The sequence below is a fragment of the Solimonas flava DSM 18980 genome, assembly GCF_000426685.1.
Lineage (GTDB): Bacteria > Pseudomonadota > Gammaproteobacteria > Nevskiales > Nevskiaceae > Solimonas > Solimonas flava.
The window spans coordinates 283462-398804 of sequence record NZ_AUFV01000001.1 but is presented as its reverse complement, the minus strand read 5'-3'; the positions used below and the strand labels follow the sequence as shown (position 1 = coordinate 398804).

Here is a 115343-nt window from a genome sequence, read left to right as displayed (position 1 = left end):
GCTCGCCGCCCGCAGCGGCTTGATCGCCGCGTTTTCGAGGCTGATGTTGTTGTAGTGGCTCTGCGAGGCGAAGGCGACCTGGTCGTAGCCGTCGAGCGCGCGCTTGTAGACGCTCTGCGCCGACGTCAGCTCCAGTTCCAGGCGCGAGGCCTGGTCCTGCAGATCACGCACCTTCATCGTCTTCTCGCGCTGCGCGTCGACCGCGATCTGCAGCTTTTTCTCGAGCGCGCGGGCGGCGTCGATGTCGGCGCTGGCGCCCTGCGAGTACGAACCGATCTCGGCCGCCAGCGCCTGCCGGGCCTGCGCGATCTGGGCGTCGAGCGCGCGCATGTCCGGATGGCGCGGGCCGAGCGTCGACTGCAGTTCGGCCTTGCGCGTCAGCAAGGTGCTGAGCTGCGTCTTCAGCGACTGCACCAGCGTCGAGCCGAGCACTGCCTGGCCGACCTGCACATTGCCGGCGGCGTGCGCCTCGGCGGCGCGGCGCGCGTTCTGCGCTTCGAGCAGGCGCTGTTCGAGCGCCGCCAGCGCCTCCATCTCGGTGCGGGCGTCGATCAGCGCGTTCTGCTCGCGGAACGCGGTCAGCGCCTGCTGCGCGCTGTCGGCCTTGCCGCGCAGTTCGGCGAGCTGCGCGGCGTAGCGCGTCTCATGCGCCGAGGCCGGTTCGGTCAGGCGCGTGTTCTGATGCGCGACGTAAATCTGCGCGATGGTGTTGGCGACCTCGGCGGCTTCTTCGGGTGAGGTGCCGGCGTAGTGGATATGGATCAGCTGGCTGCCGGCCGGACCCTGCTCGACGCTCAGGCGCTTGAGCACGCGTTCCATCACCCAGGCCGGCAGGTCGGCCGCGGCGCCCTTGAAGCCGGCGCTGTAGGCGCGCTTCTGCGTCAGCTGCAGCTGGTCGATCATCGGCAGCAGCACCGAAGGTCCCTGCAGGATCTCGACCTGGGTCGCGATATAGCCCCCGAGCAGTCCGAGCGGGAACTCCTTGCCGCCGAGCGGATCGTTGACCTCGTAGCGCACCAGCAGCGTCGCGGTCGCGGCGTAGCTGCGCGGCAGCAGCGTCGAGGCGCCGATCACCAGTGCGGCAACCGCCAGGAAGATTGCGATGATGCGGCGCCGGTGCGCGCGCAGCATCGCCAGCAGCTGGGCCAGCGACAGCCCCGGGTGGACGTAGTTCAAAGGCACCAGCGGCGGCAGTGCGACCGCATTGGCGACGTTGAGCGCGGGAAGTTGGCTGTTCATCAGAAAAGACGCTCCTTGACGCGAATGACATCGCCGGGCAGCACGCGGTCGGCCGGCGCGGCGTCGATCCTGGCGAGGTGGCCGTCGGCCGCGCGCCGCGAAATCTCGATGCGACTGCCGCTGCCGCGCACGGTCAGGCCACCGCCGCGCGAGATCGCCTGCAGCACGGTCATGCCCGGTTCGAGGCGGTACATGTTGGCGGCGTTGACCTCGCCGTAGATGTAGAAGCGCTCGGCCGGCGGCACGTAGATCGCGTCGCCGCCGCGCAGGGCGATTTCCATCGGTGCGCTCGCCGCGGCGTTGCCGACGCGCAGCGGCACCGGCACGCGGCTGACGGCGCCGTCGGCGCCGGTACGCATCACGTAGACGACATCGCCGGCGTCCTCGGTGGTGCCGCCGGCCTGGGCCAGCGCATCGAAGACCGTGGTGCGCGATTCGAGCGCCAGACGGCCCGGCGAACGGACCTCGCCGAGCACCGAGATGCGCTGGCTCTGATAGCGGTCGAGCACCAGCGTGACCTGCGGATCGACCAGCAGCTCACGGCTGCGGAAGACGCCGGCGATGTTGCGTGCGGCCTCGGCGGGCGACAGGCCGGCGGCCTTGACGCGGCCGATCATCGGCACGTCGAGCTCGCCGCCGTCGGAGACGTAGAGCGTGGTCGACAGCTCCGGGCGGCCGACGATCTGCAGGCGCACGGCATCGCCCGGTCCGAGCTGCAGCAGCTCGGGCTCGGTGCCGATGGCGGCGAGCAGCTTCGCAGCCGGTGGCGGCGCCGCGGCGGCGACGGGGCGCTCGGCCGGGCCGGCGCAAGCCGCCAGCACGGCGATGGCGACGACGGCAAGGCCTGCGCCGGAATGGCGGCGCATGACGCTGGCGACGCGATGGATGGTCCTCATGGAAAGCTCCGGCGTGATCAGTGACGACGACGGGGCGATTCTTCGAGCCGGGCCGCTCCGCCGTCTGTTCGATTTCGAACAGACGGGCCTGTCCCGCAATTTTAATTTGCGCACCACGAGGACACAGGGGTCTTCCACGGGAGCGGCAGGTGCCGGACAGCGAATGAATGCAGGAGCCACATCACGGGACGACGGCCGCAGCGCCGATCGCTTCCACAGCACCGCGTCGATGCAGCGCTGCTCGCTCGGACAGCGCCGCTTCTGGGCGCTCGACCGGCTGTATGGCGGCGCCAACTCGGCGTGCAACGTCGCCGTGCGCTGGCGCCTCGAAGGGCAGGTCGCGACGGGCGACCTCGAGCAGGCCTTCCGCCTCATCATCGGCCGCCACGAAGTGCTGCGCGCGCGTTTCGTCGAGCGCGACGGCGAACCGCTGCAGCATGTCGAAGCGCAGGCCCCGCTGCGCATCGCCGACATCGACCTGCGCACGCTCGCCGGTCCGGCGGCCGAGGCCGAGCTGCAGCGCCTGTCGCTGCGCGAGGCGCGCATGCCCTTCGATCTGAGCGGGCCGCCGCCGTTCCTGCGCGTGGTGCGCGTGCACCTGGCCGAGAACGTCTCGGTGCTGCTGGTGACGCTGCACCACATCGTCTGCGACGGCTGGTCGATCGGTCTGCTCGCGCACGAGATGGGCGAGTTCTGTGCGGCCCTGCAGGAACGCCGCGTCGCCGAGCTGCCGCCGTTGCGCACCAGTTACGGCGACTACGCCACGGGCCAGTCGCACTGGCTCGGCAGCGCCGAAGCCGCCGAGCACGCCGCCTACTGGGAGCGCCAGCTGCGCGGCATGACGCAGTTCGAGCTGCCGACCGACCGGCCGCGGCCGCCGGTGATGAGCGCCAACGCGCAGATCGTGTCGCGCCTGCTGCCGCGGCCGCTGACCGACGCGCTGGCGGCCTATTCGCGCGAGCAGGGCTGCACGCTGTTCATGACCCTGCTGTCGGCGCTGCTGGTGCTGTTCCAGCGCCATACCGGCGAAACCGACATCGCGCTCGGCACGCAGGTCGCGGTGCGCGACGAACCCGAGCTCGAAGCGCTGATCGGCCTGTTCGTCAACACCCTGATCGTCCGCAACGACCTGTCCGGCGATCCGTCGTTCGAGACGCTGCTGGCGCGCGTCGCCGACACCGTCGTCGACGCCCTCGAACACCAGGCGATGCCGATCGAGCGGATCATCGAGGTGCTGCGTCCGCCGCGCGACCGCAGCCGCAATCCGCTGTTCTCGATCAACTTCGTGATGCAGCGTTCGTTCATCGCCAACCGCCGCTACGGACGCTTCCAGCTGATCGACATGCCCTCGGTCTCGGCCGGCGCGCTGCACGATCTCAATGTCTTCGCGGTCGAACGCCCGGACGGCTGGCGCCTGTCCTGCGACTTCAATACCGATCTGTTCGACGCGGACACCGTCAACGGTCTGCTCGCCCAGCTCGAACACCTGCTCGGCGCGATCGCGACGAACCCGCGACAGGCGATCTCGCGGCTGCCGCTGATCGACGCCGCCGAGCGCCGCCGCCTGACGCTGGACTGGAATCTCACCGAGGTCGAGTTCCCGCTCGAGCGCAACGTCGTCGATCTGTTCGAGACGCGCGTCGCCGAGGCGCCGGATGCGATCGCCGTGGTCTGCGACGGACAGTCACTGCGCTACGCCGAACTCGACGCCGCCGCCAACCGCCTCGCGCATGAGCTGCGCGCGCGCGGCTACGGCGACGGCCGTCGCGTCGGCGTGTTCCTGAAACGCTCGCCGGAACTGATCGTGACGTTGCTGGCGATCCTCAAGGCCGGCAGCGCCTACGTACCGCTCGACACCGGCAATCCGCCGGAGCGCCTGGCCTATATCGGCGGCGATGCCGGGCTCGCCGCCGTGGTCGCGCGCGCCTCGCTGCGCGCGCCGCTGGCGGCGCTCGACGTACCGCTGCTGCTGATCGACGAGGACGCCGCCGTGATCGCCGCGCATCCGGCGCTGTCGCCGCCGCGCGCGACGCGGCCGCTGGATCTCGCGTACATCATCTACACCTCGGGCTCGACCGGTCAGCCGAAAGGCGTAATGGTGCCGCACCGCGCGCTGGCCAACCTGCTGTGGGCGGTGCGCGCGCAGCCGGGCATCACGGCGCAGGACGTGTTCATGTCGGTCAGCTCGGTGGCGTTCGACATCTCGGGCCTGGAAGTGTTCGCGACGCTGTCCTGCGGCGCGCGTCTGGTGCTGGCGACCGAGCGCGACGTCGTCGACGGCGCGGCGCTGCTGGCGCTGCTGCGCGAGCACGGTGCGACTGTGATGTTCGCGACGCCGATCACCTGGCAGTTCCTGCTCGCCGCCGGCTGGGACGGCCGGCCGCGGCTGAAGGCGATGTGCGGCGGCGAGAAGACGCCGCGCGAGCTGGCCGAGCGCATCCTGGCGACCGGCAGCGAGCTGTGGCACGTCTACGGTCCGACCGAGACGACGATCTACGCCTCGGTGCTGCGCATCGAGCCGGAGATGCTGCACCGCTACGCCAGCGTGCCGCTCGGCGGTCCGCTGCCGAACCTGCGCTTCTACGTGCTCGACGCGCACGGCGAGCCGGTGCCGGTGGGCGCACCGGGCGAGCTTTATATCGGCGGCGAGCAGCTCGCACTCGGCTACGTCGGCCGGCCGGAGTTCACGCAGTCGCGCTTCGTGCCGGACCCGTTCGCGGCGGCGCCCGGCGCGCGCATGTACCGCAGCGGCGACATCGTGCGCTGGCGCGGGCGCGAGCGCATGGAATTCATCGGCCGCAGCGATTCGCAGGTCAAGCTGCGCGGCTTCCGCATCGAGCTCGGCGAGATCGAGTCGGTGCTGCTGCGCCATCCGGCGGTCGGCGAAGCCTGCGCGATCGTCGGTCGCGACGGGCACGGCGACGCCGCGCTGTGGGCCTACGTCAGCCTGCGCGATCCCGGCCGCAATGCCGTCGATCTGAGCGACGAGCTGGTTGCCGAAGCGGCGCAGTCGTTGCCGGCGTACATGCGGCCGGCGGCAATCACCATCGTCGACGCGCTGCCGCGCAACCAGAACGGCAAGGTCGACGTGCGCGCATTGCCGCCGCCGGCACTGCGCGAAGGCGAGCACGACGACGGTGGGCCGCCGCAGACGGCGGTCGAGCAGAAGCTGGCCCTGATCTGGGAGGGCCTGCTCGGCAGCCGCGGCATCGGCCGCGGCGCGAACTTCTTCGAACTCGGCGGCCACTCGCTGCTCGCCGCGCGCATGCTGGCGCAGGTCGAGACCGAGTTCGGCGCGCGCCTCACGCTGTCGACGCTGTTCAATGCGCCGACGATTGCGCAGCTGGCACCGCTGGTCGATCTCAGCGGCCAGCGCAATTACGACTTCCGGCCGGTGCTGCGCCTGCGCAGCGACGGCAGCCGCACGCCGCTGATGGCGGTCAACAACACCGGCATCTACTTCCTGCTGTCGCGGCGGCTCGGCGACGCGCAGCCGTTCACCAGCCTGCAGCTGTTCGATCCGGGCAGCGATCCGGCCGCGATGCCGTGCGACTTCGTCGATATCGCCGCCGGCTACGTCGAGCTGATCCGCCGCGAGCAGCCGCACGGACCGTACCGCTTGCTCGGCTGGTGCATCGCCGGCGCGCTCGCGTTCGAGATCGGCTGCCAGTTGCAGGCGGCCGGCGAGCGCGTCGAGCAGGTCGTCATCATCGACGGCTACGTGCCGGGCTACGTGCGGCGCATGTCCTGGCTGCGCCGGACGCTGGCCGAAACTTCGCACCGCCTGCAGCTGATCGGACTCGATCTGGCCGATCTCTGGCACGGGCGCCAGTCGTGGCGCAGCTTCATCGCCAATCGCGGTTTCGCCAAGCGCCTGCAGTCGCTGTGGTCGGACCATGCCGACCACGACCTGCTGTCGCGCCGCCGGCAGTCGCCGGAGGATTACGATCGCTGGCTGCTCGAGCATTTGCGCGTCGCCGCGACCGGCTACGAGCCGGGCCGCTTCAAGGGCCGCATCCAGCTGTTCCGCTCGCGGCGCCAGCCGGGTGGGCGCTTCCTCGATCACGGCATGGGCTGGGGCGCGTTCGCCAGCGACGGCGTCGAGGTCGCGGTGATCGACGGCGACCACTTCACGATGTTCCAGGACCCGGGCGCGCGGCAGATGGCAGCGCATATCGACGTTCCGGCCACGACGCCGACGTGACGCAGGACACGGCCGGCGAGGGCGGTGCGCCATCCGGCACGGTGCCGGAGCCGGATGCCGTCGCCGCCGTCGATGACGGGGTTCGCGATTCGGCGCTGTTCGCCGGACTGTTCGACGGCCTGGTCGCCGCCGCCGAGTGCCGGACGCCCGGCGATCCGGCCTGGCTGCTGCCGATGGAGCGCGCCGCGCTCGGCACCGTCAGCAGCAAGCGCCTGCATGAGTTTGCTGCCGGCCGCGCCTGCGCGCGCCATGCGCTGCGCCGTCTCGGCGTGGCGCCGCGCGAGCTGCCGGCGCAGGCCGACCGCCGGCCGCGCTGGCCGAGCGGGTTCGCCGGCAGCATCAGCCATACCGACGGCCTGTGCGCGGCCGTGGTTGCGCCGGAGCGGCTGCTGCGTTCGCTCGGCATCGACCTCGAAGTCATCGCCGACGTTTCGCCGGTCGTCTGGCCGGAGCTGCTCACGGCGGAGGAGCTGCGCCAGCTCGCGCGGCAGCCGCTCGCGCAGCGCCAGCGGCTCGCGGCGCTGACCTTCAGCGCCAAGGAAGCGTTCTACAAGTGCCAGTACGCGCTGACCCGGCAATGGCTCGAATTTCACGACGTGGTCGTCGAGATCGAGACCGCGGCGATGGCGGCCGGCGGCTTCCGTGTCGTGCCGCGCAACGGCGCCGCCGCGGCCGCGCCGGGTCTCGTCTGGCAGGGCCGTTACTGCTACGCGGGGCGCTGGGTCGCGACCGCCGTCACCGCGCCGGCCGGCGCCCTGCCATGAGGCGCCGCCGCCCGGCTGTTCGCCAGCGCACGGATGGCGGTCAAGCGACGTTCATCGCTGTCCCCCTAAGGTAGCTCCCGCCGGCCTCGGAGCGCGCCGTGACCGCCAGGTCTTCGCCGCTCCCGAGTGACCGCGCATGCAGGGCCCCGTTCGCGGCGCCCTTTCAATCGCATGAACAGACACGGCCGTCCGGTCGGCGCACGCGTGCGTGCGTCGCCGCGTCGCCACGGGAGCTTCTGCATGAAACCGCCATCACCGCCCGCCGCGACGGTGCCCGCGACGTCGCCGATCGGCCTTGCGCGCATGGTCGCGATGGCCGTCGATGTACACCGCGCGGCGCCGCTGCCGGGATGTTTTTGCGCTGTGTCGGCAAGCGGACACAGATGGCCGGCGGGCCGCATCCGGACGAGCGGCAGCGAAAAAAACCATCCACGCCGCTTGGGTAGAAATTATCTACCTCTCGGTGCGAAAGCCGGGCGTGCGCGGCGCGGATTGGCGACCGTTGGCTCGCAGTTGCACCTGGCCCCCGCGCCTCGACCGGCGGCCGTAACCGACTTGGAACACACATGAGGACCCCTATGAAGATGAGCCTGAAACTCCGGGCGCTGGGCGCGCTCCTTGCGACGCTGGTCGGCGCCGCCGCGGCGCCGGCCGCGAGCGCCGCCGGGTATTACGCGCAGCAGGGCAAGATCTACGACGCCAGCGGCCAGCAGGTGCCGATCCGCGGCATCAGCCACTACGGTTTCAATGCCAACATCCTGCAGCCGCAGTACCTGTGGTCGATGGGCTGGAAGGAGCAGATCGCGCAGATCAAGGCGCTCGGCTTCAACGCCGTGCGTCTGCCGTACGTGCCGGACACGCTGTACGTGACGACGCCGGTCGACCAGCTGAGCTATGTCGACCCGGGCAAGAATCCGGAACTGCTCGGCAAGACGCCGCTGGAGGTACTGGACCTGTGGATGGCGGAGGCCGACCGTCAGGGCCTCTACGTCATGCTCGATTTCCACAGCGTCTCGAACGACCGCCAATATCAGACCTGGTTCGTCGACAACAGCGCCGACTTCGGCCTGATCTACAACAGCCAGGCCTATACCGTCGACAACTGGATCCGCGATCTCAAGTTCGTCGCCGCGCGCTACGCGAACCTGCCGCACTTCTTCGCGATCGACATCTACAACGAGCCGAACGGCGTCGTGCGCTGGAGCACCGGCGACGCCAACATGACGCAGTCGAAGAACTACTGGAAGGACGCCGCCGAGAAGGGCGCCGCCGGCGTGCTCGCGGCCAACCCGAACCTGATGATCTTCGTGCAGGGCATCAACGGCAACTGGGACGGCATCGAGAACACCAACATCCCGATGAACTACGGCGAGGACTTCCAGCCGCAGGCCTACCAGCCGCTCAACATCCCGAATGACAAGCTGGTGCTGTCGCCGCACACCTACGGCCCGGACGTCTACGTCAAGTCGACGTTCAACGCCGCCAACTTCCCGGCCAACCTCGCCGCCGACTGGGAAACGCTGTTCGGCCAGTTCTATCCGTCGCATCCGGTCGTGCCCGGCGAGTGGGGCGGTCGCTACGGCGTCGGCGGCGACTCGCGCGACGTCGCCTGGCAGAACGCGTTCGTCGACTACATGCTGAGCAAGGGCATGCGTGACAGCTTCTACTGGTGCTACACGCCGAACAGCGGCGACACCGGCGGCATCCTCGACGACAGCCTCAACGTGCGCACCGACAAGATGGCGCTGCTGCAGAAGCTGTGGGGCACGAGCGGCAGCACGGCGTCGATCGCGCTGTCGGCGAGCGCCTACACCGTCAGCCAGAGCGCCGGTTCGGTGAGCCTGTCGGTCAGCCGCAGCGGCGGCACGGGCGCGGTGTCGGTCAGCTACGCGACGGCCGGCGGCACCGCGGTGTCCGGCACCGACTTCACGCCGAAGAGCGGCACGCTGAGCTGGGCCGCCGGCGACACGGCGGCTAAGACCATCGCCATTCCGGTCAGCAACGCGACGCCGTTCACCGGCAGCAAGACCTTCACCGTTTCGCTGTCCGGCGCCAGCAGCGGCGCCTCGCTCGCCACGCCGAACATCGCCACGGTGACGATCAACGGTTCGGGCGTCGTCGCCTCGGCCGGCAGCCTCGCGCTCGGGGCATCGAGCTACAGCGTCGCGCAGAGCGCCGGCTCGCTGACCGTCACGGTCGCGCGCAGTGGCGGTTCGAGCGGTGCGGTCAGCGTCAAGTACGCCACCGCCAACGGCACCGCCGTTGCCGGCAGCGACTACACGGCCGCCAGCGGCACGCTGAGCTGGGCTTCGGGCGAGACGGCGAGCAAGTCGTTCAGCGTCGCGATCAGCAACGCCACGCCGTACACCGGCAGCAAGAGCTTCAGCATCGCGCTGTCCGGCGCGTCCGGCGGCGCCACGCTCGGCGCGGCCAGCGCCAGCGTCACGATCAACGGCTCGGGCAGCAGCAGCAGCGGCAGCGGCAGCGGCACGACGAGCTACACGCAGCCGTACATCGCCAGCTTCACGCCGAGCTCGGGTCCGGGCGGCACGACGGTGACGATCAGCGGCAAGGGCTTCACCGGCCTGAGCAGCGTGAGCATCGCCGGCACCGCCGCGACCTTCAAGGTCAGCAGCGACACCTCGCTGACGCTGACCGTGCCGGGCAGCGCCGGCAGCGGCCAGATCGCGCTGATCAACCCGAAGTACGCCGCCTGGTCGGGCAGCCCGTTCAGCGTGACCTCGTCGTCGTCGACCACGACCGCGCCGGGCACGCTCGCGCTCGGTGCGTCGAGCTACAGCGTCGCGCAGAGCTCGGGCATCGCCACGCTCAGCGTCGCGCGCGCCAGCGGCTCCAGCGGCGCCGTCAGCGTGAAGTACGCGACCGTCGACGGCAGTGCCGTCGCCGGCACCGACTACACGGCGGTCAGCGGCACGCTGAGCTGGGCTTCGGGCGATACCGCGGCCAAGACCATCAGCATCCCGATCAGCACGCTGAAGGCCTTCACCGGCAGCAAGTCGTTCTCGCTGAAGCTGAGCACGACCTCCGGCGGCGCCACGCTCGGTTCGCCGTCGTGGGCCACGGTGACGATCAACGGCGGCTCGACCGCGTACACGCAGCCGTACATCCAGACCTTCTCGCCAAGCAGCGGCGCGGCCGGCACGGTGGTGACGATCACCGGCTCGGGCTTCACCGGCCTGTCGCGGGTCACGGTCGGCTCGTCGTCGGCGACTTTCCTGGTGGTCAGCGACACGCAGCTGCAGGTCACGATTCCGTCCGGTGCCAGCACCGCCCAGATCGCGCTGTTCAACCCGAAGTACGCGGCATGGACGCCGTCGGCTTTCACCGTCACCCCATGACGCGCTGAGCCAGGGATCCCGTCCGCGCCTGCGGGCGGGGCTTGGGGGGCAGGAAGGGCCGGACCGTCGTCCGGCCCTTTCTTTTTTCACGCTGTGACCGTGGCGGCGACGGGCTGGCATCAACTCACGCGTGCATGCGCAGCTGCACCTCGGTCTGCGTCAGCAGGCTGAACACGCGCGGCCCGCGCACCAGATAGCGGCGCGCCATGCGCCGCGGCGCCTGCATCAGGCGGTAAAGCCATTCGACGCCGGCGCGCTGCATCCAGGCCGGCGCGCGACGCTCGCCGCCGGTGAGGAAATCGATCGACGCGCCGACGCACAGCGCCATGCCGCGCGCCTTGCCGCGGCGCTGCAGCTCGCGCGCGATGATCTCCTGCTGCGGCGAACCGACCGCGAGCAGGCAGAAGCGGAACGGACTGTGCGCCTCGATGAACGACAGGCAGCGCTCGACCGCCCCCGGATCGCGGATGAAACCCATCGGCGGATTGTGATGGGCGAACCGGCGCAGGCCGTAGCGCTCGCGCAGCATCGCCGCCTGCGCGTCGCTACCGCCGATCAGCACCAGGCCGTCATCGGCCGCGATCACTTCGCCGAACAGGCGGCCTGTCAGATCGCTGCCGGCGCAGACCGGCAGGCGCACGCCGCGCGTGAAGTGCAGCAGGTGCGACAGGAAACGGCTGTCGAGCAGGACGTAGCCGGCGTCTTCGTACAGCGCGCGAAAGCGCACGTCGTCGTGCAGGCGGATCAGATGATCGACGTTGGGCGTCACCACATACGTATAGGCGTCCTGGCCGAAGCCGCGCGCGACCTCGATGAAGCGCGACAGATCGTAGTCGTCGAGATCGCAGGCGGTGTGCTCGGCGTCGGCCAGCATGCGCACCTTCAGCGACTCGGCGAGCAGGCCTTCACGCCGTGCCGGCGCCGGCGCCGGACTCAGCGCGACGGCGTCCGAGATGCCGCGCAGCAGCGGCAGCAGCTGCTGGATGCGCTGCTGCGCCGACTCGGGAACCGAGACCAGTGTCCAGTCGACCGGGCGCTGCTGCGCCAGCCGCGCGAGTTCGACGAGGCCGCCGCGCGCCGGCGTCTGCGCCGGCGACGCGCGCGTCATGCGATCGTCGAAGACGCCGAGCAGCTCGATGCGGTCGCCGGCCTGGCGGCGCAGCTGCTGTACCAGCCGGTCGGTCTCGGGACCGGCGCCGTAGATCGCCAGCGTCTGCCGGCCGCGCAGACGCCGCATCAGCAGCCGCAGCCCCGACAGGCCGGCGACCACCAGCGCCAGCCAGGCCAGCAGCCACACGCCCGGCACCAGCGGACCGGCGAGCGCGGCGGCGGCCGCGGCGATCGCGACGAACAGCAGCAGGCGCGCGCCGAAGCCGCGCAGCGGCGGCGGCGGACGATCGAGCGGCTGATAGAGCAGTATCGGCCCGAGCGCCACCAGCGGCAGCGCCCAGCGCTCCCAGTCCGGCCAGCCCGAGACCGCGGGCAGGTTCGCGCCCAGCGCGCTAGCGATCGCGGTCGCCAGCGGCGCGGCCGCCAGCAGCAGCAGCAAATCCCACAGCGGCAGCAGCTGGCGCAGGCGACGGCGCCAGGCCTGGGTCCGGACACGTGGCGGCGCTGCCGGCACCGACACTCCAGATAGATCGAATCCGCCCATCGGGCCTCCCATGGCGACCGCCATGCTCATTTCGGTGCGAGGCTATGCACGACCGCGCGGCGCGACTGTTCGCTAGCGAACGCAAGCGCGATGCAGCACACGTGTTCGACGTCGCACAGACGGGCGGGGTGCGGCGCCATAAAAAGACCGTGCGACATTCCCGTCGCGATGCCTGCGCGATTGCCACTCATGATCATCGATGCCCTGGAACTGCCGGCCGGCACCGAGCTGCAAGCCGACGTCTGCATCGTCGGCAGCGGCGCCGCCGGCATCGCGCTGGCGCTGCCGTTCGCGGACGGGCGGCACGAGGTGATCGTCATCGAGGCCGGCGGCGCCCGCCACGAGCCCGAAACCCAGGCGCTGTACGCCGGCGAGGTCGCCGACACGCGCCTGCATCCGCCGCTCGATCGCTATCGCGAGCGCCGCTACGGCGGTTCGACGACGACCTGGGGCGGCCGCTGCGTGCCGTTCGATCCGATCGACTTCGAGGTGCGCGACTACGTGCCGCACAGCGGCTGGCCGATCGGCCACGAGACGCTGCAGCCGTACTACGCGCGCGCCACGCAGCTGTGCGAGGCGGGCGAGTGCGCGTTCGACGCGGCGTCGGCGTTTCCGCGCGGCCTGCCGCCGCTGCTCGCCGGCTTCGACAGCGCATCGTTCTCGACCGATACCCTGGAACGCTTCAGCTGTCCGACCGACTTCGGTCGCCGCTATCGCCAGCGGCTCGACGCCGCCGCGAACCTGCGCGTGCTGCTGCACGCCAACGTCACCGGCGTGGAACTCGGAGACGACGGCCGCGCCGTCAGCGCGGTGCGCGCCGCGAGCCTCGGCGGCAAGACGCTGCGCGTGCGCGCGCGCTGCGTGATCCTCGCCGCCGGCGGTCTGGAGAACGCCCGTCTGCTGCTGGCCAGCGACGAGGTGCAGCGGACCGGCATCGGCAACGCGCACGATCTCGTCGGCCGCTACTACATGTGCCATCTCGCCGGCACCACCGGCACGCTGGCGCTCGAGCCGGGCGTCGCCGTGCGCTACGGCTATGACGTCAGCGACGACGGCATCTACTGCCGGCGCCGCTTCGCGCTGCGCGCCGATGCGCAGCGCCGGCTCGGCGTCGGCAACTTCATCGCGCGCCTGCATCATCCGCGGATCACCGACCCGGCACATGGTTCCGGCGCGCTGTCGCTGCTCTACCTCGCCAAGCCGTTCATTCCCTACGAGTACGCCAAGCGCCTGCACGGCGACGATGCGCACGGCATCGGCCGCTGGCTCGCGCACCTGGGCAATCTGGTGCGCGATCCGCTGCAGGCCTTCGCCTTCGCCTGGCAGATGCTGACGCAGCGCAAGCTCGCCGAGCGCAAGTTCCCGTCGATCATCATCGAGCCGCGACGACCGCGCTTCAGTCTCGATTTCCACGCCGAACAGCTGCCGAATCCGGACAGCCGCGTGACGCTCGGCAGCGAGCGCGACGCGCTCGGCATGCGGCGCCTGCACCTGGACTGGCGCTATCGCCGCGAGGACGTCGAAACCGTCGCGCGGGCGCTGGCAACCTTCGCCGCCGACGTGCGCGCCAGCGGCATCGGTCGCTACGACTACGACCCGGACGCGATCGAGGCCGAGATGCTGCGCTACGGCGCCTACGGCGGCCACCATATCGGCACGGCGCGCATGGGACGCTCGCCGCGCGAGGGAGTGGTCGACACCAACCTGCAGGTCCACGGCGTCGACAACCTGTTCGTCGCCGGCGCGGCGGTGTTCCCGACCTCCAGCCAGGCCAATCCGACGCTGACCATCGTCGCGCTGAGCCTGCGCCTGGCCGGGCACCTGCAGGCGCGGCTGGCCGCCGGCGCGCCACACGCGGCGGCGCCGCCGCGCGAGCTGGCGGCATGAGCGCGCGGGTCCTGGTGCTCGGCGGCAGCGGCTACATCGGCGGCCAGGTCGCGCGCACGCTCGCCGCCGCCGGCGGCTGGCAGGTGATCGTCGCCTCGCGCCGTCCGCGCGCAGCGGCGGGCGTCCGCACGCTGGCGCTCGACGCGCGCAATGCCGACGCGCTGGCCGGGGTGGTCGGCGGCGTCGACGCCGTCGTCAACTGCGTGACCGGCGGGCCCGCCGACATCCGCGCCAACGCCGACGCGCTGGCCACGGCGCTGCGGCGCCAGGCGCGCGCGCCGCGGCTCGTGCATCTGAGTTCGATGGCCGTCTACGGCGCAAGCACCGGCCGGATCGACGAATGGAGCGTCACCGCACCGCAGAGCGGCTACGGCCGCGCCAAGTGCGACGCCGAGGACATCCTGCGGCATTGTCCGAACACGGTGCTGCTGAGACCCGGCTGCGTGTACGGCCCCGGCAGCGTGCAGTGGAGCGTGCGCATCGCGCAGTTGCTGCGCGAGCGCCGGCTCGGCGATCTCGGTGCCGACGGCGATGGCTACGGCAACCTCGTGCACGTCGACGACGTCGTCGCGGCGATACGCCAGTCGCTCTACCGCGACAGCGCCGCCGGCAAGACCTTCAACCTCTCGCTCGCGGACGCCGACCTGCCGACCTGGAACGAGTACTTCGTCGAATTCGCGCGCCGCCTCGGCGCCGTGCCGGTCGCGCGCATCCCGGCGCGGCGCCTGTCGCTCGAAACGCAGCTGCTGGCGCCGCTGCTCAAACTCGCCGAGCTGGGACTGCGCCGGCTCGGCCTCGACACCGGCGGCCTGCCGCCGGCGATCACGCCGTCGATGCGGGCGCTCTGGCAGCAGCGCATCCGTCTCGACAGCCGCCGCGCCGCCGCCGAGCTCGGCCTGCGCTGGAAGCCGCTCGGCGAAGGCCTGGCCGAAACCGCTGCGGCGCTGCGCGTCGTGCCGCTGGCGCGGCAGCCGGCGTAGCGAGACGCGACGGCGGCCGCGAAAAAATAAAGCGGCGAGGCCCCGCCAGGGTCCTCGCCGCTCGGCGGCTCCCGCTCGATGCCGTGCCGCCTACCTCAGCGCGCGACCTCGGCGCCGCCGAACTGCACGCGCAGGCCGAGACCGGCGACCACGCCGTGATAGCGCTCGGACGCGATGTTGGAACTGCGGTTGCGGTAGTCGACGAACGGTTGCACGTCGAGCCAGCGCCGCGGCGCCAGGTTGACGTGGAAAAAGGCCTGGGTAATGCGATCCTCGCGGCGCGGCTCGATCTGGAAGTCGCTGCGATGCCACTGCACGCCGGTCGAGACCGTGACGAGCGAGCGCTGCCAGTTGAGGGCGGCGCGCACCCCGGTGTCGATCACCGATTGCGCGCCGACCAGGTAGCTCTCGACGTTGCGGAAGGCGTTGAGCTCGACCGAGGTGACGCCGCTGAGGTTGCGCTGCACGCCGATCGAGCCGGTCACCGTCGAGACGTCGGCGCGCGCGCTGTTGCGCTCGTTGCGGCGCGTGTAGCCGAGCCGGCCGTTCATGCGCGTCAGGCCGCTGATCTCATAGCGCGCGTCGAGCTGCGCGGTGTACTGGTCGAAGCGCGTCTGATCCGGCGTGCCGTCGAAGCGGCCTTTCAGGTATTCGGTCGCCAGGCCGAAGCTGGCCGGGCCGCCGTCGACGTAGCGCAGGCCGGCGGTGGCGCCGTTCTCGGCGAGCGTGAAGTCGGGCAGGCCCGGCAGCGGCGAGAGCAGGCGGCGCACGCGCGCGCCGAGCTCGACGCGCCAGTCGTCGCCCGGCGCGAAGCCGAGTTCGCCGCCGCCGAGACGCTCGCGCTCCAGGGTCAGCGCCGTCGTGTCGCGATCGGCGAACGAGGCCATGCGCCGTTCCTGGCTGGCGTAGAGCCGGCTGCTGACGTCCTCGCCGTAGCGGCCCTTGTAGGCCAGCGCGACGAGATGCTCGTTGTGGTCGAGCTGCGAGAAGTGGTCGTAGATCAGGCGCCGCCCTTCGGCGGTCAGCCCGAGCGACTGGCGGCTGAAGCCGTAGTCCGCCTGCAGGCCGGCGAGGCCGCGCATGACGCGGTCCGAGAGCTGATCGTCGCCATTGCGCGCCAGTGCCTCGTCACGTCCCGAGAAGCTGTAGACGTTGGAGTCGTAGTAGGCGCGCGCCTCGGCATACGGCCGCAGTTCGAGTTCTGCGGCCGCGGCCAGCGGCAGCAGGCTGCCCAGTGCGAGCAGGGCGCCGCCGGCGCGCGGTAAATCGCTAGTACGCATTTTCGCCACGGATCACCGTCCATGCCGTCATGACCAGAATCTTCAGGTCCAGCCAGATGGACCAATGCTCCACGTATTCGAGGTCGGATTCAATGCGCAGGCGCAATTGCTCCGCCGTGTGCGTCGCGCCGCGGTAGCCGCGCACCTGCGCCAGGCCGGTCAGGCCGGGCTTGACGCGATGGCGATGTGCATAGGTCTCGATGATCTCCTCGCACAGCCGCTGCTCGGTTTTCATGTTGACCGCGTGCGGACGCGGGCCGACCAGCGACATCTCGCCGCGCATAACGTTGAACAGCTGCGGCAGCTCGTCGAGGCTGCTGCGACGCAGGAAGCGGCCGACGCGGGTGATGCGCGGATCGCCGCGCTCGGTCTGCTGCAGATTCTGGCCGCTCGCCCTCGGGCTCCAGCGCATCGAGCGGAACTTGAAGACGTCGAACTCGCCGTTGTTCCAGGCATGGCGGCGCTGCCGGAACAGCACCGGGCCGGGGCTGTCGAGGCGGATCGCCAGCGCGATCAGCGCCATCAGCGGCAGCAGCGCCAGCGTGATCAGGCCGCCGAGCAGGTAGTCCTCCAGCATCTTGGCGACCGCGCCGCCGCGGCGGATCGGCCGCTCGGCAAGCAGCGTGACCGGAATCTGGTTGCCGAGGTATTCGACCGGCATGCGCGGCATTTCGAGTTCGATGCCGCAGGGGCACATGGCCACGGACACGGCCAGCGACTTGAGGCGCTTGAGCAGATCGACGATGCGCCCCTCGGCGTGGTCCGGCAGCGCGATCAGCACCAGATCGATCGGACGGTGGCGGCCGAGTTCGATCAGGCTGGCGACCGAGCCGCTGCGGACGACCGCGCCGTTGCCGCCGCGCGTCGAGCGGTCGTCGAACACGCCGATCAGCTCGACGTCGCGGCCGTCGCGACGCTGCAGGTGCCGCACCAGGCGGTCGGTCGCCGGGCCGGCGCCGACCACGGCCACGGCCTCACGCGCCGGCGCCCGCAGCACCAGGCTGCGCAAGACCAGCAGCAGCGCGAAGCCGGCCAGCAGCCAGAGGCCGAGCCATTGCACGGGCGCGCCGTCGGCATCGCCGTTGAGCACGAGCGCGAGCGTGGCGATCGCGCCGAACAGCACATAGGGACCGGCCAGCTCGCGCAGGGCCCGGGCCCGACCGCGCACGCTGCCCGGCCTGCGGATGTGCAGCACGAACGGCGCGAACAGCGACATCGAACTGGCGAGCAGGCCGTAGCGCCCGGCGATGTCGGCGTCGAAACCGCCGGGATTGAACTCGCGCACGAGCAGCGCGGCGATCCAGGCGGTGATGCCGAGCACCGCGATCTCCAGCAGCGGCAGCATCGCCGCGAGGGCACTGCGCCAGGCGCGGCCCGCGGCAGAAAACGCGCGCAGGTCGACCCGGCAGTCGAGCGGGGGCGAAACGTTGAACGAAGGCTTCGGACCGGTCATGGCATCGTCGATGAGGACGACGGACATCCGAATGGATGGCCGGACGCACAAGGCGTCGACGGCGATGTTCCAGGGCCCGAAGCCACATGTCCGTACGACATCGAACATATGCCGGCCGCCGCCGCCGGCACCGTGGCCGACCGTGTTCTGCCTCACGGACGGCGGCACGACGGGCGCCGCCATCCGGTGCCTCGCTCAGGCCGGTTGCGCCGCGGCTGCGCCATCGCCGGCGGCCGCGCCGACCCGCCGCGCGCGCTTCCATTCGATGAGCGGTTCGCGGTGCTGCAGCGTGCGCATGCCGGCGTTGCCGCCGAGCTGGATCGTGATCGTCGCCGCCGGGCTTTCGCCGCCGGCACGAGTGGGGTTCCGGGGCGTCGTGCGGCAGGCGTTGAGGTGCAGGGTGCTCATTCAGGATCGGCTTCGGCAGGAATCGGGCGAAGTGCCCGTGCGCAGACGGTAAAAGCGGCGCGGCGCGGCGACCTTGATCGCCGTCAAGCGCGTGGGTGTCGCGCAACGGTGCCGCGCCGCACCGCGGCCGGGCGCAGCGGACCTTCGTCCGGCCATTCGGGAGGTGGCAGCGAGGGCGCGCAGGCGCGCTCCGCCGATTCGAGCGCGTCGAGCCAGTGCGCATGATCCCAGTCGGGGGCGTCGTCCTGCGCGTCGCCGCGTTCGAGCTCGAACGCGCCGCGGCAGTCGCGCGGCCCCGCACACAGCTCGGCGTCCAGCGCCGGCCAGTGCGACAGCGGCCACTCGTCGAGCGTGCCGTCGAAGCAGAGGATCTCGACGGCCCGCGCGTGCTGATCGATGGCGACGACCTGAAAGCTCTGCGCCTGCGTCGGCGAGCGATACCAGCTCCCGACCCGGGGCGCGGCGGCATTGGACATGCGTCTGGCTCCTCTCGTTGCCGGGCGGTGGCGATTGGCGGTGGTCCGTCCCGCTCGCAAGAGATGTGCGTCCCGGTGAGCGGGTAGCGTGCACCGGTGCGGCGTCGCGACATTGACGCAGATCAAGGTCGGCAGGCGGGCGACGACTACGGTGGAAACGGCATCCGTTATCGAGGAGACCGCCATGAACCGTCTGCACGGAAAAGTCGCCGTCGTCACCGGCGCCGCGCTGGGACTCGGCCACGCGATCGCCGAGCGCATGGCCGGCGAGGGCGCGGCCGTCGCCGTGCTCGATGTCCGCGACGAGGCCGGCACGGCGCTCGCCGCCGCGCTGTCGGCGCGCGGCCTGCGCGCGCGCTACTGGCATTGCGACGTCAGCCGCGAAAGCGAAGTCTCGGCGGTGCTCGCCGACGTCGCCGCCGCGTACGGGCGGCTGGACGTGCTCGTCAACAATGCCGGCATCTCCGGCGTCAACAAGCCGACCGACCAGATCAGCGAGGCGGAGTGGGACCACGTGCAGGCGATCAACGTCAAGGGCGTGTTCTTCTGCACCAAACATGCGATCCCGCACCTGCGGCGCAGCGGCGGCGGCAGCATCATCAATCTGTCGTCGATCTACGGTCTGGTCGGCGCGCCGGACGTGCCGCCGTACCACGCTTCGAAAGGCGCGGTGCGCCTGATGAGCAAGACCGACGCGATGCAGTACGCGTCCGAGCGCATCCGCGTCAACAGCATCCATCCGGGCTTCATCTGGACGCCGATGGTCGAGGCGCATCTCGGCAGCGCCGGCGGCGATCTGGCGGCGGCGCGCCAGGCCGCCGACGCCCTGCATCCGCTCGGCCACATCGGCGAGCCGGACGACGTTGCCTGGGGGGCGGTCTACCTCGCGTCCGACGAATCCAAGTTCGTCACCGGCGCCGAGCTGGTCATCGACGGCGGCTACACCGCGCACTGAAAGCGGCGGGCTTGATCTGCGTCAATGCCCGCGGCGCGGCGCAGGACCATCGTCGAAAAGGCCGCCATGGCCTGACAGGAGGGGATGCGCCATGCAGAACGCCCGCAAGACGACGAAGAAGACCGACGCCCAGGAACTCCGTGCCGCCTGGCAGCGCACGCGCACGAGCTGGCGCCACACGGAAAAATCGCTGCGGGAGCTGGTCGAGGCCAATCGCGCGCTCGCCAACTGCCTCGGCAAGACCGGGGCCGCCAGGGCCAAGTCCACGTTCGAGCAGTTCGACAGTCTGATTCGCCAGATCGACGGCGGCCGGCGCCAGGCGCATCGCCAGATCGACCGGCTGGTCGCCGCGGCCGGCCTGAAGAAGCCGGCGCCGCGCAAGCGGGCGGCGGCAACGGAAGCCTGAGCGATGAAAGACGCCTTGGTGGTGTATTACTCGCGCAGCGGCAGCACGCGCCGGCTCGCGCAGCGGCTTGCCGAGCGGCTCGATGCCGATCTCGAAGAGATCCGCGAAGCGCATGGCCGTTCCGGCGCGTTCGGCTTCCTGCGCAGTCTCTACGACGTGATGCGCGCGCGCGAACCGCGGATCGCCGCACCGCGTCACGATCCGCGCGAGTACAAGATGGTGCTGGTCGGCTCGCCGGTCTGGGCCAGCCACGTGTCGAGTCCGGTCCGCAGCTATCTCACGCAGTACGCCGGTTCGCTGCGGCGGCTCGGGTTCTTCTGCACGCTGCGCGGCTCGGGTGCGACCGAGACGCTCGCCGAGATGGCAGCGCTGCGCGAGCCGCAGGCCGAGACGATCGAGCACGGCCGCTTTCCGGGCCTCGCGCTGACCGAAGCCCAGCTCGGCAAGGGGGCAGGTTCCGAGGCCCTGGACGCTTACGTCGAGACGGTGCGCCAGCGCATGCGCGCCGCCGGCACGCCGAAGCGCCGCGGCAAATCATCCGCAGCGACTTCTCGCAGCCGGGCATCGAGCCGGCCGTCGCGCACGCGTACGGAACGCGACGGCGCGCCGGCGGGTTAGCGCACGCCTCGGTTCAGCGCGTGCGCGACCAAGCCTCGTAGTGGTCCTTCAGCGTCTCGTCGATCGGACGGTAGCGCAGGCCGAGTTCGTCGACGCTGCGGTGATTGTCGACCGCAAAGCGGATGCCCAGATGCTTGCGGATGTAGTCCTGCGACAGGCCGAACAGCGGCCCGATCAGGCGCACGATCGCGTTCGGCACGCCGTGCCGCGGCAGCAGGTACGGCCGACGATGCCAGCGCCGCAGGATGCGTGACATCTGCAGGAACGAAATCATCTCGCGCTCGGCGATGATGTAGCGCCCGTGCGCCTGCGGGTCGCGGGCGGCGAGCAGGTGCGCCAGCGCGACGTCGCGGACGTCGGCGTAGGTGAAGCTGAAATCGGGCGCGCCGTAGAAGAAGTAGCCTTTCAGCAGCTCGTCGAGCAGGAACAGACTGCCGGAATCCGACGAGCCGGTGAGCGCCGGACCGAGGATCAGGCCCGGGTTGATCGCCACCATCGACCAGCGATCCTGCCCGCCGCAGATGCGCCAGGCTTCCTGTTCGGCCATCACTTTCGAATAGTGGTACGGGTTGTTCTCGACCGTGCTCGTGGTATTGAAGTACTGCTCGCTGAGCACGCCGCCTTCCATTTGCCGCACGTCGACGTAGTCGCCGAAGATCGCGCCGACCGTCGAGGTCAGCACGACGCGGCGCACGGACGGGGTCCGATCGACGGCGCCCAGTACGTTGCGTGTGCCGCGCAGCGCGGGCTCGACCACTTCCTTCTGCCCGTCGCGGATCTGCTCCGGCATCAGGAACGGCGAGGCGACGTGAAAGACCCAGTCGCATGCCGCCATCGCCTCGTCGAACGCTCCTTCGGCGAGCAGATCGGCTTCGAACAAGCTCAGGCGCCCGGCGTGGCGGCGCTGCAGATCGAGCAGGTGACCGATCTTGGCGGGGTTCGAAAGGCTGCGGACCGTGGTCCTGACCGTGTAGCCCTCTTCCAGCAGCAGCGCCACGAGATGGCCCCCGACAAAGCCGCTGCCGCCCGTCACCAGTGCACTTTCCACTGCCGCTCTCCGATCCGGAATGCGGCCCAGTATGGAAGCGCCCGCCGCCCCGCACTTGGCATTTGGCGCCAGGGCGGCGGCGGGAGACGCCGGCCCGATGGTGGGGGGCGCCGGGTTCAGGCGGCCGTCTTGCGGTTCGCTGCCTCGCTGCCATCGCGCACGATCAGCACGTCGTTGTAGACGTCCGCCGTGATCGCCACCGCATTGCTGCCGATCAGGCGATCGAGCACGCCGCTGTCGCCGCGCGCGCCGACGACGACCAGATCGTGCGGACGCTCGCGCAGATAGCCGTTGAGCACATCGGCCGGATGGCCGTATTCGGTCATTGCCTTGACGCCGCTGCGGATCTCGCCGGGCAGCTGCACCTCGGCGATGAAGCGATCGAGCGCCTGCGCGGCCATGGCGTGCGCCGCCGCGCTGTTGGCCTCGCGCTGTCCGAAGCTTTCGAACGGCACGCGGTAGGTATGCAGCACCGCGAAGTCGGTATACGGGAACAGCCCGACCGCGCATTCCATCGCATGCCGCGCACAGTCCGAGAAGTCGGTGGCGACCACCGATCCGGTGTAGATGCCGTGTGCGCGCTGCTTGACGGTCAGCACCGGCCGGTCAGCGTACTGCATCAGCTTCTCGACCGTGCCGCCGAGCCGGTGACGCCCGAGCAGCGAGTCGCGGCTGACGCCGACCACGATCAGCTGGCAGTCGAACTCGGCCGCGCGGCGCAGCGCCGCCTTGTACGGCTCGCCGACGTCAACCAGGATTTGCAGATCCACATGCCGCTCGTTGAGATCGAGACGGACCTGACGCTCGACCAGCTCGGCCAGCGTCGCGCCGCGCTGCCACGACGGCGCCACGTAGGAATCCGCGTGCGGCGCGACATAGAGCACGAACAGCGTCGCGTCCCACTGTTGCGCGAGCTGCACGGCGCGATCGAACGCGCGATCACTGCGGCAGCCGAGATCGGTCGCCAGCAGAATACGCCGGGCGCTTTCCGGGGAAGACTTATTGGGGGTCGCCATGGCATTTCTCCTCGCGGCTTGATGCGAGGCAGTTTCGGTTTGCGCAGCCCGGCGTTCATTGACCCGCATCAATCGGCACGGGCACGTGGCGCCGCGCGCCCGGAGCCACGGCCGGTTCAGGCTGCGGCGATGCGCCTCGACGCCGGTCGTCGTTGCCGCCGCGCATGGCTTTCGAGCAGACGCGTGATCGCATCGAAGGCATTGCGCACGGCGACGTAAGGATCTTCATGCGCGTGCTGGCCGCCACGGCTGCGCGTCGAGGCGATCGAGGCGCCGGGCAAGCGCAAATCCACGCTGGCCCGATAAAGCCCTTGCGGCGATGCGCCGCCATTCTGGCGATCGACGACGACGCGGCAGCCGACGATCGCACCGTAGAAGCGATCGATCCGCTCCGCGAACTTTCGAATCCGCGTTTCGAGGGCGGGCGAGGGCTCAAGGTTGCGAAACGTCATCTGCAAGGGCTGCAACATCGCGAACTCCTTTTCCGGCGGCGCCCGCAACTCGCACGAGCGGAATCAACTCAGAAGAACCGACGCCGATCGGTGCTCATTGTGGAAACGCTCGAATGGCTGGCACTGACGCGGATCAAGGAGCGTAACCGCCGCATCTGCTAATGCCCGCGCGTTACGACCACCGATGGATTGCTGTCACCTGCAACGGCGAAATTACTGACTAATCCCCAACTCGAAAATGTCTATAGCGGAGCTCGCTCTTCACAGGCGGCTAGCAGCGCGCGACCCCGCTGGGCGGCCATCGCTCGGAATCAGGCATTTAGAGAAAGGAGAAAGGCGAGAACCAATGACGAAGCTCTCTGAAGACACACTACGCCCACTCTGGGCTCAAACTGTCATAGTGGAAGTGAAGACGGGCTGCGGTGACGATAACCTGCCTCTTATCGAGGGTAAACACCTTCGCGTCCTGATGCTTGATACTCGGACGAAGGTCTGGGTTGGAAACTTAGCTGTTCAGGCCGGACTTAACTCCTAGATCAACGTCGAACGCGCTCGTTCCCGCGCGCGCAGCCGACTCCATGCCCGTACCAGCATTGCCGTGGACGTTCAATCATGAAATTCTCCCATGGCCGGGCCGCACAACGTTCCGGAAACTCTGATGCTGGAGGCGCTCCGCAGGCTCCGACAAAAATGCAGGGGTCCTGTCGAACCCCCTGGGTGGGCGCGATGGCGGTCCTTGTAAGGTGGCTGGAAGAAAACTGCATGAAGCCCTGGAATGCACCCAGGGAATCGATGGTTTCATCGCTTGGCCCGCTGTCACTCCAAAAGAACTGTTGCTGACGCTGGTTTTCTATTGACGGCTCGATCACGGGACAGGAGGGGTGACTCTTGAGCTGCTCCAAGAGTTGGGAAACTGTGAGGCCAGGACGTACAAAGTCCAGCTCAAAGAACATGTTCTTAGTCCGCAAAGGAAGATATTTCCTGCAAGTCTCCTCCAAAAACGATGCGCCAAGTCCAAGCATTCCCCGCGACTTCAGTTCTCGCAGCTCAAGCGCCAGCCCATCGTCCAGCAGACGCTGTAGCTGATCTTTGAGAACGGCCAAGACCGGTCTCGTGAGAGCTTCCAAGGCCTCATCTCGGCTGTGATTCGCCCTGAGTCTGCAATAATGACCGACGAAGTCGACGAACTCGGCTCCGGGAGCCGACGAAAGCATTGCGAGGATGGCGATCCGCACCAAGACTTCGCTCTCGGGTTCCTCGTGCGCCAAATGCGTGTAGACGGCCCTGGCGACGTCATAGGGCGCAAGAGGAACGGCCTGGGCCACGTCCGCAAGTAATGATTGATCGGACGATAGGATGGTCCGCTCCACCTCCCAGGAAATCGCTTCGGTTAGGCACGATGACCCAAAAGCCATCGTGCATGGCTCGGTCATATCGTTCGTGCGCATCTCCAGATCGATCGAAATCGATTCAACGGGGACAACGTTTGGGTAAAGCATGAAGTCGCGATTGTTGCGCTTGATGGACTTCACGTGCATCGTGTTTCGATCCCGCGAAAGGCCATATGGACGAGGGATAGCGTCACCCCTCATCGCCACTTGCCACGCAAGCAGCTCCCTGAGGTCGGACTGGTGTTCCTCGCTGAGGTCGAGCGAACCATGACTGCGTCCATCCTTGTCCACGGTGTTGATAAAGAAGCTCGAAAGCCGTATCTGTGCTATCAGGTCGTAGAGCCCCGCGATCGTTGAGAAGTTATGTAGGTAGTGGAGGTATTCGTGGACGAATACACTCACCTGCAAGAGTGTCGGGTCCCGGCCCTCAAGAATCGGCCCCCAAAAACCATGTTCGAGGCGGATGAGAGAAAAATTCCGCCTGTAGTGAGCGAGGCGGCCGGACCGCAAAAGGTCGCGATCCACATCAGATAGTTTCATCGTCGCGGTACCTGAGAGCGAATCAGAGAGCGTACATAGCTGCCAACGGCTTGGGGGGACGCCGACAATCTGCCCTTATCGTGGGTAGGAGAGGACGACGGCCAGCACATCACGCGGTACAAAGCGCAACCACCTGATCATGGTCCGTTGGAGCAGTCAGAAATCTCTGGAATCCCTTGTCCCAAATAGCACATGTTCTATCGTCCGAAAGAGTCCAGCCAGCTCCGATCCGCGTCCCTCCATAGTGACCGCCGACTTGCATCTTGAGGGCGTGGAACATTTCGATCTCCTTACGATCGTGATCGAACTCCACAGCGTCCAGGAAGGAAGTGTTCCAGTAGTCGACGAAGAGCAGTGGCGGCCGCGGGTTCCGAGAGCGCGCCTCCTGCAGCCAAGTGTTGAGGTGGAGATCTGAGAGACCTGAACCGATCACGTAGATCAAGTCGGCTGCCATTAGGTCCGTCGCCATCGCAGAGTAGAAGTGCGACAGCGGGCGTTGCTGCAAGCGCGATAGTTTGTCTAGGCCGGTGATGACAGCGGTAGGCAGGAACGAACTGCCGTCCATTCGCCGGGCGTCGCCACCGTTGAAAGATGAGTGCTTGATGGCTTCGGCCCGGTCGTCGAACCAGAACAACTCTCCAAGCTCACCCCCTGCCGGAATCGGGTGCGGAAATCCCATGTGCACGGAACCGTGTAGGTGGAATATCGAGTCGACATCCTGTCTCTGCCAAAAGGTGTCGATCTCGAAGGGCTTGGGTGTTGCGCTTGGGCTTGCCACGAAACCCGTATACAGGCCTGGATCGGCCTGGAGCGGAAAGTCGTCATAGTTCGTTGTGTAGATTCGCAGGACATGCTGCGCTTTCAGCATGTCGAAAAACGCGCGCAGCGGATCCAGTGAGAGTGCATTCCGTCCGCATGCAGCGGACATCTCGGCGTAGATCACCTTGGCCATGTGACGGGCGAGCTCGCGCAGTGCCGTTTCCGGGATGCCGGAGTTATCGTCCAGGAAGGGCACCAGCAACGGCCGGAATTCGTCGAACGCCTTGTGCCCTGGCGCCGATTTGAACAGCAGCTCATGGGCGCAGTGGTAGATGTGCTCGAAGTGAACGATTCCCGGATTACGCAGGTAGGCCTTCAGCTTGTCCCGGATGACGGCATAGGCAGCATCACCACCCGAGCGCTTCATCCATCCATCGGCCATCACACTGCGCTCGATGTCTTCGGTCAACTTCATCGTAGAGGGCGCCTTGTACTCGACAGACGCTCCTGCCCCGAACAGAACGATGGCTCGCTTCTTCATTGGAATTCTTCTCCCGTGGGCATTCTGCCGGCCGTGCGTATTTATGACTCGCCGATCTCGTCAGGCGGTGGCGCGCCCGGTGCGGGATGGGAAGAAAGCGTGATGGTGGTCGAGGCCAGCACATCGAAGGGCCGCGAGATGCCCCTGAACTCTCCAGACTCGAGGTCGTAGGTCATGTGCGAAATGTCGCCAAACCACTCTGGATCCACCGGGTGTTTGGCTCTGGGGTTGTGATACAGCATCAGGCTGTCCGACCACGATTCCTCGTAGTCGGCATCGTCGACGTTCTTCACGAACCGCAGCGGACGCAGCGCCGAGGGGTCGGGGTCGAAGGCAAACCCGTGGCGGAGCATGACCACCTCCTTGGATCCCAAACCCGCCAGCTTGCCCATCCGGTTGAACTTGGTGATCGTCGCGGCATTGGAGAACAGCACGCCGCTGATGTTCTCGGCGTCGGGCAACTCAAAAAAGTTCGAGGGGATTTCCTTGCTCTGCCAGACGTGCCTCTCGATGGGTTCGCTGACCGCCACCTCCCTGCCGTCGCGCTGTTCGAGCCGTGTCCGGATTCCGTACAGGTATTCCGACAGTGCCGTGCGTGACCAGGTCATCGAGCCCGGCATGTGAAAATCGTGGATGGCGATGATCAGCGGCTTACCCGCGACATGGTCCTTCTCCCAATAGCGCTTTTGGAGCTTTGAGTACAGCGCGCTCCCAAACTTGATCGGCAAGTAGTCGTCGGTCAGAGCCATGACTTCGCCGTGGTCCTCTGGCGGCCGCACTTGAGCGGCGGGGTTCTGGGTCGGATTGACTGTAACCGCCTCGACGAAGCACTCCTCACCGAAGTACGAAAGGTGGAAGTCAGGAGAGGGACGCCCGCGGATCAGTTCGAGCCCGGCGCTGTGGAAATAGGTGTAGAGGTACAGCTCCCACAAGCGGGCGTCGAAGCCCTGGGTCTGGAATTCGCGGATGTAGTGCCCGTCCGGATCGGTGTAGCTATAGACGATTTCCTTGATGAGATTGCGCGCGGCCTCGAATCGGGGCTCGCGTGCCAACACCACGAAGTACGGGTGCAGCTTGTCCTCCGGCACCTGAGGTTCCAGGATTTCATTGGGGAGCCGGCGTTCGTCACCCTGCGGGTACAGCTCCTGGCCATCGGCCACAAATTCTGCGATGTCTGCGGTCAGGCGCGCAGCAGCCTCATCCACAGTGGGAACGAACTCCTTGCATAGACCGATGGCTCGGAACATTTTCTTGGCGTCTCGGCCGAGAATCACGTATCCGTAGTCCCGATCGGCCCTGTCCTGAATGATGACCGCAAGCAGCTTACGGTCCGCGGCCTCGAACCAGGCAATCTCACTCGACGAGATCCGCAGCATGGGGTGTCGGGCAAAGCAATAAGCGTCAAACTGCGCCTTCGAGATTGACCTCACAGGTGAGCTCCACTCCAGTGAGACGGTGATAGACAGTGCGGACGCGTCACGATCTGAGGAGGTGAAGATCGCGGCAAGGCACGAAAGCTTGATTGGTTTCGGCAGCCCGCCGCAGTTTCTCTTCGAGTACTCGCACGAGCGATAACCTCTTGTGCACCACCTCGTAGAGGTCCAGCCCGTCCATGCAGATTAGATTGGTACGCCGCCCTCGAGCGAACGCCTCTAAGCCATCAAGCGTGAAGCCCGACTCCGAGATGAACAGCCCTCGCGACCACTCGGCTTTGCCGCTCACCTTTCCGGAGAAGCTCAACATGTCGCTAGCGCCAATGGGCCCACCGACCCATTTTGCTTCCACCAAGTACACATCGTTATGCAGGCGGAAGCTGCCATCAATCTGTTCGCCGCGTAGCCTGAACGATCCACGAGGTGCGAGGTTGTACGCGGCGAACAGGTCAGTCAGGAACAATTCGAAGTCGAACCCGCGCTCGTGTGGTGGACGGGTCGAAGTCTTTAGGAGTCGATCAACCAGCTCCTTTGCGGCCGCATCGGTAAGGAGTTGCGATGTGGCAGGCGGAGTCGCGGCCGACTTGGCGGGACCCACCAAGCTGGCAAGGAAGTCATTATCGAGGAGTTCGGGAATCTTGAATGATAGGCGCGGAAGAATCGCGTTGAGGCGATCGACCTCGTCCCGGGTCAGCGGCTCTCCCTTGTTTCGGCGCCATGTCATGGATTGCCGGACCACGGCCAGGATCAGAGGGCAGAACAGGGCGCGGCGTTGCTCGAAGGTGTGCGTCAGGAGGTGAACGACGGCCGGGCGTTTGCTGCCGCCGATCCAGTAACCGTGAACGCCGACTTGCTGGGCAGCAAGAGGAAAGCACGTGCGGTTGTTTCCGCTGCCAGGAAGGAAGTTGTAGAGAAGATCAGCCAGATCTTCAATCGCTTGTGCCTTTCTGAAATCCATGCCCCAGCTCTCCGAGGGTTATGGCCCGGCAATGTTAGGTATTGCGTCGTAGCGAACTGAGCAGCAATTTACTGAAATGGCTCCTTGCCCGCGTCGGCACGCTTCTTGAAGCGTTCGTTGATAACCGTGAACAGCCGCTCGAAGCGCGCCTCGCTATCCGGCGTGAGAATCTTGTCTGGCGCGGTTGCCATGCGATCAAGCAGTAGCCGCATTGGGCGGGTCTTGTGGAACTCGATGCCGAGGTCATTGAGCGCGGCTTCGACGCGCTTGGCGACTCGCGGGATCTTCGGATTGAGGACGAGCTTCTTTCCGGAGAGTTCCTTCGCGTAGACGGTCTGGACCAGTGCCTCGTAGACACTCGGGTCAAGCAGGTCTTCGGTGTCGGCTTCTCCGGGCGCCGGGGCGGTAAATGCTTCCGACACGTAGGTGACGCTGTTCTCCCGCAGTAGCTTGTTCTTCACGAAATCATCGCGCGTGGCGCGCGCGTCCTTCTCATCGTCTAGGAGGACGAGCACGTTCAGTTCCTCGGAAACCAGCAGCGCGACCATGTAAGGCACTTTCTGTGCCCCGCCCGCCGGGGTAAGCGTCAGGCCAGGATCGAGCCCGGTCTTGCCGCGCTCACGCAGGTAAGTCGAGATCGTCGAGAGCGCCCAGTAGTCCGTCACGCCCTCGACGACAAGATTGCTCGGCCCGATGAACAGGCTCTGCGAGAGGCTGTAACCGAGTGACGCCTGCAACGGAAATAGCGTCCGGGCATCGCCGCTCGGGTCGTTCGTCACGGTCGTACCTACGTCCTCGCCGATACTCACTGTGCGCACGGCGTCGAGGTTGTGCGTTGGCACCATGAACGGCGAGTGCGTGGTGTAGACGATCTGGTTTTCGAAATCTGCGTCTAAGTGCCGCAGCAAGTCGCTCTGCGACTTGGCGTGCAGGTACAGGCCGGGTTCGTCGAGCAGCAGAATCGCGTTTGCCGCGTTGCCACCCTGGGTGTCCGCCGCGAATGTGACGTAAAAGGAGAAGAACCACTGGAACCCTCGGCTTCGCTCGTTGAGGTTCACCTCAACGTCGTACTTCGAGTTGGGGTCGGAAACCAGAGTATCGAAGTGATGAGCGTCGAGGTTAAACCGAACTTTGAGTGAGCGGTCCTTCCAAAGGCGGCGAATCTCCTCCGTCACGACGGCGCCGGCTCGATTCGCCAACTGATTTCGCGTCTCGGCGCTCGCGTCATCGTTTTTGGCGTGCAGCTCCTGCAACTTCACCGGGTCAAGCCCGGCGACTTTGCATAGCTTCTCGAAGTTGATATCGGCTGGCGTCATCTGTCGCTTGTTCCTGTGGTCTAGGAACTCTGCGACGTTCTGGTGGCCGTGCAGGTCTGGGTACTCGTCGAGGTAGATCAAGGTCGGGAGCCACTTGATGACGAACGCACGCGCTGATTCCAGGGCCTGCTTGTCGCCAGAGATTGCTTTCGCGAGCGACTCAATCGCGACCAGAGATTGGTCCTGCTTCTCGGTCAGATCGGCATCGGCGGCGGCGAGCGCTTTCGTCAGCGCTCCGCATGCAGGCACGGCCTGCTGCGCCCAGTGCAGCCGATTATCCTGCGGCGCGACTGCCGTCTCGAAGGTGTCCGCGGCCACTTCCAGAGCAGTCTTCTTGGTGAGGTCCGGGACTTTATCGGCTGCGACCTTGACCGCCGGAACCACCTTTCGGATCTGGGCGCGCAATTCGGTCTCGTCGAACTGCTGCTCCGCCAAGTTCTCGAACTCGACCATACGGTCGCCCGCGTATGCACGGCTGACAGTGACGTGCGTGACGCCTTGCGCGCGAGGCAGCATTTTCACGAGTGCGCCGCGTTCGGTATCCGAAAGCGCCCAGCGCGATTCGAGTACTGGAGTGGCGTCCGTGCATTCCTCTAGCCGACGGTGCCGAGGAAAATCCTTAATTCCGTCGAGGGGCTTGAATCCACCAGGAGGATTCAGACTGTGGAGGGCGAGAAGGAGGTTCGACTTACCGCTCTCGTTCCGGCCGAGCAGCGCAGTGAGCTTTGCTACGGTGATAGAGCCACTGTCGGTGATCGACCGAAAATTCGTGACTCGGAATGACTCAAGACGCATGGGGACTCCCTCCAACTATCGGCCGGCCGCATTTGTCGATCGGCTTGTACCGCTTCATCCAGTGAATGTGCAGCACGGACCCAGTGCCCGGCCTAACCGGGGTGATGGATAGAAGCGGCGCCGACCAATGAGGACGGATTGCTACCCCAACATATAGTTCTTTCTGCTGTAGTCAACTACAATGGGCTGTGGCAACGGGTTATGTGTGCGCCGTGCGTGTATGGAGGTCGAATCATGAGCAAGAAGTCATCTTCTTCTGTCAGCAACTACCGGAGCGCCGTCTCCGGACGATACGTCAAGCCAGCGTACGCGAAGGCGCATCCGCGTACGACGGTCAAGGAGCGGAAGAAGTAGCAGCGTCGAAAGCGTAGTCTGTTGACGTCGCCTGTCGGCAGCATCGCCTGGGCCCCGGCCTTCGTCGGGACAGGCATCAGTCCAGAAGGTTTGTGATGCTCTGCTGGGAAAGGTTGCCGGTCCGATAGTAGCCCAAGACCGTATCTACCTTGCGGTGTTCGGTCATCGCCATGACGTCGCCCAAGGCGATGTTGCGACGACCTGCTTCGGTGATAAATCCGGATCGCATGCTGTGACCGGCCCAATCGCCTTCGAGGCCGGCTAGCCGTGCGCGCTTACGCACGATTTCTGCGACGGCAGCGGGCGACAGGGCGGGGCCAAGCCGGCTCTTCCACAATCGCCGAAAGATCGGCCCTTCAGTGATTGCGGCAGCCTCCAACCATCCCCGCAAAGCTTCGGCCGCCTTTCCCCGAATTGGCTTGTCGGGCAGATTCGCCTTTCCGTCCTGATTCGTCTTGGAGCGGTGCAGCCGAAACAGGTAGCCGCGGTCGTCGACTTTGGTCAGTTGCTCGACACAAGCCGCTGCAACTTCCGAGCGCCGCCGTCCGCCGCTGGCCCAGGCAAACAGCAGCAGCGCACAGTCCCGCAGCCCCTCGAGCGAGCCGTCGCAGGTCGCCACCATGGCCTCGAGCGGCTCCCGCGTCGCCGCTGTCTTCTTCGTGATTGTCTCGCCGCGCTTGGATGCGGCGCGCTTGGCTCGCGACAGCAGATGCCGCACCTGCGCGTCCTCACAGGGGTTTGCGAGCTTGCGCAGCTGGTGCAGTTTCGACAGCACCGCCAGCCGGTGAATCACCGTATTCATCTTAAGCGGGCCCTGGCGGCCCTTGAAACCGCTCTCGACGAGCAGCTGGTCGAGGTCCTGTGGCAGTTCGCACTTGGGCCCGTCGATGGGCCCTCGCGCGAGGTGATCGACCATGAACTGAAGCACGACCGGCACGGCGACGGGCAAGGCGAGGGTAGTGCGGTAGCGCGCCTGGGCCCAGGCGCACCAGTAGCGCAGCGCACTCCGATAGCTGCGCAGCGTGTTCTCGGCTTGGCCGGCGATCAGGATTTCTTCGGCTGCGCGGCGCGCGGCGTCGCCAAGCTCGGTCGGCGACAGCGGCTCGACGCCGGTAGCAGGCAATATTTCGAGCGACCTTTTGCGTCGCTGCGGCAGTTTCCGATCGGTCGCCATGTCGTTATGCTCACTATGTATGACGTATGAAATATAACGTTACTTAGGCTGTACGCACTATAAGCATCACTTATCGTGGGTATGATTTGAATCCGTGTCAACTGAAAATCGGGAGACCGATTGGAGCGTTTGCAATGCGCACTGGTGTGACCTTGGCTGACATCACCCGCGCCGCCGATCAGCTTCTGGCCGAGGGCGAACGGCCGACGATTGAAGGTGTCCGCAAAATACTCGGCACCGGCTCGCCAGCCACGGTGAATGCGCTACTGAAGCAGTATTTCCAGACGCTGCCGGCGCGACTGCATTTGCCGGCATCGATCGCGACGGCTGCCGCCGAGTTATACGAGAGAATTCAGGCGACAGCCTTGGAGACCGTCGGTGAAGAGCGTGCTGCGCTCGATCGCCAAGTGGCACTGGAGCGGGAACAGCTGGCCCAGGATCGGCGGGCTTTTGAGTCCGAAAAGACCGAACTGCGAGCCGTGGCCGCCAGTCTCAGGGCCGACGTCGAGCGACTTCAGGAGCTACAACGCCAACAGTCTTCGAAGATCGCCACACTCGAAAAGGAGCTGGCCGGCCATTCAGCACGTGCCGCCACGGCCGAGGCACAGGCGCGCGCCGGTGAAGAAGAGCGTGAGCGCTTCGCCCAGCGCCACGCCGCCGAAATCCAGCGCCTACGCGAGCAGAGCGAAGGCAATGAGCGGCATCTGTTGGTTCGCATCGACGAGCACAAGACGCAGCAGCAGCGATTGCAGGCAGATCGGGAACGTGACGTCGGTGCGGCCAGCAAGCGGATCAGCGATTTGGAAGCTGCGCTATCGGAGGCCCTAAAACTCCAAGCCTCCTTGCGCGCTGACCTGGCTGCAGCCCAGCGTGAAACTACCAAGCGAAACGAAGCGATCGCAGCTAGAGAGACCGCGATCAAACGTGCGCAGGAGGACGCGGTCAAGGAAGTGGCCGCGAACCGAGAAGCACAAGAAGGCCTGAAATCTCAGATAGCCACGTTGGAGCGAAACGCTGAGCAGCTGCAGCGCGAGCGGGATGGTGCAATCCGCGAGGCTGCACGGCTCGAGGGACGACTCGGGATCGTACAAGCACAACTCAAAGAGTCGAAGGCGGAGTTGGTGCGGCTGCATCGTGGTAAGCCGAAAGCCGCTGAATCGCGTTGACGTACTTGGCCTGGGTTTCGCCGGTGACGGCGGACGTAGCGGTCCTGGAGGAGTCAGCGATAGCCGCATTGCTCGGCGCAGAGATCCAATCCGAACTGCGCTGTTATCTGACGAGGCCGACTGCGGCGGGTGCGGACATTGAACCGAATTGCCCGCCCAATTAACCGTTTACGGCTGCTCGATCACCGGTCAAATGCCTGCAGTCGATGTCGATGCGGCCATTAGTGCGATAGCGCGGTCATATGGCCGAAGCGGACAGCAATTGGGTGATCCATTGCAGGAGCTTGGCTACCGTTCGTCGGAAACTTAACATAAGATACATTATGAGTTAATTCACCGCTGCTGGCTCTGCACATATGTCGGCCTGCCATCCATCATCGTCATCCGGATCTCGACTTTGTGGATGTCGTTTGGCGGAACGTCGAATAGATTGCGCTCCAGCACGACGAGATCTGCTTTCTTGCCAACTGCAATCGAGCCGATCTCGGACTCGGCACGCAGCATGTACGCAGGGTTGATTGTGTAGCTTTGGATCAGCTCGCCGATGCTGAGTCGTTGTTCCGCCTTCGGCATGATCTCGACGTCCGGCCGGTCCAGCGGCTGCCGCGTGTGGCCGATCTGGAAATTGTCGAGCGGTTTCCAGATCGCGCCTTCATGCAGCGAGGTCATATCGGAACCCCCGACAAGGATTGCGCCCTGATCAATCGCCGCCCGGAACGGATAGATGCCCAAAAAACGCTGTCCGCCGACGAGGCGGCGCACGGTGCGATTGCGGTCATTCATCAGCGCCCACGCTTCGGTGCTCTGCCACAGCACACCCAGCTGACGAAAGCGCGGGATATCGGCCGGATCGACGAGGATTGTGTGCGCCAGCGTGTGCCGGCGGTCGCGCGAGCCGTTGCGGCGGATGGCGTACTCCACGGCGTCGAGGCCCTCGCGAGCGCCGGCGTCGCCGACCACGTGCATATGCGCGTCGATGCCGGCGGCATCGAGACGCTGGATCAGCTCGTTCAATGCCTGCGGTGCAATCAGCGGCTCGCCACGCGTTTCCGGCTTGTCGCTGAACGGTTCGAGCATGTAGGCGGTGTAGTTGGTTTCGGTGCCGTCGAGGAACAGCTTGACCATCTCCGTCTTCAGATATTCGGAGTGGTACTTCTCGCGCAGCGCGGCGAAAGCTTGCACGGGATCGACGTCGGCGAGCGTTTTCAGATCAGGCCGGTAGCGATACGAACCATAGACGCGTACCGTCAACGCGCCGCGCTTCTCCATTTCATGCAGCAGTTCGTAGGTTTCGTCCTGGTTCGGGCTTCCAGCATCGAACAAGGTCGTGATGCCCGCGGCTGCCAATGCCGGAATGCCATGTTCGATCCCGCGCGCGAGCCGCTCGCGCGTTTCGAACGGATATCCCTTGGCAGTCAGCCGGTCGCGTAGCAGTTGCATGGCTGCGCCCTCGACGATGAAGCCGGTCGGCTCGCCGGTCTGCGGATCGCGCTGGAACCAGCTCTTACCGGGCAACGGGTCGGGCGTATCACGTGTGATGCCGGCGATCTGAAGCGCCTTGCTGTTGACCCACATATGATGGCCATCGATCGCCTTGAGCACCGCCGGACGGTCCGAAATGAAGGGATCGATCATCTGCCGCGTCGGCCCTGATTCGGGAAACGCTTCATAGATCCAGCCGACACCCCGGATCATGCGCTCGTCAGGATGCGCTTCGACGTAGCGCTTCAGCGCCGCGATCACGTCGGCCGGCGGCCGCTCCCGCAGGATCAGTCCGGCGTCGAGAAAGGTTTCGGTCGCATAGACATGCGAATGGCCGTCGATGAAACCCGGCAGCAGCATGCCGCCCCTGAGGTCGACAAGCTGCGTACGCTTGCCGACGTAGGCATCGGCGCCCGCCTCGGTGCCGACATAAACAATGCGGTTGCCACTCACCGCCACGGCCTCGGCCCAGGGCTGTTCGTTGGACACGGTATAGACCGCGCCATGCCGGAACACATAGTCGGCCAGCACTGTCTTCGCAGCTCGCGCTCCGTGCGTCCCGGTCAGCGCGACAAGCGCCGCCAACAGGACCATCGAACCGGGGAACCCCTTCTTTTTCGTATCCATCTCTTCCCTTCCCCTATACCGTCAATATCCGAGCGCTGCGCCGTCCTTGCGCAGCTCGGTGGCCCCGAAATAGACGCCCTTTGCGGTATCGCGCTGGATCGCTTCGTAACCGCCGTACTCGGCTGGCGCGACGCCCGCGTCATGGCCGATCGCGCGCAGCTTCTCGACTTCCTCCGGGCGGATGCCGGATTCGAGCGAGACCCGGCCAAGGCCAGCCGGCCGGTCGCTCAGCGGTCGGTTGTTGCGTGTTGAACCGTCGTGATAGAAGCGCGCCGCGTCGCCGGCCTGCTGCAGATTCATGCCGAGATCGATCAGGTTGACGAGCACCTGCACCTGCCCCTGCGGCTGCATCGCGCCGCCCATCACACCGAAGCTGAGCCACGGCTGGTCATCCTTAAATGCGAAGCCGGGAATGATGGTGTGGAACGGCCGCTTGCCCGGCGCATAGGCGTTGGCGTGCTTCGGATCGAGCGAGAACGCATTGCCACGATCGTGCAGAACAAAGCCGAGCCCGTCGGGCACCAGCCCGCTGCCGAGGTTTGAGTAGTTGCTCTGGATCAGCGACACCATCATGCCGCTGCGGTCAGCCACCGTCAGATAGGTGGTGTCACCGTGTTCGAGCGTCGCGGGATCGCCGGCAGAAACCGTCGGCATCGCCCGCTTCGGATCGATCAGCTTGCGACGTTCCGCTGCGTACGATTTCGACAGCAACCCGGCGAGCGGCAGCTTTGCGAAATCCGGATCGGCGTAGTAGCGGGCGCGATCCTCGTATGCCAATCGCTTGGCTTCGATCTCCAGATGCAGCAGGTCGGCGCTGCCCGGCGCCAGCTTCGCGAGATCGTAGCCCTCGAGGATATTCAGCATCTGCAGCACGGCCAGCCCCTGGCCGGCAAAAGGCATTTCGCAGATGCGGTAGTCCGTTCTATACGTGGTGCAGACCGGATCGATCCAGCTGCTGTGCGTCGACGCCAGATCGTCGTAGCGCAACGCGCCGCCGATACGGCGCATGTACGCGTCGATGGTCTTGGCAATCGGCCCGCGATAGAACGCGTCGCGCCCCCCTCTGGCGATCAGTTCGAACGACGTCGCCAGATCGGGGTTGCGGAAACGCTCGCCGACATCGGGGGTGCGGCCCTCGTGTGTGAACAGCTTGCGGATGTTGTCGAGTTCCTCGATATCGGCCGCATGACGATCGAAGTCCTTCAACGCCTCGCGGATTTCCAGCGCCACCACCTCGGTCACGGGAAACCCTTCGCGCGCATAGCGGATCGCCGGGGCGAGCAGGCGGGACATCGGCAGCTTGCCGTAGCGCGCATGCAGAGCGAACCAGCCGTCGACCATGCCGGGTGCGGTGACCGCCATGCTGCCGTACAGCGGAATCGAATCACGCCCCGGCAGGCGCGCCTGCAACTGTTCGAGCGTCTGCCCTTTCGAAGCACGGCCGCTGGCATTGAGTCCAGCGAGCTTGCGGGCACGCGGATCCCAAACGATCGCAAACAGATCGCCGCCCATGCCGGCGGACTCAGGCTCGACCAGCGCCAACATCGCGTTCGCGGCGATCGCCGCGTCGACCGCCGTTCCGCCGTCGCGTAGTACATCAAGCGCCGCGACGCTTGCCAGCGGCTGTGCCGTCGCCACCATCCCGTTGGCGCCTATCGCTTCACTGCGTCCGGCCGCGAAGTGGCTGCCCGGGCGATCGCCGAGGCCGACCGGTGCAGCCGCGGCCGCCGCACCGGCGGTGATCGAAGCAGCAAGAGCTGGGACCAGCATTCTCAGCATCGCGGTTACTCCAAAGCGGCGAAGGGCACGTTCCGATGAGGAGCGCACCGTTAAAATTCACTATACGAACTTAAATTCGTATTAAGAATCTCAGCGGCAGAGAGGGCTGTCAATGCATCCCCTCGCCCTGGCGCTGCGCCGCCGCTCCCATGCCGCCACGGCCGGGGCAGCCCCGTTACTGCGCGAGCGCCTCGATGTGCACCGATTTGAGTCCGCAAAAAGAACTACTGTGCGCATTGCGCACTTTTATACGGCATGCACGACGCGCACGTCCGCGCCAGATGAAGCCGATTTAATCATTAAAAATCATTATCTTAATTCAATAAATTCAGAGTGGCACGGAGGATGCATTGATGAACATCGTCTTGCATACAAGATGAAACACCGCCGAATCCGGTCCCATCCTGCCCTCGCCACTTACGGTACCGAACTGCCATGTCCCGCCTCCCTCTGCCAAAGCTCGCCAGCACTGCGCCGCTGGCCGCCTGTCTGCTTCCGCTGCTGGCCCAGTCTCCGGCATTCGCCGACTCGAATGCCGACATTACTGACACGACCGAGACCGCAATCCCGGCGCCGGCTGCCGAAACGGCGTCCGACGATCAGCTGGAAACCGTCGTCGTCACGGCCCAGAAGCACCGCGAATCGCTGCAGCAAACCCCGATGTCGATCGCCGCATTCGACAGCGAGAAGCTCAAGGACCTCGGCATCACGCGCGCGACCGATCTGCTCGGACACGTGCCGAACACGTCTTACAAGTCTTTCTTCGGCGAGTCGCAGAATCCGACGTTCTGCTTCCGCAGCATCTGCCTCAACGTCCCGTACGGCGACGGCATCGAGCCACCGGTGGCGATGTACACGGACGAGGTCTACGCCAGCTCGGCGTTCGCGCAGTCGCTGCAGTTCTTCGACGTCCAGCGCATCGAGGTCCTGAAGGGTCCGCAGGGCACGCTCTACGGCCGCAACGCCACCGGCGGCCTCGTCAACGTCATCGCCAACAAGCCGACCGACACGTTCCAGAGTTCGCTGTCGGCGGAATACGGAAGCTTCGACAATCAGGTTCTCGAGGGCTTCGTCAGTGGCCCGCTGGGCAATGCCGTACGCGGCCGCCTTGCGGCGCAGACGCATCGCCGTGACGGCTATGTACATGGCAAGGTCGACGGCACCGACGCCAATGACATCGACACGGCGGCGTTTCGCGGCATTCTCGACATTGACCTCGCGCAGAACCTCTCGCTCGAACTGTCCGGCAATTACTTCAAGGTCGACCAGGGTGCGCAGGCTTACGGGCTCAACGGCACCATCGATCCGGCGACGGGACAAACCTGCAGCATGTCGCAGCAGATGAGCGGCAATTGCGTCGGCATCTACGCGCTGACCGATGGCGCTGGCAACCTCAACGTCTCGGCCAACTCGCTGTACGGCCACTTCGATCCGAAGCACTGGTACGGGGCCGACATCCCGGGCGGTCTGCAGCCGACAAACCACATCGAGAGCTTCGGCGGCAACGCCACGCTGGACTGGCAGCTCGACGGCTGGAAGCTGACGTCGATCAGTGCGTACTCGGGCGGCCACAAGCAGATCATCGAAGACCTCGACGGCGACATTCAGTATCAGTACGACGACCGTCTGACTGCCGATGCCGATACCTATACCCAGGAGTTGCGCGGTTCCGGTACCTGGCGCGGCATGGACTGGATCCTCGGCGGCTTCCTCTACGATGACAGCCGCGACCTGACGACTGAGCTGACGCCGTCGACGTATTACGCCGACCACTCGACCAAGGACACGCGCTCCTACGCGCTGTACGGCAACCTCGACATCCCGCTGGTCGACACGCTGAAGCTGGTGCTCGGCACGCGCTACTCGTGGGAGAAGGTCGACGTGAACTTCAGTCGCGCCGGCGATTACACGAGCACCAAGACTGATGAAAAGCGCCATGCGTCGAGCGGCGATCTCGACGGCAAGGCCATCCTGCAATGGTCGCCGACCGACACGGCGATGGCCTACGCGTCGATCACCACCGGCCACCGCAGCCCCAACATCAACAGCCAGTCGCAGTACGGCCGCATCGACGCCAGCTCGCCGCTCGACGCTCTCAAGCCGGTGAAGCCGGAAAAGCTGACCTCCTACGAGCTCGGCAGCAAGCTCGATCTGTTCGACCGTCGCGTGCGCCTCAACGGCTCGGTGTTCTACTACGACTTCAAGGACATGCAGACGTCGATCTACAAGACGTACACGACCAGCGACGGCAGCACGGTCGGCGCCGGCGTACTCAGCAACATCGACAAGGTCAACGTCTGGGGCGCCGAGCTGAACCTCGAAGCGTTGCTGATGCGCGGCCTCACCTTCAACGCCGGCGTCGGCGTCACGCATAGCGACATCAAGACCGACGAAGTCGACAAGGACGGCAATCCGCTCGACGGCCACGAGCTGCCGTTCTCCAACCCGACCGCGAACGCCGGCCTCGCCTACGCCACCGCGATCGGCGACTACGGCGTGATCAAAGCGCGTACCGACTACACCTGGATGGCCGACCATTACTTCTCGATGCGCAACGACGTCACCGAGGAGGGCAAGGCGTATGGGCTGCTCGGCGCGAACGTCGGCTGGATCTCGCCGTCGGAAACCTTCCAGGTCGACGTGTTCGGCTCGAACCTGACTGATGAGAAGTATTTCGTCTACATGCAATACCTGTACGACTACACGCAGCAGGTTGTCTGGGGCACGCCGCGCACCGTCGGCCTGCGCTTCACCTGGAACTATCGCTGACCGCCGCCGGATCGCCCGGACGCCCGACGGCGTCCGGGCCCGGCCCGAACCGCAAAGAGCCATGAAAAAACAGAATCCGCTGATCGTTGGCCAGCCCGTGCTGATCGTCGTCGATGCGCAGCAGGGCGGCTACGACGCCCCGAAGATCGAGGGCCGCGACTGGCGCATGCCGGGCTTCGTCGAGTCCTTCTCCAACATCCCGCCCCTCGTCGCCTCGGCCCGCACTGCCGGCGTACCGATCATCTTCTTCCAGGAAGAACACCGCCGGAACATGGTCGACTTCGGCCGCGAGCTGGACGGCGACGAACAGGTCCATTGCCTCGAAGGCGATCCCGGCACACCCGTTGCGCGCGAAGTCGGCATGCGCGAAGACGACTATTTCATCCGCAAGCGGCGCTATTCGTGCTTCTTCGGCACCGAGCTCGAGATCCTGCTGCGCGGCCTGAAGGCGCAGACCCTGATCCTGTGCGGCGGCTTCACCGACGTCTGCGTGCACTACACCTTCGTCGACGCCCACCAGAACGACTATCACGTACGCGTGGCCGAGGACGCCGTCGCCGGCTCGTCGGTCGCCGCGCATGATGCGGCGCTCAAGGCAATGGAATACCTGCAGCACGGCGCGCGCCGCACGACGGCCGAGCTGCAGGCGGCGTTCGCCGCACGGAGCGCCTGATGTCGATGGTCGCATCGGCGGCCGGCGCCCGCGAAGCCGGCGAGCGCATCCCCGCGTATTCGTGGACCGTGCTGTTCCTGCTGGTCGGGGTGTACAGCTTCAACTGGATGGATCGCTACGTGCTGGTGATCCTGATCGAGCCGATCCGCGAAAGCCTCGGCGCGACGGACACGCAGATGGGGCTGCTCAGCGGCTTCACGTTCTCGCTGATCTACTCGCTGGCCGGCTTCCCGATCGCGCGCTGGGCCGACCGCGGGTCGCGACGCACGATCATCGCCATCTCACTCGGCGCCTGGAGCCTGATGACGGCACTGTCCGGTTTCGCGCGCAGCTTCGGCACGCTGGCGCTGGCGCGCGCCGGGGTCGCGGTCTGTGAGGCCGGCTGCAGTCCGCCAGCGCATTCGCTGCTGTCCGACTACTTCCCGCCGCGTCGGCGCGGTACGGCGTTCGCGGTCTACAGCCTCGGTATCTCGTTCGGCATCTGGCTGGGTCTGACGCTCGGCGGCACCATCAACGAGCACTACGGCTGGCAGGCGGCCTTCCTCGCCGTCGGCGCGCCCGGCCTGCTGCTGGCGATCGCTTTCCGTCTGTTCGTGCGCGAACCGCCGCGCGGCCAGTACGACGGCGCGCACGCGGATCGCCACGTGCATTACTCGATCGCCGAGGCGGCGCGCCTGATGTGGGGGCGCCGCGCCTTCGTCTTCGCCACGCTCGGGCTCGGCCTGCTGTCCTTCACCGGCACCGGCTTCGAGTTCTGGACGCCGACCTACCTGATCCGCTCGCTGGGCCTGAAGACGACCGAAGTCGGCGCGATGAGCGGCATGATCGAAGGCATCGCCGGCATCGTCGGAACGCTCGGTGCCGGCGTGCTCGCCGACCGCTTCGCGGCGCGCGATCCGCGCTGGTATCTGTGGTTCCCGCTGATCGGCGTCGCCATCCTGATTCCCGCCGAGCTGCTGTTCTTCTACGTCGGCGGCACATACATGTACGTCTACTACTTCGTCGCCATCATCGGCACGGCGGCCTACACGGCGCCGCTGTTCTCGGTCGGCCAGACGCTGCTGCCGCCGCGCCTGCGCGCACTCGGTTCGTCGACGATGCTGTTCGTGCTCAACATGCTCGGCTCCGGCGCCGGCAACTTCGCCGTCGGGCTCGGCAGCGATCTGCTGTCGCCGCGCTTCGGCGGCGACTCGCTGCGCCACGCCATCGTGCTGACGCAGGTCGGTGCCGTGCTCGGCGTGCTGTGCATCGCCTACGCCGCCTACCGGCTGCCGGCGGAACTGCGCGCGATGCGCGCCGATGCCGATGCCGCGAGCGCCGCCGCATGACCACACACGCCTACCGATTCAGGAATCGCCCATGGTCGCGATGAACCCCGGCCGACCGCACCGGAAACCGCCGCGCGAGGACAACCTTGCCGATCGCATCTATCAGCGGATCAAACAGGAAATCTTCGACTGGCAGCTGCTGCCCGGCGACCGCTTCACCGAAAGCGAACTGGCCGCGCGCATGCAGGCCAGCCGCACGCCGGTCCGCGAGGCGCTGGTTCGCCTGCAGCGCGACGGCTATGTCGAAGTGCAGTTCCGCAACGGCTGGACGATCCGGCCGTTCGATTTCCGCAGCCTCGAGAACCTCTACGACGTGCGCGTGATCCTCGAGCTCGCAGCGCTGCGCCAGCTCTGCGACAGCGACGACCTTGAACTGCGGCTCGAGCCATTGCGCCAGGTCTGGACGGCAGCGCCCGATGCCCGCCCGCGTGAAGGCCGCATCGTCGCCGAACTCGACGAGCGTTTTCACGAGCACCTCGTCGAGGCAACCGGCAACGACGAGATGGCGCGCATCCATCACGACGTCACCGAGCGCATCCGCATCGTGCGCCGCCTCGACTTCACGATGGACCGCCGAATCGAAGCGACCTATGCCGAGCACGCACAGATCCTGCACGTACTGCTGAGCCGACATTGCGAGCAGGCGCAGCAGCAGCTGCGCGCGCATATCGAAGAGAGCAAGGCTGAGGTTCGCAAGATCACGCTGCACATGCTCGACGAAGCACGCCGACGCGCGCGCGCCTGAAATCCGCCCGGCTCCCGACGGAAAAATCGCCCCCATGTTCCGCTTCCTGCTGCTCGCGGCAGCCTGTGCCTTGCCGGCCTTCGCCCACGCCGCCGACCGGCCCGCCGCATCGGTCGGTGACGGCGGCGTCTCCGCGTTCTATGCGTGGACGTCCTCAGTGCCGACGACGCCCGGTCTTCTTCTGCGTCATGAACCGCTGCCAGCGGCACATCGCGTCGCGCACGCGGCAGTCGCCGAGCGCGTGCTGTACAGCTCCACCGACGGCATCGACGGCAAAGCGCCGGTCGCCGTCTCCGGTGTCCTTTATCTGCCGACGGGCGCCAGACCGCGTGGTGGCTGGCCGCTGCTGAGCTGGGCACACGGCACCACCGGTGCCGCCAATGTCTGCGCTCCGTCGTGGATGACGCCGCCGATGTCACGCCTGCAGCTGATCGATGCCTGGCTGGCGCGCGGCTACGCCGTGGTCGCCACCGACTACCAGGGCCTCGGCGTGCCGGGGCCGCATCCGTATCTGCTGTACCGGCCGGAAGCCTACGGCGTACTCGACATCGCACGCGCGGCGCTGCACGCCTATCCTCGCACGCTGAGCAATCGCGTCATCGTCGGCGGTCATTCGCAGGGATCGGGCGCAGCACTCGGTGCTGCGCTGCTGGCGCCTGACTACGCGCCCGAGTTGCAGATCCTCGGCACGGTGGCGACCGGTCTGGTCGCACAGGCACGCGATCCGGGCGACGCGCCGCAGCTGCCGCCGCACGAATGGGGCTCCGATTACGACGCCGTCGACGCCGCATTCGTGATGCTGTTTCTGATCGGCGACGCCACCGCGATGCATCCGGGTCTCGATCCGCACCAGTACGTCACCGCCGCCGGCCGGCCGTTGCTCGCTTCTGCGCAGCGCGGCTGCCTGCCAGAGATGGTCGAGCTGTCGACACGCCTGCAGCTGTCGATCGACAAAGCCTACACGCCGGCCTATCCGGCACTGATCGACGAAATCGTCGAACGCGGACAGTTCCCCGCCGTACACCTGAAGCAGCCCGTGTTCACCGTTACCGGGCTCGCCGATCACGACGCGCCACCATCGATGCAGTACAACTTCATCTCGGCGATGTGCCACGCGGGCACGCGAGTCGACTGGCACTACTATCCCGGCGAAACGCACAACGGCGCCGTCCTCACATCGCTGCCGGACGCACTCGCGTTCGCCGACCGGCGGCTCGCCGGCGACGTCGGCTCCGACCGTTGTGCCGCGCTGCAAACACCGCAAGCCGATGCCGGCACCAGCACGCTCGGAGATGTCCCGTGAAAACACTGCCCCTGCTGCTCTGCACGGCCGCGCTATTCTCCCTCGCCGCCGCGGCGACGCAGCCGCCAGCGGTCGCCGCCGAGTTCGGCGACGGCGGCGTCTCCGATCTCTATCGCTGGGACGCCGGGATTCCCGCCGAACCCGGCATCGTGCTCAAACGCGAAACGCCGCCGCCCGAACAGCGCATCGCCGGCGCGTCGTCCGCCGAGCGCATGCTGTACAGCTCGACCGACGGACTCGACGGCAAGACGCCGATCGTGGTGTCCGGTGTCGTCTATCTGCCCAAGGGCGAACCACCCGCCGGCGGCTGGCCGATCCTCGGCTGGGCGCATGGCACGGTCGGGGTCGCCGACGTCTGCGCGCCGTCGTGGACCGGACCGTCCGAGGAACGCGCCGCTTATCTGAACGCCTGGCTCGGCGAAGGCTACGCGGTCGTCGCCAGCGACTATCAGGGCCTCGGCACCCCCGGCCCGCACCCGTACCTGCTGTACCGGCCCGAGGGCTACAGCATCCTCGACGGCTTGCGTGCCGCGCTGCGCGCCTACCCGGGCCGGCTCGCCAACCGCGTGATCCTCGCTGGGCAGTCGCAGGGCTCCGGCGCCGCACTCGGGGCCGCGCTGCTGGCCCCCGACTACGCGCCGGACGTACGGGTACTCGGCACGATCGCCACCGGCCTCGTCGTCGACACCGCGGCGCCCGGCAAGGCGCCGCAGGTTCCGGTGCCGCCGTACGCCGACCCGGACTACGTCGACGCCGCGTTCGCGATGCTCTACCTGCTCGGCACCGGCACGTCCCTGCATCCGCAGCTCGACGCCGACGACTACATGTCCGACGCCGGCCGCCCGCTGCTCGACACCGTGCGCAGCGGCTGCTTCCGCGACGCGATGCGCGTCGCCAAGGCCGGCGATCTTTCGGCGGCGAAGATGTACCGCAAGAGCGTCGCCGCCATCGAGGACGACGCGGCGCGCGCGCAGTCGTTCCCGCGCGCGCACATCGCCACGCCGGTGTTCACCGCCACCGGCCTCGCCGACGCGATGGCCGGGACCGCGCAGCAGTACAACTTCATTTCGGCGATGTGCACGGCCGGCACGACGGTCGAGTGGCATTACTACCCCGGCGAGACCCATCACAGCACGGTCAATCTCTCGCTCAAGGATTCGCTGCCGTTCGCACGGCGCCTGCTCGCCGGCGAGCCCGTCGCCGGCAACTGCGCGCGCCTGCGCCCGCCAGGCCCGCTGCAGAAACCCAGGGACAAGAAGAAGATCGCCGACTAGCGCCGGCGCGCTTCCCCCAGCACCGGCGCGCGACGCGCGCCATCCCCCACGTTCAAGGAGTACAGATGGACATCATCGGCAACCCGGTTCTCGTCGTCGTCGACATTCAGGGCATCGGTCGCGGCGGCGGCGCCGGCGGCATTCCCAAGATGGGCGGCGCCGAACAGCGCCTGCCGCGCGTCATCAGCCTGATCGGCCTGTGTCGCGCCAAGGGCGTGCCGGTCGTCTTCATTCAGGAAGTGCACAAGCCGTCGATGATCGACATCGGCCGCGAACTGGACGGCGCCGAAGGCCCGCACTGCGCCGAGAACGATGAGCGCACGCAGCTGGCGGTCGGCATCGAACCGACGCCGGAGGAGTTCGTGATCCGCAAGCGCCGCTACTCGGCGTTCTTCGGCACCGAGCTCGAGATCGTGCTGAAAGCCTACAAGGCCTCGACGCTGCTGATGGTCGGCGGCCTCACCGACGTCTGCATCCACTACACCGCCGTCGATGCGCATCAGCACGACTATCACATCAAGGTCATCCGCGATCTGGTCGGCGGCTCGTCGCTGCGCGCGCACGAGGCGGCGCTCGAAGCGATCGCCTATCTGCAGCGCGACGCGCTGGTGACCGAGGCCGAAGTCGTCGAGGCGATCACGGGCCGCTGAAGCGCCGGCAAAAAAGGGGGCGGACCCGCCGGTCCGCCCCCTTCTTTTCAGCCTCTTGAGCTGACTTACAGCGCCGAGGTCTGCGAACCGAGCGCGAGCGACAGCTCGCGCGCCGACTGCTGCAGCGCCGGCAGCAGCTTGTCGGTCAGCTCCTCGCGCGGCACCGTGGCGACGTTGGTGATGATGTTGATCGCCGCGACCGGACGTCCCTGCTTGTTGCGGATCGGCACCGCCAGTGAACGCAGGCCTTCCTCGCTTTCCTGATCGACGATCGCATACTGCTGCTGGCGCACGCGACGCAGCTCCTCGAGCAGCGCTGCCTTGCTGTCGATGCTCCACGACGTGACCTTGGCGAGCTTGGCGCCGCTGAGCTGCTGTTCGAGCGGCTTGTCGTCGCCACAGGCGATCAGCACGCGGCCGGTCGAGTTGTATAGCGCATTGAAACGGCGACCGATGGTGACTTTCGGCAGCAGCTGACGCTGCGCCGGCGTCGCCACCGCCAGGTGGACGACTTCGCGGCCGTCGAGCACGGCGATCGCCGAAACCTCGCCGGTCTCCCGCGTCAGACGGTCGAGGTACGGCTGCGCGGTGTCGGCCAGCGGCATCGTCGACATGAAGGCATAGCCCAGCTCGAGCACCTTCGGCGTCAAGCGGAACAGGCGCCCGTTCTGCTCGACGTAGCCGAGGTGCGCGAGCGTCAGCAGGTAGCGGCGCGCGCCGGCGCGCGTCATGCCGGTCCGCGCCGAAACCTCGGACAGCGTCATCTGGAAATGGTCGTGATCGAACGAACGCAACACCGCCAGACCATGCGCGACCGAACCGACAAAATCCGGCGGCGGGGTGTTGCCGCTCTGCTGGTCGTCTGTCTCTGCTACCGCATCATCCATGGCTCGCACTCTGTGGGTTCGCGCAGACGCTACAGCGGAGCGCAGGCTCCATGCCCGCCCCTCTTCTCGCTGTCATCCGTATGACGGGAAATGGTAGGAGATCGACCCATCGCTCACAAGCGAAACATCGCGCTTTTGTCTACGAAAGACAGCAAGCGAAGGCTCGGCGCCGGGCCGCTCACAGCGGCACCTCGAGCAGCGCGCGCGGAATCTTCGACAGGGCTTCGAGTCCGTCACGGGTCATCACCACGGTATCGATGTAACCGGCCTCGAAACCTTCTGCCTCGTCGAAGAAAACGTTCTCGTAGTTCGACACGTAGCCCTCGCGCAGCTCACAGCGCTCCTCGCCGTCGTTGGCCAGATAGGTGTGGCCGACCCAGCTCGGCGGCGAGCCGAGACCGAGCGCGTAGCCGCCCACCCACCAGATGTTCTCGGCCGGAACGCGCTCGCGCACGTAGGCGACCGCGGCGGCGGCGGCGCGCTCCGGCCCCTCGCCGAGCCGCGCCTCGCGGCAAAGCACGTCGATGCTGCCGGCTGCCGCCGCGATCATCGCCCGCGCCTTGGTCGACGACGGCCCGAGCACGAAGGTGCGCTGCAGATTCGCGTGGTAGCGGTGAACGACCGCGCAGCAGTCGACCGAGATCACGTCGCCGGCCTGCAGGCGGCGCTGCGACGGAAACGCGTGCACGTCGACCCAGGCGGTCGGTCCCGAATTGACCAGCGGCTGGGTCGCCGCCGGTTCGCTGCCCTCCTCGGCCAGCAGCAGGTTCAGCAGCGCCGAGACCTCGGCTTCGCTGAGACCCGGCTTGAGGCGATCGCGCAGGCGCAGCATCGCGCGGTCGGCGATCGCCGCAGCGCGACGCACGCAGGCAATCTCGGCCGGTGACTTGTAGAGGCGCAGGCGGTCGATGACCCAGTCGCCGGACAGCAGCGTCGCGCCCTGCGCGCGCAGCGCGTCGCCGAGCGCCGTCATCACCGGCGCCGACGGATTGAGGCTGAACTGCTCCAGCGCGATGCGCGCGTGCGCGCGGCCGCGGGCGGCGACCGCCTCGCAGACGACGCGCGCCGATTCGCCGTACTGGAAATAGCGTGCCTCGTCGCAGAACACGCTGGTGCTGACGTAGGGCTCATGCCGCTTCCAGTCGAAGAACAGCGTGTCGTCGCGCGCCACGTCGATCAGCACGCCGACCGGCAGGCGGTTCGGGAACCAGATCGCCTCGTAGCCGGTGAGGTACTGGATGTTCGGCGGGCTCGTCACGTACAGCAGTTCGATGCCGCGCGCCGCCATCTCGGCGCGCGCGCGGCGCTGGCGCTCCCGGTATTCATCGGCGGGAAACGGCAAGCGGGAAAGATCGCGCACGGCGGGGGTCTCCATTCAAGTCGGGGATGGGGCATCGGGCGCGCCGAACACGCCGGCACGGATCAGCTGGCGCGCGACGCCCTGAAAGCGGTTGTAGTCCTGGCGGTCCATCGCCGGCCAGGAGCTGAAGAAGGCGATCACCAGATCGTGCGCCGGCGACACGAGCAGACCCTGTCCTGCGTAGCCGCTCTTCCATAGCGTGCCGTCGGCGAATACCGCGTCCCACTGCCAGCCGTTGTGGTCGACGGCTTCGCCGTCGAAACCGCGCGCGTTCTGTTCGTGCTCGATGCCGCGCAGCAGCTCGGGACGGCCACCGCGCTGCATGCGGCGCAGCGTCGCCTTCGACACCAGCGCCGGCACGCTGATGTTGGCGGCGCTCGGCGTGTAGAGCATGCCGAGGCGACCGAGGTCGCGCAGCGTCATCGAGAACTCGGTATGCGGCGCTCCGCTCGGTGAAATGCCCATGTAGGCGTCGTGGTCGGCGCCGATGCGCTGCCACAGCCGCGCGCTGACGATCTCGGCCAGCGGCTGCCGCCAGACCGATTCGAGCAGCCAGGCGAGCACGAAGGTGTTGCGCGTCGCATATTCGAAGTCGGCACCCTGCGGCAGCGCCGGATCGCGGCGCATCGCCGCGATCAGCGCGTACGGCGACGGCGGCAGGCGCCCGTAGGCGCTGGCCCAGAACTCGGCCTCCCAGGCCTCTTCCTCGAGGCCGGTCTTCTGCATGCCCGACGCCATGTCGAGGATGTTCTGCACGCTCACGCCGGCCCAGTCGCTGTCCGCCAGCGCCGGCACGTAATGTTCGATGCCGAGCTGCGGCTCGACACGGCCGGCGTCGACCAGTTCGGCGACCAGCAGCGCGATCACGAGCTTCGATACCGAATACAGCTGGTGCAGATCGTCGGCGCGCATCCGCGGGTAGCGCTCGTAGACGACGCGGCCGTGCTGAATCATCAGCACCCCGTCCATCGGGAACGCATCGACGAAGCGGTCGACCGTCATCGCACCGAGCCGCGTCTGCACCGGCGTCCGGCCGATCTCCGGGCGCAGCGCGAACGGCAGCGTCGAGACCGGCCCGCCGCGCGCGATGCGCGCGCTCGGCGTGAACATCGGCGCGTGCAGGTTCTCGTAGCGGAAGGCCGCGGCGTCGCGCACGTCGTGGCCGCTGCCGGGCTTGAGCGGCGCCGCCTTGATCGCCGCGATGTCGCGCTGCGCCGTCGCCAGATCGGTCGGCGGCGCCTGCACCACGGCCGGCGCGCCGGCGCAGCCGGCGAGCAGCGCCGCGCACAGCAGAGCGCCGGGTGCGGAGCGCTTCACCGGTCGAAATACCCGCGCTCGACGAGCTGGCGCGCGAGCCACTGGAAGCGGTTGTATTCCGGACGGCCGGTCGCGGGCCAGGAGCCGAAGAACGCCACCACCAGATCGCGCTTCGGCGACACCATCAGCCCCTGCCCGCCGAAGCCGCTCTTCCATAGCGTGCCATCCGGGAACACCGCGTCCCACTGCCAGCCGTTGTGGTCGATCCTCGAACCGGGGAACGAGCGTTCGTTGAGCTCGACCTCGATGCCCTTGAGCAAGGCCGGCCGCCCCTCGAACTGCATGCGGTGCAGCGCCGCCGCCGACACCAGCGGCCGCGACGCGACCCGGCGCCAGCTCGGCGTGTAAAGCAGGCCGAGACGGCCGAGATCGCGCAGCGTCATCGCCAGCCGCGGATGCGGCGCGCCGTCAGGCGATACGCCGGCGTCGGCGTCATGTTCAGCGCCGATGCGCTGCCACAGGCGTTCGCTGACGACGTCGGTGAACGGGCGGTCCCACAGCGTCTCGACCAGCCAGGCGAGCACGAAGGTGTTCTGCGTGCCGTACTCGAAGTCGGTGCCCTGCGGGATCTGCGGATCGCGCTTCATCGCCGCGATTTCGTCGTAGGTCGAACCCGGCCGCCGGCCCATCATGCTCGCCCAGAATTCGTCCTCCCAGGCTTCGTCCTCGAGCCCGGTCTTCTGCATGCCCGACGCCATGTCGAGGATGTTCTGCACGCGCACGCCGGCCCAGTCGGTGCCGGCCAGGCGCGGGATGTAGCGCTCGATGCCCTGCTGCGGATCGACACGGCCGAGGTCGACCAGCTCCGCGACCAGCAGCGCCGGCACGATCTTCGAGACCGAATAGATCAGGTGCGCATCGTCGGCGCGCATCTTCGGATAACGCTCGTAGACGATGCGGCCGTGGTGCAGGATCAGCACGCCGTCCATCGGGAAGGCCTCGACGAAGCGGTCGACCGTCATCTCGCCGAGCCGCGTCTGCACGCGCGCCGCGCCGATATCGGCGCGCGGCGCCGGCGGCAGCGTCGCGACCGGCCCGCCGCGGGCGATGCGCGCGGTCGTGATGAATTCGCTGCTGTGCAGGCTTTCGTAACGGAACGCTGCGGCGTCCTCGTCGGGATCGCCGCTGAACGGCAGCAGCGGCGAGGCCGCGCGCAGCGCATGCCAGCGCTGGACCTGCGCCGGCGTCTCCTGCGCCGCCGCGACGCAGGCGGCGAGCAGCGCGGCGAGGCTCAGCGTGCGGCGCATGTCCCATCGTCCGGACCCGCGCGCAGGCGGTCGACGGCGCAGCGCCCGTCCTGCATCACCAGCGACAGCCGGCGGCGATCCTGCAGGATGCGGATGTCGGCGAGCGGATCGCCATCGACGCAGACCAGATCGGCGCGCTTGCCCGGTGCGATCGTGCCGGTCTCGCGTTCGAGGCCGCAGCAGCGCGCCGCGTCGCCGGTGGCGGCGACGATCGCCTGCATCGGCGTACAGCCGGCGTCGACCATCAGCTGCAGCTCGAACAGATTGTCGCCCTGGAAGCGTCCGAACGAATCCGAGCCCATCGCGAACCGCACGCCGGCCTTCACGGCGCGCGTGAAGCCTTCGGTGTGGATCGCGATCAGCTGTCGCGCGGCGCGCAGCGAGCTTTCGTGAATGCCGGCGTGCGGGTCGCGCTCGGCGATGCGCACGATGCCGTAGTTGCAGGACAGCGTCGGCACCAGCCAGGTGCGGTGCTGCAGCAGCAGCTCGATGTCGGCGTCGGAGAGATGGTACGGATGATCGACGCTGTCGACGCCGGCGCGGATCGCGTTGGCGACGCCAGGCCCGCCGTCGACGTGCGCCATCACGCGCTTGCCGGCGTTGTGCGCCTCTTCGACGACCGCGGCGATCTCGGCCGGCGTGAACATCGCGTGCGGCAGGCGCTCGGGATGCTTGTGCAGGCTGCTCGTGGTGTGGATGTTGAGCAGATCGGCGCCGGCGGCGAGCAGCTCGCGCGCGATCTGCCGCATGGCCTCGACGCCGCCGCAGTAGCGCACGACCTGGCCCATCGCGCCGGCCAGATCGAGCTTCGCCCCGGAGGCGCAGGCAATGTCCCAGATGCCGCCGGTCTGCGCGAGGATGACGATCGAGACCAGCAGACGCGGACTGTCGATCAGGCCCTGCTCCTGCGCCAGCCGGAAGCCGGCATCGAGGCCGCCGGCTTCGCGCACCGTGGTCACGCCGGCTTCCAATGTGTCGCGCAGCTGCGGCAGCGTGCGCATCACCGTCAGCGAGGCCGGCGTGGCGATGCGCGCTTCGAGCTCGTAGTCGTAGGCGCCCAGATGCGCATGACAGTCGATGAAGCCCGGCAGCAGCGTGCGGCCGGCGAGATCGATCGCCGTCGCCGCCTCGACGCCGGCCAGTTCGGCATCGGCGGCGACGGCCGCGATGCGGCCGTCCTCGATCAGGACCGCCTGCGCCTCGCGCGGCGCGGCGCCGCTGCCGTCGATCAGGCGCGCGTGGCGCAGCAGCATGCGGCTCATTGCAGGGCTCCGATCACGCGGCGGATCATGCCGGCCAGCACCTCGCGATCCTCGTCCATCCAGCGCGTGACGATCAGCAGGTCGTGCGCACGATCGACGATTACGTAGTTGCCGCCGACGCCGTCGGCGTAGAACAGATCCGGCGGCAGATCCGGCCATGCGCTCGGTCCGTGATTGAGCCACCACATGTAGCCGTAGTTCGGCTTGGCCGGCGACGGCGTCGTCGCGCGCTCGATCCAGCGCTTCGACAGCACGCGCTTGCCGTCCCAGGCGCCTTCGTTGAGGAACAACAGGCCGAAACGCGCCTGATCGTAGGCGGACACGAACATGCCGCCGCCGAAGTGGCCGCCGCCGGTCACCGAGACCATCATCTGGCCGTCGATCTCGACCTTCGCGTTCTCGAAGCCGTACCAGCGCCAGCTCGGCGATGCGCCGATCGGATTCATGATGCGTTCGCGCAGCACCGCCGGCAGCGGCTTGTGCAGCAGCTGCAGCAGTGCGTACGCGGCGAGATTGACGCGCACATCGTTGTACTTGAAGAACGTGCCGGGCTCGTGCAGCGGCTGCGCGCGCATCTGGTCGAGCGTCAGGCCCGCCGGCGGCCGGTCCATCCAGTCGTCGAGGCCGAACAGTTGCCCGCGCCAGTCCGAAGACTGGTTCAGCAGGTTCTCCCAGCTGATCTTGCCGTTGTGTTCGCCGTCGAAACTGCCGTCCCAGACGACGTCGGCGGCGCGCGCGCTCAGGTCCGGCAGCAGGCCGTCGTCGTAGGCGACGCCGGCGACCGTCGAGAGATAGCTCTTCGTCACGCTGAAGGTCATGTCGACGCGCCCCGGCTCGCCCCAGCTGGCGACGATGTAGCCGTGGCGGATGATCAGCCCGGTGGGACCGGGCCGGTCCTTCATCGGCCCGAGCATGCGGTAGCCGGGTTCGTTCCGATAGCGCTCGAGGTTCATCACGCGCAGATCTCGCGGCGCCGGGAATTCGTGCGCCTGCGCGTATTGCACGGCGGCCTGCAGGCGGTCCGCGTCGAAGCCCTGACTGGCCGGCGTCGCCGTCTGCCAGCTGCCGCTCGGCGGAAAGTAAGGCTTGGCGATCGCGACCGCCGACAGGCAGGCCGCGCACGCGGCGGCCAGCAGGCGCGCCGCAGCGCGTCCCTTTGGGATGCTCACCATTCGTACCCCAGTCCGGCCGCCCGGTAGTCCGGACTGGCGTGAATGCGCTCGGCCAGCGGCACCAGGTATTCGGCGTAGTGCGTCCAGCGCCCGACCGCCGAACCATAGAGTTTCTGGCGGACCTGCACGGCGCTGGCCGTGGTGCTGGCGCTGGCGTTGCGCTCGAAAGACAGGCAGGCGTCGTCCCACGGCAGGCCGCAGTGTTCGAGCAGGCGCGCGGTCTGTCCGCGCTGGTCGGCCACCACGTCCTCGTAGCGCACGCGCAGGATGCGACCCGGCATCGTGCGATGCCAGTGGTTCATCAGGCGCAGATAGGCCAGGTAGTAGCGGCCGAGGTCGTCGAGGTCGTACGAGAATGGATAGGCCAGCGTGAACAGCTGCTTGTACATCGACAGGCAGGCATCGAGCGGATGGCGCACCAGCTCGACGATGCGGGCGTTCGGCAGCGCGCGCGCGATCAGGCCGCAGTACAGGTAGTTCAGCGGCATCTTGTCGATGAAGTGCGCGCGGTGGCCGGTCAGCGGCCGCGTGCTGGCGACATAGCGCTCGCCGAGTGCGGCGAAATCGATCGACGTCGACGCCGCGATCATCTGCAGCTTGTCCATCGGCGCCGCGCCGGGCGGCTGCACGGCGCGGGTCATCTCGATCGCGAAGTGGTTGAGTTCCCCCGCCGAGCTGACCTGCGGATGACTGGCGAGGATGCGCTCGACCAGGGTCGTGCCGGTGCGCGGCAGCCCCAGCACGAAGATCGGTTCGTCCGACGGATGGCCGGCCGTGGCGCCGGCGGCGAACGGACCGAAGCTGGCGATGATGGCGTCGATCGCCGCCTCGTCGTCAGCGACGTCGTAGCGCATGTGCGCACGGCGGCTGGCGCCGGCGCGCTTGAGCGCGGCAAAGCTCTTCGCGTAATCGCCGAGGTCCTCGTATTCCTTGGCCAGCGCGTAGCAAAGCTGCGATTCGCCCTGCCAGTTGGCGCCGACCGCCGCCAGACAGGCTTCGAGCTCGGCGATGTGATTGCGTTCCGGCGTCTGCCGGCGCAGGCCGGCGCGCAGGTAGCGCGCCTCGTGGTTGCCGGGCTTCAGCTTCAGGCCCGCTTCGTAGGCAGCCTCGGCCTCGTCGATGTGGCCGAGAAAGCGCTCGGTCGAGGCGAGGTTGAAGCAGACGCCGGCGTTGCCCGGATCGAGCGCGCGCGCGCGCCGGTAGAGCGGCAGCGCTGCGGCGTGGTCGTCGGCCGCGGTATGGAACGCCGCGACCTGCGCGACTACTGCCGCGTCGTCGCCGGTGAGCGCCTCGACCGCCTGTGCGATCCGGCGCGCTTCCTCGTGCCGGGACAGCTGCAGCAGCACCCGCGCCTTGCGCAAATGCAGCAGCGGCAGGTCCGGCTCGAGCGTGAGCGCCCGCTCGATATATTCGAGTGCTTTGGGCAGATTGCCGAGCCGCTGGGCGATGAAGCTGCCGGCCTCCCAGCCGCCGACGAAACCCGGAAAGCGCTCGCACAGCGCCTTGCACGCCAGCGCCGCCTCGCCGAAGCGGCCGGCCCGCAACTGCTGCTGCACGGCCTCGTAGGCCGCGCGGCACTGCAGGCTGACCGCTTCCACCGGATTCAGCCCCAGACCTGCGCCATCACGCGCAGCCAGTTGCCACCCATCACGCCCTTGAGCTCGGCCTCGCCCCAGCCCATGCGCGCGAGCACCTGCGCGACCTTGGCGATCACGTCGGGACCGGCGAAGGCCGGCTTGTTCGACGTCAGGTAGCCGCCGACCGGGTATTTGCGATCACGTCCGGCCTTGGCGAAGTTCGACAGGAAGTACGGGATATCGTGCACCGAGTCGAGACCGAAGCCGACGTGCTGCGGGCCGACGAGATTGGCGAAGTGGTCGATATGGCGCGCGATGATCTCCGGCGAGTTGTCGAAACGCGCTTCGGAGAGGAACAGGCCGACGCCGTTGACGCCGATCACGCCGCCGGTCGCGGCGCAGGCGCGGGCCTGTTCGTCGGTGATGTTGCGCTGATGGTTCCACAGCGCCTTGGCATTGGAGTGCGAGAAGATCACCGGCGCGCTGGACAGCTCCATCGCGTCCAGCGAGCTGCGGTAACCCGTATGCGAAACGTCGACGATCATGCCGACGCGGTTCATTTCGGCGACCAGCGCCTTGCCGTAGCGGCTCAGGCCGACGTCGCTGTCCTCGTGGCAGCCGTCGGCGACGAGATTGCGCGAGTTGTACGCCATCAGCATGTGCTTGACGCCGAGCCGGGAGTAGACCTCGACCAGACCCAGATCACCGAGCAGCGCGTTGGTGCCCTGGAAGTGGAAGTTGATCGCGACCTTGCCTTCGGCCTTCGCGCGCTCGATGTCGGCGACCCGCTCGACCAGCACATACAGATCCGGATGGTCGGCGATATGCGCGCGCGCCTCGCCGAGCCAGCGCATCGCGCCGTCGATGGTCGGCTCGTCGCTGGCGATCGTGATCGAGGTGTAGGTGACGCCGAGCGCCAGGCGTTCGCGCATCGCGCCGGCGAAGTCCGGCGTGTACAGCGGCCCGCAGGGCGACTGCGGGAAGGTCATGTCGCAGACGATGACGTCGTCGATCGAAACAGGGTATTCGGACATCTTGCTCTCAGTTGACGGGGCCGCGCGCATGCACGACGCGGCCGTTGACGATGGTCTGCTCGACCGCGATCGACGCCAGCGTCGACGGATCGGCGAGCAGCGGATTGTCGGCCAGCACGACGAGGTCGGCATACTTGCCGGGCTCGATGCTGCCCTTGTCGTGTTCCTCGAAGGCGATTCGCGCACCGTTGACGGTATACAGCGCCAGCGCTTCGCGCGCGCTCAGGCGACGTTCGGACTCCGGGTGCGCAACGAGCCGCTGCATGCCGATCAGCGGCCCCATCGGCATCGGGTCGGCGTCGGAACCGCCGGCGATCAGCACGCCGGCATCGACGATGCGCCGGTACGGGTGGCGACGCTGGTAGCGCGCGTAGCCCAGATACGCGACCAGTCCGGCCGGCTCGTCGTCCGGCTGCGGCAGCGGGTCCGGGACCAGCGCGAAATTCGGCTGCATGCCGACGGCGACGCCGAGCCGCGCGGCACGCTCGATGTGCTCGGCGGTCGGCAGGCTGAAGTGCTCGATGCGGTGACGGTGATCGGCGCGCGGCGCCTCCGCGAGCGCCCGCTCGTAGGCGTTCAGCAACTGGTCGATGGCACCGTCGCCGATCGCGTGCATGCTGATCTGCAGGCCTGCCTTGTGCGCACGGCCGACGAAGTCGTAGAGCTCGTCGTTCGAGAAATACAGGCTGCCCTTGCTGTCCGGGCAGTTGCAGTACGGTTCGAGCAGCGCCGCCGTGCATTCGCCGTAGGCGCCGTCGACCCAGATGCAGCCGCCGATGCGCGGCAGCTTCCAGTCGAGCGCCTTCTGCACGTCGGTCGACTGGAAATAGACGACCGTGCGGACCGGCAGGTTCGCCTGCTCGCGCAGCAGCACCTCGACGTCGCGCTCCGGCAGCCAGCCGCGGCCGTCCGGGCTGCCGCCTTCGAGCGCATGCACGGTGGTGATGCCGACCTCGGCGGCCATCTGCGAGGCACGCTGCAGGGCCTGCACGCGCTGCGCGTCGCTGATCGCCTGGTTGTAGTACCGGTAGCGCGCCCAGGTATTGGCCTTGTTGGTCAGCATGCCGTTGAAGCGACCGGCTTCGTCGTGGCCGAGTCCGGCGACACCATTGAGATCAAGCATCGCCATCGCCGGCGTGTTGACGATGCAGCCGTGCGCGCCGACGTCGCCGATCATCACCGCGCGTCCGGATGCGACGCGATCGAGATCGGACAGCGTGATCGGCGCGTCGAGATCGGCGATCGCCAGCCCGTGCACGAGCATCGGCTGACCGGCCGGCATCGCCGCGTGCGCATCGGCCACGACCTGCAGCACCTGTGCTTTCGAGCTGACGTCGTAAACCTGCGGGCCGATGCTGCCAAGCCCGGTCTGCATGAAGTGGACGTGCGAATCAATGAATCCCGGCACGATCGTGCGGCCGTCCAGATCGACGACTTGCGTGTCCTCGCCGATCCAGCGATGCGCTTCGTTCTCCGGCACGACCGCGACGACACGGCCACCGCTGATCGCGATCGCCTGCAGTGCGCCGGTGCCGGTTTCGCCGGGCGCCATCGTCACGACGGTGGCGCCGCGCAGTACGAGTTCAGCCTGCATTGGCGAGTTCTCCAGCCTTTGCGTCTTCCGGCAGGCACCGGGCCGCGTACATCATCAGCGAGAAGCCGATCAGCGAAGCGATCAGCGTCCACGCCAGCGCGTAGCGCAGCGCGACGTCACCGTAGGTCGGAGCGAAAGCGTCGCTGAGGATGCCGGTGACCAGATTGCCGAGAGCGATGCCGATGATGTTGAAACTCAGCAGGATCACCGCCGATGACACGGCACGCATGCGCAGCGGCATCACGCGCTGCGTCACGGCGATCGTCGGCGCCATGTACGAGGCACCGCAGAACGTGCCGAGGAAGTAGTAGATGAACAGCATGTCGCTGTTCGGCGCGAACAGGAAGACCAGGATCAGCGGCGCCGTGATCAGGCCGCCGAGACCGGCGATCCAGACATACCAGCGCAGATCGCGCGCCGACAGGCGATCAGCGAGCATGGCGAAGAACATCGTGCCGAGCACGCCCGCGATGCCGCCGAGCAGGCCGATCTTCTCGCCGACCTCGGCGCTGCCGTAGCCGTGCACGCGGATCAGGAAGGTCGCGCCCCAGATGTCGATCGCGTCGCCGGCGAACACGAACAGGCCGGTGCCCAGCGTGTAGGCGACGAACGAGCGACGCGCGAGCATGAAGCGCATGACCTCGCGACCGCTCGGCCGTGCGGCGTCGACCAGTCCGTCGGACAGGCCGCGCGGCGGCTCCTTGACGGTCAGCCTGAACCACAGCGCGAACAGCAGGCCGGGCAGCGCCGCGACCATGAACGCGTGGCGCCAGCCGTACTGTTCATTGAGCCAGCCGCCGACCCCCAGGCCAAGCCCCAGGCCGAGATAGAGGCCGATGCTGAAGACGGCGATCGCCGTCGCGCGCTGGCGCAGCGGAAAATAATCTGAGATCAGCGAGTGCGAAGGTGGACTGCAGGTCGCCTCGCCGATGCCGACGCCGAAGCGCGCGAACGCCAGGTGCGCGAAATTGCTGGCGACGCCGCAGACCGCGGTCATCGCGCTCCACAGCGCCAGGCCGCCGGCGATGATCGTGCGCCGTACGCTCAGATCCGACCAGCGCGCGATGAACAGGCCGGCCAGCGAGTAGATCGCCGAGAACGCGAAACCGCTCAGGATGCCAAGCTGGGTGTCGGACAAGCCGAGATCCTGCTTGATCGACTCCATCGTGATGATCAGCAGGTAACGGTCGAACCAGTTGAAGACATAGACCAGCAGCAGCATCGCGAGCACGTACCAGGCATAAAGCCCGGCGCGCAATGGTGCGGTCGTGGCAGCAGCCGCGGACGGTGCTGTCGATGCAACGGACAATTTCATCAATTCATCCTTCAGATGCCGCACCGGACAGGCGCTGACGCCGCCGATGCGGCGCCGGCGTCCTGCCTGGCGCGGCATGCAAGCCGCGGACCGGCGCTGCGGCGCGATGAAGGTACGGCGCGCCACGGCGCCGCACCTCCTGCCCGCTGCGCCGGCATGGCGCTCAGAACGAGTAGCCTGCCATCAGGCCGATCGTGCGCGGCCGCTGGATGAACGCCAGGCTGCCCGGCCGCGAGCCGGGTGTCGTGTCGTTGGAGACATCGACCGCCGTCACGCCGTTGACGTCCGTGAGGTTGTTGACGTAGGCCCCGACGCGGACATTGCGCACGTTCCAGGTGACCGACGCGTTGAGCGTCGTGAAGCCGCCGAGTTCGGCCCAGTTGCGCGATTCCGCGTTGAGCGCCGTGTTCGTGCCACTGCGATACATCGCATCGACGCGATAGGTCAGCTCCGAGCCGCCGAACGCCGACACCGGCTGGTAGGCCATCAGGGCCGCAGTCACGTTGCTCTTCGGCACGCCCGGCAGCGCGTCGCCGTCGTAGCCGTTGAAGCCGGAGCGCAGCGTGAAGTCCTCGGTCACCTTGGCGTCCGTGTAGGCGTAGCCGACGGCCGCGTCGAGCCAGGTCGCCAGCGCCGCGTTCAGCTGCAGTTCGAAGCCCTGCGACACGGCGTCGCCGCCGTTGCCGAGCGTGGCGATGCCCGAGCCGGGCGCCGGGAACTGGATCTGCATGTCCTTCCAGAAGATCTTGTACAGCGCCGCGGTGTAATTCAGGCGACCGAAGAGACGGCCCTTGGCCCCGACTTCCCAGTTCGTCGCGTAGTCCGGCTTGTACTCGACGAGCGCCGGGTCGGCGGCGAACGGACCGACCATCGGCAGGGCGTTGTCGCCGCCCTGGCGGTAGCCCTGCGACCAGGTGAAGTAGACCATGTTCTGCTTCGACAGCTCGTACGAGGTGTTGATCTTGAAGATCTGATCCTGATCCGAGGATTTCTTGCGCGCATCGAAGGTGCCTTCCGGCCCGACGTAGGGATTGCCCTCGATCGAACGGCGATCCTGCGAGACCCAGAACACGCGCGCGCCGCCGGTGACCTGCCAGGCATCGGTCAGGTGGTAGGTCAGCTCGCCGAACAGCGCGGTGTTGCTGTTCTTGTTGTCCTTGTCGAGCACGAAGGTGAGGTCGTTGTCGAACGTGCCGTCCGGATAGAACGTCTGGTAGTACTGCGCCCAGGTCGCATTCGGATCACCCAGCGCGGCCACCGCCGTCGGATGTCCCGGCATGTTGGTGAATTCCGCCCAGCCCGGGATGTAGCCCGGCACCGAGGACTTCTGCTGGTTGTGCGTGTAGTACGCGCCGACGACCCAATCCCAGGCGCCGCCGTTCTCCGAGGCCAGGCGCAGTTCCTGCGTGAAGCGCTTGGTGCGGTACAGGATGTCGTTGTAGGCGCTGATGCGGGGGAAGTCCGCATAGAAACCCTGCAGCTGCAGGCCGAAGTTCGTGTAGTCGGTCTGCGAATCCTGATCGCTATCGGTGTACGAAGTGTCCGAGGTCAGCGTCGCGAAACCGAGATGCGCGTTGACCTCCAGCGAGTACAGATCGTCGACGACCTTGGCCGGCGACTTGCGGTTGCGGGTGCTGTAGCGCTTTTCGTCCGGATTGTCGTTATAGGCAATGCCGCTGAAATCCGCGGCGCGGCTGTCCTGATGCTGGAACATCAGCAGCGCATCGACATCGTCGCTGATCTGCCACAGCAGCGACGGGCGGACGTACCACAGGCTCGAGCTGTCGACATCGTGCTCGGCATGGTAGGTCGCATCGCTGCCGAAGTAATCGCTCGGATCGGCCAGCGTCGGCGTGCCGTCGGCCTGATAGTTCATCAGGCGCTTGGCGTCGACCACGCCGGCGTTGCGCGAGTAGCCGGCCGAAATGCGCAGGCCGACATTGCTGCCGAGCGGCTGGTTGAAGATGCCATCGACGCTATTGTTGAAGCCGTCCGAGTCCGAGGTCTGGCTCAGCGAGGCCTGGACATCGCCGGACTGCTTGCTCAGGTCCGGACGCTTGAAGATGTAGCGAATCGTGCCGCCGACCGCACCGGCACCGTAGAGCGTGCCCTGCGGGCCGCGCAGGACCTCGATGCGCTCGACGTCGGTGATGCGCAGGTTCGAGAACAGCGGCGTGCCGTTGATGTAGGTCGAAACCGTCTGGTCGCCCGCGGCCGGCGAAGAGTTGTTGAGGCCCGTCGACGTTCCGTTGAGGCCGCGCAGCACGATGCCGTTGTTGATACCGTTCGAGCGCGCGCCCAGATCGGCGTAGACCAGGCCGGGAACCTGGCGTGCGAGGCTCGCCGTGTCGGTGACGCCGGCCGCCGCCAGATCGTCGCCGGTCACGACGGCGATGTTGTAGGGCACCTCTTGCACCGACTGGCTGCGGCCGGTCGCCGTGACGACGATTTCCTCGATCTGCGCACCGGTGTCGGCCGACTCGGCCCATACCACTTGGCTGCCGCACAGGCCTGCAACTGCCAGTGCGAGCGGAGTTTTGTTGCCTAGCTTAGTGATTACATGACGCTTTTTTAACGACGACATAGTCGGGCCTCGGCTGGACACTACAAAAAATGATCGCGTTCGGGGTCGTTCGCATCGTTGATTACGAAATACGAACACTTCTCCATTATGCGAACATCATGCCATCCGCACTTTGTCCCGCGGAAAGGACTTTTCCCGGTGTTTTCCGTCATTTCGTTACGGCATCCGAACAAATAACATGTTCTGTTCCCCGGACACTGCCTTTTCCCGCAAGGTCGGAGCACCCGATTGGGACACACGGCCACAGGCGGCGCCGTCATGGTGCAGACACACGGCAGAATCCGGTGCCGAAGCGATGATGCGCGCTGGCGTCATGTCTAGAACCACCTCGCATATCGGCCTGCAAAGCAGCGGAGCCGCGGCGTCCGGTCGTTCCCGTGCCGACCTTCCGCGCCGACCTGAGCGGCCCTCGGCCACGGCACGATCATTGCTGGATAAGTTCGTATTAGAAATATATGTTCGTATTTTGTATTTCTAACGCATCCAAACCCGCTCCGCCAGCTGATGTCCGGCGGACGGCGCAAGCGCCGCGCCGCTGACGCCTCTTCTTCGACCGCGATTCCCGCCTCATGGCTCAGACCTTCGACTCCGAATTCGACTTCATCATCATCGGAGCCGGCTCGGCCGGCTGCGTCCTGGCCAGCCGCCTGAGCGAGAGCGGACAGCACCGCGTGCTGCTGCTCGAGGCCGGCGGGCCCGACCGCAATCCGATGATCCACGTACCGATGGGCATCCGCTGGCTGGTCGGCAACCCGAAGACCGACTGGCGCTTCCGCACCGAGCCCGAGCCGGGGCTCGGCGGACGCACGCAGCCCTGGCCGCGCGGCAAGATGCTCGGTGGCTGCTCTTCGATGAACGGTCTGGTCTACGTTCGCGGCTTTCCCGCCGACTACGATGAGTGGGCCGAGAACGGCTGCAGCGGCTGGTCGTGGTCCGAGGTATTGCCCTACTTCCTCAAGTCGGAAGGCAACCGTCGCGGCGCCAGCGCCCTGCACAACGAGCGCGGACCGTTGCCGGTGATTCCCGCCACGATCCGCAATCCGCTCTGCGACGCCTTCGTCGCCGCCGGACGCGAGACCGGCGACGGGGTCACCGACGACTTCAACGGCCCGCAGCCGGAAGGCCTCGGCTTCTTCGACTCGACGCGCCTCAACGGTCGCCGCCAGTCGACGGCCGTCGCCTTTCTGCATCCGGCACGCAAGCGCGCGAACCTGCAGGTCGACACCCACGCGCAGGCCACGCGCTTGCTGTTCGACGGCCGGCGCGCCGGCGGTGTCGAGTACGTGCAGCACGGCCGCACGCTGCGCGCCCGCGCGCGCCGCGAGGTGATTCTCAGCGGCGGCGCGGTGAATTCGCCGCAACTGCTGATGCTCTCCGGGGTCGGTCCCGCCGAAGCGCTGCGCGCGCTCGGCATCGGCGTCGTGCACGACGCGCCGGACGTGGGCCAGCAACTGCAGGAACACCTCGACGTCGTGCTCGAATACGAATGTCTGCAGCCGGTCACCGCCTACCAGTACATCCCCAAGCACCGTCAGCTGCTGGCCGCCGCGCAGTGGGCCCTGACCCGCAGCGGCTTTGCATCTGACCTGCTGCTGCCGGTCGGCGGCTTCCTGCGCAGCCGCAGCGGCCTGCGCGCGCCCGACGTGCAGCTGCACCTGATCCTGGCACTGCCGCGCACGCCCGAGCGTCCGGTGCCGGATCGCGAAGGTTTCGGCATTCATGTCTGCAATCTGCAGCCCGACAGCCGCGGCCAGATCCGGCTCGCCTCGCCGGATCCGCTCGCCCATCCGATCATCGAGCCGCGCTTCCTGTCGGTGCGCGAAGACATCGTGCCGATCCGCGACGGCATTCGCGCCGCGCGCCGCATCGCCGCATCGGCTGCGATGCAGCCGTTCACCGGCCGCGAAATGGAGCCCGGCCCCGACGTCATGGACGACGCGGCGCTCGATGCCTTCATCCGCGACAAGGCGGAAACCGTCTTCCACCCCACGAGCTCGTGCCGCATGGGTGGCGACGCCCGATCGGTCGTCGATCCGCAGCTGCGCGTGCGCGGCGTGGCCGGCCTGCGCGTCGTCGACGCCTCGGTCATGCCGCGCGTCCCGCGCGCCAATACCAACGCACCGACGATCATGATCGCCGAGAAAGGCGCCGACCTGATCCTCGCCGACGCCGGCCGCGACGCCGTCCTGGCCTGAGCGACGGCCGTCGCCCGCCGGACGCATCGCCTGCATGCCCACCCTCCACACCGGCTCGCCGCAACACGCAGACCCACTGCGCGCATCACGCTGATTCCCGCCGCAAGCACCACGTGTCACGCGTTCCGGAGCCTGATTCGATGAGCCTCTCCCTTGCCGACCAGACCATTCTCGAACGCAAGCTGCGCCCCGCCTTCAGCGCAGCCCTCGTCGAGGAGCACCGGCAGCGGCCGTTCGGCCCGCACTCGGCGGATCTGGCTTCGCTGCTGCTGTTCCTGCGCCGCAACCCCGATCCGCAGAAGCTGCGCTACTGCGTGCTGCGCAGCGGCCAGCCGCCGCGCTGGGGGCTCGGCCACAAGCCGGTCGTGGCCGGCGCGGCGATTACGTCGATCGGTCCTGCCTGTTATGCCTCGCGCGGCGACGCCGAGCACGCCGTCTTCCTGCGCCGCCTGCAGGATTACGGACTACTGGCGAGCGGCGAAACTCCGCCGCATCCGGCCGCTGCCGTCGAGCCGCCGGGCCTGATGGGCTATCTCGATACGCTCAGCGCCGCGCCGGGTCAGAGCGTGACGCTGCACGTCAGCGCCCGCTCGCCGCGCTGGCGCGCCGACCTCGTGCGCCTGCTGTGCGCCGATCTCGCGCCGGAAGGGCCGCCGCTGCGCGAGGAGGTCGTGACGTCGGTGGCGCCGGTCGAATGCGATGCCATCGTGCAAAGCACCACCGTCGGCTCGTACGGGCGCGTCGATCTGCCCGATCCGCCGTTCGACGTCGCCGCCGGCTTCAGCCTCTGCGTACTCGCTATGCCGACGCTGCCCGGCGACGGCGTGCAGACACTGCTCGCACAACGCGATGCGGCTGGCGATGCCGGCTGGGCCCTGTTTCTCGACGAGTGCGGCGTGCCGGCGTTCTGGCTCGGCGGAGCCGACGGCGGCACGACGCTGGCGCTGGCGGAGCCGCTGCTGCGCGGCTGCTGGAGCCAGATCGCCGTCGTCGTCGACGCGCAGGCCCGCCGCGTGCGCCTAGCCTGCGCGCCGGCGGGCACCCGTGCCAGCAACCGCGTCTGGATCGGCCGTGGGCGGGCCCAATCCGCGCAGGCAGAGCTGAAATCAGCGCCGGTGCTGGCGACTGCGCGACCGCTGCTGATGGCGGCGGCCTGGCTCGACGCGAAAGGCCAGCCGCAGCAGCGCTTCGACGGCCGCCTCGAACGGCCGACGCTGATCGGCGGTGTGCGCAAACTCGACGCCCTGCTCGCGCCGCAACCGGACGCCGACGCCGCACTCGCGGCGCTGGCACCGCTGGCACTGTGGGATTTCGCCGCCGGCCTCGGCCGCTCCGGCATCGCGCACGTGGCGCAGCTGCACGACCGCGGTGCACACGGCTGGCACGCCCGGCTGCATCAGCATCCAGTGCGCGGGGTCACCAGCCACGCCTGGGACGGCCTGGAATTCGACTTCCGCCACGCGCTGCAGCAGTACGCGGCCGCGCATTTCCATCGCGACGACATGAGTGATTGCGGCTGGACGCCGCAGGCGCAGATCCGCATCCCGGACGACCTGCCGTCCGGCGTCTACGCGGTGCGCCTGCAGGCGCTCGGCGACGACAGCGGCGCCGTCGACCGCATTCCGTTCGCGGTGCGTCCGCCGGACGGCCAGGCGACGGCACCGGTGCTGCTGGTGCTGTCGACGAACGCCTATCTGGCCTATGCCAACGATCACGTCGGCGTCGATTCGCCGCGCATGCAGATGATGGTGCGGCGCGCGCTGCAGTACGACGAGTTCGACCTGTACCGCCATCATCACCGGGAACTCGGCGCCTCGCTGTACGAAGCGCACGCCGACGGCACCGGCAACTGCTACTCCAGCGCCCGGCGCCCGATCCTGACGATGCGGCCGCAGACGCAGACCTTCAACGGCCGCACCTGGCAGTTCCAGGCCGACCTGCAGATCATCGACTGGCTCGACCGCAGCGGCCGCGCGTTCGACGTCGTCACCGATCACGATCTGCATCGCGAAGGTGCGGCCCTGCTGTCGCGCTATCGCTGCGTGATGACCGGCACCCATCCCGAGTACCCGACGCGCCGCATGCTCGACGCGTACGGCGACTACGTCGATGACGGCGGGCGGCTCGTCTACATGGGCGGCAATGGTTTCTACTGGGTCACCGCCTACGACCAGGACGACGCGCAGATCATCGAGATCCGCCGCTGGGCCGGCAGCGAAGCCTGGCGCGCGCTGCCCGGCGAATATCACCTGAGCTTCACCGGCGAACAGGGCGGTCTGTGGCGCAACAACGGACGTGCGCCGCAAAAGACCGTCGGCGTCGGCATGGTCGCCGCCGGACTCGTCCACGGCGGCGCACCGTACGCACGCTGCATCGGGCCCGACAATCGCGCGGCCTGGGTGCTCGAAGGCGTGACGCGTGATGTCTTCGGCGAGCATGGCACCGCCGGCGCCGCCGCCGGCCTGGAAATCGACGCCACCGACCCGGAGCTCGGCACGCCGGCCGGCACGATCGTCGTCGCCACCTCCGGCGGCCGCCACCCCGACGAGATGCTCGAAGCGCGCGAGAACTACGGCATGACGCTCGCCGCGCCCGGCGGCTCCGGTAACGCTCGGGTGCGCGCCGACCTCGCGCTGACGCCGGTCGACGGTAGTGGTGGCGTGTTCGCGACCGGCTCGATCGCATTTGCCGGCGCGCTGGCGCACGACGACGACATCGCGCGCATTCTGAGCAACGTGCTCGACCGCTTCTGCAGCGGTCAGGCGCTGCTCGACCCGCCGGTCGGCGCCGACGCCGGCGAGCCGGGAACGCCGCCGGCGTGAGCGCGGCCCGCGCTGCGCCGTCAGTCGATCTGCACTGTCAGCGAGGTTTCGAAGCAGTAGTTGTCGGACAGCGACGGCGTGCCCAGGCTCGCGCGCGGACCGACGCCGATCTCGGCGCCGAACACCTCGGCGAGCAGATCGGTGAGGCCGTTGGTGACCTTGTGGTGCTCGATGAACTCGGGCGTCGAGGCGATGAAGTTGACCGAGCTGACGATGCCCGACACGCGGTCGAGATCGCCGATCGCGCGCTTGATCGTCGAAATGCAGTTGATGCCGGTCTGCCGCGCCGCCATGTAGCCGTCCTCGATCGACAGATCGTGGCCCAGACGCCCCGGATAGCGGGCCTTGCCGTCCTCGAGGCCGGCGGTGTGCCCGCCGAGGAACAGCAGGCGACCGGAGATGAAGTACGGCTTCATCAGCCCGTAGCGCTGCCCGTAGCGGCCCGGCCCACCGGCCGGCGTGGTGAGGACGATGCCGAGTTCTTCGAGGCGCTTTTCGATCTGCACGGTGAGTTCCTGATTTTCGGAAAGGGTGGAAAACCGCGGCGCAGCCGCGGGCGATGGGTCAGCTGTCTGCCGGCGCCGCATTGGCGGCGATGTCGCGGCGGATTGCGGCGGCGGCATAGAGCAGACAGGCGAAGCCGAGCAGTGAGCCGAGCTGCAGCCACAGGATCGCCGCCTGCAGCGAAGCAGCCCCGAGCTGCGGCTTGAGCAGGTCGCTGATCAAGCCGACGGCGAAACTGCCGCCGCCCATGCCGAGCAGGTTCAGCACCAGCAGCATCGTCGCCGCACCGAGCGCGCGGACCCGCGGCGGCAGCACCAGCTGGCCGACGGTGAACAGCGGCGCCGCGTAAGTTGCCGAAGCCAGCGCGGCGAGGAAGTAGAAGAGATACGTCCATATTCCTTGCGAGGCGAAGAACAGACGTTCGAACGGCAGGAACAGCGCGAAGCCGATCAGCGGCAGCCACAGATACCAGCGCGGATCGCGACGCGCGAGGCGGTCGCAGAGCAGGCCGACCGACAGCGTGCCGAGAATGCCGGAGAAGCCGACGACGGAGCCGCTGATCATGCCGACCTGCGCGGTATCGAGACCGCGGATGCGGATCAGGTAAGTCGGCGCCCAGCTCAGGAACGACGTGCTGGTGATGGTCAGCGTGCCGAGCGCGAACGCGCCGCCGACGAAAGCCCGGCGGTCGGCGATCAGGCGCGCGCTTTCCAGCAGCGAATAACGCCGATCACCGCGGGCACCGCCCTGCTCCTGCGCGCCACGCAGGGGCTCACGTACGAACAGAAAGACGATCGCGGCCATCACCGTGGCCGGAATGCCGAGCACGACGAAGGCCGCGCGCCAGCCGTAGTGCGCGCTGACGGCGCCGCCGAGCGTCAAACCGCCCCAGATGCCGATCGAGGTGCCGAGGCTGTAGATCGCGATCGCGCGACTGCGGTGCGACGGCGGGAAGTAGTCCGAAATCAGCGAGTACGCCGCCGGACTGCAGCCTGCCTCGAAAGTCGCGACGCCGAAGCGCGCGAGCGCCAGCGTGCGGAAGTCGCGCCCCAGGCTGCTGAGCATGGTCGCGATGCTCCAGCCGAGCGCCGCGATCGACAGCACGAGCGTCCGCGAGCGGCGATCCGCCCAGTACGCGAACGGCAGCCCCGCCAGCGAGTACATCACGGTGAACGCGAACCCGGTCAGCAGGCCCATCTGCGTGTCACTGAGCTGCAGCTCGCGGTGGATCGGCTCGATGAGGATCACCATCAGGTAGCGATCCATCCAGCAGCAACTGTAAACGCCGACCAGGATCAGCAGTACGAACCACGCATAAGGCCGTACCTCAGGCGTTGCCGGAGCCGTATTCGCAGCGGCAGGAGGCGTGGACTCTGGATGGCCCGGAGACAGATTCATTTCGACAGGGTTCCGTACGAGTGGCGTTCCCGGCGTGGAACGCATACCCGGAAAATTTCCATAAGAATCGACGATTCTTTAATTTGAAATTTCTCCAGCAATTTAAGCGCCATCAGCAGCGGCGCGGCGCGCTGCCTCGAAGGCTTTGAATGTCGTGCTTTGAAAAGCCGCTTCCATGGCTGACAGGGTCGGAAACAGCGCGTGCCATGATGCCCGCTCGCAGCCTGGAATGGGAGCGTATCGCGCATGACGAAGCCTTCCGCCACGGCGCCGGAATCCGCCGCGGAAATCCACCGCCAGCAACGCGTCGACGAACCAAAATCGCGGGGCTTCTCCAGCTCGTCGGTGCTAATTTTTTCATCCCGACAAACCGTTGGCGAAATCCATGAAAATCAGCATTCCGAAGGAAACGAAGACTCACGAGTATCGCGTCGGCATGACGCCGGCCGGCGTCGCCGAACTGGTCGCCGACGGCCATCAGGTCTTCATCGAGACCCAGGCCGGCACTGGCGTCGGCTTTGCCGACGAAGCCTATGTCGCGGCCGGCGCACAGATCGTGGCGGACGCCGACGCGGCCTTCGCGGCCGGCGAACTGATCGTCAAGGTCAAGGAGCCGCTGGCACCGGAATGCGCGCGACTGCGCAGCGGCCAGGTGTTGTTCACCTATCTCCACCTCGCCGCTGACCCGGCCCAGGCCCGGGGCCTGCTCGCATCCGGCGTGACCGCGATCGCCTACGAGACCGTCACCGCACCGGGCGGCGGCCTGCCGCTGCTGGCGCCGATGAGCGAGGTCGCCGGGCGCATGTCGGTACAGGTCGGTGCGACCTATCTGCAGAAGGAAAACGGCGGCGCCGGCGTGCTGCTTGGCGGCGTACCGGGCGTGCTGCCGGCCAAGGTCGTGGTCATCGGCGGCGGCGTCGCCGGCACGCAGGCTGCGCGTCTGGCGATCGGTGCGGGCGCCGGTGTCAGCGTCGTCGATCGCTCGCTGCCGCGCCTGCGTGAACTCGATGCCCAGTTCGGCAATGCCGTGAAGACGGTGTTCTCGACCCGCAGCGCGATTGCCGATCTCGTCGCCGACGCCGATCTGGTGATCGGCAGCGTGCTGGTGCCCGGCGCCAGCGCACCGAAGCTGGTCAGGCGCGACATGGTGGCGTCGATGCGCCCCGGCTCGGTACTCGTCGACATCGCGATCGACCAGGGCGGCTGCTTCGAAACCAGCCGGCCGACCTCGCATACCGATCCGGTCTACCTCGTCGATGGCGTCGTGCACTATTGCGTGACCAACATGCCGGGTGCAGTGGCCCGCACCGCGACGCTGGCGCTGACCAACGCGACGCTGCCGTTCGTGCGCAGCATCGCCGCGTCTGGCTGGCAGCCGGCATTGCGTGCGAATGCGCATCTGCGCAACGGTCTCACCACGCACGCCGGTGCGTTGACGCACGAACTGGTGGCGCGCGATCTCGGCATGCTCTCGGTCTACAAAAGCTGGAACTGAGAGGCCGGATTGAGCCTCTCAGGAATCGGGAACCGGCGCCTGCACGGCGCCGGTTCCAACGCTCGAGCTTAGACCTCGACGTCGGCAATGCGCAGACCTTCCGACGGCATCGGCGGCTCGCGCTTCACGGTGCGGATGGCCATGCTGGAATGCACGCTGACGACACCCGGCAGGCGCGTCAGCACCGTATCGTGCAGCCGCTCGAAGCCGGCCATGTCGTTGACCGACACCAGCAACGTGTAGTCGTGCTGGCCGGTCATCAGATAGCACTCGAGAATCTGCGGCACTTCGCGCACCGCCGCCTCGAAGCGTTCGAGGTCGGCGCGTTCCTGCCGCAGCAGGCTGACGTTGACGAACACGCTCACGCCATAGCCGGACAGCGAAGGATCGAGCAAGGCCGTATAGCCAGCGATCAGGCCGCTGCTTTCGAGCATGCGCATGCGCCGGGCGCAGGACGATTCCGACAGGTGCACCCGTTCCGCGAGCTTTGCGACCGGCATTCGGCCATCGCGCTGAAGATGACGGATCAAGGCCACATCGTACCGGTCCAGCCGTTTCATCCCTGTACGCATACCATCACCTGCCACGCTCGCGGCTCCATCAAAACACGTCGAAATACTCGCGCTGCTCCCAGTCCGTGACCTCGTCGGACAGGAACCGGTGCAGCTCGAATTCCTTGATCGTCAGGAAGTAGTCGACGAACGGCCGGCCGAGCTGCTGCGCGAACAGCTCGCTGCCGCGCAGCGCCGAAACCGCCTCGACGAGGCTGCGCGGCAACAGCTGCGTGCCGGGCGCGTACGGGGTATCGACCGCCGGGCCCGGATCAAGGCCCTGCTCGATGCCGGCCAGTCCGGCAACGATCTGCGACGCGAAGTACAGATACGGATTGGCTGCCGATTCGCCGATGCGGTTCTCGACATGCGAGGCCGGATCGTCGGCGCCGCCGATCACGCGAAGCATCGCGCCGCGGTTGTCGCGGCCCCAGACGATGTTGTTCGGCGCCAGCGAGAACGGCCGGAAACGCTTGTAGCCGTTGATGGTCGGCACCGGCAGGATGCAGGACTCGGCGGCATGGCGCAGCAGTCCGCCCATGAAGGCAAGGCCGGTCGGCGACAGCGCCTGTTCCGGATTGGTCGACATGAACGCGTTGCTGCCGCCGCTGCGCGTGACCAGCGACTGATGCAGATGCCAGCCGCTCGACATCGCGCCGGGAAAAGCCGGCCGGCACATGAAGGTCGCATGCAGGCCGAGCCGGCGGCAGATCTGCTTGATCGCCGAACGCGCCAGCACGACGTTGTCGGCGGCGGCGATGCCGGCGACCGGCCCGAAGGTCACCTCGCACTGGCTCGGCCCGAACTCGACTTCGAGCGTGCGCACCGGCAGGCCGAGCGCGACGAGGTCGGCGCGCAGACGGTCGAGCACCGGGTCGAGTTCGTCGTAGCGCGTCTCGGTCAGGTACTGGAAGCCGCGCGACAGCACGCTGACATCCGGCGCCGGCCCGGACGGCATCGCGCTCTGCGCGATCGTGTGTTTGCTGTCCTCAAGCTTGTAAACGTAGAACTCGAGTTCGATGCCGGCCAGATAGTCGAAGCCGGCAGCGCCGAGCCGATCGAGCTGGCGCGCGCACAGCTGGCGCGTCGAGAACGGCACCGGCTCGCCGTTCTGGAAGTAGGCGTCGCACAGCACCCAGGCCGAATGCGGCGCCCACGGCAGCACGCGAAACGTCGCCGGATCGGGCACCGCGACGAAATCGCTGGCACCGGTCATCTCGCTCATGCCCATGCCACCGCCGCCGCTCCACACTGGGTAGACCGTGCGGTGCGAGGTGTCCTTCGACAGCAGTGTCGTGGTCATGCCGCAGCCGTTGCGGAACACTGACGGCAGCAGGTCGGCGACGATGGTCTTGCCGCGCAGCACGCCGTGCTGGTCGGCGAACGCCAGGCGCACGGTCTTGATGCCACGTTCGGCGACCAGCGCCAGTGCCGCACGCGCCGCCTCCGCCTGCGCGGGCGACCACGGCGCGTAGCGCTCGACGAATCCGCTACGGCCGACGCCGGCCGGATTGATCACGGCGCTCACGCACGCACTCCCGCCCACCAGGGCGCGCCGTCGCGGCGCTGCGCATCGAGCGCGCGCCAGCAGGCCTCGCCGAGTTCGCTGCCGCCGATCGCGTCGACGGCGACCGGCCCGCTGTCCGGCGCCGCCAGCGGCGTCCGGAACGGCAGCGCCGCGGACTGCTGCGCCGCCTGGATCGCCGCGCGCAGCAAGCGACGGTTGGCGATGATCGCGACATCCGTACGGCCGAGATGCTCGATCGTGCGGTCCTGGATCGCGCCCTGCGACTCGACCGCCCACTGGTCGTGGACGTTGATGTCCATGCCCATGCCGGTGTAGGTCTGCGTCGCCTGCTCGTCCGGGCTGTAGCCCCAGTCGTTGTCGCGGCCCGCCGTCGGCCTGTAGTCCGGCAGCGTGTGCCGTTCCAGGCGCTGCGCGCGCATTTTCGCGCGATCGACCGGGGCGTCGAAGCTGGTGAAGATCGAGTACCAGAAGCAATGCGTATCGTCGATCGGCACGTGCCACTGCGTGATCGTCATGTCGCCGCTCATCGGAATCGCGATGGCGTTCGGGAACACGAGATTGGTGATGCGGTAGTGCGTCTGCTCCTGCGGCAACCGGCGCGTGGTGACGATGCGCAAGCCGTAGCCGGTCGGCTCTGTGCGGATTTCCGGCCGCGCGTAGTCGCGCAGCACCTGCGTCAGCGGGATCGCGGTATCGGCGGCGCTGGCGCGGAACTGCTTGCCGTACGAATCGCGCGGGTCCTCGTCTTCGAAGAAACGATGCAGGTACGAAGCGTGGGCCGGATCGATGCCGATCTCCAGCGCCTGCAGCCAGTTGCAGTCCCACTGCCCTTTGAACGCGAAGGTGTGGCTGTCCGGCGCGCGAAAGCAGTCGAAATCCGGAAACGCCGGCGGCTCGCCTTCGCCGAGGTACGCGAAGATGATGCCGCCGCGCTCGACGCACGGATAGGCGCGGTGACGGATGCGCTCGTGCAGCGTGCTGCCTTCCGGCTCGGCCGGCTGTTCGAGGCAGTGCCCGTCGACGTCGAACAGCCAGCCATGGAACGGGCAGCGCAGACCGCCGTTCTCAAGGCGGCCGTAGCAGAGATCGGCGCCGCGATGCGAACAGCGGCGGTCGACCAGGCCGTAGCGGCCCTGCTCGTCGCGGAACAGGACCAGCGACTCGCCGAGCAGCGTCACCGGCCGCACCGGGCGCGGGCCGTCCAGCTCATCGACGAGCGCCGCCGGCTGCCAGTACTGGCGCAGGACCGCACCGGCGGCGCTGCCCGGACCGATACGCGTGATGAGTTCGTTATCCTCTCTGTTCATCGATCTGCTCCGCAATTTCGGTGGCGCGTCAGCCGCGTACCGAGAAGCTGCTGTCCTTGTTGATCGCGCGCAGGCGGGAGAACGTGCCAATGCTGAAGCGATAGCCGGTGTAACGGCCGGTGAAGCTCAGCGGATCGGCATCGTGATCGTGGCCCTGCTCGCAGGCGTCGATCAGCACCGACATCAGCTCGCCGACCACGCCGGCGTTCTTGAACTGATGGCCGCTGGTACCGACCGCCATGTAGAAGCCCTTGAGGTCGGACTTGTCGTACAGCGGCACCCAGTCGTCGGCGACGTCGTAGAGCGACACCACACCCTGCGCCTTGCCGGGGATCGGCAGGTCAGGAATGCGCTTGGCGGCGCGGTAGACCTGTGTATTCCACTGGCTTTCGGTGAACTCAGTGTTGAAGTTGTCCGGATCGTCCACCCAGGTCTGCGAATCGCAGGGCGGATCGCCCGAACCGACGGTCAGCTTGGCGCCGGTCTCGGGACGGAAGTACTGATACAGGTCGCCATCCGAGGTCATCACGCCGTACTTTCCGAAGTCGAAGTTCGGCGGGCTCGGCAGGTGATGCACTTCGCGGCGCAGTGCGCGTGTCCCGATCGACATGCCCTTGTCGACGCCGGCGAGCTTGTTGACGATCGACGAGTACGGACCGGCGGCATTGACCACGACGTCCGCGTCGATGCGCGTACCGTCTTCGAGTTCCACGCCGAGCACACGCTCATCGTCGCGCAGGATCGCCGTCACGCGCTTGCCCAGCACGAAGCTGCCGCCGCTGGCTTCCACCGCGCGGCGCAGGTTGTGCGTCGCCAGCTGCGGATCGCCGATATAGCCGGCCTCCGGCGTGAACACGCCGCCGTACATCATCCGATCGCCGCTGGGCTCGTCAAAGAAATGCGGGTCATCCAGCGCCACCGCCGGCCCCATCAGGCGCAGGTCGAACAGCGGCAGACGGTGACGGATCGTTTCCAGATCCCACTCGGCAAACGGAATGCCGAGCTTTTTGTAGAACTGCAAGACCGACGCGCGATCCTCGGCCGTGCTGCGCAGCATCAGATGACCGCACTGGTGATAGCGGGCCAGACCGCGCTCGTCGTCCTTGCCGACGAACTGCTCCCAGTACTTCCAGTAGTGATAGCCCTCGTAAGCCAGCATCACCGTTTCCGGCAGCGAGTACGAGAAGCGCACGACGGCGCAGGAGTGGCTGGTGCTGCCGTAGCCGACTTCCGGATTCTTGTCGACGTTGACGGTCTGGTAGCCCTTGCGCCGCAACTGCAGGGCGATCGCACAACCGATGACACCGGCACCGATGATGACGGTTTTGCGGGATGTTTTTTGCATGTTCGAATCTCTGCGGCGCCAGCGGCGCCTTGCGTGATCAGTGCAGCGGGATGCCCATTTCCTTGGAGAACCAGACGATGGTCTTCTCCATGGCATCGACGATGGTTTCGACTTCCTTCTTGCCGGCGCACAGCGGCGGCCCGAACTCGACGACCTGGAAGGTGCGCGCCAGCACGCCGAACTCGCGCAGCTTGGCGGTCACGCGCGGCGCCATCAGCGCCTCGGGCGCGAACATCGCACGCGTCTTCTTGTCCTGGACCAGCTCGACCGCGGTCAGCAGGCCGAGGCCGCGAACGTCGCCGACGATCGCGTACTTGCGCAGCTCGTTGAGGCCTTCGAGCAGATAGGCGCCCATGTCGGCCGAGTTCTGCACCATGCCCTCGGTTTCCATGATCTCGATGTTCTTCAGCGCCGCCGCCGCCGCGGTCGCGTGGCCGCCGAAGCTGATGACGTGATTCAGGCCCGACTCGCGGCCGCTCGCGTTGTCGAACTTGGCGGCGATGCGGCTGCTGGCGATCGCCGCGCCCATCGGCGCATAGCCGCTGGTCAGGCCCTTGGCAGTCGTGATGATGTCCGGCTGCACGCCCCAGTGCTCGATCGCGAACATCTTGCCGGTGCGGCCGAAGCCGTTGATGACCTCGTCGATGATCAGCACGATGCCGTACTTGTCGGCGATCTCGCGCAGCATCTGCAGGTATTCCTTCGGCGCCGGATAAATGCTTGCCGACGCCGGCACCGGCTCGGCGATGATCGCCGCGATCGTGTCCGGACCTTCATGCACGATCGCCTTCTCGATCATGCTCGCGCACAGGATGCCGCAGCCCGGATGGCTGAGCTTGTAATCGCAGCGGTAGCAGTTGTGCGACGGCAGCTGCACGACGCCCGGCACCAGCGGCGCGAAGATCTTGCTGTTGAAGTCGTGGCTCGCGCCGCTGATGCTCATCGCGTAGAAGCTCGAACCATGGTACGAGCCGCGGCGGCTGATCACCTTCGTGCGCTTCTTGTCGCCGTTGAGCCAGTGGTACTGCTTGGCGATCTTCAGCGCGGTCTCGACCGACTCGGTACCGCCCGAGGTGAAGAAGCAGCGGCTCAGGTCGCCAGGCGCGATCTGCGAAAGCTTGGTCGCGAGCTTGATGGTCGACGGCGCCGCGAAGTTGTACGGCGTCACGTAAGCCAGCTGCGCGGCCTGTTCGGCCATTGCCTGCGCGACTTCCTTGCGGCCATGGCCGATATTGGTGACGAATGCGCCACCCGACAGCGCGTCCAGATAGGTCTGGCCGTGGTTGTCGGTGAGGTAGCAGCCTTCGCCCTTCTCGAAGATCATCATGCCGCCCGGCTGGCGCAGGGCCGCCGGCGCCGTGGCATGGAACCAGATGTGATCCAGCGCCTCCTGTTCGAGCGGGGTGCGCGGGGTCGGTTCGTATGCGTTCATTTCACGGTCTCCTGCCTGGGCGCCCCGGTTCACGGCGGCGCTGAGGTTGGTGGTAGCAAAGAAAAAAGGGGTCGGAATCCTTCAGCCGGCCAGCGTGTTCGGCACGCCGAGTGCCTGCGGATCGTAGGCGAACAGCGCAGGCCAGCCGCCGGTATGCAGGAAAACGACCGTCTGGTCGGCGCCGATCTCGCCGCTGCGGATCATGTCGATGACGCCGTGCATGCACTTGCCCGAATAGACGGGGTCGAGCAGCACGCCTTCGGTCTCCGCGACGAGGCGGATCGCGTCGGTGCCGCCCTGCGTGGGCTCACCGTAGCCGGCACCGAGGTATTCATCGCGAATCAGCAGGTCGTCGGCGGTCGGTACGCGTTCGAGGCCGATGCGCTCGGCGGCGACGGCCGCTTCCACCGGCACCTTCTCGAGCAGGAACTCGCGCGTACGGCTGACGCTGATGCCGAGCACGCGGTACGGCGCCTCGAGGTTCAGCGCGCCGAGCATCAGGCCCGAGTACGTGCCGCCCGAGCCGATCGGCACCGCGAGGTAGTCCGGGCGGATGCCCAGCTCATCGAACTGCGTCAGCATTTCATGCGTGGCGTTGACGTAACCGGCCATGCCCTCCGGGCCGGAGCCGCCGAGCGGCACGACGAACGGGCGCCTTCCCTCGCGCTGCAGGCGCTCGACGACGTTCTGCACCGAATTGCCGAAGTCCCAGCGCACGACCGTGTCGACCAGCGTGACCTTGGCACCGAACAGCTGATCGAGCAGCAGGTTGCCGGCGACCGGCCGCGGCTCACCAGGCACGCCGCCGAGCACGAGCTCGACGCGCAGGCCGAGTCTCGCACCCATCGCCGCCGAGATGCGTGCGAGGTTCGACTGGAAGCCGCCGCTGACCACCAGCGTGTCGGCCCCCTCCTCGATCGCGCGCGCCAGCACGAATTCGAGCTTGCGAACCTTGTTGCCGCCGAGTCCGGCGCCGGTCAGGTCATCGCGCTTGAAGAAGATGCGCGGCCCCTTGAGCGCGGCGCTCAGGTTCGCAGCCTCTTCGAGCGGCGTCGGCAGCGGGGCCAGGCGGATGCGGGGGAATCCCGCACCGATGATCTCGTCCGCCGTTCCGTTGAAATCCATGAGCAGGCTCAAAGCAACCTCTTTCGGTAGGACTGCGCGTCCATGTCGACGATCTCGACGCTGATGCTGTGCACCGACGTGAGATACGCCGCGAGACGCTCGCGCAGCAGACTCGACAGCTGCAGCTTCTGTTCGGCATTGCGTCCGGCCAGCAGCCGCACGCTCAGATGCACGAAACTGTCGCCGCCATCGAGCAGTTTGAAATGGGAATAAGCGATCGCGCGCAGCTTGATGTCCGCGCGCGCCATCACGCCGGATTCGGCGGCGGCGTCGCCGGCGAGCTCAAGCACGCGGTCGATGTCGACGCTGCGCTCGAGTCCCGCCGAGTACTCGACGATCAGGTGCGGCATGTTCAGCTCTTCGGGACGATGCGCGTCTGCAGGCGCGTGAAAGCCTGCAGGCCGGCGACGCCGTTCTCGGCGCCGATGCCCGACAGCTTCTGTCCGCTGATCGGCGCCTGCGGCACGATCATGAGATGCGCGTTGACCCAGGACGTGCCGCAGACCAGGCGGTCGGCGATCTCGGCCGCGCGTGTCGCGTCGGCGCTCCACACCGAGCCGCCGAGTCCGAGCGGGCTGTCGTTGGCACGCGCCACCGCGTCATCAATGTCGGAGAAGCGCAGCACCGGCAGTGCCGGGCCGAACTGCTCCTCGGCGACGAGACGGGCGCTGTCCGGCAGCCCGGTGACGATCGCCGGCGCGATGAAGTAGCCGGTATCGCCGATGCGGGTACCGCCACACAGCACCGTGCCGCCTTCGCTCTTCGCACTATCGATCAGGCCGAGCACGCGACTGAACTGCGCGTGGTTATTGATCGGACCGTAGTCGATGCCCTCGGCCATGCCGTCGCCGACGCGCGCTGCCGTCGCCAGCGCGACCAGTTCAGCGACGAATGCATCGTGGATGCTGTCGTGCACGTAGACGCGCTTGATCGCCGTGCAGACCTGACCGCTGTTCTCGAAAGCTGCGGTGAACACCTTCTGCGCGACCTTCTTGACGTCGACATCGCCGAGCACGATCGCCGCATCGTTGCCGCCGAGCTCCAGCGTGATGCGCTTCAGCTCATGCGCCGCGGCCGCGGCCACCGAGCGACCGGCGGCGACCGAGCCGGTCAGCGACAGCTTCTGGATACCCGGATGCGCGGTCAGGCGTCGGCCCAGCTCGTCGCCGCCGGAGACGATATTGAGCACGCCGGCCGGGATGCGCTCGCGCAGCAGTTCGCCGAGCCGCAACGTCGCCAGCGGCGTGTACGGCGACGGCTTCAGCACCACCGTATTGCCGGCGAGCATCGCCGGCGCGAACTTGCCGACCGCCGAAATCACCGGGTAATTCCACGGCACGATGGCACCGACCACGCCGATCGGCTTGTGGCGCAACTCGACGCGCACCATCTCGTCATCGCGGATGATCTCGACCGGCAGATCGAGCGTCGCCGTATAGCGCAGCCACGCGGCCGAGCCCATCAGCTCGCGCGTCGCCTTCGGCAGCGGCTTGCCCTGCTCCAGCACCAGCAGCCTGGCGAGTTCGTCGATGTTGGCGACCAGCAGATCGGCGCAATCGAGCAGCAGCTGGCGACGGGCTTCGATGGGCGTCGCGCTCCAGGCCGGCAGCGCCGCCTGGGCCGCGGCGACAGCCTCATTCAGGTTCTCGGCGGAGCAGTCCGGCACGTTGGCGATCACCGCTTCGGTGGCCGGATTGACGACTTCAAAGGAAGCCTCCCCCGTCACCGCGCGCCCACCGATAAGCATTGCAAGCATTCAGGCACTCCTGCGATCAGACAAGTGGCACCGGCATCTCGATTCATGCCGCGTGTCAGCGTTGGAAGTTCTAAATACGAACATCTGTTCATATACTATAACTTCTACCGGGCGATGTAAACGCCGTGAGAGGCGCCTTGCGGGCTTTCCGCCGGGCATCGCGCACATAACAAATGAACGCAGCACATAAAGAGGACGTGACGTGATGAAACCGGGCTCGCCCCGTAGCGGGGTCGACGTCCCATACGGCGAAGGCCGGCACGGCGCGAAGCGCGCGCCAACGCGCTCGGCCCGGCCCGGACGGGCGGCGCGGCGGCCGCGTTCGACGACGCCCGAATGCGTCAGGGATTGGCGGCGCGAAGATCGGCGCCGCCTGCGCGCTGCGTCGATCGCGGGGCGACAGCCGGCGCGCGGAGGACGCGCCGCGATGAAGGCTTGCGCCTCGCCATCGCAAGCCGCGTCCCGAGTCGGCCGGAACAACAGCCTCGCCGGAGGCTCAGGCTCAGGCGAGCAAAGACAGTTCCTGGGCAGCCGCGCGCAATTCGAGCAGGAAGATTTGCGTCAGGTCGCGCAGCGGCACCCGCGCCGCTTGCGTCCCTGCATTGATCGATGCCACGACGCGTCCGTCGCGATCAAATACGGGAACGGCGATCGAGCGCAGGCCGAGTTCCAGTTCCTGATCGACGATCGCGTAGCCGGCGCGCCGCACGCCGGCGAGCAGCTCGCGCAGCTTGTCGGGGGACGTCACCGTGCGTGTCGTGCGCGGCAGCAATGCGGTCCGCAACAGATAGCGCTCGAGCTCGTCCGGCGGCAGATGTGCGAGCAGCGTGCGCCCCATCGAGGTGCAGTAGGCCGGCAGCCGCGTGCCGACATACAACGCAATCGACATGATACGCGTGGTTTCGGCACGGGCCTGGTAATACACCTCGCCGCCATCGAGCACCGCCAGCGAGCAGGATTCGTGCAAGCGATCGCGGCAGCGGTCGAGCAAGGGCTGCGCGGCCGTGGCCAGCGGCCTCGACGAAAGATGGGAAAAGCCCAGACTCAGGACTTTGGGGCGCAAGGCATAGAGTCCGTTCTCCTCGGCAACGTAGCCGAGTTCACGCAAGGTATAGAGACAGCGACGTGCCGCGGCGCGCGGAATGCCGGTCGCCGCGCTGACCTGCGAAACGCTCAGGGCGCGCTGGCGCACATCGAACGCCTGCAGCACGGCAAGCCCGCGCGCCAGCGACGCCATGAAGCTCGGATCACCGCGATACGCGCCGATTTCCGCCGCCGCAGTCTTGCGCGCATCGCCCGCCCTCGCCTGCCTCGTGGCCTGACGCGCCCGAATCTTCGTCCGCATGCCTTTTTCCCGTGTGCCCGCGCAGCTGTCCGATTATCGCACCGAATTTCGATTAACGATCTTGAGCCGTGTGCCCCTGCACCGTACCGTTCGAGCCGTTCACGCGCCGACGATGGAGCGCTGAGCCCGTCAAACCCACCGCAGCGACGAACGACGTTCGCGCGCCTGCGATTCCGTGTCGGCGCACCCAAAGGAGAGGCTGACTTGATCGACAAAAGCGCCGCAACACCGCAGGCGGCAGTCGCCGACGTCTTCGACGGCGCGCGCATCATGATCGGCGGCTTCGGCACGGCCGGCATGCCGGATCAGCTGATCGATGCGCTGATCGCGCACGGCGCAAAGGACCTGACGATCATCAACAACAACGCCGGCAACGGCGAGACCGGCCTGGCCGCGCTGCTCAAAGCACGGCGCGTACGCAAGATCGTCTGTTCGTTTCCGCGCCAGACCGACTCGCATCATTTCGACACGCTGTACCGCGCCGGCGAGATCGAACTCGAACTGGTACCGCAGGGCAATCTCGCCGCACGCATCCAGGCCGCCGGCGCCGGCCTCGGCGCGATCTTCACCCCGACCGGCTACGGCACCCTGCTCGCCGACGGCAAGGAAACGCGTGAGATCGCCGGCCGGCACTACGTACTCGAATACCCCCTGCATGCCGACTTCGCGCTGATCAAAGCCCACCGCGGCGATCGCTGGGGCAACCTCGTCTACCGCAAGACGGCGCGCAACTTCGGGCCGATCATGGCGATGGCGGCCAAATGCACGATCGCCCAGGTCGGCGAGATCGTGCCGCTCGGCGCACTCGATCCGGAAGCGGTCATCACGCCCGGCATCTTCGTGCAGCGCGTCGTCGCCACCGGCGATGCGCGGCGCGCCGCCGCCTAAGGAGCGAAGCATGAACAGGCTCGATCGCGAACAGATGGCGGCACGCGTCGCCCGCGACATTCCGGAAGGCGCGTATGTGAATCTCGGCATCGGCTTGCCGACGACCGTCGCCAACTTCCTGCCGGCCGACCGGGAAATCTTCCTGCAGAGCGAGAACGGCCTGCTCGGCATGGGTCCTGCGCCAGCGAAGGGCGACGAAGATCCGGAGCTGATCAATGCCGGCAAACAGCCGGTCACCTTGCTCGCCGGCGGCTGCTATTTCCATCACGGCGACTCGTTCGCAATGATGCGCGGCGGCCACCTCGACATTTGCGTGCTCGGCGCGTTCCAGGTCTCGGAGCGCGGCGATCTCGCCAACTGGCACACTGGCGCAGCGGATGCGATTCCGGCCGTCGGCGGCGCGATGGACCTGGCGATCGGCGCCAAGCAGGTCTTCGTGATGATGGAACTGCTGAACAAATCCGGCGACAGCAAGCTGGTCGCCGAATGCACGTATCCGCTGACCGGCCTGCGCTGCGTGTCGCGCGTCTACACCGATCTCGCGGTCTTCGATCTCGGGCCGGACGGCGCCGGCATCATCGAGATGGTCGACGGCCTGTCGCTCGAAACGCTGCGCAAGCTGACCGGCCTCGCCCTGCGCGACGGCCGCGCGAGCGCCTGCATCCCGGAGTGATGGCGATGACCGAAGCCTATATCTGCGACACCGTGCGCACCCCGATCGGCCGCTACGGCGGCGTGCTCGCCGGCCTGCGTGCCGACGATCTCGGCGCGCTGCCGCTGCAAGCCCTGCTCGCGCGCAATCCCGGACTGGACCCGGCCGCGATCGAGGATGTGTTCTACGGCTGCGCCAATCAGTCCGGCGAGGACAATCGCAACGTCGCACGGATGAGCGCCCTGCTCGCCGGCCTGCCGGTGACGGTGCCCGGCGTGACCCTGAACCGCCTCTGCGCGTCGGGTCTCGAAGCGGTCGCCGCCGCGGCGCGGGCGATCCGGGCCGGCGACATGCAGCTGGCGATCGCCGGCGGCGTCGAATCGATGACGCGCGCCCCTTTCGTCATCGGCAAGGCCGACGGCCCGTTCGGCCGCGGCCAGATGATGGAAGACACGACGATGGGCTGGCGCTTCATCAATCCGAAGATGAAGGCGCGCTACGGCGTCGAAACGATGCCGCAGACCGGCGAGAACGTCGCCAGGGACTTCGGCATTTCGCGCGACGATCAGGACGCTTTCGCGCTGCGCAGCCAGCAGCGTGCCGCTGCCGCGCAGGCGAACGGCTACTTCGCCGCGGAGATCGTCGGCGTCGACGTTCCGGGCCGCAGGAAAGGCGAAAGCGTGCGCGTCGAGCGCGACGAGCATCCGCGCGCCGATACCACGCTCGACGCGCTCGCCCGGCTGAAACCCTTGTTCGGCCCCGAGGCGACCGTGACCGCCGGCAACGCCTCCGGCATCAACGACGGTGCGGCGGCGCTGATCGTTGCCAGCGAGGCTGCCGCGAAGCGGTACGGCCTGCGGCCGCGGGCACGCATCCTCGGCGCCGCCAGCGCCGGCGTCGAGCCGCGCCTGATGGGCATCGGCCCGGTGCCGGCGACCCGCAAGCTGCTGGCGTCACTGCAGCTGACGATCGACGCCTTCGACGCCATCGAGCTCAACGAGGCCTTCGCCAGCCAGTCGCTTGCCGTGCTGCGCGAGCTCGGCCTCGCCGACGACGCCGCGCACGTCAACGCCAACGGCGGCGCGATCGCGCTCGGTCATCCGCTCGGCATGAGCGGCGCGCGCCTCGCACTGACGCTGGTCCATCAGCTGGAGAAGACCGGCGGTCGCCGCGGTCTGGCGACGCTGTGCATCGGCGTCGGCCAGGGCCTGGCGCTGGCCGTCGAACGCGTCTGAATCATCATTGCCGCTACCGGGTTCCGCAGCCTGGCAGCGCTCACTGAGGAGAACCTTATGTCACAAGAGCAGGACGAAGTGCGCGGCTACCGCAAGCCGTTCTGGAACACGCAGCCGGACTACATCTTCGAGCCGTATGCGTCGACCGTGCTGCGCGGTCCGACGCAGGTCCCGATCCGGATCCCGAGCACGCTGTCCGAGGTGAGCGGCCCGCGCTTCTCGCGCGACATCCTCGGCAGCGCCGAGGATGATCTGACGGTCGGCAACGGCGGCGCGCCGCAGGGCGAACGCATCATCGTCAGCGGCCGCGTCCTCGACGAGAATGGCCGCCCGGTGCGCAACACGCTGGTCGAGGTCTGGCAGGCCAATGCCGCCGGCCGCTACCAGCATGCGCGCGACATGCATGACGCGCCGCTCGATCCGCACTTCTCCGGCGAAGGCCGTGTCTTTACCGACGAACACGGCCGCTACCGCTTCAAGACCATCAAGCCGGGCGCCTATCCCTGGCGCAACCACTACAACGCCTGGCGCCCCGCACACATCCACTTCTCGCTGTTCGGCGAAGCGTTCGCGCAGCGCCTGGTGACGCAAATGTATTTTCCAGGCGATCCGCTGCTGGAGATCGATCCGATCTACCGGGCGACCGCCGACGAGCACGCGCGCCGCCGCCTCGTATCGACGCTCGACTGGGAGAACTGCGCGTCCGAGTATGCGCTCGCCTACCGTTTCGACATCGTCCTGCGCGGCCGCCTCGAAACGCCGTGGGAGCAGTGAAATGAGCTTTCAGCAATCTGCATCGCAGACCGTCGGCCCTTACTTCATCATCGGCCTGCGCAACGGCGTGAAGACCGATCTCGCCGGCGACGCACCCGATGCCGTGGTGATCCGCGGCCAGGTGTTCGACGGCCTCGGCGCGCCGGTGCCCGACGGCGTTCTCGAATTCTGGCAGGCCGATGCGCGGGGCTGCTATGCCGAAAACGGCGACTGGGGTTTCGCGCGCGTGCCGCTCGACGCCGACGGCCGTTTCGAGCTTCGCACCGTCAGGCCGGGCGCCGTGGCCGGACCACAAGGCGCGCCGCAGGCGCCGCATCTGCTGGTCAACGTCTTCATGCGCGGACTGCTGAAGCACGCTTGCACGAGAATCTATTTCGACGACGAGCCGCGCAACGCGCAGGACCCGATCCTGGCGCTGGTCCCGAGCGAACGCAGATCGACGCTGCTGGCGGTGCGCAGCGACGACGGATCGTACCGCTGGGACGTGCACATGCAGGGCGCCCGCGAAACCGCATTCCTGAGCTACTGAGCAAGGCCTTGGCCATAATCGGCGCATGAGCACGATCGATTCCTCGCCGCTGCTGGAACGCCTGTTCTCGGACGAGGCGCAGCTGCACGCCTTCTCGGACCGCCAGCGCGTCGCCGCGATGCTGCACTTCGAGGCCGCGCTGGCGCGGGCGCTGGCGCGCTGCGGGCTGATCCCGGACACGGCCGTGCCGGCGATCGAAGCGCAGTGCAGCACCGAGTTCTACGACTTCGCCGCGATCGGCGCCGCCGCGCGGCAGGCCGGCAACCTCGCGATCCCGCTGGTCAAGGCACTGACCGAGCGCGTCCGCCAGCAGGACGCCGAGGCCTCGCGCTGGGTGCACTGGGGCGCCACCAGCCAGGACGTGATCGACACCGGGCTGATCCTGCAGTTGCGAGAGGCCTGGACGCCGATCGAATCGACCTTGACGCGCGCGATCGACGCGACGGCGGTGCTGACCGAACGGCATCGCGACAGCGTCATGGCCGGACGCACCTGGTTGCAGCAGGCGGTGCCGATCAGCTTCGGGCTGAAGACGGCCGGCTGGCTGGATGCGCTGCTGCGCCATCGCGAACGATTGCGGCAACTGCCGGCACGCCTGTTCGTGCTGCAGTTCGGCGGCGCGGCCGGCACGCTGGCGTCGCTCGGCCCGCAGGCCGACGCCGCGAGCGCAGCACTGGCCGCGGAACTGCAACTGGCGCGGCCGGACCTGCCGTGGCATGCGCACCGCGACCGCCTGGTCGAAGCCGCCGCGCTGCTCGGGCTGCTGACGGGAACGCTCGGCAAGATCGCGCGCGACCTGTCGCTGATGATGCAGACGGAAATCGGCGAGGTCTGCGAACCCGCGGCGCCCGGCCGCGGCGGCTCTTCGGCGATGCCGCACAAGCGCAATCCGGTCGGCTGCTCGATCGCCCTCGCCGCCGCAACGCGGGTGCCGCAACTGCTCGCGACGCTCTACGCCGCGATGCCGCAGGAACACGAGCGCGGGCTTGGCAACTGGCCGGCGGAATGGGCCACGCTGCCGGAGATCGTCCGGCTTAGCGGCGGAGCGCTGACAGCCATGGAAGAGGTGCTGCGCGGCCTCGAGGTCGACACGGCGCGCATGCGCGAGAACCTCGACGCCAGCCTGGGCTTGCCGTACGCGGAACGCGTGTCGATGCAACTGGCCGCTACGCTCGGCAAGGAGCAGGCGCATCGTCTGGTGGAGCAGGCAGCCAGACGGGCCGCCGCGGCGCGGCGCCCGCTGCGCGACGAGCTCGCCGCCGATGCCGCCGTCAACGGCGTGCTCACCGCCGAAACCCTGGACGAGCTGTTCGCGCCGCGCGCGGCGCTGGGCGAAAGCGCGAACTTCGTCGCACGCGTGCTGGCGCGATACCACGAGAGGAACTGATGCCCCATCTGCTCGCCAACGGCGTCCACCTGCACTATCGCCTCGACGGGCCTGAAGACGCTCCCGTCCTGGTGCTCTCCAACTCGCTCGGGACCACGCTGTCGATGTGGGACGCGCAGATGCCGGCACTGGCCCGGCACTTTCGCGTCCTGCGCTACGACCTGCGCGGGCATGGGGCTTCCGATGCACCGCCGGGCGATTACAGCGTCGAACAACTGGGTCGCGATGTGCTGGGCCTGCTCGACGCGCTCGGCCTGGAGCGCGTGCATTTCTGCGGCCTGTCGATCGGCGGCCTTACTGGCCAATGGCTGGGCCTGCACGCGCCTCAACGCCTGCTGCGCCTGATCGTCTGCAACACCGCCGCCAAAATCGGCGCCGCCGACGGATGGAATGCGCGCATCGCGCAAGTACGTACCAGCGGCATGGCCGACGTCGCCGCCGGCGCGGTCGCGCGCTGGTTTACGCCGGCGTTCGTCACGCGCGAACCGGAGGCGGTTGCGGCCGTGCGCGCGCAGCTGCTGCAGACGCCGCCCGACGGCTATATCGGCGGCTGCGCCGCCGTGCGCGACGCCGACTTTCGCGGCGCGCTGGCGATGCTGAGGGTTCCGCTGCTGGTGATCGCCGGCCGCCAGGACCCCGTCACCACCGTCGCCGATGGCCGGGCAATCGCAGCGACCGTGGCAAACGGCCGGCTGATCGAACTGTCCGCCGCCCATCTGTCCAACATCGAGGCCAGAGCGTCCTTCGATGCCGCCGTGCTGGACTTCCTCGGTGTCGACTGCGTGCAGCATCTGCACGAGGACGAACGCTACGCCATCGGGCTGCAGCGTCGCCGCGAAGTGCTCGGCGACGCGCATGTCGATCGCGCCTTGCGCCGGACCGATGCGCTGACCGCCGAGTTCCAGGACTACATCACGCGCAACGCCTGGGGCGCGGTGTGGACGCGTGGCGGCCTGCCGGGCCATACACGCTCGCTGCTGACGATCGCCATGCTGCTGGCGCTCGGACACGACGGCGAACTGAAGCTCCATCTCGACGCGGCCCGGAACAACGGCGTGACCCGCGACGAGATCAAGGAGCTGCTGCTGCAGGCGGCGATCTATTGCGGCGTACCCGCCGCCAACCATGCGTTTGCCCTCGCGGCCGAAGTCTTCGCCGGACAAGATGCCAAGGCAGGGGCTCCGCCCTCGCCATAAGCCGGCCCCGGGCGCTCGACTTAATCCCGCGGACGAACCCGCGGCCGGGCCGCTGCACCCTAGGCTGGCACACCGGGAGCCTGCTCATCGCGCCGGTCAACGGCGACACGCCGTCGGTCCGCCGTCGCCGATGCCCTTGGCGCGGTCGTCGATCCCGACGCCATCGGCGCTTCCCGGCCTGTATCGCCCCGCGCACGGCCTCGCGCCGGAACGCATCGCCAGCCGGTCCGGCGACCCGTCCCCGTTACCGCCCCGGAAGGCGACTGATGGGCGGTTTGCAGCCGAGGGTTGAGTGTCGTCGATGGTGACTGTAGTGATGCCGCCAGTGCGTCAGGCGTGCAGTGCGTTCGGCGCGACGCGCATACGCGCCAGCATCGGCCCATTCGAGTAAGGCGGTCGGCACGAAACGCTCGGCCTCGCCGCTGCTTCTCGGGGTGCAAGGCTTGGTGAAGACATGGCGGATGCCCGCCGCCGGAGCGGCTTGGAGCGACGGGTTGCGCCGTTGTCGGTCATGAGACGCTCGACATGCCCCCGTGCTCGGCAGACCATGCCAGCGCGCGTTCCAGAAAGCCCCCGTGGCGGCTCTTCGCTCATCAACGAGCGGTTCGGGACGACAGGCGGCTATGGTCGTCCGCGACCCGCTGCAGGACCTCCCGGCTGGCACCGCGCGTGTGGCCGCACCGATCGCCGCTGGTGCGATGTCCGACAGCCTGCGCCTGCGGCGTGCAGCCCAGGATCTGTCAACATCCGCCGGCACGCCGGAATTGACCGGCGTCAGGGCGCCGACGCCGTCAGACGCGCCATGGTGCAGGCGGTGCCGCACGACCCTGTTCCAACGAGCAGGAATCGAAAGATGGCGTATGGGGATACGCTCTTCGTGCGGTTCGAGGCCGGTCTGCTGGGGGGACACTCATGAAAGATGCCTTGGCTGGTCCGGCGATCGCGGCAGCGGCGCATCCCGCGCATCGCTACGCGCTCTGGGGAGGCTGCGTGCGCCGGGCGCTGCGCTGCTCGTGGACCGAAGCGAATCCCGCCATTCGCGCCGCATTGCGTTCGCCGGCCGATGTCGCGCGACTGATCCACGCGTACTGGAAGGACGCGCGCGAAGCGGCCACGGTCGGGGAATTCGCGATGCTCGACCTCGACGGCGACCACCAGCTCGAACTGGTGGCGACCCTCGATCGCCACGGTCGCGGTCTTTTCTCGACGTTGATGGTGATCGCGCGCGCCGGCGACAGCCTCTACCGCACCGAGCTGTCGAGCAACGGCCCGCATCTCGGCGGGCTGCGCGAGCGCATCCTCGTCGAGGAGCGCGACGGCGCCATCACGCTGAACCTCGCACGGCGCCTGCCCGGCTGCAGCCGCGACGAGCCGGCCTCGGTCATCACCGTCACCTACCGTTACGACCACGGCGCAATGACGCCGCTGCGCGTCAGCTCCGGTCCGCCGCCGCTACACTCCTGAGCCGGCAGCGCACCGCGCGCCGCCGGCGTCGATGTCCGCTTGCGTCGCCTCGCGTCGAGCGTGCGCCTGATGCGTGCGCGCGCCGGACGACGACGCTATAGTCCGGCCCATCCGTGACTCGCCTGCCGCGCTGAACGCACCCGCCGTTCGGGCGATGGTGCGCGACGCTTCCGCAGCCAGGCTCCCGCATACCCGATGTCGCCGCCGCGTCCGATTCCGCCGATGGGTTCATATCGCGCCGATCGGCCCGGGCCACCGCGCCCGGCACACAGCGGCCGACGGCCGCGCGCGTGGCTCTGGCGCGCGCTGATGCTGGCAACGCTGCTGCTGAACGCCGCGCCCGGCCACGCGCTTGATCCGCAACGCACGCTGCGCGAGCTGTATCACACCGCATGGCGCAACAAGGACGGCGCGCCCGGCGAGATCTTCACGATGGCGCAGTCCGCCGACGGCTATCTGTGGCTCGGCACGCCCACCGGCCTGTTCCGTTTCGACGGCGTGCGCTTCGAGGCGCTGTCCGCGGTCACTGCCGCCGCACTGCCGTCGAACGACATCTACAGCTTGCTGGCGGCACCGGACGGCGGCCTCTGGATCGGCCTCGGCCGGCACGGCGTCGCCCTGCTGCGCGGCCGCAAGCTCGTTCATTACGGCGAAGACCAGGGCTTTGCGGGCGGGCCGGTATACGCGCTGGCGCGCAGCGACGACGGCGCCGTCTGGGCGGCCACGGCACAGGCCCTGCTGCATTTCGACGGCACGACCTGGACGCGCGTCGCGGGCCTGCCGGCCGGCGGCGTGCAGTCGGTGTACGCCGACCGCGGCGGCCGCGTCTGGATCGCCGGCAAGGACCGCATTCTCGTCCGCGCACGCGGTGCCGACCGCTTCGCGGATACCGGCATCGGCGTCGGCACCGTCGCGCAGTTCGCCGAAGCCGGTGATGGCGCGATCTGGATCGCCGAGACCAGCAACGCCGTACGGCCGATCTGGGTGCCGGACGCCGATCAGCCGCCGCCGACGCAGATTCGCGTCGGCTCCAACGCGCTGACCTTCGACCGCGACGGCGCGCTGTGGGCGACGACGCTCGGCGACGGCCTGCGCCGCAGCCCCGCGCCGGCCACGATCCGCGGCCGGCGCGTCGCGCAGTTCGGCCGCGAGGTCGATGCCTACGGCGAGAAAGACGGCCTGAGTGCCGATTTCACGTACTCGATCCTCGAGGACCGCGAAGGCAACGTCTGGATCGGCAGCAGCCGTGGCCTCGACCGCTTCCGCGCCGGTGCCATCGTGCCGGTGCCGCTGCCGTCCGGCTATCACGCGCTGCAACTGGTCGCCGGTGCGCGCGGCAGCGTCTGGATCGGCAGCGCCAGCCGGCCGCTGGCGCAGGTCGACGCGCATGGCGCGCTGCACGATACCGGGCTGCCGTACGGTCTCAACGCCGGCTATCGCGACGCCGACGGCAGCCTCTGGTGGAGCGCCGAACCCGAGATCGTGCGCGTCGATACGCGCGGCCAGACGCGCCTGCGCCTGCCCGACGCCGCGGCCGGAAGCCGCCTGCAGTGGCTCACGCGCGACGGCGCCGGCCGTCTCTGGATCGGCACCTCGGACGCCGGCGTGTTCGTCCGCGACGGCGGCGCCTGGCAGGCGGTCGGCGCCGAGCAGGGATTGGCGGCGGAGCGCGTGCCGATCGCGTACGGCGATCCGGCAGGGCGAGTCTGGCTCGGCCACGGCCGCGATCGTGTCAGCGTGTTCGAGGCCGGGCGCGGCACCACCTACGGCCCCGCGGACGGGCTGGCGGTCGGCGACGTCAGCGTGATCGGCGGCCGACGCCGGATCTGGGTCGGCGGCACCGAGGGCGTCGCGTGGTGGACGCCGCGGGGCTTTCGCCGGCTGCGCGGCGCCGACGAAGCGGCCTTGCGCAACGTCGCCGGCCTCGTCGAAGCCGACGACGGCGCACTGTGGATCGCTGACGCGAACGGCGTTGCGCGCGCGGCCGCGGCCGAACTCGAACGCGCGGAGCGCGATCCCGCATACGCCGTGCCGTTGCGGCGCTTCGATCATCTCGACGGCCTGCCCGGATCGATCCAGCAGGCGTCGATCCACCCCGCGGCGCTGCGCGCCGACGACGGTCGCCTGTGGTTCGCGACGCTCGGCGGCCTGGCGTGGATCGATCCGCAGCGCATTGCACGCGACCCGCTGGCGCCGCAGGTCCTGATCGGCGCGCTGCGCAGCGGCGATCGCACGCATGTCCCGGACGACGGCCTTCGCCTGGCTGCCGGCACGCGCGAACTGCACATCGACTACACCGCGACCAGCCTCGGCATGCCCGAACGCGTGCGCTTCCGCTACCGGCTCGACGGCGTCGACGCCGACTGGCAGGACGCCGGTACGCGCCGGCAGGCCTTCTACACCAACCTCGGACCGGGCCGTTACCGGTTCCGCGTCGTCGCCGCCAATGCCGACGGCGTCTGGAGCCCGGCCGGCGCGGCGCTGTCGTTCTCGATCGCGCCGGCGTTCCATCAGACCGGCGCCTTCTACGCGCTGTGCGCGCTGCTCGCCGCGCTCGCGCTGTGGAGCCTGCACCGCCTGCGCTTGCGTCAAATCACCGGCCGGCTCGGGCAACTGCACCAGGAACGGCTGGTCGAGCGCGAACGCATCGCCCGCGAGTTGCACGACACGCTGCTGCAGAGCGTGCAGGGCCTGATCCTGCGCTTCCACGCCGCTGTCGCGCGGCTGCCGGCGCAGGACGCGACGCGCGCGGCGCTGATCGACGCGCTGGCGCGCGCCGACGACACGCTCGAGGAAGGCCGCGACAAGATCCTCAACCTGCGCGGCAACGGCGAGGCGCAGGACCTCGCCGCCGCGCTCGCGGAACGGGCGCAGGCGCTGGCGCTGGAAGCCGCGCCCGAGGCCTCACCGCGCTTCGAACTGCAGACGAGCGGCACGCCGCACGCGCTGCAGCCGCTGGTCTACGAGGAGCTGCTGCGCATCGGCAGCGAGGCGCTGCGCAATGCCTTCCGGCACGCCGAGGCCGCGCATGTCGAACTGCAGCTCGACTACGGCCGCCGCGCCTTGCGCCTCTGCGTCCGCGACGACGGCCGCGGCATCGACGCGGCCGTGCTGCGCGCCGGCCGCCGCGACGGTCACTGGGGCCTGGTCGGCATGCGCGAGCGCGCCATCCGGCTCAAGGCCCGCTGGACGCTCGATTCCGCAGCCGGCGCCGGCACCAGCGTCGAGATCACCCTGGCGGCGGCACGCGCCTACCGGCGCCACGCCTGAGTCGCGTCTCAGCGGCTGGCGCGCCGCGCCGCGTTCGGCGCGCGGCCGGTCCAGCGCTTGAAGGCGCGGCGGAATTCGCGGCCGTCGCTGAAGCCAAGCTCGGCGCCGATGCCGGCGACCGGCCGCGCCGAACTGCGCAACAGGGCTTCGGCGTGCTCGGCCCGCAGATGGTTGTGCAGCGCGCGGAAGTTCCAGCCGGCATCGGCCAGACGCCGGCGCAGCGTGCGCTCGGAAACGTTGAGCGCGCGCGCCGCGTCGCCGATGCGCACGCCGCTGCCGAGCCGTTCACGCAGCCAGAATTCGAGCGCGGTGACGTGATCGACGGCGCCCGCCTGCCCGCTCTGCTGCGAGCAGAGATTCAAGGCCGAGGCATGCACGGCGGCATTGGCGGTCGCCGGGCGGGCGTGCAGCGCCGCGGCGTCGAAGACGGCGCGGTTGGCCTTCGCGCCGAAGCGGACCGGACAGTCGAATGCCGCTTCGTACAGCGCCGCATACGCCGGCCGCGGATACGTGAACTCCATGCACAGCGGCTGGTAGCCGGTCCCGATCAGCGCCTTGGCAACCTGCTGGCAGCAGAGGAACAGTTCCTCGCAGAAGAATGGCAGCAGATCGGGTTCGGCAAAGCGCTCGCTGGCGACCAGCGCGACCTGCGATGCGCCGGGCTCGACGCGCAGATCCATGAAGCTGCCGGTGACCCCGTGATAGCGGGCGGCGACGGCGAGCACCTCGCCGAGCGTCGGCGCCGACATCAGCGCGAGGCCGAGTACGCCGCAGGAGCTGAGCGTCTCGCGCAGGCCGACCTGCAGACCGAGCGACGGCTCGCCGGTCGCCGCGAGCGCGCGGCGGATCACGGTCGACGCCTGCCGGAACGAGACGCGCGCGTCGGGCTCGTAGCACTGCTGCGGAGCGATCCCGAGGCCGGCGAACCATGGCGCCGGATCCCAGCCGCGCTGCCCCGCCAGATCGATCAGGAAGGTCAGGACGTACGGCGGGATCACCGACGCCGAGTAGCGCGGATCGTTGAGGTGCGGACGGGCGAGCTTGGTCATGGCGCGATTGGCCGGATTGCCCCCCGAGTTTGCCGACTCGGGACCTTTTGCCGCAAGTCGGCGGACAGCGACCATGTGCCATCAGTCGATCCACCGGCGCGCGCTCGTCGCGCATGCCGTCCCGGGTCGCCCTGCTCTCCACCCTTGCCGCCAGGAAACCGCCGTGTCCGATCCGTCGTCGTCCCCCGCCTCTATCAGCGATCGCCGCGATCGCATCTGCATCATCGGCGCCGGCCCGGCCGGCCTGTCGATCGCCCGTGCGCTCAAGCGCCTCGGCCTGCCGTACGACCAGTACGAGCGGCATTCCGATCTCGGTGGCCTGTGGGATCCGAGCAACCCCGGCACGCCGGTCTACCGCAACGCGCACTTCATTTCCTCGCGCAACACCTCCGGCTTCTTCGACTATCCGATGCCGAAGGAATTCCCGGACTATCCGCACAACCGCGACATCCTCGCCTACACGCGCATGTTCGCGCGCAGCTTCGGCCTGCGCGACGCGATCCGCTTCAACACGCCGGTCGCCAAGGTCGAACAGGACGGCGCGCTGTGGCGCGTGCAGCTCGGCGACGGCCAGGTGCTGCACTACCGCGCCGTGGTCTGCTGCTCCGGCACCAACTGGGACCCGAACCTGCCGCGCCATCCGGGTGAATTCAGCGGCGAGATCCGCCACTCGGTGACGTACAAGGACCCGGCCGAATTCCGCGGCAAGCGCGTGCTGATCGTCGGCGCCGGCAACTCGGGCGCCGACATCGCCTGCGATGCGGCCGCCAACGCCGAGCGCGCGTTCATCAGCATGCGCCGCGGCTATCACATCATTCCGAAGCACTTGTTCGGCATGCCGGTCGACGAATTCGCCGAGAAGGGCCCGGCGCTGCCGATGTGGCTGGAGCGCCCGGTGTTCGGTCTGCTGCTGCGCTGGTTCGTCGGCGACACCTCGCGCTGGGGTCTGCCGAAGCCGGATCACAGGCTGTTCGAATCGCACCCGCTGCTCAATACGCAGCTGCTGCACTACCTGCAGCACGGCGACATTCGCGTGAAGGGCGACATCGAACGTTTCGACGGCCAGGACGTGGTCTTCAAGGACGGCTCGCGCGAGCCGATCGACCTCGTGCTCTACGCGACCGGCTACAACATGAGCATGCCGTATCTTGCCCAGGATTATTTCGAGTGGCACGGCGGCCGGCCGGAGCTGTACCTGCGCACCTTCAACCGCAAGCACCACAACCTCTTCGCGCTCGGCCTGCTCGAAACCAACAGCAGCGCGTACACCCTGTTCGACCGCATCTCGCACCTGCTCGCCCACTACCTGCTCGACGAAGTCCGCAACCCGCAGCGCGCCGCCGCGTTCGAACAGCTGATCCGCGACGACCACACCGATCTCGGCGGCGGCCTGAAGTTCGTCAACAGCAACCGCCATCAGGGCTACATCGAGATTCACGCCTTCCGCAAGCATCTCGAAAAGGTGCGCAAGCAGATCGGCTGGGAGCCGCTCGAGCCCGGCTACTTCAAGCCGATCGAGGTCGCGCCCGCGCAGCTCCCGCCGCCGGCGGTAGCGGCATGAGCGCGCGCCTGGACGGCAAGGTCGCGGTCGTCACCGGCGCCGCCGGCGCGATCGGCCGTGAAGTCGCACTGCGGCTCGACGCGCTCGGTGCGGCGCTGCTGCTCGTCGACCTGCGCGACGAGCCACTGCGCGCGTTCGCGGCGACCCTGCAGCGACCGGCGCTGAGCGTCGCCGCCGACCTCAGCGCCGCCGACGCCCCGGCGCGCATCGCCGCGGCGGTGCAAGCCGCGCATGGCCGCTGCGATTTGCTCGTCAACAACGCCGGCATCGTCGTTCCCGAACCGTTCGAGAGCACACCGGCCGAGCGTTTCGAGCGCGAGGTGCGCGTCAACCTGTTCGGGCCGATGTTCCTGACGCACGCGCTGTATCCGTTGCTGCAGCAGACGCGCGGCCAGGTCATCAGCGTGGTCTCGCTCGGCGGCCAGCTGCCGCTGAAGGAATGCCCTGGCTATTGCGCGTCGAAGTTCGGCCTGCGCGGCCTGATGCTGTCGCTGGCGCTGCGCGAAAAGACCACCGGCGTGGCGATCAGCATCGTCAATCCGTCCGGCGTCGACACGCCGATGATCGAGCATGAGGCGCTGCACGGCGGTTCGGCGCTGAACTTCCTGAGCCCGCCGCTGGCGCCGGGCCTGATCGGCGACGCGGTGATCCGGCAGATCGAGCAGCGCTGCATCGAAACCGACGTGCCGCGCGGCGACGGCTGGCTGATCCGCTTCGTGATGGCGTTCCCGGGGCTTTACGCACGCGTGCTGCCCTGGCTCGAGGCCTCGGGCGAGAAAGGCCGGCGCCGCTATCTGCGCGCAAAGGGCCTGAGCCTGCCCGAAGGCGGCGGCCCTGGATCGCGCTAGCCGTTCGCCGCAGCCACAGCCGCAGAGGGACGGTTTCGATGGCGCCGGCAGCGGCCCGATGCCGGCCGAAAGCCTGGCCGAAGGCCCGCCGGCCGATCGGGCCGGCGGCTGGGTCTGCGCGAGCGCGGCGGCGATCACGGCCGGCCTGAGCGACGGACGCGTCTCGATCGGCCGCGTCGCCGCCGAACTCGGCCTCTCGGAACGCGCGCTGCAGCGCCGTCTCGGACATCGCGAACGCCGCTACACGGACATGCTCGACGCGCTGCGCCAGGCGCGGGCCGAACAGCTGCTGCGCGATCCGCGGCTGTCGCGGGTCGAGATCGCGCTGAGTCTCGGCTACAGCGAGCACTCGGCGTTCACGCGCGCGTTCAAGCGCTGGACGGCGTTGACGCCGCAGGCCTATCGCCACCGCCTGCGCGACTTCGGGCCGGACGCGACCGCACGCGACTGAAGGCCCGGCCGCGCCGGGCCCGACGGCCCTTGATGAGTGTCAACGCGCGCAAGGCGCGGCCATGGCCCAATATCGGCCATCGCCCGCGCCGAAGTCCCGCCAGGACCCTCATGGATCGCAAGACCCAGCTCAACCTCGCCTACCTGCTCATCGCCGTGTTCGGCGTGCTCATGCTGCAATCGCTGTTCTCGACGATGACGCACGTCGAGGCGGTGCCGTACAGCGAATTCCAGCAACGGCTCAAGAACGGCGAGATCAGCGAGGTCGAAATCTCCGACGATGCCGTCAAGGGCACGCTGAAGAATGCGGGGCAAGGCAAGACGCAGTATCTCCTCGCCAACCGCGTCGCGCCGGAACTCGTCGCCGAACTCGACGCCGCCGGCGTCAAGTATTACCAGGTCCACGAGAGCGGCCTGCTGCGCACGCTGGCGTCCTGGGTGATCCCGCTGCTGCTGTTCTACGCCGTGTGGATGTTCGCGTTCCGCAAGATGGCCGACAAACAGGGCATGGGCGGACTGCTGTCGATCGGCAAGAGCCGCGCCAAGGTCTTCGTCGAGACCGACACCAAGGTCACCTTCGCCGATGTCGCCGGCGTCGACGAGGCCAAGGCCGAGCTGCAGGAGATCGTCAACTTCCTCAAGGACCCGCAGGGCTACGGCCGTCTCGGCGCGCGGCTGCCGAAGGGCATCCTGCTGGTCGGTCCGCCGGGCACCGGCAAGACCCTGCTGGCGCGCGCCGTCGCCGGCGAGGCCGGCGTGCCGTTCTTCTCGATCAGCGGCTCGGAGTTCGTCGAGATGTTCGTCGGCGTCGGCGCCGCACGCGTCCGCGACCTCTTCGAGCACGCGCGCGAGAAGGCGCCGGCGATCATCTTCATCGACGAGCTCGACGCCCTCGGCCGCGCGCGCGGCGCCACGCCCTGGGGCGGCCACGACGAAAAGGAACAGACCCTCAACCAGCTGCTCTCTGAAATGGACGGTTTCGATCCGCGCCAGGGCCTGGTGCTGCTGGCGGCGACCAACCGCCCGGAGATCCTCGATCCGGCGCTGCTGCGCGCCGGCCGCTTCGACCGCCAGGTGCTGGTCGACCGCCCCGACAAGCGCGGCCGCCTGCAGATCCTGCAAGTGCATATCGGCAAGGTGAAGCTCGCCGCCGGCGTCGACCTCGGCGAGATCGCGGCGATGACGCCCGGCTTCTCCGGCGCCGATCTCGCCAATCTCGTCAACGAGGCGGCGCTGCTGGCGACGCGGCGCGGGGCCGACACCGTCACCACGCAGGACTTCGGCAACGCCATCGAGCGCATCGTCGCCGGGCTCGAAAAGAAAAACCGCCTGCTCAATCCGAAGGAGCGCCGCGTCGTCGCCTACCACGAACTCGGCCACGCCTTCGTCGCGATGAGCCTGGCGGGCAGCGATCCCGTGCACAAGGTCTCGATCATCCCGCGCGGCATCGGCGCCCTCGGCTACACGATCCAGCGGCCGACCGACGACCGCTACCTGATGTCGCGCGTCGAACTGGAGAACAAGATGGCGGTGCTGCTTGGCGGCCGCGCGTCGGAGGCCTGCGTGTTCGGCGAAATCTCGACCGGCGCCGCCGACGACCTCGTCAAGGCCACCGACATCGCGCGCAGCATGGTGACCCGCTACGGCATGACCCCGGAACTCGGCCAGGTCGCCTATGAGAACGGCAACCATCCGTTTCTCGATACGCCGGAAATGCGCGATCCGGAGCGCCGCTACAGCGAGGACACGGCGCGCAAGATCGACCAGGCCGTGCAGGCGCTGGTCGACGGCGCCTACCAGCGCGCGCTGGCGCTGCTGCGCAGCGAGCGTGCCGCGCTCGACCGCGCCGCCGAGGCGCTGCTCGCCAAGGAAACGCTGCTCGAAGCCGAACTGGCCACCTATCTGCACGGCGGCGACGCGGCGGCACCGAGCAGCGCGGCCGCGCCGGCGCCGGCTTCGCCGCCGGCCGGAGCTTGAGCCGGCCGGCGCTCGGTGTCCGGCCGCTCGCGATTCGGCGCCTCAGGCCTCGCCGCGGCCGCTGCGGCGGGTGCCCTGCTCCATCACGTTCTGCACTTCGAGTTCCAGCCACAGCATCGTGTGCGCCCGCGCCCGGCTGATCTCGGCGTGGAACGACTCCGCCGGCGGATACAGCAGCTCGCGCCGCTGCTGCGCCGCGCTGGCCGTACGGCCGGGCTGGCGATTCGGTCTTCCGCGCATCTTCGTCCCCTTCAGCCCGCCGCGCCGAGCGGCGCGAGTTCGGCATGGCACGCTTCGGTGGCACGCGACGGCAGCGCCGCGCGGCGGCTGAACGCGGCCAGCGTCGCCAGCGCGTCGCGCGCCGTGCGCAGATAGAACGACTGCAGATGGAAAACGTGCCAGCGCGCCTCGTGGATTTCGAGCGTGCAGCGCACGCCGCACTGCGCCGCGCGCGCGGCCAGACGCAGCGAATCGGACAGCAGGATCTCCTGACTGCCGGCCTGCACCAGCATCGGCGGCAGGCCGGCGAGATCCTGCTCCAGCAGCGTGCTGCCGGCGCCGGCCGGCGCGCGATACCAGTACAGGCCCTGCTGCAGCCAGCCGAGACGGATCATCGGATCGTCGCCGCGACAGGTGCGCAGCGTCTCGCCGCCGAGCCGTGCGTCGGTGACCGGCGAGATCAGCGCCAGCGCGGCCGGTTTCTGGCCGGCGCGAACCAGACGCAGCGCCAGTTCGAGCGCCAGCGCGCCGCCGGCCGAATCGCCGGCGATGACGATCTGGTCGGCGCGCAGGCCCTGCGCGAGCATCGCCCGAAAGCAGGACTGCGCGTCGTCGAGCGCGGCCGGATAGCGATGCTCGGGCGCGAGCCGATAGTCCGGCACCCACACCGGCAGGCCGGCGCCGGCGGCCAGATGCGTGGTGACGCCGCGATGCGTGGCCGGACTGCCGAGGCAGAACGCGCCGCCGTGCAGATAGAGGATCGCCGCGCCGCCGCGGCCCTGCGCCGGCTCGACGATCTCGACGTCGCGGCCGGCGACCGCGGTGCGGCGCGTGCGCACGCCGCCGCGGCCCGGCATCAGCCGCGCCAGCGTCGCGACCACCGCGCGCTCGAAGCCGGCCGGGAACGGCGGGCCGATCAGCGGCCGGAACATGCCGCGCAGGATCGCCCGCATCAGCACCGCGCTGGCGCGCTCGACGCGATCGGCCGGCGCCGCGATGCGCTCGATGCGCGTGCCCTCGCCGTCCTGCTCGACGCGGCTGAAGCGATAGGCCTGCAGGCTGCTGAAGCGGGTCAGCGCGCGATAGCTGAGCGTGAAGCCGGGCCAGTTGGTGCTGTTGTGGCCGTTGGCGTCGACGTACCAGCTCTTGCAGCCGTTCCAGACGGTGCCGCCGAGGCGCTGCTGCACCTGCGTGTTGAACGCGCGGTAGCGGTCCGCCTTGACCTCGATCGCGGCGGCGCCGCTGCGCCGCAGCTGCGCCAGGCAACGCATGACGTGCGCGATCTGGCTCTCCAGCATGTAGACGATCGAGTTGTGGCCGAGATTGGTGTTCGGCCCGTAGAGCATGAAGAAGTTCGGGAAGCCCGGCACCGTCATGCCCAGATAGGCGGCGGCGCCCTGCGCCCAGGCTTCGTTGAGGTCGCGGCCGTCGCGGCCGGTGATGCGCATCGGCGACAGGAATTCGGTCGCCGCGAAGCCGGTGCCGTAGACGATCGCGTCGACCTCGTGCACGCGGCCGTCGGCAGTCTCGATGCCCTCGGGCACGACGCGGTGGATCGCGTCGGTGACCAGCTCGACATTCGGCCGCGCGATCGTGGCGAGATATTCGCTGCTCAGCAGCACGCGCTTGCAGCCGACCGGATAGTCCGGCACCAGTCGCGCGCGCAGCGCCGGATCAGCCACCTGCTGCGCCAGCAGCTTGCGGAACGGACGCTCGACCGCCGGCTTCATCAGCCACTTGAAACGCGTGAACGCCAGCGCGCGCGCTTCGTACTGCAGATAGATGCGCAGGCGATGCAGCCGTGCGCGCAGCGGCCAGCGCGCGAAGGCCTGCTGCTCCGACTCCCGGTACGGGCGATCCGGACGCGCCATCATCCACGCCGGCGAGCGCTGGAACACCGACAGGCGCTGCACCTTCGGCGCGATCGCCGGCACGAACTGGATCGCCGAGGCGCCGGTGCCGATCACCGCGACGCGCTGGCCTTCGAGCGCATACGAAGCGTCCCACTGCGCCGAATGGAAGCTGCGGCCGCGAAAATCGGCGAGGCCCGGCAGCTTCGGCAGCGCCGGCCGGCTGAGCTGGCCGACGCCGCTGACCAGCAGCCGCGCCTGCAGCGTCGCGCCGCCGCGCAGCGTCACCGTCCACAGCGCATGCACCTCGTCGTAGCGCGCGCCCTCGACCTCGCTGCCGAAACGGATGTGCGGCAGCAGCTGGTACTGGCGCGCGCAGTGCTGCAGATAGGCGGCGATCTCGGGCTGGCGCGCGAACACGTGCGACCAGCGCGGATTCGGTTCGAACGAGAACGAATACAGATGCGAGGGCACGTCGCAGGCGGCGCCCGGATAGTGGTTGTCGCGCCAGACGCCGCCGACGTCGCCGGCCTTCTCGAGGATCACGAAGTCCTCGATGCCGGCGCGGCGCAGCGCCACGCCCATGCCGATGCCGGCGAAGCCGGCGCCGATCACGATCGCGCTCAGCGGCGCAGCGGAACCCGGGCTGCGGCCTGCGTCAGCCATGAAGCGCTCCGGCTTGGCGGCAACAGTCTGCGGCGCGCGCACGGGCAGCCGGCGCAAGGGTCTGGCAGGGATACGGCATAGCTCCTCCGGCGGACTCGTGGAGCCCGCGATGTTGTATCGGGAGTGTGCGCGGCCCGCGCCGCGCCCGGCCATGCCGGGACGGGACAACTATTTTATGATTCGGGCCAAATGATGGCCCGCCAACCCTAATCGAAAGCCCCTGCCGAGAACCGGTCGATGAGCGTCTGGGATTTCAAGCGCAGTACCGCCAGCGTGCAGCTGCTCGTCGCGTTCGGCCGCGAGCGCGGCCACGCCGAGGCCGAGCTGCTGCGCGGCAGCGGCCTGTCGCCGGCCCAGCTCGCCGATCCGAACGTCGAAATCGCCGCGGTGCGCGAGCTGCGCGTGATCGCCAACCTGCTGCGCCTCAGTGGCGATGCCCCCGGCCTCGGCCTCAGCGCCGGCCTGCGTTATCACTTCACCGCCTACGGCTTCTGGGGCTACGGCCTGGTCAGCAGCGCCACCGCCGCGGACGCCCTGCGCCTGGCGCTGCGCTTCATCCCGCTGACCTACGCGTTCACGCAGATCTCGTTCCACGAGCAGCAAGGCCTCGGCATCCTGCGCTTCGACGCGCCGGACTGCGCCGACAATCTCAAGCGCTTCGTCGTCGAGCGCGACGTCGCCGCCGCGGCGACGCTGCTGCACGAGCTGGCCGGCCCGTCGTTCACGCTGCGCCGCATGGCCTTGCGCGAGGCGCCGCCGCGCGCGGGTGCGGTGCGCGAAGCACCGGCGCGCCTGTTCGGCATCGAGCCGGTTTACGGCGCCGCCAGCAATCACCTCGCCTTCGACCGCGCCTATCTGGCGCGCGCGCTGCCCGGCGCCAATCCGGTCACTGCGGCGATGTGCGAGCAGCTGTGCAGCGAACTCGTGCAGCGCCGCCGCGCCGCGATCAGCACCGCCGAAGCCGTGCGCCTGTATCTGCAGGCGCCGGCCACGCGTCTGCCGGACCTCGACGGCATGGCGCGCCAGCTCAATGTCAGCACACGCACCCTCAAGCGGCGTCTGCACAGCGAGGGCACGTCGTTCCGCCTGCTGCTCGAGGATTGCCGGCGCGCGCTGGCCGACGAGCTGCTGCGCGATCGCCGGCTGCGTCTCGGCGCCGTCGCCGAACGGCTCGGTTTCGCCGATCTGTCGAGCTTCTCGCAGGCCTACAAGCGCTGGCACGGCGTGCCGCCGTCGGCGCGGCGCACGCCCGCGGCGGCGCGACGCCCTGCGCGCTGATGCCGGGGCCTGTTCACGCCCATCGCGTCGTTGTGCCCGGGTCCGTTGTGCTACAGCGCGAAGTCACGGGCAGCGACAGGTCCAGGATGTCCATCAGCGACGAGCGCATTCGCCGAGCGAACGGCCTGCGATGCGCAGGCATCGCTGAGCGGGGCCGGTCCCTTCGGGATGCCGCCGGGCGCGCCGCCACGCGGCGTTGCAGTCCGCTTCCCGGGAATCACCCCGGTGCGCGGCCCGCGCCTTTGTCTTGGCCGGGAACCCAGGGCCTCGCGGCTCGCCGGGCAGCCCCACAGCGACGCCACTCGCGACGCCACGGGCGCCAACAGGCCCTAACCCGCACGCGGGCCGGCGCCGAGCGTCAGCAGCAGCGCATCGAGCAGGGGCTGCTGGCTCGCCAGCAGCTTGCGCCGCGCCGCGGCGATATCGAACCAGCCGGCGCGGTCGATTTCCGGAAAGCTGCGGCGCTGCCCGGAACGCGGCGGCCATTCCAGTTCGAAGCGATTGCTGGCGATCGCTGCAGCGTCGAGCTCGGCCTCGACCGCCCAGGCCTGCACGCGCTTGCCGCCCGCCTGCCGCAGCGGCGGCAACGCACGGAACTCGCCGTCGACCGTCTGCCCGGTCTCTTCGGCGAACTCGCGCCGCGCCGCATCGAGCGGCGCTTCCTCCGCGCCGGGTTCGCCCTTGCAGATCGACCATGCGCCGTCATCGCGCTTCGCCCAGAACGGACCGCCCGGATGGACGAGGAAAACCTCGATCCCCGTCGGCCGCCGCCGGTACGGCAGGAGGCCCGCACTGCTGCGCGCCGACCGCCGCGGCGCCGCCGTACGGCGGCGCCCGGAAAGTCCCGGACCGTCGCGCGGAATATCGCTCAGGCCGCCGCCTTGATCGGAATCTTCTTCTCGCGCTTGGCCTCGGCCGATTTCGGCAGGGTGAGGGTCAGCACCCCGTTCTTGAAGCGGGCTTCGATCTTGTCGGCATCGACGCCGTCTGGCAGGCGGAACGCACGTTCGAAGTAGCCGTAGTGGCGCTCGGAGACGTAGAGCCGCTTCTTGGTGTTTTCGCTCTCTTCCTTCTTCTCGCCGGTGATCGTCAGCATGCCGTTGGCGACCTGGACGTCGACGTTCTTCTCGTCCATGCCCGGCAGTTCGACGGTGATTTCGTAGTTGCCGTCGTGCTCGACGATCTCGGAGGCCGGCGTCGCCGCCGTCAGCCAGTCGCGGCGCCAGAACGGCTCGGACTCGAACGCGTTGCGACGGAATGGCGAATGGCGGTCGAAGTCATCGAACAGGCGATCGACTTCGCGGCGCAGGCTCTCGAACGGATGCCACTCGCGTGCCTTCTCGGCCGTGGCCACTGCCTGCTGCTTCTGCGGCGCAGCCGCCGTGGTGGAGCGCTGATCAGCCATGGAAACTCTCCTGCTCGTGTCGGGGGCCTTCGACGCTAATCCGCTGCCGCCCGACCCGCCTTGACCTGCATCAAAACCCCGCGCGCCCCCCCATCGCTTCAGCCGCAAACGCGGTTGCGGCCGAGCGACTTGGCTTCGTAGAGACGCCAGTCGGCCTCCTCGACGAGCGTGTCGACCGTGTCGTGCTCGTCGAGCACGCGGGTCGCCACGCCGAGGCTGATCGTGAGGACACGCGCCGGCGCGCGCGGATGCGCGATCGCCGCAGCCTCGACCTCGTGGCGCAGGTACTCGGCGGTGCGCAGCGCTTCGTCGCGGACCGTGCCCGGCAGCAGGCAGGCGAACTCCTCGCCGCCGTAACGCGCCAGCATGTCCTGCGGGCGGCGCAGCGCCCTTCCCAGCGCATCGGCAACCGCACGCAGGCAGCGGTCGCCGTAGGCGTGGCCATGCAGGTCGTTGCAGGACTTGAAGCGATCGATGTCGATCAACACCAGACTCAGCGGCTGGCGCGTGCGCCGCGCGATGCGGCCTTCGAACTGCAACAGCTGATCGAAGTAGCGGCGATTGAAGACGCCGGTCAGCGCGTCCTCGTAGGCCATCGCCCGCAGGCGGTCGGCCTGCGCCTTGAGTTGCAGATGTTTGCCGACGCGGGCGCGGACCCCCTCGTAGCTGACCGGCTTGCTGATGAAGTCGACGGCGCCGGCCGACAGACCCTCGGCTTCGGACGCCGGCGAGTCGTGACCGGTGACGAAGATCACCGGAACCGACGCGGTCGCCGGATTGGCCTTCAGGCGACGACAGGTCTGCAGGCCGTCGAGACCCGGCATCTCGATGTCGAGCAGGACCAGATCCGGTGCCTCGCGCAGGCACAGTTCGAGCGCGTGCTCGCCGTCGTCGGTCACCAGCATCTCGTGCTCGTCGCCGAGGATCTGCTGCAGCAGGAAGCGGTTCGCCGGATTGTCATCGACGACCAGCAGGCGCGGGCGAAAAGGCATGGCGCTACGAATCCGGCGCGGCCGGCAACAGGAAGTGGAAGCGGCTGCCCGGCCCTTCGTTCGCATCGACCCAGATGCGTCCGCCGTGCCGCTCGACAATGCGCTTGCACAAGGCCAGCCCGAGTCCGGTGCCCGGATAGCGGTCCTGCGGATGCAGGCGCGCAAACAGCTCGAAGATTTTCTCGCGCCGATGCTCCGGAATGCCGATGCCGTTGTCGCTGATCGTGAAATGCCACTGCGGGCCTTCGCGCTGCGCGGCGACGTGCACCTCGGGCATCACCTCCGGGGCATGGAATTTCAGGCCGTTGCCGACCAGGTTCTGGAACAGCTGCAGCAGTTCGGCGCGGTTGCCGCGCACGCCCGGCAGCGCGGCATCGACGCAGATAGGTCCGGCGCCTCCGGGCGCCAGCATCGTCGCCAGCGCCTGTACGAGTTCGGCGGTATCGACGGTCGCGTCGCGCGGCACGTCGGCGCCGGCCTTGGCCAGCGCCAGCAGCTCGATGACGAGCTGGCGCATGCGCTCGCTGCAGCCTTCGATGAAGGACAGCGACTTCAGCGCCTCCGGCGTCGCCACCGCGCCGAGCTGACGGCGCAACAGTTGCGAGAACTCGATGATCGAATGCAGCGGCGCCTGCAGATCGTGCGAGGCGGCGTAGGCGAACTGCACGAGGTCCTCGCTGCTCTGCGGCATGCTGGCGGGCGCCGCCGCGTCGCCCGCGCCGGACGGCGCGCTGTCGGCATGGACGAGCAAGAACGACGCGCGTTCGTGTCCGGTTTCGACCACGGGCCAGGCGAGCATGTTCCAGTCGCGCGGCGGCTCGCTGCGCGTCGACCGCAGGCGCACGGCGATTCGCACGGCGCGCTGGCTTTCGATCGCGTCCGCGAACGCCGCTGCGATCCGGGCCCGCTCACCAGACGGGAATGCGTCGAGGAAGGGTTGCCCCTGAAGGTCGCCGGCCGCGCGCCCGACGAAGCGCGCATGGGCCTCGTTGGCGAAGCGCACGTGCAGCTGCCGGTCGAGCAGTACGCACGGCGCATCGTCGCGCGCGCAGAAGCCGCGCAAGCCGATGCTGACCACGTCGCCGGAGGCATCGGATGCATCGGATGCATCGGCGCTCGACGCCGGCTTGCGTGCGCCCGCCTCGAGCCCGCGCAGCGTGCGCTCGAGTTCGTCGGCGTTGACTGGCTTGTGCAGGATATGGGCACCGGCGGCACGCGCCTCGCGCACCGGCATCGCATCCGGATCGAAGGCGGTGACAACGACCACGCCGATGCGACCGGCACCGCGCGCAAGCGTGGCGGCCAGCTCTGCGCCGTCGATGTCCGGCATGTGCAGGTCGGTGACCACGCAACACGGCGCCGCGCCGTCGACCGCAGCGAGGCAGTCGAGAGCCGAGGCAAAGGCGCGTGTTCGCCAGCCCAGCGCGGCGATCAGGAATTCGAGTCCGCTGCGCGCGGCCGGGTCGTCGTCGACGACGTACACCGTCCGGCAGCATGAAGCTGCCGCCGCGCCGGACGACCGTGCGTCGGCGGATCGGACGCGGCTGTTGCCTTCACGCGATGGCCCGGGCGGCGCGCCGCGCTGACGCCGGCTGTCGTCTTCCGGCTTTAGGTCCGCGCCATTGTATGAGTACGCCGCGGCGGCCATGGATCGTACGGCACGAAAGTCCATGAGCCCCCCCTGTAGGTCTCACTTCGGTTACGTGGAAACGGTGAAATGACCCACCCGATTTTTCCGTACGCTATCGCACCCAAGCGACGCGTCATATGTCGTCAGGCGCCGGCCGGCGCAGCGAAGCCGACCGACGGCAGCGCCGCCCTCATCCGCTCGCGCAGCGGGCAGGCCTGACCCGCCGCTCGCCCCCGATGCCGCGCCGGCGCAGGCGTCCGCAAACGCTAGACGCGAACCGCCCCGGCCCGTCCACCGCCGAGCTTGCGCGCGCGCTTGCGCGCGTACAGCGCGGCGTCGGCCGCCTCGACCAGCAGATCCGGCATCTCGCCGGCGGCCGGAATCCGGCATGCGCTGCCGGCGCTGACGCTCACCGGCAAAGACACGCCGTCGCAGCGCACCGCTTGCGCCGTCGACGCGACGCGCGCTTCCAGCTCCGTCGCCAGGGCCTGCGCCCCGTCGCCGGCGGTGTCCGGCAGCAGGATCAGGAATTCGTCGCCACCGAAGCGGCCGACGAAATCGCCCGGCCGCTGCGCCAGCTGCGCGGCGACGCGCGCGACCCGCCGCAGGACGGCGTCGCCGACGCCGTGGCCGTAGCGGTCGTTGTAGGACTTGAAGTCGTCGACGTCGAACAGCAGCAGCGACAACGGCGCCTGCGTGCGCTGGGCGCGCTGCCACTCGCGCTGCAGTGCCGCCTCGAAACCGCGGCGGTTGCCGACGCCGGTCAGGCCGTCCATCAGCGCCAGCTGTTCGAGCAGGCGGGTGCGCCGCCGCAGCTGCACCTGCGTGCGCAGCCGCGCACGCACGATCGGCAGCGAGAACGGCTTGGTGATGTAGTCGACCGCACCGAGTTCAAGCCCCCTGGCCTCGGCGGACTCGGAGCCTTCGGCCGTCACGAACAGGACCGGAATGTCCTGGGTCTGCGCGCGCGCCTTGAGGCGCCGGCAGACCTCGTAGCCGTCCATGCCGGGCATCATGATGTCGAGCAGGATCGCATCCGGCAGCGTCTCGTCGTCGATCAGCGCCAGCGCGCTGGCGCCGCTGGTCGCGACCATGATGTCGTAATCGTCGGCCAGCGCCTCGCTGAGCAGGCGCAGGTTGGCTGGGGTGTCGTCGACGATCAGGATCAGCGGCCGCTCGGCGATTGCGACGCTCACGGCAGTTCCTCCATCAGGGCTTCGAGCCCGAGCCGGGCACGCTCGTAGTCGAAGGCTTCGAGCGCATGCGCCAGCGTCTCCGCCGCGGGCCGCAGCGACGTGCCCTCGCAGGCATCGAGTACCGCCCCGATCCGCACTGCCGGCACCGCGCGATGCCGGCGCACGCGCTCGCCGATCTCCGCCAGCAGGGTGCGCAGCGCTGCCGTCGATGGCGCCGGCGAGGTCGCGGCAGCGCGCGTCGGCAGCGCCCGATCGATGGCGGCGCAGACATCGCGCATGCGCGCCGCAAAAGCATCGAGCTCGGCTGCGGCCAGCCGGCCCGCGCGCGACTCCAGATCCGCGGCGGCGTCGGCGAGGCCCTGCGCCCCGACCGCTGCCGCGCTGCCGCGCAGGCTGTGCAGCTGGCGCGCCAGGGCCTGATGGTCCCGGCACCGGAACGCATCGTGCAGCGCGGCGACCAGCGTATCGCCGTCGGCCGCGAAGCGACGCAGCAAGTGTTCGTACAAGGCCCGATCGCCACCCATCCGGGCCAGTGCGGCGGCGCGCTCGAGTCCGTCCGGCCCCCTCTCTGCGTCCGTGTCTCCCGCTGCCGCGACGGAACCGGCGTACGGCACGACCAGACGTTCGGGAATCCAGCGCTGCAGGATTTCGGCCAGCGCGACCAGCTCGATCGGCTTGGCCAGATAATCGTCCATGCCGGCGGCGCGAGCCGCTTCGCGATCCTCGGCGAGCGCCGCGGCCGTCATCGCCACGATCGGCAAGTGCACGCCCGATTCGCGAGCGCGAATCCGCCGGCAGGCCTCGAGCCCGTCCATCTGCGGCATCTGCAGATCCATCAGCACCAGGTCGTAGGCCTGCGCGGCAGTCCGTTCGACGGCCTGCGTGCCGTCGCCGACGATGTCGATCGCAAAGCCGAGACGACGCAGCAGTTCCCCGGCAACCTGCTGGTTGATGGCGTTGTCCTCGACCAGCAGGATGCGCGCGCCGGCGCGGCCGGCCAGCCGCTGCCGCCAGGCCTGCGACGTCGCCGGCGGCTGCACGCCGCGGGCCGCGCCCGCCCGGCCTTCCAGACCGGCCAGGGCGTTGAACAGCCGCGACGGCGTCACCGGCTTGCTCAGTCTCGCCAGCGCGCCGTCGAACGCGGCTGCGCCGGGACGACCGGCCTCGGCATCGGAGGCCATCAGCAGCAGGCGCAGCGGCGGCAGCACGCCGCCGTCGATCGTGCGTTGCAGCTTCGCGGCCAGTTCGCTGCCGTCGATTTCCGGCAGGCGCCCGTCGATCAGCGCGAGGTCGAACGGTCGTCCGGCGCCGGCGGCGGCGTCGAGCGCACACCACGCTTCGCCGGCGGACTCGACGGCGACCGCATCGATCCCCCAGGCGGAGAGCAGTTCGACGAGGATCTTGCGCGGCGTCGGATGGTCATCGACGATCAGCGCCCGTCGTCCGCTGAAGCTCGCCTCGGCCGGCAAACCGGCACTGGCGTCCGGCAGGGGCACGATGAAGCTGAAGCGGCTGCCGCGTCCGGGCTCGCTGCGGACCTCGAAGCGCCCGTGCATCATTTCGACCAGTCCCTTGCAGATCGCCAGCCCCAGTCCGCTGCCGCCATAGCGGCGCGTCGTCGAGCTGTCGCCCTGCGAGAACGCTTCGAACAGCTGGGCCTGCTGCTCGATGCTCATGCCGATGCCGGTGTCCTCGACCGAGAAGCGCAGTTCGTGCTGCGGACCGCTCGGCTCGGACCGCTCGACGGACACGCGGATCTCGCCGCGCTCGGTGAACTTCAGCGCATTGCCGACGAGATTGTTGAGGATCTGCGCCAGGCGCAAAGCGTCGCCGCGCAGCTTGCGCGGAACGCCCTCGCCGATCCGCACCGACAGCTCGAGCCCTTTGGCTTCCGCCGACAGCGAGAACAGATCCAGCACGCCTTCGAGCAGATGGTCGAGCGCAAAGGCCGCGTCTTCGAGCGCCAGGCGGCCGGCCTCGATCTTCGAGTAGTCGAGAATGTCGTTGAGGACGTTCAGCAGCGCCGTCGAGGCGCCGCGGATCTTGCGCAGATAGTCCTGCTGGCGCGCGTCGAGCGTGGTCTCGTCGAGCAATTGCAGCAGGCCCAGCACGGCATTGAGCGGCGTGCGGATCTCGTGGCTCATCGTCGCCATGAAGCGGCTCTTGGCCTCGGTCGCCGCCTCGGCCTGCCGGCTGCGCTCGATCAGCGCGCTGTTGGCGTGTTCCAGCGCGAGCTGGGTCTTCTTGAGCTCCGTGACGTCGGTGACCAGCACGTAGAAGCCGCGCACCCGGTCGGCGTCGACGTCGGGGATGTAATGTGCCCAGGTGTGGCCGACCGAGCCGTCGCTGCGCACCAGCGTGCGTTCGAAGCGCTGCGCCTCGCCGGCCAGCGCCGCGCGCACGTACGGCTCGTTGGCGCGGAACAGCTCTTCGCCGAGCAGGTCCTGGATGCGCACCCCGATCAGCTCTCCGGGTTTGCGTCCGAACCACTGCCGGTACGCGGCGTTCGCGAAGCGGCAGCGCAGGTCCGCGTCCCAGTAGCCGATCATGCCCGGCAGCGCGTCGGTGATCGTGCGCAGGAACTTCTCGCGCTCCAGCAGAGCCTGCGCCGCCTGCTTGCGTTCGGTGATGTCGTGCACCTGGGCGATGAAGTAGCGCGGCATGCCGTCCGGACCATCGACCTTCGAGGCCGCCAGCACGACCCAGATCACCGCGCCGTCCTTGCGGAAATAGCGTTTCTCGAGGTGGTAGTTCTGGCGCTTGCCGCGGACCAGCTCGTCGAGCAAGGCCAGATCGGCGCCGAGATCGTCCGGGTGCGTGATGTCGCCGAAGGTCAGCTTCTGCAGCTCCGCTTCGCTGTAGCCGAGCAGCTGGCACAGCGACGGATTGACCTGCATGAAATGGCCGTCGAGGCTGACCAGCGCCAGCCCGACCGCCGCCGCCTCGTAGGTCGAGCGAAAACGCGTCTCGCTGTCCTGCAGGCGATCGCGCGCCAGCTGCAACGCGACGTTGGCTTCGCTCAGCTCGCGCGTGCGCTGCCCGACCAGTTCCTCGAGACGCTGCTGGTGCACCGCCAGCTCGGCGGCGATGCGCTGCTTCTCGGTGATGTCGATGACGCTGACGAAGACCGTGCGCGGACCCGGTCCCGGCGGCGGGAAGGCCATCGCCAGCAGGACGTCGATCGGCCGCCCGTCGACGGTACTGACGCGCATTTCGGTCGAGAACAAGGCCTTGCCGGCCGCCATCGCGCCGACCTCGGCGATGAAGCCCTGCATCATGTCGGGCCCCGAGAACACCGCATCGAGCGATCGCAGCATGGTGGCCTTGTCGGGCGCGCCGAACATCTCGGGCGTGCGCTCGTTGACGTCGAGCACCTTGACGCCATGCAGCATCGCCAGCGCACGTTCCGGATGCGCATGCAGATGGGTGACGATGTCGGTCACGCCCTCTGCCTTCAGCGCCTCGATCTGCGCGGCGACCTCGGACCAGTCCTCCTCCCAGATCGACACCGGCGTGGCATCGTAGATCGTGCGGAAACGGCGCTCGCTGTCGCGCAGCGCATGCTCCGAGCGCTTCAGCGCGTCGACGTCGGTGCTCGATCCATACCACTTGACGATGTGCCCCTGCGCATCAAGCAGCGGCAGGGCCCGCGCCTTGAACCAGCGGTAGACGCCGTCGGCGCGGCGCAGCCGGAGCTCGATGTCGAGTGGCCCGCGCGCCGCAAGCGCGGCGCTCCAGGTTCGCTGCAGCATGGCGCGATCGTCCGGATGAACCTGCTCCAGCCAGCCATAACCGAGCCGGGGCTCGGGCGCGGCCCCCGTGTAGTCGAGCCATTGCCGGCTCACATAGTCGCAGGCACCGCTGGCGTCGCAGGTCCAGACCAGCAGCGGCATCGACTCGGCGAGGGTCCGCCATTCGCGGCTGCTGCGCTCGGCGGCCTCGCGCGAGCGCTCCTGCTCGCGGCGCAGCGAGGATTCCGCATCGAGGCGCTGCGCCTCGCTGCGGCGCAGGACACGCTCGGCATCCGCCTCGACGCGCAGCGCGGCGGCACGCAGTTCCGCATGCTCGCGCGTGACGTCGGTTCGCACCAGGCGCCAGCCCAGCGCGGCGAACCCCAGGAAGATCAGCATCGACGTGCCGGCGAGCAGCGGCACATGCTGGCGCCGCGCGGCGGCCAGTTCGGCGGCGGGGTTGTGCACCAGCAGCAGCAGCTTCGGTGCCTCGATCGTCGGCACCGCCTGGTTGGCGCCCGTGCCGAACGACGCAGTCGCCCAGGTCCAGAGGCCGTCGTCCCGCTGCAGCTGCCCGGAGGGTCGGGCCCGTATCGCCGCCCACAGTTCCGGATCCTGCTTCGCCAGCCCGTCGCCGGCCCCGAACATGAATTTCCAGGATTGTGCCGGGTCCGGATGCAGCAGCCACTGCCCCTCCTCGTTCAGGATCTGCGTTTCGCCCGGAACGTCGTGCAGTATCTGCCCGAGGCGCTCCAGCAGCTCGGCTGCAAGATAGTTCACCACGACGACGCCGCGACGCTGTCCGTTGCGGTCGAAGACGGCGCTGACGACGCGAATGGTCGGCTTGTACGGCAGTTCGACGCGGCTGTTCTCGACATTCAGGTCGAGCGGCGATTCGTAGATCGCGCCGCGCGGCAGCCGCATGCCCTCGGTGAAGTAGTAACGCGACGATTTGTCCTGCAGGCGCTCGGCGGGAACGAGCACGCTGGACGTGCCTTCCTTCTGGGCCCGGATGCGCTCGCGTCCGTCCTCGTCGATCCAGCGCACCTGGTCGTAACGCCCGCTCCAGCCGAGCAGTTCGACGAACAGCGGGCCGAGGCGCGCTTCGGCGCCGGGCACATCATCGAGCACGCCGGACGACGCCACGTACTCGCTCAACAGGTGAGCCGCTTCCACAGGTCCCTGCAGTCGGGCACGCGGCACAGGCGTGGTCGATTCGAGCTGCAGCATCACGCGCTGGCGCAGCAGTTGCTCGCGTGACCGCGCATCGGAGACGGCCAGCAAGGTCGCGACGAGCGCCAGCAGCAACGCCATCGGCAGCACCGTCAGCAGGAAGCGGCGGCGCGGGACGCGAGGCGGCGGGTTCGGATCGATCGTCATCGAGCGTGACACGCTAGCAAGGCTGCTCCGGCAGTCGCCGGCCGGCCGTCAGCCGGCATCCCGCGGCCGATGAAGCGGCGACGGGGCGAGCCGGATTCCGGCTCGCGGCATGCCGGTCGGGCGGCCCGCGCCCGGCGTCTGTCTGCGAGTCGTTCGATCCTGGGCATGCAGTCCTCGCGCGCGGCGGACGTCGACATCCGGCTTGGAGTTGCAGCATCCGCCGCCGGACAGGTCCCGGCATTGATGGGCGTCACCCGTTGCGAGGCGCTTTGGTGGCGATACCTTGACCACGGTCAAGGCGCGTCGGGCGCGCCATCGTCAAGACTGTCAACACAGCGCAAAGCTTGAGGCCGAGCCTGTTCCTCGCACCCCCCGGACGCGAATCGACGATGAACACCAAACTCCAAGCCCTGCCCGCCCCGAGGCTCGCGCCGCGAACCACCCGCCGCCCGCCGGCGCTGACGATCGCCGTGTCCATCGGCAATGCGCTGCCGCCCAGCGACGCCGATCTCGACCGCCGTTACATCCGCCTGCTGCTCGAGAACTTCTGCGCGGAAGCGGACGGATACCGCAGGTCCGGCCTGATGCGCGCCGCGATCGACCTCTACGACCAGCTGGTCGAACGGAGCGAAGCCAGTCTGGCGATCCCGCCGCCGCAGGCGATGGCGATCGATGGCCTGATCGATCTGCTCGAATGCACGCCGCCGACCGGTCGCCTGTACTACTCGCGGGGACTGGAACTGGCGCGCGCCCTGCGCAGCGAACTCGACCGGCAGGACACACTGGCCGGCCAGCGGGAACCGGCTGCCGTCGACGACGCCCGCAGTGCCCTGCGGCGCCGGACCATGGCCCGCGCGCAAAGTCTGCTCGCCCCGGCGAACGCCGCCGTCTGAACCCACTCTGCCACGGCGACGGACGGCCTCGGCACTCAGACGCGCGGCGGGGGCGCGCGGCGTGCCGCGACTGGCGGTGACGGGCCGGCTACCGCGCGATGGCAGAAATCGACGATCGCGGCGACCAGCTTGCGATCGTCGACGCGTCGCGTGGTCGGCGCGACCGGGCGTACCAGCGCCTCGGTGAAGGCGCCGACGATGCAGGCCGCGGCAACCTCGACCGACTGTTTGGGGAACTCGCCGCTCGCCACGCCCTCGGCCAGCACCGTCTTGAAGACGTCGCTGAATTCCTGCCGGCAGAGGATACGGGCCGCCTCCACTTCCGGATCGGCCGGCTCGGCGATGAACGCGTAGGCTAGGTGCGGCCCTTCGAGCGCGCGCTTGGCAAACGACTCGACCGCGGCGCACAGCCTGGCACTGGCCGTACCCGGACGCGCGATCAGCTCGCGCAGGATCGCGCATTCGCGGCGCACCGCATCGCTCAGCACCTCCACGAACAGATCCGCCTTCGACGGGAAGTAGCGATAGATCGCGCCGGTCGAAAGCCCGGCCGCCGCGGCGACGGCGGTGATCGAAGCCTCGCGGAATCCGCCGCGCGCGATCAGGCCGCGGGCAGCCAGGACGATGCGCTGCCGGTTGTCGGCGAGGCGCTCCTGCATCAGGGTCGAACGCTGGTAAGCCATAAGTCGGGACAGTGTTCAGGCGTCGATGGAGTGAATCTACTTTAAATTTGTGAAACTTGCTTCACTTTTTTTCGGGGCGCGCGTAGCATGCGCTGGCCCGCGGAGGAGAATCCACCGGGCGATCGACCGCCGCGATGCCGGCGCCCAATGACGACAGGACGGCCGGCAAGGCCGCGGAGCACGAACGCCATGCGCTTCAAGAGCCTCAATTTCGACCTCGGCCGGGACATCGACGAACTGCGCGACATGACCTGGCGCTTCGCGTCCAACGAGATCGCCCCGCTCGCCGAAGCGGCCGACCGCGACAACGCCTTCCCCAACGCGCTGTGGCCGAAGTTCGGCGAGCTCGGCCTGCTCGGCCTGACCGTCGAGGAGGAATACGGCGGCACGCAGCTCGGCTATCTGGCGCACGTGGTGGCGATGGAGGAAATCTCGCGCGCCTGCTCGGCGATCGGTCTTTCGTACGGGGCGCACTCGAATCTGTGCATCAACCAGCTGCGCAAGAACGGCAGCGAGGCGCAGAAGAAGAAGTATCTGTCCAAGCTGGTCAGCGGCGAGCACATCGGCGCGCTGGCGATGTCCGAACCGGGCGCCGGCTCCGACGTGGTCAGCATGAAGCTGCGCGCCGACAAGCAGGGCGACCGCTACGTGCTCAACGGCAACAAGATGTGGATCACCAACGGCCCCGATGCCGACACGCTGGTGGTCTATGCCAAGACCGACGTCAGCGCCGGGCCGCGCGGCATCACCGCCTTCATCATCGAGAAGGGCTTCAAGGGCTTCTCGACGGCGCAGAAGCTCGACAAGCTCGGCATGCGCGGCAGCAACACCTGCGAGCTGGTGTTCCAGGACTGCGAGGTGCCCGAGGAGAACGTGCTCGGCGCCGTCGGCCGCGGCGTCAACGTGCTGATGTCAGGCCTCGATTACGAACGCGTCGTGCTGTCCGGCGGTCCGCTCGGCATCATGGCGGCCTGCCTCGACGTGGTCGTGCCGTACGTGCACGAGCGCAAGCAGTTCGGGCAGAGCATCGGCGAGTTCCAGCTGATGCAGGCCAAGCTCGCCGACATGTACGTCGCGCTCAATGCCTGCCGCGCCTATGTGTACGCCGTCGCCCGCGCCTGCGATCGCGGCGAGACCACGCGCAAGGATGCGGCCGGCGCGATCCTCTACTGCGCCGAGAAGGCGACGTGGATGGCCGGCCAGGCGATCCAGACGCTCGGCGGCAACGGCTACATCAACGAGTTCCCGACCGGCCGGCTGTGGCGCGACGCCAAGCTCTACGAGATCGGCGCCGGCACCTCGGAAATCCGCCGCATGCTGATCGGCCGCGAACTGTTCAACGAGAGCAAGTGAACGACGCGCGCCGCCGCGACGCCCTGCCCGCGCGCCCGACGGCGCCGGACGGCGGCGCACGGCGCGTACCGCACCCCGCACTCACCTCCAGAGGAATCCCGTGAGCGTCATCGCCTCGAAGATCCGGACCGGCAGCGATGAGTTCGCCGCCAACGCCGCGCAGATGCGCGGCCTCGTCGATGAACTGCGCGCGAGCACCGCGCAGGCCGCGCTCGGCGGCTCGGAAGCCGCGCGCGCCAAGCACACGGCACGCGGCAAGCTGCTCGTGCGCGAGCGCATCGACGGCCTGCTCGATCCGGGCGCGCCGTTCCTGGAGCTGTCGCCGCTCGCCGCGCACGGCATGTACCAGGGCGAGGTGCCGTGCGGCGGCGTCGTCGCCGGCATCGGCAGCATCCAGGGCCGCGAATGCGTGATCGTCGCCAACGATGCCACCGTCAAGGGCGGCACCTACTACCCGATCACCGTCAAGAAGCATCTGCGCGC

The 115343-nt window shown here is 68.2% G+C and carries 87 protein-coding genes (2 of these 87 only partly in view); 36 read left to right on the top strand and 51 right to left on the bottom strand.

Features of this window, described 5'->3' with window-relative positions:
• Together K343_RS0101755 and K343_RS20480 are read right to left on the bottom strand one after the other, a co-directional pair.
• Nucleotides 1–1239 carry the 5' portion of a GumC family protein gene (locus K343_RS0101755; protein ID WP_028006599.1) on the bottom strand. The gene continues 183 nt to the left of window position 1, outside the view, so 1239 of the gene's 1422 nt are visible here — the first part of the coding sequence; it begins with the start codon at nt 1237–1239; the stop codon falls past the left edge of the window.
• Nucleotides 1239–2135, bottom strand: a complete 897-nt coding sequence (locus K343_RS20480) for an SLBB domain-containing protein (protein ID WP_084615596.1) — start codon at nt 2133–2135, stop codon at nt 1239–1241. Before K343_RS20480 ends, K343_RS0101755 begins: the two co-directional genes overlap by 1 nt.
• 163 nt (nt 2136–2298) lie before the next feature.
• Between K343_RS20480 and K343_RS20475 the strand changes: the two genes are divergently transcribed.
• The 3 genes from K343_RS20475 to K343_RS23110 all read left to right on the top strand — a co-directional run bounded on the left by K343_RS20475 (nt 2299) and on the right by K343_RS23110 (nt 10462).
• The gene (locus K343_RS20475; RefSeq protein WP_161628847.1) at nt 2299–6339 is read left to right on the top strand and encodes a non-ribosomal peptide synthetase; all 4041 of its coding nucleotides are present in this window, start codon (nt 2299–2301) and stop codon (nt 6337–6339) included.
• Nucleotides 6336–7103 carry a 4'-phosphopantetheinyl transferase family protein gene (locus tag K343_RS23115; RefSeq protein WP_051277833.1) on the top strand — a complete coding sequence of 256 codons (768 nt, stop codon included), beginning with the start codon at nt 6336–6338 and terminating at the stop codon, nt 7101–7103. The genes K343_RS20475 and K343_RS23115 overlap by 4 nt, the downstream gene beginning before the upstream one ends.
• A 584-nt stretch (nt 7104–7687) precedes the next feature.
• Nucleotides 7688–10462: a Calx-beta domain-containing protein gene (locus tag K343_RS23110; protein WP_161628846.1), complete on the top strand. Its 2775-nt coding sequence runs from the start codon at nt 7688–7690 to the stop codon at nt 10460–10462.
• 124 nt (nt 10463–10586) lie between these two features.
• Here K343_RS23110 and K343_RS25125 read toward each other — a convergent pair whose 3' ends face one another.
• On the bottom strand, nt 10587–12116 hold the full coding sequence (locus K343_RS25125; protein ID WP_161628845.1) for a WecB/TagA/CpsF family glycosyltransferase: 1530 nt from the start codon (nt 12114–12116) through the stop codon (nt 10587–10589).
• Nucleotides 12117–12305: 189 nt separating this feature from the next.
• Here K343_RS25125 and K343_RS0101725 point away from each other — a divergent pair, with 189 nt between their 5' ends.
• Both K343_RS0101725 and K343_RS20450 read left to right on the top strand, forming a co-directional pair.
• On the top strand, nt 12306–14003 hold the full coding sequence (locus K343_RS0101725; RefSeq protein WP_028006598.1) for an FAD-dependent oxidoreductase: 1698 nt from the start codon (nt 12306–12308) through the stop codon (nt 14001–14003).
• A complete protein-coding gene (locus K343_RS20450) occupies nt 14000–14983 on the top strand; it encodes an NAD-dependent epimerase/dehydratase family protein (RefSeq protein ID WP_043111841.1) in 984 nt (327 codons plus the stop codon). Before K343_RS0101725 ends, K343_RS20450 begins: the two co-directional genes overlap by 4 nt.
• 95 nt (nt 14984–15078) lie before the next feature.
• Here the strand turns inward: K343_RS20450 and K343_RS0101715 are convergent, their stop codons facing one another.
• The 4 genes from K343_RS0101715 to K343_RS23100 all read right to left on the bottom strand — a co-directional run bounded on the left by K343_RS0101715 (nt 15079) and on the right by K343_RS23100 (nt 18600).
• The gene (locus tag K343_RS0101715; protein ID WP_154662416.1) at nt 15079–16263 is read right to left on the bottom strand and encodes an outer membrane beta-barrel protein; all 1185 of its coding nucleotides are present in this window, start codon (nt 16261–16263) and stop codon (nt 15079–15081) included.
• Entirely contained in the window at nt 16253–17743 is a 1491-nt protein-coding gene (locus K343_RS20445; RefSeq protein ID WP_051277830.1) for an exopolysaccharide biosynthesis polyprenyl glycosylphosphotransferase, read from the bottom strand. Before K343_RS20445 ends, K343_RS0101715 begins: the two co-directional genes overlap by 11 nt.
• Nucleotides 17744–17911: 168 nt before the next feature.
• Nucleotides 17912–18124, bottom strand: coding sequence for a hypothetical protein (locus K343_RS0101705; protein WP_028006596.1), 213 nt, complete (start codon nt 18122–18124; stop codon nt 17912–17914).
• An 83-nt stretch (nt 18125–18207) separates the two neighbouring features.
• Nucleotides 18208–18600 (bottom strand): DUF6763 family protein, encoded by a 393-nt coding sequence (locus K343_RS23100; RefSeq protein ID WP_051277829.1) that lies wholly within the window; start codon nt 18598–18600, stop codon nt 18208–18210.
• Nucleotides 18601–18784: 184 nt separating this feature from the next.
• Between K343_RS23100 and K343_RS0101695 the strand changes: the two genes are divergently transcribed.
• From K343_RS0101695 to K343_RS23095, 3 genes are all read left to right on the top strand, one after another.
• The gene (locus K343_RS0101695; protein ID WP_028006595.1) at nt 18785–19555 is read left to right on the top strand and encodes an SDR family NAD(P)-dependent oxidoreductase; all 771 of its coding nucleotides are present in this window, start codon (nt 18785–18787) and stop codon (nt 19553–19555) included.
• Nucleotides 19556–19646: 91 nt separating this feature from the next.
• Nucleotides 19647–19961 carry a hypothetical protein gene (locus K343_RS0101690; protein WP_028006594.1) on the top strand — a complete coding sequence of 105 codons (315 nt, stop codon included), beginning with the start codon at nt 19647–19649 and terminating at the stop codon, nt 19959–19961.
• Between the two features lie 3 nt (nt 19962–19964).
• A complete protein-coding gene (locus tag K343_RS23095; protein ID WP_051277828.1) occupies nt 19965–20579 on the top strand; it encodes a flavodoxin family protein in 615 nt (204 codons plus the stop codon).
• 13 nt (nt 20580–20592) lie between these two features.
• On the opposite strand, the gene K343_RS0101680 is transcribed toward K343_RS23095, so the two are convergent.
• The 9 genes from K343_RS0101680 to K343_RS0101640 all read right to left on the bottom strand — a co-directional run bounded on the left by K343_RS0101680 (nt 20593) and on the right by K343_RS0101640 (nt 32356).
• A complete protein-coding gene (locus tag K343_RS0101680) occupies nt 20593–21627 on the bottom strand; it encodes an NAD-dependent epimerase/dehydratase family protein (RefSeq protein WP_028006593.1) in 1035 nt (344 codons plus the stop codon).
• A gap of 116 nt (nt 21628–21743) precedes the next feature.
• Nucleotides 21744–22643 carry a universal stress protein gene (locus K343_RS20430; RefSeq protein WP_051277827.1) on the bottom strand — a complete coding sequence of 300 codons (900 nt, stop codon included), beginning with the start codon at nt 22641–22643 and terminating at the stop codon, nt 21744–21746.
• A gap of 116 nt (nt 22644–22759) precedes the next feature.
• Nucleotides 22760–23113 carry an HPF/RaiA family ribosome-associated protein gene (locus K343_RS20425; protein ID WP_043111971.1) on the bottom strand — a complete coding sequence of 118 codons (354 nt, stop codon included), beginning with the start codon at nt 23111–23113 and terminating at the stop codon, nt 22760–22762.
• 518 nt (nt 23114–23631) lie between these two features.
• Nucleotides 23632–25026, bottom strand: coding sequence for a hypothetical protein (locus K343_RS0101665; protein WP_154662415.1), 1395 nt, complete (start codon nt 25024–25026; stop codon nt 23632–23634).
• A gap of 109 nt (nt 25027–25135) precedes the next feature.
• Nucleotides 25136–26326 (bottom strand): SIR2 family protein, encoded by a 1191-nt coding sequence (locus K343_RS0101660; RefSeq protein ID WP_043111839.1) that lies wholly within the window; start codon nt 26324–26326, stop codon nt 25136–25138.
• A gap of 41 nt (nt 26327–26367) precedes the next feature.
• Nucleotides 26368–27702: a hypothetical protein gene (locus K343_RS20420; RefSeq protein WP_051277825.1), complete on the bottom strand. Its 1335-nt coding sequence runs from the start codon at nt 27700–27702 to the stop codon at nt 26368–26370.
• A 100-nt stretch (nt 27703–27802) separates the two neighbouring features.
• On the bottom strand, nt 27803–28717 hold the full coding sequence (locus K343_RS0101650; RefSeq protein WP_028006590.1) for a restriction endonuclease: 915 nt from the start codon (nt 28715–28717) through the stop codon (nt 27803–27805).
• Between the two features lie 68 nt (nt 28718–28785).
• Nucleotides 28786–30828: an ATP-dependent nuclease gene (locus tag K343_RS0101645; protein WP_028006589.1), complete on the bottom strand. Its 2043-nt coding sequence runs from the start codon at nt 30826–30828 to the stop codon at nt 28786–28788.
• Nucleotides 30829–31258: 430 nt separating this feature from the next.
• A complete protein-coding gene (locus K343_RS0101640; protein WP_028006588.1) occupies nt 31259–32356 on the bottom strand; it encodes a site-specific integrase in 1098 nt (365 codons plus the stop codon).
• A gap of 134 nt (nt 32357–32490) precedes the next feature.
• Here K343_RS0101640 and K343_RS0101635 point away from each other — a divergent pair, with 134 nt between their 5' ends.
• Complete coding sequence (locus K343_RS0101635; protein ID WP_028006587.1) at nt 32491–33522, top strand: DNA-binding protein; 1032 nt, start codon at nt 32491–32493, stop codon at nt 33520–33522.
• A 333-nt stretch (nt 33523–33855) separates the two neighbouring features.
• Here K343_RS0101635 and K343_RS0101630 read toward each other — a convergent pair whose 3' ends face one another.
• Nucleotides 33856–35631: an amidohydrolase gene (locus K343_RS0101630; protein WP_084615590.1), complete on the bottom strand. Its 1776-nt coding sequence runs from the start codon at nt 35629–35631 to the stop codon at nt 33856–33858.
• Nucleotides 35632–35652: 21 nt separating this feature from the next.
• Complete coding sequence (gene ggt / locus K343_RS0101625) at nt 35653–37410, bottom strand: gamma-glutamyltransferase (RefSeq protein ID WP_028006585.1); 1758 nt, start codon at nt 37408–37410, stop codon at nt 35653–35655.
• A 435-nt stretch (nt 37411–37845) separates the two neighbouring features.
• Between ggt and K343_RS0101620 the strand changes: the two genes are divergently transcribed.
• From K343_RS0101620 to K343_RS0101590, 7 genes are all read left to right on the top strand, one after another.
• Nucleotides 37846–40179, top strand: a complete 2334-nt coding sequence (locus tag K343_RS0101620) for a TonB-dependent receptor (RefSeq protein ID WP_028006584.1) — start codon at nt 37846–37848, stop codon at nt 40177–40179.
• A gap of 61 nt (nt 40180–40240) precedes the next feature.
• Nucleotides 40241–40852 carry a cysteine hydrolase family protein gene (locus K343_RS0101615; protein WP_028006583.1) on the top strand — a complete coding sequence of 204 codons (612 nt, stop codon included), beginning with the start codon at nt 40241–40243 and terminating at the stop codon, nt 40850–40852.
• On the top strand, nt 40852–42180 hold the full coding sequence (locus K343_RS20415) for a spinster family MFS transporter (RefSeq protein WP_051277823.1): 1329 nt from the start codon (nt 40852–40854) through the stop codon (nt 42178–42180). The genes K343_RS0101615 and K343_RS20415 overlap by 1 nt, the downstream gene beginning before the upstream one ends.
• Before the next feature lie 31 nt (nt 42181–42211).
• The gene (locus K343_RS0101605) at nt 42212–42925 is read left to right on the top strand and encodes a GntR family transcriptional regulator (RefSeq protein WP_028006582.1); all 714 of its coding nucleotides are present in this window, start codon (nt 42212–42214) and stop codon (nt 42923–42925) included.
• A gap of 34 nt (nt 42926–42959) precedes the next feature.
• Nucleotides 42960–44228, top strand: a complete 1269-nt coding sequence (locus K343_RS24875) for a lipase family protein (protein WP_051277822.1) — start codon at nt 42960–42962, stop codon at nt 44226–44228.
• Complete coding sequence (locus K343_RS20405; RefSeq protein ID WP_051277821.1) at nt 44225–45502, top strand: lipase family protein; 1278 nt, start codon at nt 44225–44227, stop codon at nt 45500–45502. The genes K343_RS24875 and K343_RS20405 overlap by 4 nt, the downstream gene beginning before the upstream one ends.
• A gap of 65 nt (nt 45503–45567) precedes the next feature.
• The gene (locus K343_RS0101590) at nt 45568–46152 is read left to right on the top strand and encodes a cysteine hydrolase family protein (protein ID WP_043111837.1); all 585 of its coding nucleotides are present in this window, start codon (nt 45568–45570) and stop codon (nt 46150–46152) included.
• Nucleotides 46153–46217: 65 nt separating this feature from the next.
• On the opposite strand, the gene K343_RS0101585 is transcribed toward K343_RS0101590, so the two are convergent.
• The 11 genes from K343_RS0101585 to K343_RS0101535 all read right to left on the bottom strand — a co-directional run bounded on the left by K343_RS0101585 (nt 46218) and on the right by K343_RS0101535 (nt 61411).
• Complete coding sequence (locus K343_RS0101585) at nt 46218–47039, bottom strand: IclR family transcriptional regulator domain-containing protein (protein ID WP_043111835.1); 822 nt, start codon at nt 47037–47039, stop codon at nt 46218–46220.
• 178 nt (nt 47040–47217) lie between these two features.
• Entirely contained in the window at nt 47218–48399 is a 1182-nt protein-coding gene (locus tag K343_RS0101580) for a M24 family metallopeptidase (RefSeq protein ID WP_028006579.1), read from the bottom strand.
• Nucleotides 48400–48414: 15 nt separating this feature from the next.
• The gene (locus tag K343_RS0101575) at nt 48415–49716 is read right to left on the bottom strand and encodes a serine hydrolase domain-containing protein (protein WP_028006578.1); all 1302 of its coding nucleotides are present in this window, start codon (nt 49714–49716) and stop codon (nt 48415–48417) included.
• Nucleotides 49713–50963 (bottom strand): serine hydrolase domain-containing protein, encoded by a 1251-nt coding sequence (locus tag K343_RS0101570; protein ID WP_028006577.1) that lies wholly within the window; start codon nt 50961–50963, stop codon nt 49713–49715. Before K343_RS0101570 ends, K343_RS0101575 begins: the two co-directional genes overlap by 4 nt.
• Nucleotides 50948–52225, bottom strand: coding sequence for a metal-dependent hydrolase family protein (locus tag K343_RS20400; RefSeq protein ID WP_051277820.1), 1278 nt, complete (start codon nt 52223–52225; stop codon nt 50948–50950). The genes K343_RS0101570 and K343_RS20400 overlap by 16 nt, the downstream gene beginning before the upstream one ends.
• Nucleotides 52222–53394, bottom strand: a complete 1173-nt coding sequence (locus K343_RS0101560; protein ID WP_211226135.1) for a serine hydrolase domain-containing protein — start codon at nt 53392–53394, stop codon at nt 52222–52224. Before K343_RS0101560 ends, K343_RS20400 begins: the two co-directional genes overlap by 4 nt.
• The gene (locus tag K343_RS20395) at nt 53391–54995 is read right to left on the bottom strand and encodes a tetratricopeptide repeat-containing sulfotransferase family protein (protein ID WP_051277819.1); all 1605 of its coding nucleotides are present in this window, start codon (nt 54993–54995) and stop codon (nt 53391–53393) included. Before K343_RS20395 ends, K343_RS0101560 begins: the two co-directional genes overlap by 4 nt.
• A gap of 5 nt (nt 54996–55000) precedes the next feature.
• Nucleotides 55001–56008 (bottom strand): dipeptidase, encoded by a 1008-nt coding sequence (locus K343_RS0101550; protein ID WP_028006575.1) that lies wholly within the window; start codon nt 56006–56008, stop codon nt 55001–55003.
• A 7-nt stretch (nt 56009–56015) separates the two neighbouring features.
• Complete coding sequence (locus K343_RS20390) at nt 56016–57602, bottom strand: amidohydrolase (RefSeq protein ID WP_051277818.1); 1587 nt, start codon at nt 57600–57602, stop codon at nt 56016–56018.
• Nucleotides 57592–58917 (bottom strand): spinster family MFS transporter, encoded by a 1326-nt coding sequence (locus K343_RS20385; protein ID WP_161628844.1) that lies wholly within the window; start codon nt 58915–58917, stop codon nt 57592–57594. Before K343_RS20385 ends, K343_RS20390 begins: the two co-directional genes overlap by 11 nt.
• Before the next feature lie 163 nt (nt 58918–59080).
• Nucleotides 59081–61411 carry a TonB-dependent receptor gene (locus tag K343_RS0101535; RefSeq protein ID WP_028006574.1) on the bottom strand — a complete coding sequence of 777 codons (2331 nt, stop codon included), beginning with the start codon at nt 61409–61411 and terminating at the stop codon, nt 59081–59083.
• Nucleotides 61412–62070: 659 nt separating this feature from the next.
• Here K343_RS0101535 and K343_RS0101530 point away from each other — a divergent pair.
• Together K343_RS0101530 and K343_RS0101525 are read left to right on the top strand one after the other, a co-directional pair.
• Nucleotides 62071–63696 carry a GMC family oxidoreductase gene (locus tag K343_RS0101530; protein ID WP_028006573.1) on the top strand — a complete coding sequence of 542 codons (1626 nt, stop codon included), beginning with the start codon at nt 62071–62073 and terminating at the stop codon, nt 63694–63696.
• 140 nt (nt 63697–63836) lie between these two features.
• Nucleotides 63837–66518 carry a N,N-dimethylformamidase beta subunit family domain-containing protein gene (locus tag K343_RS0101525; protein ID WP_028006572.1) on the top strand — a complete coding sequence of 894 codons (2682 nt, stop codon included), beginning with the start codon at nt 63837–63839 and terminating at the stop codon, nt 66516–66518.
• A gap of 20 nt (nt 66519–66538) precedes the next feature.
• Here the strand turns inward: K343_RS0101525 and K343_RS0101520 are convergent, their stop codons facing one another.
• Nucleotides 66539–67024: a RidA family protein gene (locus K343_RS0101520; RefSeq protein ID WP_028006571.1), complete on the bottom strand. Its 486-nt coding sequence runs from the start codon at nt 67022–67024 to the stop codon at nt 66539–66541.
• A 58-nt stretch (nt 67025–67082) separates the two neighbouring features.
• Complete coding sequence (locus K343_RS20380) at nt 67083–68420, bottom strand: spinster family MFS transporter (protein WP_366514330.1); 1338 nt, start codon at nt 68418–68420, stop codon at nt 67083–67085.
• A gap of 385 nt (nt 68421–68805) precedes the next feature.
• On the opposite strand from K343_RS20380, the gene ald reads away from it, so the two are divergent.
• Nucleotides 68806–69915: an alanine dehydrogenase gene (gene ald, locus K343_RS0101510; RefSeq protein ID WP_028006570.1), complete on the top strand. Its 1110-nt coding sequence runs from the start codon at nt 68806–68808 to the stop codon at nt 69913–69915.
• Nucleotides 69916–69983: 68 nt separating this feature from the next.
• On the opposite strand, the gene K343_RS0101505 is transcribed toward ald, so the two are convergent.
• The 9 genes from K343_RS0101505 to K343_RS0101465 form a co-directional block, all read right to left on the bottom strand.
• On the bottom strand, nt 69984–70475 hold the full coding sequence (locus K343_RS0101505; protein WP_028006569.1) for an Lrp/AsnC family transcriptional regulator: 492 nt from the start codon (nt 70473–70475) through the stop codon (nt 69984–69986).
• Nucleotides 70476–70515: 40 nt separating this feature from the next.
• On the bottom strand, nt 70516–71994 hold the full coding sequence (locus tag K343_RS0101500; RefSeq protein ID WP_211226133.1) for a glutamine synthetase family protein: 1479 nt from the start codon (nt 71992–71994) through the stop codon (nt 70516–70518).
• Nucleotides 71991–73301: an aromatic ring-hydroxylating dioxygenase subunit alpha gene (locus tag K343_RS20375; protein WP_043111831.1), complete on the bottom strand. Its 1311-nt coding sequence runs from the start codon at nt 73299–73301 to the stop codon at nt 71991–71993. Before K343_RS20375 ends, K343_RS0101500 begins: the two co-directional genes overlap by 4 nt.
• 28 nt (nt 73302–73329) lie before the next feature.
• Nucleotides 73330–74646, bottom strand: coding sequence for an NAD(P)/FAD-dependent oxidoreductase (locus K343_RS0101490; RefSeq protein WP_028006567.1), 1317 nt, complete (start codon nt 74644–74646; stop codon nt 73330–73332).
• A 37-nt stretch (nt 74647–74683) separates the two neighbouring features.
• Nucleotides 74684–76078, bottom strand: a complete 1395-nt coding sequence (locus tag K343_RS0101485; RefSeq protein WP_028006566.1) for an aminotransferase family protein — start codon at nt 76076–76078, stop codon at nt 74684–74686.
• A gap of 81 nt (nt 76079–76159) precedes the next feature.
• Entirely contained in the window at nt 76160–77203 is a 1044-nt protein-coding gene (locus tag K343_RS20370; RefSeq protein ID WP_051277816.1) for a D-cysteine desulfhydrase family protein, read from the bottom strand.
• Nucleotides 77204–77211: 8 nt separating this feature from the next.
• Nucleotides 77212–77553, bottom strand: a complete 342-nt coding sequence (locus K343_RS0101475) for a 5-carboxymethyl-2-hydroxymuconate Delta-isomerase (RefSeq protein ID WP_028006565.1) — start codon at nt 77551–77553, stop codon at nt 77212–77214.
• 2 nt (nt 77554–77555) lie between these two features.
• Nucleotides 77556–78959: an aldehyde dehydrogenase family protein gene (locus K343_RS0101470; RefSeq protein ID WP_028006564.1), complete on the bottom strand. Its 1404-nt coding sequence runs from the start codon at nt 78957–78959 to the stop codon at nt 77556–77558.
• A 502-nt stretch (nt 78960–79461) separates the two neighbouring features.
• Nucleotides 79462–80304 carry an IclR family transcriptional regulator domain-containing protein gene (locus K343_RS0101465; RefSeq protein WP_028006563.1) on the bottom strand — a complete coding sequence of 281 codons (843 nt, stop codon included), beginning with the start codon at nt 80302–80304 and terminating at the stop codon, nt 79462–79464.
• 204 nt (nt 80305–80508) lie between these two features.
• Here K343_RS0101465 and K343_RS0101460 point away from each other — a divergent pair, with 204 nt between their 5' ends.
• Genes K343_RS0101460 through pcaDC form a run of 7 tightly spaced genes read left to right on the top strand, consistent with a single transcriptional unit; the run spans nt 80509 to nt 86965 of the window.
• Nucleotides 80509–81192 (top strand): 3-oxoacid CoA-transferase subunit A, encoded by a 684-nt coding sequence (locus K343_RS0101460; RefSeq protein WP_028006562.1) that lies wholly within the window; start codon nt 80509–80511, stop codon nt 81190–81192.
• 10 nt (nt 81193–81202) lie between these two features.
• Entirely contained in the window at nt 81203–81865 is a 663-nt protein-coding gene (locus tag K343_RS0101455) for a 3-oxoacid CoA-transferase subunit B (RefSeq protein WP_028006561.1), read from the top strand.
• A 5-nt stretch (nt 81866–81870) separates the two neighbouring features.
• On the top strand, nt 81871–83079 hold the full coding sequence (gene pcaF / locus K343_RS0101450; RefSeq protein WP_028006560.1) for a 3-oxoadipyl-CoA thiolase: 1209 nt from the start codon (nt 81871–81873) through the stop codon (nt 83077–83079).
• 57 nt (nt 83080–83136) lie between these two features.
• Entirely contained in the window at nt 83137–83853 is a 717-nt protein-coding gene (pcaH, locus tag K343_RS0101445; RefSeq protein ID WP_028006559.1) for a protocatechuate 3,4-dioxygenase subunit beta, read from the top strand.
• A 1-nt stretch (nt 83854) separates the two neighbouring features.
• Entirely contained in the window at nt 83855–84382 is a 528-nt protein-coding gene (pcaG, locus tag K343_RS0101440) for a protocatechuate 3,4-dioxygenase subunit alpha (RefSeq protein WP_028006558.1), read from the top strand.
• A 25-nt stretch (nt 84383–84407) separates the two neighbouring features.
• Nucleotides 84408–85769 (top strand): 3-carboxy-cis,cis-muconate cycloisomerase, encoded by a 1362-nt coding sequence (locus K343_RS0101435; protein ID WP_028006557.1) that lies wholly within the window; start codon nt 84408–84410, stop codon nt 85767–85769.
• Entirely contained in the window at nt 85769–86965 is a 1197-nt protein-coding gene (gene pcaDC, locus K343_RS0101430) for a bifunctional 3-oxoadipate enol-lactonase/4-carboxymuconolactone decarboxylase PcaDC (protein ID WP_028006556.1), read from the top strand. Before K343_RS0101435 ends, pcaDC begins: the two co-directional genes overlap by 1 nt.
• 244 nt (nt 86966–87209) lie before the next feature.
• Here the strand turns inward: pcaDC and K343_RS25250 are convergent, their stop codons facing one another.
• On the bottom strand, nt 87210–87629 hold the full coding sequence (locus K343_RS25250) for an integrase core domain-containing protein (protein ID WP_366514343.1): 420 nt from the start codon (nt 87627–87629) through the stop codon (nt 87210–87212).
• Nucleotides 87630–87877: 248 nt separating this feature from the next.
• Here K343_RS25250 and K343_RS0101425 point away from each other — a divergent pair, with 248 nt between their 5' ends.
• Nucleotides 87878–88429, top strand: a complete 552-nt coding sequence (locus K343_RS0101425) for a hypothetical protein (protein WP_028006555.1) — start codon at nt 87878–87880, stop codon at nt 88427–88429.
• A gap of 309 nt (nt 88430–88738) precedes the next feature.
• Nucleotides 88739–91699, top strand: coding sequence for a sensor histidine kinase (locus tag K343_RS20360; protein WP_161628843.1), 2961 nt, complete (start codon nt 88739–88741; stop codon nt 91697–91699).
• 8 nt (nt 91700–91707) lie between these two features.
• Here the strand turns inward: K343_RS20360 and K343_RS0101415 are convergent, their stop codons facing one another.
• Nucleotides 91708–92748, bottom strand: a complete 1041-nt coding sequence (locus K343_RS0101415) for an AraC family transcriptional regulator (RefSeq protein WP_028006554.1) — start codon at nt 92746–92748, stop codon at nt 91708–91710.
• Nucleotides 92749–92911: 163 nt separating this feature from the next.
• Here K343_RS0101415 and K343_RS20355 point away from each other — a divergent pair, with 163 nt between their 5' ends.
• The 4 genes from K343_RS20355 to ftsH all read left to right on the top strand — a co-directional run bounded on the left by K343_RS20355 (nt 92912) and on the right by ftsH (nt 97584).
• Complete coding sequence (locus K343_RS20355; protein ID WP_051277814.1) at nt 92912–94309, top strand: flavin-containing monooxygenase; 1398 nt, start codon at nt 92912–92914, stop codon at nt 94307–94309.
• Nucleotides 94306–95157, top strand: coding sequence for an SDR family NAD(P)-dependent oxidoreductase (locus tag K343_RS0101405; protein ID WP_028006553.1), 852 nt, complete (start codon nt 94306–94308; stop codon nt 95155–95157). Before K343_RS20355 ends, K343_RS0101405 begins: the two co-directional genes overlap by 4 nt.
• A gap of 58 nt (nt 95158–95215) precedes the next feature.
• Nucleotides 95216–95608 (top strand): helix-turn-helix transcriptional regulator, encoded by a 393-nt coding sequence (locus K343_RS0101400; RefSeq protein ID WP_028006552.1) that lies wholly within the window; start codon nt 95216–95218, stop codon nt 95606–95608.
• Nucleotides 95609–95718: 110 nt separating this feature from the next.
• Nucleotides 95719–97584 (top strand): ATP-dependent zinc metalloprotease FtsH, encoded by a 1866-nt coding sequence (gene ftsH / locus K343_RS0101395; RefSeq protein WP_028006551.1) that lies wholly within the window; start codon nt 95719–95721, stop codon nt 97582–97584.
• Between the two features lie 42 nt (nt 97585–97626).
• Here ftsH and K343_RS0101390 read toward each other — a convergent pair whose 3' ends face one another.
• Entirely contained in the window at nt 97627–97824 is a 198-nt protein-coding gene (locus K343_RS0101390) for a hypothetical protein (RefSeq protein ID WP_020648674.1), read from the bottom strand.
• 11 nt (nt 97825–97835) lie between these two features.
• Nucleotides 97836–100319 (bottom strand): flavin-containing monooxygenase, encoded by a 2484-nt coding sequence (locus K343_RS0101385; RefSeq protein ID WP_051277879.1) that lies wholly within the window; start codon nt 100317–100319, stop codon nt 97836–97838.
• Between the two features lie 237 nt (nt 100320–100556).
• Here K343_RS0101385 and K343_RS0101380 point away from each other — a divergent pair, with 237 nt between their 5' ends.
• Nucleotides 100557–101597 (top strand): AraC family transcriptional regulator, encoded by a 1041-nt coding sequence (locus K343_RS0101380; RefSeq protein WP_028006549.1) that lies wholly within the window; start codon nt 100557–100559, stop codon nt 101595–101597.
• 329 nt (nt 101598–101926) lie between these two features.
• Here the strand turns inward: K343_RS0101380 and K343_RS24950 are convergent, their stop codons facing one another.
• The 6 genes from K343_RS24950 to K343_RS23085 all read right to left on the bottom strand — a co-directional run bounded on the left by K343_RS24950 (nt 101927) and on the right by K343_RS23085 (nt 111943).
• Nucleotides 101927–102352, bottom strand: coding sequence for an NUDIX hydrolase (locus tag K343_RS24950; RefSeq protein ID WP_281169366.1), 426 nt, complete (start codon nt 102350–102352; stop codon nt 101927–101929).
• Between the two features lie 113 nt (nt 102353–102465).
• Nucleotides 102466–103002 carry an Hsp20/alpha crystallin family protein gene (locus K343_RS0101370; RefSeq protein ID WP_028006547.1) on the bottom strand — a complete coding sequence of 179 codons (537 nt, stop codon included), beginning with the start codon at nt 103000–103002 and terminating at the stop codon, nt 102466–102468.
• A 98-nt stretch (nt 103003–103100) separates the two neighbouring features.
• On the bottom strand, nt 103101–103994 hold the full coding sequence (locus K343_RS0101365) for a diguanylate cyclase (RefSeq protein WP_051277813.1): 894 nt from the start codon (nt 103992–103994) through the stop codon (nt 103101–103103).
• Nucleotides 103995–103998: 4 nt separating this feature from the next.
• The gene (locus tag K343_RS23090) at nt 103999–105477 is read right to left on the bottom strand and encodes an ATP-binding protein (protein ID WP_051277812.1); all 1479 of its coding nucleotides are present in this window, start codon (nt 105475–105477) and stop codon (nt 103999–104001) included.
• 413 nt (nt 105478–105890) lie between these two features.
• Nucleotides 105891–106820 carry a diguanylate cyclase domain-containing protein gene (locus K343_RS0101355; RefSeq protein ID WP_028006545.1) on the bottom strand — a complete coding sequence of 310 codons (930 nt, stop codon included), beginning with the start codon at nt 106818–106820 and terminating at the stop codon, nt 105891–105893.
• Nucleotides 106817–111943, bottom strand: coding sequence for a PAS domain S-box protein (locus K343_RS23085; protein ID WP_154662413.1), 5127 nt, complete (start codon nt 111941–111943; stop codon nt 106817–106819). Before K343_RS23085 ends, K343_RS0101355 begins: the two co-directional genes overlap by 4 nt.
• A 377-nt stretch (nt 111944–112320) precedes the next feature.
• Here K343_RS23085 and K343_RS0101345 point away from each other — a divergent pair, with 377 nt between their 5' ends.
• Complete coding sequence (locus tag K343_RS0101345) at nt 112321–112824, top strand: hypothetical protein (RefSeq protein WP_028006544.1); 504 nt, start codon at nt 112321–112323, stop codon at nt 112822–112824.
• 35 nt (nt 112825–112859) lie between these two features.
• Here the strand turns inward: K343_RS0101345 and K343_RS0101340 are convergent, their stop codons facing one another.
• A complete protein-coding gene (locus tag K343_RS0101340) occupies nt 112860–113507 on the bottom strand; it encodes a TetR/AcrR family transcriptional regulator (protein WP_028006543.1) in 648 nt (215 codons plus the stop codon).
• A 189-nt stretch (nt 113508–113696) separates the two neighbouring features.
• Here K343_RS0101340 and K343_RS0101335 point away from each other — a divergent pair, with 189 nt between their 5' ends.
• Nucleotides 113697–114860: an isovaleryl-CoA dehydrogenase gene (locus tag K343_RS0101335; RefSeq protein ID WP_028006542.1), complete on the top strand. Its 1164-nt coding sequence runs from the start codon at nt 113697–113699 to the stop codon at nt 114858–114860.
• A gap of 100 nt (nt 114861–114960) precedes the next feature.
• Nucleotides 114961–115343: the beginning of a carboxyl transferase domain-containing protein gene (locus K343_RS0101330; protein ID WP_028006541.1), read on the top strand. Its footprint extends 1225 nt past the window's final position; only the first 383 of its 1608 coding nucleotides appear in the window; its start codon is at nt 114961–114963; its stop codon lies off the right edge, out of view.

Excerpts from the sequence above, each read along its gene's own strand:
- K343_RS20480 (WP_084615596.1), bottom strand. The coding sequence starts at position 2,135 with ATGAGGACCATCCATCGCGTCGCCAGCGTCATGCGCCGCCATTCCGGC.
- K343_RS20475 (WP_161628847.1), top strand. The coding sequence starts at position 2,299 with ATGAATGCAGGAGCCACATCACGGGACGACGGCCGCAGCGCCGATCGC.
- K343_RS23110 (WP_161628846.1), top strand. The coding sequence starts at position 7,688 with ATGAGCCTGAAACTCCGGGCGCTGGGCGCGCTCCTTGCGACGCTGGTC.
- K343_RS25125 (WP_161628845.1), bottom strand. The coding sequence starts at position 12,116 with ATGGGCGGATTCGATCTATCTGGAGTGTCGGTGCCGGCAGCGCCGCCA.
- K343_RS0101725 (WP_028006598.1), top strand. The coding sequence starts at position 12,306 with ATGATCATCGATGCCCTGGAACTGCCGGCCGGCACCGAGCTGCAAGCC.
- K343_RS20450 (WP_043111841.1), top strand. The coding sequence starts at position 14,000 with ATGAGCGCGCGGGTCCTGGTGCTCGGCGGCAGCGGCTACATCGGCGGC.
- K343_RS0101715 (WP_154662416.1), bottom strand. The coding sequence starts at position 16,263 with ATGCGTACTAGCGATTTACCGCGCGCCGGCGGCGCCCTGCTCGCACTG.
- K343_RS20445 (WP_051277830.1), bottom strand. The coding sequence starts at position 17,743 with ATGTCCGTCGTCCTCATCGACGATGCCATGACCGGTCCGAAGCCTTCG.
- K343_RS0101705 (WP_028006596.1), bottom strand. The coding sequence starts at position 18,124 with ATGAGCACCCTGCACCTCAACGCCTGCCGCACGACGCCCCGGAACCCC.
- K343_RS23100 (WP_051277829.1), bottom strand. The coding sequence starts at position 18,600 with ATGTCCAATGCCGCCGCGCCCCGGGTCGGGAGCTGGTATCGCTCGCCG.
- K343_RS0101695 (WP_028006595.1), top strand. The coding sequence starts at position 18,785 with ATGAACCGTCTGCACGGAAAAGTCGCCGTCGTCACCGGCGCCGCGCTG.
- K343_RS0101690 (WP_028006594.1), top strand. The coding sequence starts at position 19,647 with ATGCAGAACGCCCGCAAGACGACGAAGAAGACCGACGCCCAGGAACTC.
- K343_RS23095 (WP_051277828.1), top strand. The coding sequence starts at position 19,965 with ATGAAAGACGCCTTGGTGGTGTATTACTCGCGCAGCGGCAGCACGCGC.
- K343_RS20430 (WP_051277827.1), bottom strand. The coding sequence starts at position 22,643 with ATGGCGACCCCCAATAAGTCTTCCCCGGAAAGCGCCCGGCGTATTCTG.
- K343_RS20425 (WP_043111971.1), bottom strand. The coding sequence starts at position 23,113 with ATGTTGCAGCCCTTGCAGATGACGTTTCGCAACCTTGAGCCCTCGCCC.
- K343_RS0101665 (WP_154662415.1), bottom strand. The coding sequence starts at position 25,026 with ATGAAACTATCTGATGTGGATCGCGACCTTTTGCGGTCCGGCCGCCTC.
- K343_RS0101660 (WP_043111839.1), bottom strand. The coding sequence starts at position 26,326 with ATGAAGAAGCGAGCCATCGTTCTGTTCGGGGCAGGAGCGTCTGTCGAG.
- K343_RS20420 (WP_051277825.1), bottom strand. The coding sequence starts at position 27,702 with ATGCTGCGGATCTCGTCGAGTGAGATTGCCTGGTTCGAGGCCGCGGAC.
- K343_RS0101650 (WP_028006590.1), bottom strand. The coding sequence starts at position 28,717 with ATGGATTTCAGAAAGGCACAAGCGATTGAAGATCTGGCTGATCTTCTC.
- K343_RS0101645 (WP_028006589.1), bottom strand. The coding sequence starts at position 30,828 with ATGCGTCTTGAGTCATTCCGAGTCACGAATTTTCGGTCGATCACCGAC.
- K343_RS0101640 (WP_028006588.1), bottom strand. The coding sequence starts at position 32,356 with ATGGCGACCGATCGGAAACTGCCGCAGCGACGCAAAAGGTCGCTCGAA.
- K343_RS0101635 (WP_028006587.1), top strand. The coding sequence starts at position 32,491 with ATGCGCACTGGTGTGACCTTGGCTGACATCACCCGCGCCGCCGATCAG.
- K343_RS0101630 (WP_084615590.1), bottom strand. The coding sequence starts at position 35,631 with ATGGATACGAAAAAGAAGGGGTTCCCCGGTTCGATGGTCCTGTTGGCG.
- ggt (WP_028006585.1), bottom strand. The coding sequence starts at position 37,410 with ATGCTGAGAATGCTGGTCCCAGCTCTTGCTGCTTCGATCACCGCCGGT.
- K343_RS0101620 (WP_028006584.1), top strand. The coding sequence starts at position 37,846 with ATGTCCCGCCTCCCTCTGCCAAAGCTCGCCAGCACTGCGCCGCTGGCC.
- K343_RS0101615 (WP_028006583.1), top strand. The coding sequence starts at position 40,241 with ATGAAAAAACAGAATCCGCTGATCGTTGGCCAGCCCGTGCTGATCGTC.
- K343_RS20415 (WP_051277823.1), top strand. The coding sequence starts at position 40,852 with ATGTCGATGGTCGCATCGGCGGCCGGCGCCCGCGAAGCCGGCGAGCGC.
- K343_RS0101605 (WP_028006582.1), top strand. The coding sequence starts at position 42,212 with ATGGTCGCGATGAACCCCGGCCGACCGCACCGGAAACCGCCGCGCGAG.
- K343_RS24875 (WP_051277822.1), top strand. The coding sequence starts at position 42,960 with ATGTTCCGCTTCCTGCTGCTCGCGGCAGCCTGTGCCTTGCCGGCCTTC.
- K343_RS0101590 (WP_043111837.1), top strand. The coding sequence starts at position 45,568 with ATGGACATCATCGGCAACCCGGTTCTCGTCGTCGTCGACATTCAGGGC.
- K343_RS0101585 (WP_043111835.1), bottom strand. The coding sequence starts at position 47,039 with ATGGATGATGCGGTAGCAGAGACAGACGACCAGCAGAGCGGCAACACC.
- K343_RS0101570 (WP_028006577.1), bottom strand. The coding sequence starts at position 50,963 with ATGCGCCGCACGCTGAGCCTCGCCGCGCTGCTCGCCGCCTGCGTCGCG.
- K343_RS20400 (WP_051277820.1), bottom strand. The coding sequence starts at position 52,225 with ATGAGCCGCATGCTGCTGCGCCACGCGCGCCTGATCGACGGCAGCGGC.
- K343_RS0101550 (WP_028006575.1), bottom strand. The coding sequence starts at position 56,008 with ATGTCCGAATACCCTGTTTCGATCGACGACGTCATCGTCTGCGACATG.
- K343_RS20390 (WP_051277818.1), bottom strand. The coding sequence starts at position 57,602 with ATGCAGGCTGAACTCGTACTGCGCGGCGCCACCGTCGTGACGATGGCG.
- K343_RS20385 (WP_161628844.1), bottom strand. The coding sequence starts at position 58,917 with ATGAAATTGTCCGTTGCATCGACAGCACCGTCCGCGGCTGCTGCCACG.
- K343_RS0101530 (WP_028006573.1), top strand. The coding sequence starts at position 62,071 with ATGGCTCAGACCTTCGACTCCGAATTCGACTTCATCATCATCGGAGCC.
- K343_RS0101525 (WP_028006572.1), top strand. The coding sequence starts at position 63,837 with ATGAGCCTCTCCCTTGCCGACCAGACCATTCTCGAACGCAAGCTGCGC.
- K343_RS20380 (WP_366514330.1), bottom strand. The coding sequence starts at position 68,420 with ATGAATCTGTCTCCGGGCCATCCAGAGTCCACGCCTCCTGCCGCTGCG.
- ald (WP_028006570.1), top strand. The coding sequence starts at position 68,806 with ATGAAAATCAGCATTCCGAAGGAAACGAAGACTCACGAGTATCGCGTC.
- K343_RS0101505 (WP_028006569.1), bottom strand. The coding sequence starts at position 70,475 with ATGAAACGGCTGGACCGGTACGATGTGGCCTTGATCCGTCATCTTCAG.
- K343_RS20375 (WP_043111831.1), bottom strand. The coding sequence starts at position 73,301 with ATGAACAGAGAGGATAACGAACTCATCACGCGTATCGGTCCGGGCAGC.
- K343_RS0101490 (WP_028006567.1), bottom strand. The coding sequence starts at position 74,646 with ATGCAAAAAACATCCCGCAAAACCGTCATCATCGGTGCCGGTGTCATC.
- K343_RS0101485 (WP_028006566.1), bottom strand. The coding sequence starts at position 76,078 with ATGAACGCATACGAACCGACCCCGCGCACCCCGCTCGAACAGGAGGCG.
- K343_RS20370 (WP_051277816.1), bottom strand. The coding sequence starts at position 77,203 with ATGGATTTCAACGGAACGGCGGACGAGATCATCGGTGCGGGATTCCCC.
- K343_RS0101475 (WP_028006565.1), bottom strand. The coding sequence starts at position 77,553 with ATGCCGCACCTGATCGTCGAGTACTCGGCGGGACTCGAGCGCAGCGTC.
- K343_RS0101470 (WP_028006564.1), bottom strand. The coding sequence starts at position 78,959 with ATGCTTGCAATGCTTATCGGTGGGCGCGCGGTGACGGGGGAGGCTTCC.
- K343_RS0101465 (WP_028006563.1), bottom strand. The coding sequence starts at position 80,304 with ATGCGGACGAAGATTCGGGCGCGTCAGGCCACGAGGCAGGCGAGGGCG.
- K343_RS0101455 (WP_028006561.1), top strand. The coding sequence starts at position 81,203 with ATGAACAGGCTCGATCGCGAACAGATGGCGGCACGCGTCGCCCGCGAC.
- pcaF (WP_028006560.1), top strand. The coding sequence starts at position 81,871 with ATGACCGAAGCCTATATCTGCGACACCGTGCGCACCCCGATCGGCCGC.
- pcaH (WP_028006559.1), top strand. The coding sequence starts at position 83,137 with ATGTCACAAGAGCAGGACGAAGTGCGCGGCTACCGCAAGCCGTTCTGG.
- pcaG (WP_028006558.1), top strand. The coding sequence starts at position 83,855 with ATGAGCTTTCAGCAATCTGCATCGCAGACCGTCGGCCCTTACTTCATC.
- K343_RS0101435 (WP_028006557.1), top strand. The coding sequence starts at position 84,408 with ATGAGCACGATCGATTCCTCGCCGCTGCTGGAACGCCTGTTCTCGGAC.
- pcaDC (WP_028006556.1), top strand. The coding sequence starts at position 85,769 with ATGCCCCATCTGCTCGCCAACGGCGTCCACCTGCACTATCGCCTCGAC.
- K343_RS0101425 (WP_028006555.1), top strand. The coding sequence starts at position 87,878 with ATGAAAGATGCCTTGGCTGGTCCGGCGATCGCGGCAGCGGCGCATCCC.
- K343_RS20360 (WP_161628843.1), top strand. The coding sequence starts at position 88,739 with ATGCTGGCAACGCTGCTGCTGAACGCCGCGCCCGGCCACGCGCTTGAT.
- K343_RS0101415 (WP_028006554.1), bottom strand. The coding sequence starts at position 92,748 with ATGACCAAGCTCGCCCGTCCGCACCTCAACGATCCGCGCTACTCGGCG.
- K343_RS0101405 (WP_028006553.1), top strand. The coding sequence starts at position 94,306 with ATGAGCGCGCGCCTGGACGGCAAGGTCGCGGTCGTCACCGGCGCCGCC.
- K343_RS0101400 (WP_028006552.1), top strand. The coding sequence starts at position 95,216 with ATGCCGGCCGAAAGCCTGGCCGAAGGCCCGCCGGCCGATCGGGCCGGC.
- ftsH (WP_028006551.1), top strand. The coding sequence starts at position 95,719 with ATGGATCGCAAGACCCAGCTCAACCTCGCCTACCTGCTCATCGCCGTG.
- K343_RS0101390 (WP_020648674.1), bottom strand. The coding sequence starts at position 97,824 with ATGCGCGGAAGACCGAATCGCCAGCCCGGCCGTACGGCCAGCGCGGCG.
- K343_RS0101385 (WP_051277879.1), bottom strand. The coding sequence starts at position 100,319 with ATGGCTGACGCAGGCCGCAGCCCGGGTTCCGCTGCGCCGCTGAGCGCG.
- K343_RS0101380 (WP_028006549.1), top strand. The coding sequence starts at position 100,557 with ATGAGCGTCTGGGATTTCAAGCGCAGTACCGCCAGCGTGCAGCTGCTC.
- K343_RS0101370 (WP_028006547.1), bottom strand. The coding sequence starts at position 103,002 with ATGGCTGATCAGCGCTCCACCACGGCGGCTGCGCCGCAGAAGCAGCAG.
- K343_RS0101365 (WP_051277813.1), bottom strand. The coding sequence starts at position 103,994 with ATGCCTTTTCGCCCGCGCCTGCTGGTCGTCGATGACAATCCGGCGAAC.
- K343_RS0101345 (WP_028006544.1), top strand. The coding sequence starts at position 112,321 with ATGAACACCAAACTCCAAGCCCTGCCCGCCCCGAGGCTCGCGCCGCGA.
- K343_RS0101340 (WP_028006543.1), bottom strand. The coding sequence starts at position 113,507 with ATGGCTTACCAGCGTTCGACCCTGATGCAGGAGCGCCTCGCCGACAAC.
- K343_RS0101335 (WP_028006542.1), top strand. The coding sequence starts at position 113,697 with ATGCGCTTCAAGAGCCTCAATTTCGACCTCGGCCGGGACATCGACGAA.